At 69.5% G+C, this 112,250-nt stretch carries 103 protein-coding genes and 1 pseudogene (2 of these 104 cut by a window edge); 64 read left to right on the forward strand and 40 right to left on the reverse strand.

Going from position 1 to position 112,250, the window contains the following annotated elements; translation table 11 throughout:
• On the forward strand, nucleotides 1–417 hold the final stretch of the coding sequence (gene argE, locus WS45_RS16545; RefSeq protein ID WP_059700781.1) for an acetylornithine deacetylase. 747 nt of this gene lie to the left of the window's left edge; 417 of the gene's 1,164 nt are visible here — the last part of the coding sequence; its start codon lies off the left edge, out of view; its stop codon occupies nucleotides 415–417.
• 68 nt (nucleotides 418–485) lie between these two features.
• Here the strand turns inward: argE and WS45_RS16550 are convergent, their stop codons facing one another.
• Complete coding sequence (locus WS45_RS16550; RefSeq protein WP_059537143.1) at nucleotides 486–1,409, reverse strand: LysR family transcriptional regulator; 924 nt, start codon at nucleotides 1,407–1,409, stop codon at nucleotides 486–488.
• Nucleotides 1,410–1,734: 325 nt separating this feature from the next.
• Here WS45_RS16550 and WS45_RS16555 point away from each other — a divergent pair, with 325 nt between their 5' ends.
• Nucleotides 1,735–3,156: a purine-cytosine permease family protein gene (locus tag WS45_RS16555; protein ID WP_059700782.1), complete on the forward strand. Its 1,422-nt coding sequence runs from the start codon at nucleotides 1,735–1,737 to the stop codon at nucleotides 3,154–3,156.
• A gap of 145 nt (nucleotides 3,157–3,301) precedes the next feature.
• Here the strand turns inward: WS45_RS16555 and WS45_RS16560 are convergent, their stop codons facing one another.
• The 4 genes from WS45_RS16560 to WS45_RS16575 form a co-directional block, all read right to left on the reverse strand.
• Nucleotides 3,302–5,581, reverse strand: coding sequence for an FdhF/YdeP family oxidoreductase (locus tag WS45_RS16560; RefSeq protein WP_059700783.1), 2,280 nt, complete (start codon nucleotides 5,579–5,581; stop codon nucleotides 3,302–3,304).
• Nucleotides 5,582–6,018: 437 nt separating this feature from the next.
• Nucleotides 6,019–6,288: a hypothetical protein gene (locus tag WS45_RS16565; protein WP_059700784.1), complete on the reverse strand. Its 270-nt coding sequence runs from the start codon at nucleotides 6,286–6,288 to the stop codon at nucleotides 6,019–6,021.
• 100 nt (nucleotides 6,289–6,388) lie between these two features.
• Complete coding sequence (locus WS45_RS16570) at nucleotides 6,389–7,204, reverse strand: family 1 encapsulin nanocompartment shell protein (RefSeq protein ID WP_059700785.1); 816 nt, start codon at nucleotides 7,202–7,204, stop codon at nucleotides 6,389–6,391.
• Complete coding sequence (locus WS45_RS16575) at nucleotides 7,197–8,270, reverse strand: Dyp-type peroxidase (RefSeq protein WP_059700786.1); 1,074 nt, start codon at nucleotides 8,268–8,270, stop codon at nucleotides 7,197–7,199. Before WS45_RS16575 ends, WS45_RS16570 begins: the two co-directional genes overlap by 8 nt.
• Nucleotides 8,271–8,673: 403 nt before the next feature.
• Between WS45_RS16575 and WS45_RS16580 the strand changes: the two genes are divergently transcribed.
• The 5 genes from WS45_RS16580 to WS45_RS16600 all read left to right on the forward strand — a co-directional run bounded on the left by WS45_RS16580 (nucleotide 8,674) and on the right by WS45_RS16600 (nucleotide 13,115).
• Nucleotides 8,674–8,967: a hypothetical protein gene (locus WS45_RS16580; RefSeq protein WP_059700787.1), complete on the forward strand. Its 294-nt coding sequence runs from the start codon at nucleotides 8,674–8,676 to the stop codon at nucleotides 8,965–8,967.
• Nucleotides 8,964–9,416 carry a phosphate-starvation-inducible protein PsiE gene (locus tag WS45_RS16585; RefSeq protein WP_059700788.1) on the forward strand — a complete coding sequence of 151 codons (453 nt, stop codon included), beginning with the start codon at nucleotides 8,964–8,966 and terminating at the stop codon, nucleotides 9,414–9,416. Before WS45_RS16580 ends, WS45_RS16585 begins: the two co-directional genes overlap by 4 nt.
• Nucleotides 9,417–9,764: 348 nt before the next feature.
• Entirely contained in the window at nucleotides 9,765–11,300 is a 1,536-nt protein-coding gene (locus WS45_RS16590; RefSeq protein ID WP_059700789.1) for an FAD-dependent oxidoreductase, read from the forward strand.
• Nucleotides 11,301–11,547: 247 nt separating this feature from the next.
• Complete coding sequence (locus tag WS45_RS16595; protein WP_059537109.1) at nucleotides 11,548–12,753, forward strand: zinc-dependent alcohol dehydrogenase; 1,206 nt, start codon at nucleotides 11,548–11,550, stop codon at nucleotides 12,751–12,753.
• Nucleotides 12,754–12,782: 29 nt separating this feature from the next.
• The gene (locus WS45_RS16600; RefSeq protein WP_059700790.1) at nucleotides 12,783–13,115 is read left to right on the forward strand and encodes a four-helix bundle copper-binding protein; all 333 of its coding nucleotides are present in this window, start codon (nucleotides 12,783–12,785) and stop codon (nucleotides 13,113–13,115) included.
• 4 nt (nucleotides 13,116–13,119) lie between these two features.
• Here WS45_RS16600 and WS45_RS16605 read toward each other — a convergent pair whose 3' ends face one another.
• Nucleotides 13,120–14,709: a PAS domain-containing hybrid sensor histidine kinase/response regulator gene (locus WS45_RS16605; RefSeq protein WP_059700791.1), complete on the reverse strand. Its 1,590-nt coding sequence runs from the start codon at nucleotides 14,707–14,709 to the stop codon at nucleotides 13,120–13,122.
• 306 nt (nucleotides 14,710–15,015) lie between these two features.
• Between WS45_RS16605 and WS45_RS16610 the strand changes: the two genes are divergently transcribed.
• The 11 genes from WS45_RS16610 to WS45_RS16660 all read left to right on the forward strand — a co-directional run bounded on the left by WS45_RS16610 (nucleotide 15,016) and on the right by WS45_RS16660 (nucleotide 24,904).
• Nucleotides 15,016–15,381 carry a hypothetical protein gene (locus WS45_RS16610; protein ID WP_059692850.1) on the forward strand — a complete coding sequence of 122 codons (366 nt, stop codon included), beginning with the start codon at nucleotides 15,016–15,018 and terminating at the stop codon, nucleotides 15,379–15,381.
• Between the two features lie 282 nt (nucleotides 15,382–15,663).
• Entirely contained in the window at nucleotides 15,664–16,509 is an 846-nt protein-coding gene (locus WS45_RS16615) for a BON domain-containing protein (protein WP_059700792.1), read from the forward strand.
• 57 nt (nucleotides 16,510–16,566) lie between these two features.
• The gene (locus tag WS45_RS36430) at nucleotides 16,567–16,767 is read left to right on the forward strand and encodes a hypothetical protein (RefSeq protein ID WP_059700793.1); all 201 of its coding nucleotides are present in this window, start codon (nucleotides 16,567–16,569) and stop codon (nucleotides 16,765–16,767) included.
• Nucleotides 16,768–16,885: 118 nt separating this feature from the next.
• Nucleotides 16,886–17,413, forward strand: coding sequence for a hypothetical protein (locus WS45_RS16625; protein WP_059700794.1), 528 nt, complete (start codon nucleotides 16,886–16,888; stop codon nucleotides 17,411–17,413).
• Nucleotides 17,414–17,590: 177 nt separating this feature from the next.
• Nucleotides 17,591–18,343: an SDR family oxidoreductase gene (locus WS45_RS16630; RefSeq protein ID WP_156437201.1), complete on the forward strand. Its 753-nt coding sequence runs from the start codon at nucleotides 17,591–17,593 to the stop codon at nucleotides 18,341–18,343.
• Nucleotides 18,334–18,945, forward strand: coding sequence for a D-glycero-alpha-D-manno-heptose-1,7-bisphosphate 7-phosphatase (locus WS45_RS16635; protein ID WP_059537084.1), 612 nt, complete (start codon nucleotides 18,334–18,336; stop codon nucleotides 18,943–18,945). The genes WS45_RS16630 and WS45_RS16635 overlap by 10 nt, the downstream gene beginning before the upstream one ends.
• Nucleotides 18,942–20,144 carry a glycosyltransferase family 9 protein gene (locus WS45_RS16640; protein ID WP_059701018.1) on the forward strand — a complete coding sequence of 401 codons (1,203 nt, stop codon included), beginning with the start codon at nucleotides 18,942–18,944 and terminating at the stop codon, nucleotides 20,142–20,144. Before WS45_RS16635 ends, WS45_RS16640 begins: the two co-directional genes overlap by 4 nt.
• A 3-nt stretch (nucleotides 20,145–20,147) precedes the next feature.
• Nucleotides 20,148–21,893 carry a carbamoyltransferase family protein gene (locus WS45_RS16645; protein WP_059700795.1) on the forward strand — a complete coding sequence of 582 codons (1,746 nt, stop codon included), beginning with the start codon at nucleotides 20,148–20,150 and terminating at the stop codon, nucleotides 21,891–21,893.
• The gene (locus tag WS45_RS16650; protein WP_059700796.1) at nucleotides 21,890–22,891 is read left to right on the forward strand and encodes a glycosyltransferase family 2 protein; all 1,002 of its coding nucleotides are present in this window, start codon (nucleotides 21,890–21,892) and stop codon (nucleotides 22,889–22,891) included. Before WS45_RS16645 ends, WS45_RS16650 begins: the two co-directional genes overlap by 4 nt.
• The gene (locus tag WS45_RS16655) at nucleotides 22,888–23,964 is read left to right on the forward strand and encodes a glycosyltransferase family 9 protein (RefSeq protein WP_059700797.1); all 1,077 of its coding nucleotides are present in this window, start codon (nucleotides 22,888–22,890) and stop codon (nucleotides 23,962–23,964) included. Before WS45_RS16650 ends, WS45_RS16655 begins: the two co-directional genes overlap by 4 nt.
• Nucleotides 23,954–24,904 carry a glycosyltransferase gene (locus tag WS45_RS16660; protein WP_059537072.1) on the forward strand — a complete coding sequence of 317 codons (951 nt, stop codon included), beginning with the start codon at nucleotides 23,954–23,956 and terminating at the stop codon, nucleotides 24,902–24,904. The genes WS45_RS16655 and WS45_RS16660 overlap by 11 nt, the downstream gene beginning before the upstream one ends.
• Nucleotides 24,905–24,930: 26 nt before the next feature.
• Here the strand turns inward: WS45_RS16660 and WS45_RS16665 are convergent, their stop codons facing one another.
• Entirely contained in the window at nucleotides 24,931–26,004 is a 1,074-nt protein-coding gene (locus WS45_RS16665) for a sigma-54 interaction domain-containing protein (RefSeq protein WP_059692871.1), read from the reverse strand.
• Here WS45_RS16665 and WS45_RS36160 point away from each other — a divergent pair.
• Both WS45_RS36160 and WS45_RS16670 read left to right on the forward strand, forming a co-directional pair.
• Nucleotides 26,003–26,125, forward strand: a complete 123-nt coding sequence (locus WS45_RS36160; protein ID WP_257127630.1) for a hypothetical protein — start codon at nucleotides 26,003–26,005, stop codon at nucleotides 26,123–26,125. The two genes, WS45_RS16665 and WS45_RS36160, sit on opposite strands and share 2 nt — an antisense overlap.
• A 228-nt stretch (nucleotides 26,126–26,353) precedes the next feature.
• Nucleotides 26,354–27,721, forward strand: a complete 1,368-nt coding sequence (locus WS45_RS16670) for a sigma-54-dependent transcriptional regulator (RefSeq protein ID WP_059693179.1) — start codon at nucleotides 26,354–26,356, stop codon at nucleotides 27,719–27,721.
• Between the two features lie 17 nt (nucleotides 27,722–27,738).
• Here the strand turns inward: WS45_RS16670 and WS45_RS16675 are convergent, their stop codons facing one another.
• Nucleotides 27,739–28,662: a glycosyltransferase family 2 protein gene (locus WS45_RS16675; protein ID WP_059700798.1), complete on the reverse strand. Its 924-nt coding sequence runs from the start codon at nucleotides 28,660–28,662 to the stop codon at nucleotides 27,739–27,741.
• On the reverse strand, nucleotides 28,641–29,348 hold the full coding sequence (locus WS45_RS16680) for a PIG-L deacetylase family protein (protein ID WP_059700799.1): 708 nt from the start codon (nucleotides 29,346–29,348) through the stop codon (nucleotides 28,641–28,643). The genes WS45_RS16675 and WS45_RS16680 overlap by 22 nt, the downstream gene beginning before the upstream one ends.
• A gap of 103 nt (nucleotides 29,349–29,451) precedes the next feature.
• Between WS45_RS16680 and WS45_RS16685 the strand changes: the two genes are divergently transcribed.
• Nucleotides 29,452–31,758 (forward strand): hybrid sensor histidine kinase/response regulator, encoded by a 2,307-nt coding sequence (locus WS45_RS16685; protein WP_059700800.1) that lies wholly within the window; start codon nucleotides 29,452–29,454, stop codon nucleotides 31,756–31,758.
• A gap of 41 nt (nucleotides 31,759–31,799) precedes the next feature.
• Here the strand turns inward: WS45_RS16685 and WS45_RS16690 are convergent, their stop codons facing one another.
• Nucleotides 31,800–32,843, reverse strand: coding sequence for a UDP-glucuronic acid decarboxylase family protein (locus WS45_RS16690; protein ID WP_059701019.1), 1,044 nt, complete (start codon nucleotides 32,841–32,843; stop codon nucleotides 31,800–31,802).
• Entirely contained in the window at nucleotides 32,843–34,159 is a 1,317-nt protein-coding gene (locus tag WS45_RS16695; RefSeq protein WP_059700801.1) for a glycosyltransferase family 4 protein, read from the reverse strand. The genes WS45_RS16690 and WS45_RS16695 overlap by 1 nt, the downstream gene beginning before the upstream one ends.
• Before the next feature lie 243 nt (nucleotides 34,160–34,402).
• On the opposite strand from WS45_RS16695, the gene WS45_RS16700 reads away from it, so the two are divergent.
• The 7 genes from WS45_RS16700 to WS45_RS16730 all read left to right on the forward strand — a co-directional run bounded on the left by WS45_RS16700 (nucleotide 34,403) and on the right by WS45_RS16730 (nucleotide 39,118).
• Nucleotides 34,403–34,813 (forward strand): BON domain-containing protein, encoded by a 411-nt coding sequence (locus WS45_RS16700; protein WP_059693181.1) that lies wholly within the window; start codon nucleotides 34,403–34,405, stop codon nucleotides 34,811–34,813.
• 27 nt (nucleotides 34,814–34,840) lie between these two features.
• Nucleotides 34,841–35,869, forward strand: coding sequence for an SDR family oxidoreductase (locus tag WS45_RS16705; RefSeq protein ID WP_059700802.1), 1,029 nt, complete (start codon nucleotides 34,841–34,843; stop codon nucleotides 35,867–35,869).
• Between the two features lie 46 nt (nucleotides 35,870–35,915).
• The gene (locus tag WS45_RS16710) at nucleotides 35,916–36,215 is read left to right on the forward strand and encodes a DUF2795 domain-containing protein (RefSeq protein WP_059692887.1); all 300 of its coding nucleotides are present in this window, start codon (nucleotides 35,916–35,918) and stop codon (nucleotides 36,213–36,215) included.
• 67 nt (nucleotides 36,216–36,282) lie between these two features.
• Complete coding sequence (locus tag WS45_RS16715) at nucleotides 36,283–36,849, forward strand: hypothetical protein (RefSeq protein ID WP_059511596.1); 567 nt, start codon at nucleotides 36,283–36,285, stop codon at nucleotides 36,847–36,849.
• A 100-nt stretch (nucleotides 36,850–36,949) separates the two neighbouring features.
• Nucleotides 36,950–37,807 (forward strand): SDR family oxidoreductase, encoded by an 858-nt coding sequence (locus tag WS45_RS16720; protein ID WP_059700803.1) that lies wholly within the window; start codon nucleotides 36,950–36,952, stop codon nucleotides 37,805–37,807.
• Between the two features lie 28 nt (nucleotides 37,808–37,835).
• Complete coding sequence (locus WS45_RS16725) at nucleotides 37,836–38,447, forward strand: DUF4142 domain-containing protein (protein ID WP_059537035.1); 612 nt, start codon at nucleotides 37,836–37,838, stop codon at nucleotides 38,445–38,447.
• Nucleotides 38,448–38,506: 59 nt separating this feature from the next.
• Nucleotides 38,507–39,118, forward strand: a complete 612-nt coding sequence (locus WS45_RS16730) for a hypothetical protein (protein ID WP_059537032.1) — start codon at nucleotides 38,507–38,509, stop codon at nucleotides 39,116–39,118.
• Between the two features lie 128 nt (nucleotides 39,119–39,246).
• Here WS45_RS16730 and WS45_RS16735 read toward each other — a convergent pair whose 3' ends face one another.
• Both WS45_RS16735 and WS45_RS16740 read right to left on the reverse strand, forming a co-directional pair.
• Complete coding sequence (locus tag WS45_RS16735; RefSeq protein ID WP_059537027.1) at nucleotides 39,247–40,554, reverse strand: NRAMP family divalent metal transporter; 1,308 nt, start codon at nucleotides 40,552–40,554, stop codon at nucleotides 39,247–39,249.
• Entirely contained in the window at nucleotides 40,551–41,198 is a 648-nt protein-coding gene (locus WS45_RS16740; RefSeq protein WP_059700804.1) for a UdgX family uracil-DNA binding protein, read from the reverse strand. The genes WS45_RS16735 and WS45_RS16740 overlap by 4 nt, the downstream gene beginning before the upstream one ends.
• Before the next feature lie 410 nt (nucleotides 41,199–41,608).
• Between WS45_RS16740 and WS45_RS16745 the strand changes: the two genes are divergently transcribed.
• Complete coding sequence (locus WS45_RS16745) at nucleotides 41,609–42,532, forward strand: LysR family transcriptional regulator (protein WP_059700805.1); 924 nt, start codon at nucleotides 41,609–41,611, stop codon at nucleotides 42,530–42,532.
• Nucleotides 42,533–42,575: 43 nt separating this feature from the next.
• Entirely contained in the window at nucleotides 42,576–43,898 is a 1,323-nt protein-coding gene (gene dctA, locus WS45_RS16750; RefSeq protein ID WP_059700806.1) for a C4-dicarboxylate transporter DctA, read from the forward strand.
• Nucleotides 43,899–43,922: 24 nt separating this feature from the next.
• Here the strand turns inward: dctA and WS45_RS16755 are convergent, their stop codons facing one another.
• The 5 genes from WS45_RS16755 to WS45_RS16775 all read right to left on the reverse strand — a co-directional run bounded on the left by WS45_RS16755 (nucleotide 43,923) and on the right by WS45_RS16775 (nucleotide 47,683).
• The gene (locus tag WS45_RS16755) at nucleotides 43,923–44,705 is read right to left on the reverse strand and encodes a substrate-binding domain-containing protein (RefSeq protein WP_059537012.1); all 783 of its coding nucleotides are present in this window, start codon (nucleotides 44,703–44,705) and stop codon (nucleotides 43,923–43,925) included.
• A gap of 51 nt (nucleotides 44,706–44,756) precedes the next feature.
• Nucleotides 44,757–46,052, reverse strand: a complete 1,296-nt coding sequence (locus tag WS45_RS16760) for an MFS transporter (protein ID WP_059537009.1) — start codon at nucleotides 46,050–46,052, stop codon at nucleotides 44,757–44,759.
• A 282-nt stretch (nucleotides 46,053–46,334) separates the two neighbouring features.
• Entirely contained in the window at nucleotides 46,335–46,817 is a 483-nt protein-coding gene (locus tag WS45_RS16765) for a PRC-barrel domain-containing protein (protein WP_059537005.1), read from the reverse strand.
• A gap of 91 nt (nucleotides 46,818–46,908) precedes the next feature.
• Nucleotides 46,909–47,340 (reverse strand): CBS domain-containing protein, encoded by a 432-nt coding sequence (locus tag WS45_RS16770; protein WP_059537001.1) that lies wholly within the window; start codon nucleotides 47,338–47,340, stop codon nucleotides 46,909–46,911.
• An 88-nt stretch (nucleotides 47,341–47,428) separates the two neighbouring features.
• A complete protein-coding gene (locus tag WS45_RS16775; RefSeq protein WP_059700807.1) occupies nucleotides 47,429–47,683 on the reverse strand; it encodes a hypothetical protein in 255 nt (84 codons plus the stop codon).
• A 154-nt stretch (nucleotides 47,684–47,837) separates the two neighbouring features.
• On the opposite strand from WS45_RS16775, the gene WS45_RS16780 reads away from it, so the two are divergent.
• The 10 genes from WS45_RS16780 to ligD all read left to right on the forward strand — a co-directional run bounded on the left by WS45_RS16780 (nucleotide 47,838) and on the right by ligD (nucleotide 55,953).
• Nucleotides 47,838–48,140, forward strand: coding sequence for a hypothetical protein (locus tag WS45_RS16780; protein WP_059537426.1), 303 nt, complete (start codon nucleotides 47,838–47,840; stop codon nucleotides 48,138–48,140).
• Between the two features lie 208 nt (nucleotides 48,141–48,348).
• Entirely contained in the window at nucleotides 48,349–48,618 is a 270-nt protein-coding gene (locus WS45_RS16785; protein ID WP_082721946.1) for a hypothetical protein, read from the forward strand.
• On the forward strand, nucleotides 48,615–48,926 hold the full coding sequence (locus tag WS45_RS16790) for a hypothetical protein (RefSeq protein ID WP_059536992.1): 312 nt from the start codon (nucleotides 48,615–48,617) through the stop codon (nucleotides 48,924–48,926). Before WS45_RS16785 ends, WS45_RS16790 begins: the two co-directional genes overlap by 4 nt.
• Nucleotides 48,927–48,975: 49 nt before the next feature.
• Nucleotides 48,976–49,287, forward strand: a complete 312-nt coding sequence (locus tag WS45_RS16795) for a hypothetical protein (protein WP_059536989.1) — start codon at nucleotides 48,976–48,978, stop codon at nucleotides 49,285–49,287.
• A 238-nt stretch (nucleotides 49,288–49,525) separates the two neighbouring features.
• A complete protein-coding gene (locus WS45_RS16800; RefSeq protein WP_059536986.1) occupies nucleotides 49,526–50,959 on the forward strand; it encodes an RNA polymerase factor sigma-54 in 1,434 nt (477 codons plus the stop codon).
• 70 nt (nucleotides 50,960–51,029) lie between these two features.
• Nucleotides 51,030–51,218 (forward strand): DUF3008 family protein, encoded by a 189-nt coding sequence (locus tag WS45_RS16805; RefSeq protein ID WP_059536983.1) that lies wholly within the window; start codon nucleotides 51,030–51,032, stop codon nucleotides 51,216–51,218.
• 53 nt (nucleotides 51,219–51,271) lie between these two features.
• Nucleotides 51,272–51,433, forward strand: coding sequence for a DUF1328 domain-containing protein (locus tag WS45_RS33650; protein WP_081052496.1), 162 nt, complete (start codon nucleotides 51,272–51,274; stop codon nucleotides 51,431–51,433).
• On the forward strand, nucleotides 51,430–51,816 hold the full coding sequence (locus WS45_RS16810) for a DUF3022 domain-containing protein (protein WP_059536979.1): 387 nt from the start codon (nucleotides 51,430–51,432) through the stop codon (nucleotides 51,814–51,816). The genes WS45_RS33650 and WS45_RS16810 overlap by 4 nt, the downstream gene beginning before the upstream one ends.
• 273 nt (nucleotides 51,817–52,089) lie before the next feature.
• Entirely contained in the window at nucleotides 52,090–53,115 is a 1,026-nt protein-coding gene (ku, locus tag WS45_RS16815; protein WP_059536974.1) for a non-homologous end joining protein Ku, read from the forward strand.
• Nucleotides 53,116–53,139: 24 nt separating this feature from the next.
• Nucleotides 53,140–55,953 (forward strand): DNA ligase D, encoded by a 2,814-nt coding sequence (gene ligD, locus WS45_RS16820; protein WP_059700809.1) that lies wholly within the window; start codon nucleotides 53,140–53,142, stop codon nucleotides 55,951–55,953.
• A 14-nt stretch (nucleotides 55,954–55,967) separates the two neighbouring features.
• Here ligD and WS45_RS16825 read toward each other — a convergent pair whose 3' ends face one another.
• On the reverse strand, nucleotides 55,968–57,290 hold the full coding sequence (locus tag WS45_RS16825) for a cation:proton antiporter (protein WP_059692908.1): 1,323 nt from the start codon (nucleotides 57,288–57,290) through the stop codon (nucleotides 55,968–55,970).
• 45 nt (nucleotides 57,291–57,335) lie between these two features.
• Nucleotides 57,336–57,692 carry a DUF3175 domain-containing protein gene (locus WS45_RS16830; protein WP_059536961.1) on the reverse strand — a complete coding sequence of 119 codons (357 nt, stop codon included), beginning with the start codon at nucleotides 57,690–57,692 and terminating at the stop codon, nucleotides 57,336–57,338.
• A gap of 141 nt (nucleotides 57,693–57,833) precedes the next feature.
• Between WS45_RS16830 and WS45_RS35060 the strand changes: the two genes are divergently transcribed.
• The 5 genes from WS45_RS35060 to WS45_RS16855 all read left to right on the forward strand — a co-directional run bounded on the left by WS45_RS35060 (nucleotide 57,834) and on the right by WS45_RS16855 (nucleotide 60,368).
• On the forward strand, nucleotides 57,834–58,247 hold the full coding sequence (locus tag WS45_RS35060; RefSeq protein ID WP_059700810.1) for a hypothetical protein: 414 nt from the start codon (nucleotides 57,834–57,836) through the stop codon (nucleotides 58,245–58,247).
• A gap of 91 nt (nucleotides 58,248–58,338) precedes the next feature.
• Complete coding sequence (locus WS45_RS16840; RefSeq protein WP_059700811.1) at nucleotides 58,339–58,704, forward strand: DUF3022 domain-containing protein; 366 nt, start codon at nucleotides 58,339–58,341, stop codon at nucleotides 58,702–58,704.
• Nucleotides 58,705–58,984: 280 nt separating this feature from the next.
• The gene (locus WS45_RS16845) at nucleotides 58,985–59,533 is read left to right on the forward strand and encodes a type 1 glutamine amidotransferase domain-containing protein (protein ID WP_059700812.1); all 549 of its coding nucleotides are present in this window, start codon (nucleotides 58,985–58,987) and stop codon (nucleotides 59,531–59,533) included.
• Between the two features lie 3 nt (nucleotides 59,534–59,536).
• Complete coding sequence (locus WS45_RS16850) at nucleotides 59,537–59,878, forward strand: DUF1488 domain-containing protein (RefSeq protein WP_059536951.1); 342 nt, start codon at nucleotides 59,537–59,539, stop codon at nucleotides 59,876–59,878.
• 265 nt (nucleotides 59,879–60,143) lie between these two features.
• Nucleotides 60,144–60,368: a hypothetical protein gene (locus WS45_RS16855; protein WP_059700813.1), complete on the forward strand. Its 225-nt coding sequence runs from the start codon at nucleotides 60,144–60,146 to the stop codon at nucleotides 60,366–60,368.
• Between the two features lie 41 nt (nucleotides 60,369–60,409).
• Here WS45_RS16855 and WS45_RS16860 read toward each other — a convergent pair whose 3' ends face one another.
• Nucleotides 60,410–61,660 carry a phosphatidylserine decarboxylase family protein gene (locus WS45_RS16860; RefSeq protein ID WP_059536947.1) on the reverse strand — a complete coding sequence of 417 codons (1,251 nt, stop codon included), beginning with the start codon at nucleotides 61,658–61,660 and terminating at the stop codon, nucleotides 60,410–60,412.
• A 387-nt stretch (nucleotides 61,661–62,047) separates the two neighbouring features.
• Entirely contained in the window at nucleotides 62,048–63,259 is a 1,212-nt protein-coding gene (locus tag WS45_RS16870) for an MBL fold metallo-hydrolase (RefSeq protein ID WP_059700815.1), read from the reverse strand.
• A 157-nt stretch (nucleotides 63,260–63,416) separates the two neighbouring features.
• Here WS45_RS16870 and WS45_RS16875 point away from each other — a divergent pair, with 157 nt between their 5' ends.
• From WS45_RS16875 to arsH, 4 genes are all read left to right on the forward strand, one after another.
• Nucleotides 63,417–63,752 (forward strand): ArsR/SmtB family transcription factor, encoded by a 336-nt coding sequence (locus WS45_RS16875; protein ID WP_059700816.1) that lies wholly within the window; start codon nucleotides 63,417–63,419, stop codon nucleotides 63,750–63,752.
• Nucleotides 63,753–63,774: 22 nt separating this feature from the next.
• On the forward strand, nucleotides 63,775–64,269 hold the full coding sequence (locus WS45_RS16880) for an arsenate reductase ArsC (protein WP_059700817.1): 495 nt from the start codon (nucleotides 63,775–63,777) through the stop codon (nucleotides 64,267–64,269).
• 65 nt (nucleotides 64,270–64,334) lie between these two features.
• Entirely contained in the window at nucleotides 64,335–65,405 is a 1,071-nt protein-coding gene (gene arsB / locus WS45_RS16885; protein WP_059700818.1) for an ACR3 family arsenite efflux transporter, read from the forward strand.
• 20 nt (nucleotides 65,406–65,425) lie between these two features.
• Nucleotides 65,426–66,148: an arsenical resistance protein ArsH gene (gene arsH / locus WS45_RS16890; RefSeq protein ID WP_059536933.1), complete on the forward strand. Its 723-nt coding sequence runs from the start codon at nucleotides 65,426–65,428 to the stop codon at nucleotides 66,146–66,148.
• 82 nt (nucleotides 66,149–66,230) lie between these two features.
• Here arsH and treY read toward each other — a convergent pair whose 3' ends face one another.
• The 12 genes from treY to WS45_RS16950 all read right to left on the reverse strand — a co-directional run bounded on the left by treY (nucleotide 66,231) and on the right by WS45_RS16950 (nucleotide 89,368).
• Entirely contained in the window at nucleotides 66,231–68,996 is a 2,766-nt protein-coding gene (treY, locus tag WS45_RS16895; RefSeq protein ID WP_059700819.1) for a malto-oligosyltrehalose synthase, read from the reverse strand.
• On the reverse strand, nucleotides 68,993–71,281 hold the full coding sequence (malQ, locus tag WS45_RS16900) for a 4-alpha-glucanotransferase (RefSeq protein WP_059700820.1): 2,289 nt from the start codon (nucleotides 71,279–71,281) through the stop codon (nucleotides 68,993–68,995). Before malQ ends, treY begins: the two co-directional genes overlap by 4 nt.
• Nucleotides 71,278–73,155: a malto-oligosyltrehalose trehalohydrolase gene (treZ, locus tag WS45_RS16905; RefSeq protein WP_059700821.1), complete on the reverse strand. Its 1,878-nt coding sequence runs from the start codon at nucleotides 73,153–73,155 to the stop codon at nucleotides 71,278–71,280. The genes malQ and treZ overlap by 4 nt, the downstream gene beginning before the upstream one ends.
• Nucleotides 73,156–73,164: 9 nt before the next feature.
• Nucleotides 73,165–75,279: a glycogen debranching protein GlgX gene (glgX, locus tag WS45_RS16910; RefSeq protein WP_059692937.1), complete on the reverse strand. Its 2,115-nt coding sequence runs from the start codon at nucleotides 75,277–75,279 to the stop codon at nucleotides 73,165–73,167.
• A gap of 32 nt (nucleotides 75,280–75,311) precedes the next feature.
• Nucleotides 75,312–77,513 carry a 1,4-alpha-glucan branching protein GlgB gene (gene glgB, locus WS45_RS16915; RefSeq protein ID WP_059700822.1) on the reverse strand — a complete coding sequence of 734 codons (2,202 nt, stop codon included), beginning with the start codon at nucleotides 77,511–77,513 and terminating at the stop codon, nucleotides 75,312–75,314.
• Complete coding sequence (gene treS, locus WS45_RS16920; RefSeq protein WP_059701020.1) at nucleotides 77,510–80,920, reverse strand: maltose alpha-D-glucosyltransferase; 3,411 nt, start codon at nucleotides 80,918–80,920, stop codon at nucleotides 77,510–77,512. The genes glgB and treS overlap by 4 nt, the downstream gene beginning before the upstream one ends.
• Nucleotides 80,920–84,312, reverse strand: coding sequence for a maltotransferase domain-containing protein (locus tag WS45_RS16925; RefSeq protein ID WP_059700823.1), 3,393 nt, complete (start codon nucleotides 84,310–84,312; stop codon nucleotides 80,920–80,922). The genes treS and WS45_RS16925 overlap by 1 nt, the downstream gene beginning before the upstream one ends.
• A 185-nt stretch (nucleotides 84,313–84,497) precedes the next feature.
• Nucleotides 84,498–84,986: a phage protein NinX family protein gene (locus WS45_RS16930; protein WP_059700824.1), complete on the reverse strand. Its 489-nt coding sequence runs from the start codon at nucleotides 84,984–84,986 to the stop codon at nucleotides 84,498–84,500.
• A 377-nt stretch (nucleotides 84,987–85,363) separates the two neighbouring features.
• Complete coding sequence (locus WS45_RS16935; protein ID WP_059700825.1) at nucleotides 85,364–86,131, reverse strand: endonuclease/exonuclease/phosphatase family protein; 768 nt, start codon at nucleotides 86,129–86,131, stop codon at nucleotides 85,364–85,366.
• Nucleotides 86,122–88,341, reverse strand: a complete 2,220-nt coding sequence (locus WS45_RS16940) for a VTT domain-containing protein (RefSeq protein WP_059700826.1) — start codon at nucleotides 88,339–88,341, stop codon at nucleotides 86,122–86,124. Before WS45_RS16940 ends, WS45_RS16935 begins: the two co-directional genes overlap by 10 nt.
• The gene (locus tag WS45_RS16945) at nucleotides 88,338–88,676 is read right to left on the reverse strand and encodes a hypothetical protein (RefSeq protein WP_059700827.1); all 339 of its coding nucleotides are present in this window, start codon (nucleotides 88,674–88,676) and stop codon (nucleotides 88,338–88,340) included. The genes WS45_RS16940 and WS45_RS16945 overlap by 4 nt, the downstream gene beginning before the upstream one ends.
• Nucleotides 88,673–89,368: an MgtC/SapB family protein gene (locus tag WS45_RS16950; RefSeq protein WP_059536892.1), complete on the reverse strand. Its 696-nt coding sequence runs from the start codon at nucleotides 89,366–89,368 to the stop codon at nucleotides 88,673–88,675. Before WS45_RS16950 ends, WS45_RS16945 begins: the two co-directional genes overlap by 4 nt.
• Nucleotides 89,369–89,547: 179 nt before the next feature.
• On the opposite strand from WS45_RS16950, the gene WS45_RS16955 reads away from it, so the two are divergent.
• Nucleotides 89,548–89,790 carry a DUF6566 family protein gene (locus WS45_RS16955; protein WP_059536889.1) on the forward strand — a complete coding sequence of 81 codons (243 nt, stop codon included), beginning with the start codon at nucleotides 89,548–89,550 and terminating at the stop codon, nucleotides 89,788–89,790.
• A 102-nt stretch (nucleotides 89,791–89,892) separates the two neighbouring features.
• Here the strand turns inward: WS45_RS16955 and WS45_RS16960 are convergent, their stop codons facing one another.
• Complete coding sequence (locus WS45_RS16960; protein ID WP_044843419.1) at nucleotides 89,893–90,567, reverse strand: HAD family hydrolase; 675 nt, start codon at nucleotides 90,565–90,567, stop codon at nucleotides 89,893–89,895.
• Nucleotides 90,568–90,771: 204 nt separating this feature from the next.
• Here WS45_RS16960 and WS45_RS16965 point away from each other — a divergent pair, with 204 nt between their 5' ends.
• From WS45_RS16965 to WS45_RS17010, 10 genes are all read left to right on the forward strand, one after another.
• Nucleotides 90,772–91,956, forward strand: a complete 1,185-nt coding sequence (locus WS45_RS16965) for a sugar transporter (protein ID WP_059700828.1) — start codon at nucleotides 90,772–90,774, stop codon at nucleotides 91,954–91,956.
• 138 nt (nucleotides 91,957–92,094) lie between these two features.
• Nucleotides 92,095–93,621 carry a CYTH and CHAD domain-containing protein gene (locus WS45_RS16970; RefSeq protein WP_059700829.1) on the forward strand — a complete coding sequence of 509 codons (1,527 nt, stop codon included), beginning with the start codon at nucleotides 92,095–92,097 and terminating at the stop codon, nucleotides 93,619–93,621.
• A gap of 373 nt (nucleotides 93,622–93,994) precedes the next feature.
• Nucleotides 93,995–95,131 (forward strand): muconate/chloromuconate family cycloisomerase, encoded by a 1,137-nt coding sequence (locus tag WS45_RS16975; RefSeq protein WP_059700830.1) that lies wholly within the window; start codon nucleotides 93,995–93,997, stop codon nucleotides 95,129–95,131.
• Between the two features lie 45 nt (nucleotides 95,132–95,176).
• Nucleotides 95,177–95,467 (forward strand): muconolactone Delta-isomerase, encoded by a 291-nt coding sequence (gene catC / locus WS45_RS16980; RefSeq protein WP_059536876.1) that lies wholly within the window; start codon nucleotides 95,177–95,179, stop codon nucleotides 95,465–95,467.
• A 73-nt stretch (nucleotides 95,468–95,540) separates the two neighbouring features.
• A complete protein-coding gene (gene catA / locus WS45_RS16985; RefSeq protein WP_059700831.1) occupies nucleotides 95,541–96,494 on the forward strand; it encodes a catechol 1,2-dioxygenase in 954 nt (317 codons plus the stop codon).
• 116 nt (nucleotides 96,495–96,610) lie between these two features.
• Nucleotides 96,611–97,969, forward strand: a complete 1,359-nt coding sequence (locus WS45_RS16990) for a Rieske 2Fe-2S domain-containing protein (protein ID WP_059536868.1) — start codon at nucleotides 96,611–96,613, stop codon at nucleotides 97,967–97,969.
• Nucleotides 97,966–98,454, forward strand: a complete 489-nt coding sequence (benB, locus tag WS45_RS16995; RefSeq protein WP_059700832.1) for a benzoate 1,2-dioxygenase small subunit — start codon at nucleotides 97,966–97,968, stop codon at nucleotides 98,452–98,454. Before WS45_RS16990 ends, benB begins: the two co-directional genes overlap by 4 nt.
• A gap of 39 nt (nucleotides 98,455–98,493) precedes the next feature.
• Nucleotides 98,494–99,516 carry a benzoate 1,2-dioxygenase electron transfer component BenC gene (gene benC / locus WS45_RS17000; protein WP_059700833.1) on the forward strand — a complete coding sequence of 341 codons (1,023 nt, stop codon included), beginning with the start codon at nucleotides 98,494–98,496 and terminating at the stop codon, nucleotides 99,514–99,516.
• On the forward strand, nucleotides 99,513–100,289 hold the full coding sequence (gene benD / locus WS45_RS17005; RefSeq protein ID WP_059700834.1) for a benzoate diol dehydrogenase BenD: 777 nt from the start codon (nucleotides 99,513–99,515) through the stop codon (nucleotides 100,287–100,289). The genes benC and benD overlap by 4 nt, the downstream gene beginning before the upstream one ends.
• Nucleotides 100,290–100,402: 113 nt before the next feature.
• Nucleotides 100,403–100,801 carry a RidA family protein gene (locus WS45_RS17010; RefSeq protein ID WP_059700835.1) on the forward strand — a complete coding sequence of 133 codons (399 nt, stop codon included), beginning with the start codon at nucleotides 100,403–100,405 and terminating at the stop codon, nucleotides 100,799–100,801.
• Nucleotides 100,802–100,874: 73 nt separating this feature from the next.
• On the opposite strand, the gene WS45_RS17015 is transcribed toward WS45_RS17010, so the two are convergent.
• Genes WS45_RS17015 through coxB form a run of 4 tightly spaced genes read right to left on the reverse strand, consistent with a single transcriptional unit; the run spans nucleotide 100,875 to nucleotide 106,597 of the window.
• The gene (locus WS45_RS17015; RefSeq protein WP_059700836.1) at nucleotides 100,875–102,509 is read right to left on the reverse strand and encodes a cytochrome c; all 1,635 of its coding nucleotides are present in this window, start codon (nucleotides 102,507–102,509) and stop codon (nucleotides 100,875–100,877) included.
• Nucleotides 102,500–102,901 carry a hypothetical protein gene (locus WS45_RS17020; protein ID WP_059536848.1) on the reverse strand — a complete coding sequence of 134 codons (402 nt, stop codon included), beginning with the start codon at nucleotides 102,899–102,901 and terminating at the stop codon, nucleotides 102,500–102,502. The genes WS45_RS17015 and WS45_RS17020 overlap by 10 nt, the downstream gene beginning before the upstream one ends.
• Nucleotides 102,898–105,534: a cytochrome c oxidase subunit I gene (gene ctaD / locus WS45_RS17025; RefSeq protein WP_059701021.1), complete on the reverse strand. Its 2,637-nt coding sequence runs from the start codon at nucleotides 105,532–105,534 to the stop codon at nucleotides 102,898–102,900. Before ctaD ends, WS45_RS17020 begins: the two co-directional genes overlap by 4 nt.
• A 13-nt stretch (nucleotides 105,535–105,547) precedes the next feature.
• Nucleotides 105,548–106,597: a cytochrome c oxidase subunit II gene (coxB, locus tag WS45_RS17030; RefSeq protein ID WP_059700837.1), complete on the reverse strand. Its 1,050-nt coding sequence runs from the start codon at nucleotides 106,595–106,597 to the stop codon at nucleotides 105,548–105,550.
• 282 nt (nucleotides 106,598–106,879) lie between these two features.
• Between coxB and WS45_RS35065 the strand changes: the two are divergent.
• Both WS45_RS35065 and WS45_RS17035 read left to right on the forward strand, forming a co-directional pair.
• Nucleotides 106,880–106,975, forward strand: a pseudogene (locus tag WS45_RS35065) (SDR family NAD(P)-dependent oxidoreductase); the annotation flags it as partial.
• A gap of 41 nt (nucleotides 106,976–107,016) precedes the next feature.
• The gene (locus WS45_RS17035) at nucleotides 107,017–108,795 is read left to right on the forward strand and encodes a glycoside hydrolase family 15 protein (protein ID WP_059700838.1); all 1,779 of its coding nucleotides are present in this window, start codon (nucleotides 107,017–107,019) and stop codon (nucleotides 108,793–108,795) included.
• A 74-nt stretch (nucleotides 108,796–108,869) separates the two neighbouring features.
• On the opposite strand, the gene WS45_RS17040 is transcribed toward WS45_RS17035, so the two are convergent.
• Entirely contained in the window at nucleotides 108,870–110,696 is a 1,827-nt protein-coding gene (locus tag WS45_RS17040; RefSeq protein ID WP_059700839.1) for a thiamine pyrophosphate-requiring protein, read from the reverse strand.
• A gap of 595 nt (nucleotides 110,697–111,291) precedes the next feature.
• On the opposite strand from WS45_RS17040, the gene WS45_RS17045 reads away from it, so the two are divergent.
• Both WS45_RS17045 and WS45_RS17050 read left to right on the forward strand, forming a co-directional pair.
• Nucleotides 111,292–111,774, forward strand: a complete 483-nt coding sequence (locus WS45_RS17045; RefSeq protein WP_059692982.1) for a BON domain-containing protein — start codon at nucleotides 111,292–111,294, stop codon at nucleotides 111,772–111,774.
• A gap of 121 nt (nucleotides 111,775–111,895) precedes the next feature.
• A protein-coding gene (locus WS45_RS17050; RefSeq protein ID WP_059536832.1) for a hypothetical protein crosses the window boundary here: on the forward strand, nucleotides 111,896–112,250 show its 5' portion. It continues 131 nt past the right edge of the window; the window shows 355 of its 486 coding nt (coding positions 1–355); its start codon is at nucleotides 111,896–111,898; the stop codon falls past the right edge of the window.

Raw genomic sequence — 112,250 nt, forward strand, 5'->3', positions numbered from 1 at the left:
CCGGCCGAATGCGAATTCGACTTCGAAGTGCGGGCGCTGCCGGCATTCGACGCACATGACGTGCCGAGAAAGCTGCAGGATTATGCGGAATCCGAACTGTTGCCGAAGATGCGCGCGGTGCAACCCGATACCGATATCCGACTGCAACCGCTCGGTGCGTATCCGGGGCTCGCGACGTCGCCGGACAGCGAGGCCGCGCGGCTGCTCGCGATGCTGAGCGGATCCGACGCATTCGGCACGGTCGCGTTCGGCACCGAGGGCGGGCTGTTCGGGCAGGCCGGCATTCCGACTGTGGTGTGCGGGCCGGGCAGCATGGACCAGGGGCACAAGCCCGACGAGTTCGTCGCGGTCGAGCAGTTGCACGGATGCGACGCGATGCTGGGCCGTCTCGCGGCGTATCTCGCTTCGGATGACTGATCAGGCCGCGGAGCCGCATGCCGCATCTCGCACGCTGCCGCTCCGCGGCGCGTGCGGTTTTCTTGTTGCTATCGCGCCGATTCCGCGACGATCTGCGCCAGCCGCTCGCGGCAGAACTCGACGAACGACTGCGCCTGCTTCGTCAGCTGACCGCGCTTCAGCCGTGCGCTCACGAGCCCCGACGGACTCACCGTTTCGCTGAGGGCGATCGTCACGACGCGCCTGCCGTCGTACGTGTATTCGGAGTGCGGCCGCGTGACGAGCAGCGAGAAGCCGAATCCCTGGCCGACCATGCCGCGCACCATTTCGATCGACGGCGAAGCGAACACGATGTTCGGCGTGAGCCCGAGCTCGCGAAACAGGCTGACGAAGTATGTGCGGCTCGGCAGCACGTCGAGGAGAATCATCGGCTCCACGCTGAGGTCGTGCAGCGATACGTGCGACTGCCCCGCGAATCGGTGGTTCTCCGGCAGCAGCACGTATGGTTGCTGCGGCGGCATCAGCGGCTCGGTTTCGATCGTGCCGTCGAGATCGTGGTCGTAAAGGAACGCGAGATCGAAGGTGCCGGCCGTCAGGCCCTGCACGAGCTCCTGCTGGTCGCCGTCGCGCAGCCGGATGTTGACGCCCGGATAGCGCTCCCGAAAGCCCGCGATCAATTGCGGCAGGTAGAGCGGCGCGACGGTCTCGAAGCAGCCGATGTCGATCTGCCCGGTGATCACGTCGTTGTCGGCGAGCGCGTTCTGTTCGAATTCGTGCGCGATGCGCAGCAGTTCCTGCGCCTTCCGGTAGAAACGCGTGCCGGATGGCGTCAGCGACACGCCCTGCGCGTGATGGCGGATGAACAGCTTCACGCCGAAACTCTCCTCGAGCCCCTTGATCGCGCTGGAGATCGACGGCTGCGCGATGAAGAGCTGGCGCGACGCCTCGGCGACGCTGCCGGATTCCACCGTCGTCACGAAATATTTCAGTTGCCGCAAAGTGTAGTGAGCCACAGGCACCTCTGATACTCGGCCCCGGCGCACATGCGTCGCCGGAGCGCGTAATCGGTCCATCGTTTCGGGTAGCACCTTACCTGAAGAAAATCGGCGCCGACATTTCCGCTGCAGAGCTTTTTCGTATGTCTCGGAAATATTTTTAGTATTTTCCGGGCGCCGCATGCGTGGCGCACCATCGTCTCCAATCCGGATCGCGACAAAAGCGCGCATGCGCGCGGCGAACTGCCGCCAGCGTATCCGGACCCGATTGCAGGCGCACGCTTCGGCGCGCGCCGGCTGACACGGCACGCGCGCATCGCCGCGCAGGACAGGAGACTTCGCCATGACGACCGCGGACCGCAACGCGTCCCCCATGATAGAGAAACACACGATCGGCTACGTGCCGCCCGCAGAACGCCACGGCAAGGTGCGCGACCTGTTCACGCTCTGGTTCGGCGGCAACATCGCGCCGCTGCCGATCGTGACCGGCGCGCTCGGCGTGCAGCTCTTTCACCTGAACCTGATGTGGGCGATCGTCGCGATCGTGGTCGGCCAGGCGGTCGGCGGCGTGCTGATGGCGCTGCATTCGGCGCAGGGGCCGCAGATGGGCATCCCGCAGATGATCCAGAGCCGCGCGCAGTTCGGCTCGTGGGGCGCGCTGCTGGTCACGGTGATCGCGGCGGTGATGTACGTCGGCTTCTTCGCATCGAACATCGTGCTGGCCGGCAAGTCGGTGCACGGCATCGCGTCGTCGGTGCCGGTGCCCGTCGGCATCGTGATCGGCGCGGTGGGCTCCGGGCTGATCGGGATCGTCGGCTACCGGTTCATCCACATCCTGAACCGGATCGGCACGTGGGTGCTCGGCATCGGCATCGTGGTCGGCTTCTGGATGATCCTGTCGCACGTGAGCACCGCCGATTTCCTCACGCGCGGCGGCTTCGACTTCGCCGGGTGGCTGGCGACGGTGTCGCTGTCCGCGTTGTGGCAGATCGCGTTCGCGCCGTACGTGTCTGACTATTCGCGTTACCTGCCGGAGGACGTCGGCGTCGCGTCGACGTTCTGGGCGACCTATCTCGGCTGCACGATCGGCTCGACGCTCGCGTTCATCTTCGGCGCGGTCGCGGTGCTCGCGGTGCCGGCCGGCGCGGACACGATGGATGCGGTCAAGCAGGCGACCGGCCCGCTCGGCCCGCTGATGCTGGTGCTGTTCCTGCTGAGCGTGATCAGCCACAACGCGCTGAACCTGTACGGCGCGGTGCTCGCCGTCATCACTTCGGTGCAGACCTTCGCATACAAGTGGATTCCGACCGCGAAGACGCGCGCGGTGGTGTCGGTGGTGATCTTCATCGCATGCTGCTACGCGGCGATCGGCGCGTCGACGAACTTCGTCGGCAATCTCGTCGATCTCGTGCTCGCGCTGCTCGTCGTGCTGGTGCCGTGGACGGCGATCAACCTGATCGACTTCTACGTGATCCACAAGGGCAAGTACGACATCCAGTCGATCTTCATGGCGGACGGCGGCGTATACGGCCGCTTCAATCCGCAGGCGCTGCTCGCGTATGCGATCGGGATCGCCGTGCAGATTCCGTTCATGAACACGCCGATGTATGCGGGCCCGATTCCCGCGCATCTCGGCGGCGCAGACCTGTCGTGGCTCGTCGGGCTGGCGCTGACGTCGCCGCTGTACTACTGGCTCGCGACCCGCGACAGCGCGTACCGGCGTCGGCAGACGGGCGCGCAGCTGCCGTCGTCGGCGGCGCGATAAGCGGATCGTCTCTCGACGTGACGAAAGGAAGCGGCCGCCGCATCGGATGCGATGCGGCGGCCGGGAGACGGGGAAGAGGGGGGGCGAGCCGGTTCAGGCGCGCGGCATGTCGTACCGGACGTCGCAACCTCGCCCGCCCCGTGAATCACACGCCCACGGAACGCGCGACCCGCACCGGCACCGACTTGTACGACGGCGTGCCGCTTTCCTTGTCGATGTAGTCGAGCGGCACGAGCACGTTCGCTTCCGGGTAATACGCGCCGACCGACCCCGGCGCGATGTCGTACTCGATCGCGGTGATCTTCTCGAGACGCAGCGTGCGGCCGGATGCGGTGATCGTCTCGACGTCGACGAGGTCGCCGTGTTCGAGCCCGTACTTCGCGAGATCGGCCGCGTTCATGAACAGCACGTCGCGCCGCCCGAACACACCGCGATAGCGGTCGTCGAGCCCGTAGATCGTCGTGTTGTACTGATCGTGGCTGCGCAGCGTGATCAGCCGCAGCACCTGCTCGGCGCCGAGCAGGTCGGCGTCTTCCTTCACGCCCTTGTAGACCGAGAACGTCGCCTTGCCGGTCGGCGTGGGCCACACGCGCTCGGTGGGCGGCAGCGGCAGGCGGAAGCCGCCCGGCGTGCGGATCCGTTCGTTGAACGCCTCGAAGCCGGGCACCGTGCGATCGATCAGGTCGCGGATGCGGTCGTAGTCGGCGATCAGGTCGAGCCATGCGACCTTGCTGTTCGGCAGCGTCGCATGCGCGATTCCGGCGACGATCGCGGGCTCCGAGCGCAACTGGTCGGACGCCGGCTTGAGCTTGCCGGCCGATGCGTGGACCATCGACATCGAATCCTCGACGGTGATCGACTGCCGGCCGCTCGCCTGCATGTCGAGCTCGGTGCGGCCGAGCACGGGCAGGACGTAGGTTTCCTTCGCCACCAGCAGATGCGAGCGGTTCAGCTTCGTGCCGAGATGCACGCTCAGATCGAGCTTCGCCATCGCGGGGAACGACAGATCGGGATCGGGCAGCGCGACCGCGAAGTTGCCGCCGAGGCACAGCAGCGCCTTGGCCTGGCCGTCGATCATGGCCTGCATCGCTTGCACCGCGTCGTGCCCGTGATGCGCGGGCGGCTTGAAGCCGCACACGTCCTCGATCTTCTGCAGGAATTCGGCCGACGGCTTCTCGGTGATGCCGACGGTGCGGTTGCCCTGCACGTTGGAGTGGCCGCGCAGCGGGCATATGCCTGCACCGGGCTTGCCGAAGTTGCCGCGCATCAGCAGCAGGTCGGCGATCAGGCGCACGGTCGCGGTGCCCTTGTTGTGCTGCGTGACGCCCATCCCGTACGTGACGATCGTCGCGTTCGACTTCGCGTAGGCGAGCGCGACCTGTTCGAGCTGCGCCTGGCTCAGGCCGCTCGCGCGCTCGATGTCGTCCCACGACGTCGCCTGCAGGTCGGCGGAGAACGCGTCGAAGCCGTCGGTGTGCTGCGCGATGAAGTTGCGGTCGAGTACGTCGCCGCGCTCGGCCTCGAGCCGCAGCAGCGCCTTCATGATGCCTTTCAGCGCGGCGGCGTCGCCGCCCGCGTCGACCTGATAGTACGTCGAAGCGATGCGCGTCGAGCCGAACGACGCCATCTCGATCATGTCCTGCGGATCCGCGAAGCGTTCGAGCGCGCGCTCGCGCAGCGGATTGAACACGATGATCGGCACGTTGCGGCGCGAGCACTCGTGCAGCGTGCCCATCATTCGCGGGTGGTTCGTGCCGGGGTTGTGGCCGATGGAGATGATCAGCTCGCAGTGGTCGAAATCCTCCAGCGACACCGTGCCCTTGCCGATTCCGATCGACTGCGGCAGGCCGACGCTGGTCGGCTCGTGGCACATGTTCGAGCAGTCGGGGAAATTGTTGGTGCCGAGCTCGCGCGCGAAGAGCTGATACAGGTACGCGGCTTCGTTTGACGCGCGGCCCGACGTATAGAACTCGACCTGCTCGGGTGGCAACGCGCGCAGCACCTCGCCGATGCGCGCGAATGCGTCGTCCCATTCGACTGCGCGGAACGTGTCGGTCGCGCGATCGTAGACGAGCGGATGCGTGAGCCGGCCCTCGTTCTCCAGCTCATAGTCTGACAGTCGCAGCAGCGACGACACCGTGTTTGCCGCGAAGAACTCGGGCGTCACGCGCTTGGTCGTCGCTTCCCACGTGACGGCCTTCGCGCCGTTCTCGCAGAACTGGAACGTCGACTTGTGTTCCTTGTCGGGCCAAGCGCAGCCGGGGCAGTCGAAGCCGTCGGGCTGGTTGGTCCGCATCAGCACGATCGGCGCCTCGATGGTTTCCATTTGCGTGCGCACGGCCTCGGCTGTCGCGCGAAGCGCGCCCCAACCGCCGGCGGGCCCATCGTACTTCCTGATGCCCGGCACTTCGCGTCGATTTGTCATGTGACTCTCCATGAGCCGGACCCGCTGCAGGGTGGCTCGGGTTGCGCCGCGTCGCGGCATGGGGCGGTCCCGTCCCGCGGACGGAGCCGGTCATGCGGGCCCGTGCATCCGGGCCCGTCGGGTTTCAGTGCGCGTCCATCCTCGCACCGGACGACGTCTTGCCGAATGCCTTCGCGACCGGTTGCGTTCGACGCCAGCAACGCCGGCGCTTCGCGGAGCCCGCGGCATTGCTTCGACTGCGTTCAAAATAGCGAATCGGCCCGGGGCCTCCAAGACACAGTTCCGCATCGGCGCGGCCGCGAATTGCACCCTCACATGCATGTGCTCGGGAGATGCAAGGAGTACAGACGAGCGCGCACGCGGGTGCGGCGTGCGGGATACGAAAAGGTGGCGGTGCGCGATGCGCGCGCGTGGGCGCGCATCGCGGCGAAGCGGGGTCAGTCGGAGAGCGTCATCGCAAGTCGCTGTCGTGCGATCTGCTTCACGGCGGATGACAGGGCTGCATCCTGCAGATCGTTGGCCCAGACGGAGAATGAATCCTCGATCAGGTTGCGGGTGTCGGGCGGCAGCTCGGCCAGCATCAGCGCCACCACGGTGAAGAGCACGGCGGTGTCGCTGGCGTGGCGGCTCGCGTTCGCGTCGACGGCCTGCTTCAGGCTGTCGACCGACGCTTGCAGCGCCTGTAATGCGTCATTCGATTCGCTCATTTCACGCCTCCATTCAGGATGGTGCGGCGACGACGAACGTGCGGCCGGCAACGCGGCCGGTGCACGCGATGCCCGGCAGGCATCGCGCGCGGGCGGGACGTCAGGTCGCCGCGGTGGCCTGCGGCGCCACGGCCACCGATGCCTCGCTCGTCAGCATCAGGAACGTGAACGTTTCGCGCAGGTACAGGCGAACGACCTTGTCGGTGTGACTCGTGTAGCCGATCGACACGTCTTCGCCGAGGTGCAGTTCATAGTCGCCGCCGCGGGTGGACAGCACGCAGCCGCCGCTGATCGCCGGTGCCCAGATGATCTCGCCGCTGACGATGCGCTTGATGTGGCCGAGGACCGGGTAGCCCTGGTCGCGCGCTTCGCTCAGCGCCGTGTAGGCGTCCGAACCGAGCACGACCGAGTACGGGCCGTCGACGCCGGCGAGCCGCAGTGCTTCCAGCGCATCGCTGATCGCGTCCGGGTACGCGCCGACGTCGGCCGGCAGCGTGAGCTTGCGGTTCGACGTGCCTTCGCGGATGCCGACGATGTCCGCGGCCAGGTAGCCGTCGAAGATCGCGCCGTCTTCCGCGAATGCGAGCCGTTGCGCGGCGTCCTTCGCCGGCTGCCAGTCGGCGTCGCGCGCGCCGCGCTCTACGCTGTCGATCGCATCGCGACTCAATTCGAACGGCACCGTGAGCTCGACGATCGTACGCGCTTCGCGCAACCGTGCGCTCACCTGCTCGCGCGGCGCGGCGACCTCGCGCAGATGCCCGGTGCCGACGGCCGACAGCGCGGGGCCGGCCGGGCCCTCGACGTCGACCACGCGGCGCCCGGCCACCGAGCGCTTGAAGGTGCGTGCCACTTCCTCCTCGATCTGTTCCCAGGCGGCGGCGGAAACGGGCGCGAGTTCGCGGTGCAGGTTATTCATGGGCTTTGGCTCCTTTCAGCGATCCGATGTTCAGCGAGCCGTCACGACGCGACTCGGGCGAGGTGGGTGCCGGCTGCGAGGCGGTGGCGTCGGCGGCCGGTGCGGCGCGATCGGCGAGCGCTTCGAGCAGGTCGGCCGACGGCACGAAGAACAGCGAACCGGTGACCGCGCGGCTGTAGTCGAGCAGCCGGTCGTAGTTGCCGGGCGGGCGGCCGACGAACATGTTCTCGAGCATCTGCTCGATCGGCGCCGGCGAGCGCGCGTAGCCGATGAAATAGGTGCCGAATTCACCGTAGCCGGGGCGCCCGAACGGCATGTTGTCGCGCAGGATCTTCACTTCCTTGCCGTCTTCGTCGAGCGTGGTCAGCGAGCTGTGCGAGCACGACGGTTTCACGTCCGGCGCGAGCTCGATGTCGGACAGCTTGGTGCGCCCGATGATGCGTTCCTGCGTCTCGACCGCGAGCGCGTTCCAGCCGGCCATGTCGTGCAGGTACTTCTGCACGATCACGTAGCTGCCGCCCGCGAATGCCGAATCCTCGTCGCCGATCACCGTGAAGTCGACCGCCTCGCGGCCTTCCGGGTTCTCGGTGCCGTCGACGAAACCGATCATCGCGCGCTGGTCGAAGTTGCGGAAGCCGTGCACCTCGTCGACGACCGTGACCGCGTCGCCGAGCGCGCCGAGCAGTTGGGTGGCGAGTTCGAAGCACAGGTCCATCGCCTCGGCGCGGATGTGCAGCAGGATGTCGCCCGGCGTCGCGACCGCGACACGCTGGCCGGCGCCGAATTCGCGGAACGGATGCAGCGACGCGGGGCGCGGATCGCCGAACAGCGCATCCCATGCGTCGGCGCCGAAGCCGCACACGCAGGACAGATTGCCGCCCGGCACGCGCTTGCCGACCGAGCGCACGAGCGCGGCGATGTCGCCGCACCACGCGCGGATCGTGTCGGCGCGGTCGGCGCCCGGGTTGACGGTTGCGACGAGGAAGATCGCGCTGCGCGTGATCGGACTGTGAACGGCCTGGGAGAGCGGGGGAAGGGTTTGCATCGCGGCCTGCCGGTCAGTCATGTCGGGACGGACGGGCCGCGAATGCCGCGGCGCGCGAAGACGAACGGTTGGACTGTGTCATGCGACTGTTCTCTTTGTGACATGCGGATGAAGGACGTTCGTTGCGCATGCGTCGCGCAACGGGCCACGGCGGCGGCCTGCCGCCCGGGCGCAACGGGTGGCCGCGCACTCGCCCGGCGCGTGACCTTGCCGCACCGCGTGACGGCGTCGAGCATGCAATCTAGCAGCTTCGGCGGGTCTTTGGAACACGTATCGGCGAACTGTCATTCGAATGGATTGATCGGGGTCCGATTTCGCGCAGCGGGCGTGCAGCTGTACTCCTGAAGCGCGCGGCGCTGTGCTCTTGAGCGGGCGTGGCGCGTGCAGTAGATTGGATTCGCTCCGCCCGCCGACGAGAACCATCATGATGAACCTTCTGGAAGAGACGCGTATTTTCGGTGCAGTGATCGAGCATGGCGGTGCGTCCAACCTGATGGTGGGCAACGCGCAGGTGAACGCGCGGCTCGATCGCCTCGAACGGTATCCCGGCTGCCGGTTGTTGCCGGACCGAACGGGCGACGAGATGCCGGCGTCGCGTTCCATGAGTGCTATCGCCCGGATAGATGCGTGCGCAACCGTTCATCCTCGCGAAACCATCCGCCGTGTCGATGGAGTATCGATCGCGGCGCCTAAGCAATTGCACGGGTCATCGTTTTGAATACGTCCACCGTTTCCGCCGATACGGCCGCCGAGCGCATCCGCCGCCGCTTCGGACACTTCCTCCATGCGGCCGAACTGGCCGGGCTGATCGTGATCGGTCTCGCGACCGCGTTCGCGATGACGCAGGAGGCGTGGAAGGTCGTGCTCGCGGGCGAGGTGTCGCTGACCGACCTGCTGTTGATGTTCCTGTATCTCGAAGTGCTCGCGATGGACGTGCGCTACCTGCGGCTCGGCCGGCTGCCGGTCCGCTTTCCGCTGTTCATCGCGATGACGTCGCTTGCACGCGACCTGATCCTGCGCGGCGCCACCGACAGCCCCGAACGAATGCTGATGACCACGTTCGGGATCGTGCTGCTCGCGGTGGGCGTACTGATCCTCGGCTTCGGTCAGCATCGTTTTCCGACGGAAGTCGACGATGTCGAAGAAGATGCGCGCCCGCGTCGGTAACGCCGCCTGCGTGCGCGTGGCCGGCGCTGTCGGCGAAGAACGAAGGATTCCACATCGATAGCGGTGTCATCGTTGAAATGGCCGCAACCGGCAAGCTCGCCGTGTCCGGCCCGCCCGGGATGCTCGCCAGGCCGCACGCCGCGCACGGCATGCGGATTGCTTCGCCCGCTTGACACCCGCGCACGCGTATCCAGCGTGTTGCGCCGCAACGTCGATGACGTTCCGCGCCGGTTGCGGATCGCGTACGAGCCACGGTTCGCGTTTGCGTGCGCCGCGGGGTCGTCCGTCCCTGCTCTTTTCGGGCAGGACGCCGATAATGGGATCGTTACCTCAGCCGGGAGCCGCGCCATGTCCGGAAGCGACGCATCGTCTTCACGCCCCGATCTTGCGCAGGGCATTTCTCTCGATGACATCGCCGACGGCGTGATGATCGAGGGCCGGGTCGGCGACGACGCGGTGCTGCTGGTGCGCCGCGCCGATGCCCTGTTTGCCGTGGGCGCGCAATGCCCTCACTACGGCGCACCGCTGGCCGACGGGCTGCGGGTCGGCGACACGATTCGCTGCCCGTGGCATCACGCGGCGTTCTGCCTGCGCACCGGCGAACGGCAGCGTGCGCCGGCGCTCGACGGCCTGACATGCTGGCGCGTCGAACGTCGAGACGGCCGCGTGGTCGTGCTCGGCGCGCAGCCTGCCGCGTCGCCGCCCGTGTCGAATGCGCCCGGATTGCCCGAATCGGTGGTGATCGTCGGCGGTGGGGCGGCCGCGATCTCGGCGGCCGTGACGCTGCGGCAGGAAGGCTACCCGCACGCGGTCACGCTGCTGAGCGCGGACAGCGAGCCGCCGTACGATCGACCGAACTTGTCGAAGGACTATCTGGCCGGCACGGCCGAAGCCGACTGGCTGCCGCTGCGCGGCGCGTCGTTCTATACCGACCAGCGCATCGACGTGCGCTGCGGCACGCGCGTCGCGCGGATCGACCCCGCGCAACACGCGGTCGAGCTCGCGGACGGCAGCCGCGTCGGCTACGGCGCGCTGTTGCTCGCCACCGGCGCCGAGCCGAACCGCCTGACCGTACCGGGCGCCGATCTTCCGCACGTGTGCGTGCTGCGTTCGCGCGCCGATTGCGATGCGCTGATCGGCAAGCTGAAGACCGCGCGGCGCTGCGTCGTGGTCGGCGCGAGCTTCATCGGCCTCGAAGCGGCCGCCGCGCTGCGCACGCGCGGGCTCGACGTAGACGTGGTCGCGCCCGATGCGCGGCCGATGGCGCGCGTGCTCGGCGACGCGCTCGGCGATACGATCCGCGCGCTGCACGAATCGCACGGCGTGGCGTTCCATCTCGGCGCGACGCCCGCGCAGATCGCGCCGGATCGCGTCACGCTGTCGAACGGCGACGTGCTGCCGGCGGATGTCGTGCTGGTCGGCATCGGCGTGCATCCGAACGTCGCGCTTGCGCAGGACGCGGGGCTGGCCGTCGATCGCGGCGTGACCGTCGACCGTTTCCTGCAGACGAGCGCGCCGAACATCTACGCGGCCGGCGACATCGCGCGCTGGCCCGATCCGCTGACGGGCGAACGCATTCGCGTCGAGCACTGGGTCGTCGCGGAGCGACAGGGGATCGCCGTGGCGCGCAACATGCTCGGCCGGCAGCAGCCGTTCGACGCCGTGCCGTTCTTCTGGAGCCAGCACTATGACCTGACGGTGCGCTATGTCGGACACGCGGAGCAATGGGATCGCGTCGAGATCGACGGCGACCTGCGCGCGCACGACGGTTCGGTGACGTACTGGCGCGGCAACGCACGGCTCGCGGTCGCGACGATCGGCCGCGATCTCGATTGCCTGCGCGCGGAAGCGGCGCTCGAGCAGCAGGGCGCGACGCACGCGTGAGCGGGTTGCGGACCGTGCGTTGAGCGGTGCACGCTACGGTCAACGCGTTGCGTATGCAACGGTCGTTGCAGCGTCGCGACACGCACCGAGGTCGGTGTACCGCGACTCCCGTTGCGCCATCGACGCGTTCGCGACGACAAACCCGAACGCGAACCGCCCGGTGTTCCCCTCGCCGACGGGCGCGCGCCTTGCTCGAACAGCGCGACGGTATCCACACCGTTTCCGCTTTCGACAAGGAGGGCCTGACATGAAAGCAGTCGTATTTCACGGCATCGGCGATATTCGCATCGATACGGTACCCGACCCGGAAGTCGCCGACGTGACCGATGCGGTCGTGCGCCTCACGGCCAGCGCGATCTGCGGCACCGACCTGCACATGGTGCGCGGCACGCTCGGCGGGATGAAGCCGGGCACGATCCTCGGCCATGAGGGCGTCGGCATCGTCGAGACGGTCGGGCGCGACGTGCGCAACCTGAAGCGCGGCGATCGCGTGCTGATTCCATCGACGATCGCGTGCGGCAGCTGCGTGTACTGCCGCGCGGGCTACACCGCGCAATGCGACGTCGCGAACCCGGGCGGGCCGCGCGCGGGCACCGCGTTCTACGGCGGTCCGGCAGACACGGGGCCGTTCGACGGGCTGCAGGCCGAATACGCGCGCACGCCGCTCGCGAACGCGAGCCTGATCCGGCTGCCCGACGCGATCGACGACGACCGTGCGATCCTGATGTCCGACATTTTCCCGACCGGCTACTTCGGCGCGCAGCTCGCGGAGGTCAAGCCCGGCGACACGGTGGCCGTATTCGGCGCCGGGCCGGTCGGTCAGTTCGCGATCGCGAGCGCGAAGCTGATGGGCGCCGGTCGCGTGATCGCGATCGACCGCATCGCGTCGCGGCTCGAGATGGCATGCGCGCAAGGCGCCGAGACCATCGACTTCTCCGAGGAGGACCCCGTCGACACGGTGCTGCGGCTCACCGGCGGGATCGGTGTCGATCGTGCGATCGACGCGGTCGGCGTCGACGCGATGCGCGCCACGCACGGTCCGGCCACCGCCGATCGCGACGCGGCGCGCGCGTTCGATGCGGAAGTCGACGCCGTCGCACCGCGCCGCAAGCCGGACGGCCGCTACTGGATACCCGGCGACGGGCCGTCGCAGGTGCTGCAATGGGCGGTGCGCGTGGTCGCGAAGGCCGGCACGGTCGCGATCATCGGCGTGTATCCGCCGCAGGCGCGCGTGTTCCCGGTCGGCGAGGCGATGAACCGGAACCTGACGATCAAGATGGGCAACTGCAATCACCGGACCATCACGCCGCGGCTGATCGAGCTCGTGCGCAGCGGGGCGTTCGACCCGGCGTCCGTGCTGACACGCTGCGAGCCGCTGACGAACGCGATCGACGCGTATCGCGCGTTCGACGTGCGCGAGCCTGGCTGGATGAAGGTGAAGCTGACGCCATGACGATGCGAACCGGAAGGAGGAGGGCAGTGATGAACGAGATCGACGATCGCTACGACAACTGCATGGCCGCATGCGACGCGTGCGCGCATGCGTGCGACGCATGTATCGCGGGATGCCTGGCGGAACCCGAGGCGCAGACCCTGACCGCCTGCATCGCGCTCGACATCGAGTGCGCGCAGCTGTGCCGCCTTGCATCGGGCGCGATGGCGCGCGCCAGCGTGCTCGCGCCCCAGGTGTGTGCGCTTTGCGCGCTTGCATGCGATCTGTGTGCGGCCGAATGCCTGCAGCACGCGCACGACCATTGCCGGCGCTGCGCGCTGGCATGCGATACCTGCGCCGCGATGTGCCGCGCGATGGCCTGAACGGTCAGCGCGTGTCGTGAACCTGGCGGGCGACGCGCTGCAGCAGCGCGTCGAGCACCGCCATCTCGACGGGCTTGACGAGGTGATCGTCGAAGCCCGCGCTCGCGGTGCGTGCGAGGTCGGCCGGGCTCGCATGGCCGGACAATGCGACGCAGGTCGTGTCGGCCAGCACATCGATCGCGCGCAGTTCGTGCAGCAGCGTGAAGCCGTCGACGTCGGGCATCGAGAGATCGACGAGCATCAGGTGCGGAACGACCTCGCTCGCGAGCGCCAGCGCGTCGCTCGCGTTGTACGCGACGTGAGGCGCGTGGCCCTTGACCTGCAGCAGCACGGCGAGCGTGTCGGCGGAGTCGCGGTTGTCGTCGACGATGACGATGCGCAGCGGCGCACCGGCCGGCTGTTCGGCTGCGCGCGGTGCGGGCGCGTCGCCGGGCGCCGCGCGTGTCGCGTGCTCGATCGGCAGCCGCACCGTGAACGTCGCGCCATGGCCGGGGCCGTTGCTTTCAGCGGCGATCATCCCGCCGTGCAGCTCGACGAACGACCGGCAGATCGCGAGGCCGAGCCCGAAGCCGTCCGACGGGCGCCGGCCCGACGCGCCTTCCTGTTCGAACAGGTCGAAGATCGATTCGAGCGCGCCCGGCGCGATGCCGACGCCGTGATCGGTTACGCGGATCGCGACGGTCGGCCCTTCGGCGCGCGCGCAGACGTCGATGCGCCCGCCCTGCGGCGAGAATTTCGACGCGTTGTCGAGCAGGTTGTGCAGCACCTGGACGAGCCGCGCCACATCGCCGCGCACCACCAGCGGATCGGCCGGCAGGTCGACGCGAATGTGCTGCTCGCGCGCGGCCAGCTTCGGCTGGATGCTTTCCACGCCGCGGCAGACGAGGTCGCGCACGGTCACCGGCGCGTCGTCGAGTTCGACCTTGCCGGCGGTGATGCGCCCGACGTCGAGCAGATCGTCGACCAGCCGCGTCAACTGTCCGACCTGGCGGTGCACGGCGTCGCGGCATTGCGCGAGCGCGGGCGCCGGATCGGGCAGGCTCTGCAGCACGCCGACCGAATGGCGCAGCGGCGCGAGATGGTTGCGCAATTCGTGCGCGAGCATCGCGATGAACACGCTGAGCCGGTGCGTCGACACTTCGAGCTCGGCGAGCCGCTTGCGCTCGGTCATGTCGCGCGTGATCTTGATGAAGCCGGCGAGCTGGCCCGCATGGTCGCGCACGGCCGTGATCGTCACGCTGGCCCAGAACAGCGAACCGTCCTTGCGTACGCGCCAGCCTTCGTCCTCGAAGCGACCGTGCGCGACGGCTTCCCGGAGCGCGAATGCGGGCCGCCCGGCGGCGATCGCGTCGGGCGGATAGAAGCGCGAGAAATGGTGGCCGACGATGTCGGCCGTGCGATAGCCCTTGATGCGCTCGGCGCCTGCGTTCCACGTCGCGACGTTGCCATGCGTGTCGAGCATGAACACCGCGTAGTCGGTGATCGCACCGACGACGGTCTCGAAGCGAAACTCGGCGAAGCGGTGCAGCAGATCGCGCGCGTCGTTGGGTCCGAGCGGCGGGGGCGGATCGGAAATGGTGTCGTTTGTCTTCATCGTCACGGCAAGTCGGATGCGGGCGGAGGAACGCCGCCCCGCCGCAGCCGGCCCGGCCGGCGGCGGCCATTCAAATCGGATTGACACGCCCGAAAGCATAAGGGAGGTCAATTCACCTGATCAATGGGGGCGCATGGCCTGTGCCGCGCGGCGCGCGCGGCGCGAAATCCTGCCGGCGGACGGCCGGGCGGCGGCGGTGCGGCATGGCGATTGCATCGCCGTCCGGTCCGCACGCCGCGACGGGACGGGCGCGAGAGCCCCGGCCGGGAGCGGTGCGACGCTTTGCGGCTACACGAGGGCATCGACATGAACAGCACACTGAACCCCGACAACGAACCGGCCGGCCCGGACGACGACAACGCGCGGCGCGGGCGCGACGGCCGCGCGCTGGGGCCGAGCGACTCGTCCGACAGCGGCAGCGACACGGCGGGCGCGCGGCGCCATCCGTTCGACGTCGATTCGCCGCTCGACGAACACGCGCTGGAGCGCGGCGACGCGGCCCTCGACAGCGATACGGACCGCGCGGGCACCGGCGAGCGCGCGTCCGCGGATGGCGACGCGGGGCTCGAGGAAGGCGCCGACATCGAGCCGGATCGCACGGAACGGCTGAGCGAGCCCGGCGGCGTCGACGATCCGGACGCGCCTGAGGAACCCGGCACGGGCGACGTATAGGGTCGTTGCACGGCGACCGGCCGCGCAAAAACTGCAATCCCGTTGCAGATAGGAAGGTCCGGCAAGGGACATTCGGCGACGAGTGACCGGTCAGCGTCGCCCGTCTGTGGGCATCGGGCGCGAGATACGGCGATCACGGCGTGGACTGGACTATTGACGTCGGCGCGCCGCCTCTGCGCGACGGCCGGCCACGCGGCACGTGACTTGCAACCGGTTGACCGACGCGCGCCGCGACGCGACATGGGGCCGCGCGCGGCACAGCCGCGAACAAGGAGAGACACGATGCAACGACGATATCCCGGACGGCAAGCCGAACGGAGCGGCCCGCCCGACTGGCAGGAGCGCAGCGCACGCGCGTACCGGGACACCGGCGAGCGCGATCTGCGCGGCGACGAATCCCGACGGCAGGATGCCGACTACGAATCCGCGTACCGGCGCTTCGCGAGCGAGGACGTCGGCCCGGAAGACTGGGGCAGCGAATGGAGCGAGCGCTCGGCACGCTCGTCGGCCGAACAGCGCGGCGCGAGCGGTGACTGGCGCGACGCACCGGGCGACGCGCGCGATCCGGCATGGGAAGCCGAACGCGGCTATGGCGACCGAGGCCGTCGCCCGGAAGACGGCAACGGTCGTCCCCGCCGCTACGGCGGCGACCAGCAGGGGTTCCGTGGCCATCACCGGATGGCCTGGTATGGCGGCGAGCGCGATTACGATTCTCGCGATCCGTCGCGCTTCGGCAGCGATGCGCAACGCGACACCATGCGCCACCGTCGCGGCCCGAAAGGCTATACGCGCTCGGACGAGCGGATTCGCGAGGACGTTTGCGAGCGACTCGCGCATGCGCTCGACATCGACGTGAGCGATGTTTCCGTGCAGGTGCGCGACGGCCGCGTCGAACTCGACGGGACCGTGCCGTCGCGCTGGATGAGGCACGACATCGAGGACATCGCCGACAGCTGCATGTGCGTGCGCGACGTCGAAAATCGTGTGCGCGTGCAACGCAACAACGGCGACCACGATACGGGCATGGTGCTGCATCCGTCCCAGCGCACGGTCACGCCGACGCAGCCTGCGGTGCGCGAGCCGGAACCGGGCAGCGGTGCCGGCCGCGATCGCGACACGCGCCGTTAAAGCGCCGTTGACCGCCGATACGAGGATGATTCAACCGCGGACACAGGCATCGCGCGCATGACGACCGGCACTGACGACCGGCCGCGCGACGATCGCGACGCACGCGGCCTTCGCGTGCGCTTCGCAGCGAACGCGCCGAACGAAGTGGGCGACATGACTTTCGTGCAAGTCACGCAGCACACGGCCGCATCGTTTACGGTGCGCACGTTCGGCCATCTGCACAGGCTCGGGCGCGCGCTTTCATTCGCGGCACGATGACGATCGATGATCTCGTGCTGATCAACGCGTACATCATTCAGATCAACCTGCCGCTGAACGCGCTCGGCTTCGTGTTCCGCGACGCTCCGTGCGCTCGCGTTTTCCTCTGGAGATATCCATGCCGAACCTTCCGAACCCGGCGACATCCGAAGCCCTGACCGAGCGTCGCGCCGGTAGCGCATTCGCCAACCGCCAGGCCGCGGTCGCGGCCGTCGAACTGCTGTTGCCGACGTTGTCGGCCGCGCTGGAGAGCGACTTCGTCGGCGACAGCGGTTGCCTGCACATCGTGATCATGGATCCGGCGCTCGGGCCGCGCGACGCGGCGTTCGAGGACGCGATCCTCTACGAGTTCTCGCTGCCCGACCCGAAGGACTGGGACGCCGACTATCGCGCCTATGCGCGCGCGAAGGCGCGACTGTCGTGGGAAACCGGCCGCGACGGCCACGTCGTGCAGGCGCTGGAGCCGTACCGGCTGCGCGCGGGCGACACGAACCTGTGGGGCGGCGTCGCGCAGCACGGGATCGTGGTCGGCGTGTCGGGCGCGCAGCCGTGGTTCGACGAGGCGTTCGCGGGCTGCATCGCGCACTGCCTGCGCGCGCTCGCGAAGCACCGCGCGCAGGCGACGCCGGACGGGCTCGCGATCTGAGCGCCGCAGGCCGCGCCGGTTTTTACAGCAGCTTATAAAAAAGCCCGTCGGCGGGCGCGGCGGCCCGATGCGGCGCGGCCGTGCGCAGTCTGGCACGGTTCTCGCTGTACCTCCTGCACCGGCGCGTGTCGCGACAAGCGTCACGGCCACGATTCTTCGGACACTCGCAGGAGGTGCATGTTGAACGCGACTCACGATCCAGCCCGAACGCCGCTCGCCGGCCGCACCGCGCTCGTGACGGGCGGCGGCCGCGGCCTGGGCGAAGCCATCTGCGAGGAACTCGCGCAACATGGCGCGCACGTGATCGTCGCCGATCTCGACGGCGATCGCGCGGCGGCCGTCGCGCAGCGCCTCGAGCGGCATGGCGGCCAGGCGGTCGGAAGGCCGCTCGACGTGCGGGACGAGGCGTCGGTGCTGCAGGTCGTGCACGACGCGCGCGAGGCGCTCGGCGATCTCGACGTGATCGTCAACAACGCGGCGATCGACGTGACCGCGCCGATCGACGACGTCAGCGTCGCCGCCTGGCAACAGGTGCTGATGACCAACCTGTTCGGCCCGTACCTGATGTGCCACGCGGTCGTGCCGATGATGAAGGCGCGCGGCGCGGGGCACATCGTCAACATCGCGTCGACCGCATCGAAACGCGCATGGCCGAATGCATCCGCGTATCACGCGACGAAGTGGGGGCTGCTCGGGCTGTCGCATGCGCTGCATGCGGAGTTGCGGCCGGCCGGCGTGAGCGTGTCCGCGATCGTCGCGGGCGGGATGCGCACGCCGTTCCTGCTCGACCGCTTCCCCGACATCGACGAGGACACGCTCCAGCCGCCCGAGCACGTCGCGGCCGCCGTGCGGTTCGTGCTGACGCAGCCGCCGGGCACCGTCGTGCCGGAACTGATGGTGTTGCCGATGAAGGAGACGTCATGGCCCTGAGGCGTGAGCGACGGCTGCCCGGCGCAGTGCTGCTCGACAAGGACGGCACGCTGCTGGAGAACGTGCCGTACAACGTCGACCCCGCGCGGATGCGGCTCGCGCCGGGCGCCGCGCGCGCGTTGCGCACGCTCGGCGCGACGGGCATGCCGATCGCGGTCGTGTCGAACCAGCCGGGCGTCGCGCTCGGCTACTTTGACGAATCGAAGCTTGGCGCGGTCCGTCAGCGTCTCGCCGAATTGTTCGAAGCGAACGGCGCGACGCTGGCGGATTTTTTTTATTGCCCGCATCACCCGGCCGGCAGCGTGCCGCGCTACACGTGCGACTGCGTCTGCCGCAAGCCGCGCCCCGCGATGGTGCGCCGCGCGATCGCCACGTTCGGCGCGGTCGCGGAATGGAGCTGGATGATCGGCGACATTCTCGACGACGTCGAGGCCGGCCGCGCCGCGCGCTGCAGCACGATACTCGTCGACTGCGGCAACGAGACCGAATGGCGACTCGATGCCGCGCGCACGCCGCACCATGTGGTCGACCGTCTCGATCTCGCCGCCGACATCGTCGTACGCGAGGCCGTGCGCCGTCACGGCTCGTGGGTGCGGCGATGAGCACCGCCTGGGAACGCGCCCGACGCATCCTGTGCGTGCGGCTCGACAGCCTCGGCGACGTGCTGATGACGACGCCCGCACTGCGCGCGCTGAAGGAGAGCGGGCATGGCCGCCGGCTCACGCTGCTGACGTCGCGTACCGGCGCCGCGCTGACGAAACACCTGCCGATGGTCGACGACGTGTGGACGTATGACGCGCCATGGGTCAAGCATCCGGACGCGCACGGCGATCCGGTGACCGATCTCGACATGATCGACCGGCTGCTGGCCGGCCGCTTCGACGCGGCGGTGATCTTCACCGTGTACAGCCAGAGCCCGCTGCCCGCCGCGATGATGTGCTGGCTCGCCGGCATCCCGCTGAGGCTCGCGCATTGCCGCGAGAATCCGTACGAACTACTGACCGATCGCGTGCCCGAAACCGAGCCGGATTCCCACGTGCGCCACGAGGTCGCGCGCCAGCTTGCGCTGGTGCGCGCCGTCGGCGCGAAAACCTCCGACTGGCGGATGGCGTTCGAGCCGGGCGATGCGGCGCGACGCGCGTTGCACCAGCGGTTGCGCGCCGCGTTGCAGCGGATCGGCGGTCCGCGCCGGCCGGGCCCGTCGCGCGCGCGCTGGCTGGTCGTGCATCCGGGCGCGAGCGCGGCGTCGCGCCGCTGGCCCGCCGAGCGCTTCGGCGCCGCGGCCGCGCGGCTTGCGCCGCTGTTCGACGGCATCGCGGTGACAGGCAGCGCCGACGAGCGTGAGCTCGTCGATGCCGTGTGCGAACGCGCGGGACCGCGCGCCGTGGCGCTCGCGGGCACGCTGCCGCTCGGCGAACTCGGCGCGCTGATCGAGACGGCGGACCTGCTGCTGTCGAACAACAGCGGCCCGGTGCACCTCGCGGCCGCGCTCGGCACGCCGGTCGTCGACCTGTACGCGCTGACCAATCCGCAGCACACGCCATGGCGTGTGCCGCACCGCGCGTTGAACGTCGACGTGCCGTGCCGCAACTGCTACCGCAGCGTATGCGACCAGCCCGGCCATCCGTGCCTGCTCGGCGTGAGCGTCGACGACGTCGTCGAGGCGACCCACGCGCTGTTGCGCGGCAGCGCGCGCCATGCGCAACGCGCGGCCGCGCTGGCCGCCGTGCGCGGTGCCGAGCCGGCCGCGGCGAACGCGTCGAACGTGATTCCGTTCGCGCACGTCACCACGAGGAACTGACGCATGCCCGCTCCGACCTATACGCTCGGCATCAACGCCGCCTTTCACGACAGCGCCGCCTGCCTCGTTCGCGATGGCATGGTGATCGCGGCGGCCGAGGAAGAACGCTTCACGCACGTGAAGCACGCGAAGCGGCCGGTGCCGTTCTCGACGTGGGAGCTGCCGTATCACGCGATCGATTACTGTCTCGCGGAAGCGGACATCGCGCTCGCGGATGTCGACCACGTCGCGTATTCGTACGATCCGTGGCTTGAGCTCGATCGTCATGGCACCGAGACGGCGCTGCCGCTGCCGCTTGCGCCGTCCGCGCATGCGCCGCGCGCCGACGGCGTGTCGCCGTGGCATCCGTTGTTCCTGTCGTCGATCGTGAACGCGCCGCGTCAGCTCGCCGGCGGCGCGCCGCACCACCTGCAGCGACGGTTTCGCGGCGTCGCGCACGACGGGCCGTTCCGCTGGCACTTCATCGAGCATCATCTCGCGCACGAGGCCAGCGCGTTTCTCGCGGCGCCGTACGAGCATTGCGCGGTGATGACGATGGACGGGCGCGGCGAACGCGCGACGACGAGTTACGGCGCGTTCGACGGCCAGTCGTACCGGCGGCTCGGTCAGGTCAATCTGCCGCATTCGCTCGGCCTGCTGTACGAGCGCGTGACGCGCTACCTCGGCTTCCTGCATTCGTCCGACGAGTACAAGGTGATGGCGCTCGCGTCGTACGGCAAGCCGGTGTTCGCCGACGAGATGCGCAAGCTGGTGAGCTACCGCGGCGACGGACGCTACGAGATCGCCGATGCCGATCTCGTCGCGCTGTTCGGCGCATCGCGTGCACGCGGCGGACCGATCGAGCCGCATCATTGCGACATCGCGCACGCGCTGCAGCTGGTGCTCGAGGAGACGACGCTGCAGGCGGTCGACTGGCTCGCCGCCGAGACCGGCGAGCGGCAGCTCGCGATGGCGGGCGGCGTCGCGCTGAATTGCGTGATGAACGCGAAGATTCGCGATCGCGGCCCGTTCGACGACGTGTGGGTGCAACCGGCCGCCGGCGACGCGGGCACCGCGCTCGGCGCCGCGCTGTGGACCGACTTCCGGATGCGCGGGATGCGCGGCGAGTGGCGGATGGATCACGCGTATCTCGGGCCGTCGTACAGCGACGACGCGATCGAGGCGTTTCTGACGGACGCGCAACTGCCGTATCGGCGGCTCGCGGACGTCGCCGCCCAAACCGCCGCGCTGCTCGCGGCGAACCGTGTGATCGGCTGGTTCCAGGGCCGCATGGAGTTCGGGCCGCGCGCGCTCGGCGCCCGTTCGATTCTCGCGTCGCCGATCGATCCGGGCATGCAGCGCAAGCTGAACCGGATCAAGGATCGCGAGGACTTCCGGCCGGTCGCGCCGGTCGTGCTCGAAAGCAAGGCGCATCAGTGGTTCAACGGCGGCCGGCGCATGCCGCTGCGCGCGCCGTTCATGCTGTTCGTGTACGACGTTGCGCCGGGGGCGGAAGCGACGATTCCGGCGGTGCGCCACATCGACGGCACCGCGCGCGTGCAGACCGTCGATGAAGACCAGCATCCGCTGCTGCATGCGCTGTTGACCGAGTTCGACGCGCTGACCGGCGTGCCGGTGCTCGTCAACACGTCGTTCAACACGCGCGGCGAGCCGATCGTCTGTTCGCCGCGCGACGCGATCGAGTGCTTCTGGACCTCGCCGCTCGACGCGCTCGTGATCGGCTCGTTCCTGCTGGAGAAGCCGAGATGAACATGCGCGACGTGCAACTGCCGCCGGTCGTGTCGGTCGTCGTGCCGACGTATCGGCGGCCCGACCTGCTCGAGCGCTGCCTTGAAGCGCTGTGCGTGCAGGTGTTCGATCCGACCACCTACGAGATCGTCGTCGTCGACGACGACCCGGCCGGCAGCGCATGGGAAACCGTCGACGCATGCCGCGCACGCGTAAACGACGTGCCGGTGATCCGGTACATGACCGCGCCCGATACGCAGGGGCCGGCGGGCGCGCGCAATATCGGCTGGCGCAGCGCGCGCGGCGCGCTGATCGCGTTCACCGACGACGACACGATTCCCGATCCGACCTGGCTGCGTCATGGCGCGGCCGCGCTGCTCGCCGAACCGGCGGCGGTAGCCGCGGCGGGGCGGATCGACGTGCCGCTGCGCGCGCGTCCGACCGACTACGAGCGCGACGCGGCCGGCCTCGCGCATGCGGAATTCGCGACGGCGAACTGCTTCGTGCGCCGCACGGCGCTCGAGTGCGTCGGCGGGTTCGACGAGCGCTTCACGCGCGCATGGCGCGAAGACGCCGACCTGATGTTCGCGCTGCGCGAGCACGCGGGACCGATCGTCGGCGTCGACGCCGCGCGGATCGTGCATCCGGTGCGCCCCGCACGCTGGGGCGCGAGCATCGGTCAGCAATCGAAAGTGTATTTCGACGCGCTGTTGTACAAGAAGCATCGCGCGACCTACCGGCGTCATATCCGTGCGATGCCGCCATGGAATTACTACGCGGCCGTGCTGTTCGTGCTCGGCGCGATCGGCTGCTTCGCGGCCGGATGGCGCGCGCCGGGCATTGCGTGCGCGGTGGCCTGGGCCGTGATCACCGCCGCGTTCTGCGTGAAGCGGCTGCGCGGCACGCGGCTCACGCCGTCGCATGTTGCCGAGATGGTCGTCACGTCGATCGCGATTCCGCCCGTGTCGCTGTATTGGCGCGTGCGCGGCGCACTTCACTTCCGGGTGTTTTTCCTATGATGCTCGAATCCGTTTCATCGTCCGGCCCGGCACGCATCGCGGTATTCCGCGCGCTGCAGCTCGGCGACATGCTGTGCGCGGTGCCGGCGCTGCGTGCGCTGCGGCGCGGCGAGCCGCACGCGCGCATCACGCTGATCGGCTTGCCGTGGGCGCGCGAGTTCGCGTCGCGCTTTTCCGATTACGTCGACAACTTCATCGCGTTTCCCGGCGCGCCGGGCCTGGGCGAGCAGCCGGACGCCGAGCCGGCCGCGCGCGAGGCGTTCGTCGCGGAATGCCGTGCGCGCGACTTCGATCTGGCGATCCAGTTGCACGGCAGCGGCGCGCAGACCAACGCGATCGTCGCGTCGCTCGGTGCCACGCGCACCGCCGGCTTCGTGCCGCCCGACGGCGGCACGACCGCGCTCGACTGCTCGGTCGTCTGGCGCGACGGCGAACCCGAGGTCACGCGCTACCTGGCGCTGACGCGCAAGCTCGGTTATCCGGACTGGGGCGATTACCTGGAATTTCCGCTCGGCGGCCTCGACTATGCGCTATGGCATGTGCTGTGCGACGAACATGCGCTCGATGCGGGCCGCTACGTGATCGTTCATCCGGGCGCGCGGATGGCGTCGCGGCGCTGGCCGGTCGAGCGCTTCGCGAGCGTGGCACGGCAGCTCGCGGACGACGGCTGGCAGATCGTGCTGACCGGCACGCGCGCGGAACTTGCGCTGGCCGGTGCGTTCGTCGAACATCTCGCGCGGCCGTGCGTGAACCTGTGCGGGCGCACGCCGCTCGGCGCGCTGGCCGCGCTGGTCGGCCGCGCGCGTCTCGTGCTGTGCAACGACACGGGCGTGTCGCATGTCGCGGCGGCGTTCGGCACGCCGAGCATCGTCGTCGCCTGCGGCAGCGATACGGGACGCTGGGCGCCGCTCGACGCAGAACGCCATCGCGTGCTCGCGAACTATCCGGCCTGCCGGCCGTGCATGTTCGACACGTGCCCGTACGGGCACGAGTGCGCGACGGCGATCGGCGTCGACGACGTGATGGAACGAGCGGGCGAACTGCTCGCGGAGGAGAGACGTCATGTCACGTAAGCGGTTGCGCGTGCTCACCTGGCACGTGCATGGCAACTATCTGTATTACCTGTCGCAGGCGCCGCACGATTTCTACATCGTGACGAAGCCGCAGCATCCGCCCGGTTACGCGGGGCGGGTCGGGCACCTGCCGTGGGGCGACAACGTGTATGAGGTGCCCGTCGAGTGCGTGCGCGACACCGAGTTCGACTGCGTGCTGTACCAGCATCACAATCACTACGCGCACGACCGGTTGCGGCTCCTGAGCGACGCGCAGCGTGCGTTGCCGGCGCTGTTCGTCGAACACGATCCGCCGCGCGAGCATCCGACCGACACGCTGCACCCGGTGCAGGACCCGAACGTGTTGCTGGTGCACGTGACGCCGTTCAACGCGCTGATGTGGGACAGCGGCGTCACGCCGACGCGCGTGATCGAACATGGCGTGCTGATTCCGGACGGCGTCGAGTATCGGGGCACGCTGCCGAAGGGCGTGACGGTCGTGAACAACATCGCGCGGCGCGGGCGGCGTCTCGGCGCGGACCTGTTCGAGTCCGTGCGTCACAGCGTGCCGCTCGATCTGGTCGGCATGGGCTCGACTGCGCTCGGCGGCATCGGCGAGGTGCCGAACCCGGCGCTGCCGCAGTTCCTGTCGCACTACCGGTTCTTCTTCAATCCGATCCGCTACACGAGCCTCGGGCTCGCGGTGATCGAGGCGATGATGATCGGGCTGCCGATCGTTGCGCTCGCAACGACGGAGATGGCGCAGCTCGTCAAGAGCGGCAGCAACGGCGTCGCCGATACGCGGCCGGCAGTATTGATCGACGCGATGCGCATGCTGATCCGCGATCCGGATCTCGCGCGCGAGTGGGGTGCGGCTGCGAAGCGCGATGCGTGCGAGCGGTTCGGGATCGAGCGGTTCGTGCGTGAGTGGGATAGCGCGTTGTGCGACGTCGCGTCGTGAGCGGTTCAGCCGCCGGGGCGGTGTGCTTACGGGTTCGTTGCATTCGGTGGCGTGCCCGCGCTCGCGGTGCCGCCGGCGCCACTTGTACCACTGGCACCACTTGCGCTGCTCGTGCCCGACGCCGGCGCTGCCGCGCCGTTCGCCGCGTTGCGCTCGTGTTCGGACAATAGCGCGAGGCGGTTGTACAGCGTCTTCAGGCTGATGCCGAGGGCCTTCGCGGTGCGCGGCTTGTCGCCGTTGAAATGACGCAGCGACGCGACGATGAAGCGCTGCTGCGTATGCGCGAGCGTCGTGCCGATATGCAGCGTCATCGCGTTGTGCCGGACTTCGTCGCGCGGCAGTTGCCGGCGCGGCAACTGCAGTTCGATCTGTTCGTCCGCGAGGATGAACGCGCGCTCCAGCGCGTTGCGCAGCTCGCGCACGTTGCCGGGCCACGTGTACGCGCGCAGCGCCTTCATCGCCTGCATCGACAGCCGCTTGCGCGTGCGGTGCCGGGCGTTCAGCCGGTCGACGATCTGCAGCGCGATGTCGCCGACGTCGTCCTCGCGCTGCCGCAGCGCGGGCACGTGCAGCGCGATCGTCGCGATCCGGTAGAAGAGATCCTCGCGCAGCCGGCCGCTGCGCACGGCCTCCACGGGGTCGTGATGGGTGGCCGCGACGATCCGCACGTCGAGCGGAATCGCTTCGTGACCGCCGACGCGCATGATCGTGTTCGACTCGAGCGTGCGCAGCAATTTCACCTGCAATTCCGCCGGCATTTCCGCGATTTCGTCGAGAAACAGCGTCCCGCCGCGCGCGGCTTCGAACATGCCCACATGTTGTGCAACGGCGCCGGTGAAGCTGCCTTTTTCATGTCCGAACAAATGGGATTCCGCGATGTCCTTCGGGATCGCCCCGCAATTGACGGGCACGAACGGCCCGCGCCGGCGCGGGCTCATGTCGTGGATGAGCCGCGCGACGATGTCCTTGCCGGCGCCGCTTTCGCCGACCACCAGCACGCTGACGCGCGTAGCGGCGACGCGCGATACCTTCAACAGCAGATTCTGGATCGTTTGCGAGCGGCCGAACAATCGCGTGCCGTCATCGTCGGATTTCGACATGAGTGATATCGCGTTGGGAAGTATTGACCGAAATCGTCGAGGGCTGGATGAAAAAATGACCGTCATGCGTCGTTTTTTTCATGTGGAAATCATACCTTTTATGCTCGAATTGCCGGATTGAATCTGGCAATGCGACCGTGGTCGAGGGATAGATTTATTCGATGAGCGGCGATCGCGCGACGTGCTTCTTCTATACTGCTAAGCACTCGTTTGTCATTGCAGGACAGCTAGTCTGCTCATTCGCGTGCAATGCGGACGTGGCGCCAGAGGGCGGCGTCGTACCCCGCATCGCATGACCGCCGCGGTTTCGGCGATCTTGGCGCCCGAGCCGCACCACCAAGGAGCTTCGATGCCTTATGTCCTGATCGTCGAAGACGATGCCGATACGCGCACGATGCTCGCGACGCTCGCACAGGCGCAGCAACTCGCCTGCGACACGGCCGCGACGCTCGAAGAAGCGCGCACGCTCGTTTCAACGCATACCCCCGATCTCGTGCTGTGCGATCTCGTGCTGCCGGACGGCAACGGGATGGATCTGTTCGACGCATTGCCCAAGCACGCGCATTGCGAAATGGTGCTGACCACCGGTCACGCAAGCCTCGAAACCGCGATCGACGCATTGCGGCGCGGTGCGACCGACTATCTGGTGAAACCGCTCAACATGCAGCGGCTGAACAGCATCTTCGCGCGCGTGCCGCGCACCACCGCCCTGCACGAGGAAATCGCCGAACTGCGCTCCGAGCTGAAGCGTCTCGGCCGCTTCGGCCGGATGCTCGGCAGCTCGCCCGCGATGCAGGCCGTCTACGATGCGATCGGCCGCGTCGCGCGAACCGAAGCGTCGGTGCTGCTTACCGGCGAGTCGGGCACGGGCAAGGAGCTCGCCGCGCAGACGGTTCACGATTTGAGCCTGCGCCGACGCGGCCCGTTCCTCGCGGTGAACTGCGGCGCGATCGCGGCGAACCTCGTCGAGAGCGAGATGTTCGGCCACGACCGCGGCAGCTTCACCGGCGCCGAGCGGCAGCACAAGGGCTTCTTCGAACGCGCGGACGGCGGCACGCTGTTCCTCGACGAAATCACCGAGATGCCGGTCGAATCGCAGGTCAAGCTGCTGCGCGTGCTGGAAACCGGGCGGCTCACGCGGCTCGGCTCGACGCGCGAGATCGACGTCGACGTGCGCATCGTCGCGGCCACCAACCGCGATCCGGAAGGTGCGATGGCGGACGGCAAGCTGCGGCCCGACCTCTATCACCGGATCAACGTGTTTCCGATTCCGCTGCCGTCGCTGAGCGAGCGCGGCGACGACATCCCGATGCTCGCCGATGCGTTCCTGCAGCGCTACAACGAGGAAAGCGGCCGCAACCTGCGCTTCGCGCCGGCCGCGCGCGAAGCGCTGAAGACTTACGCGTGGCCCGGCAACGTGCGCGAGCTGCGCAACTTCGTGCAGCGCGCGAGCATCTTCAGCGACGCGGACGTGATCGACACGCTGCCGCCGCCGATCATGGAAGAACTGTCGAACATGGTCGACTCGAACGAGGAGCGCGTGACGGTGCCGTTCGGCACGCCGCTCGAGGAAGTCGACCGCAAGCTGATTCTCGGCACGATCGCGCAATGCGGCGGCGTGAAGGCGCAGGCGGCGGAGGTGCTCGACGTCAGCCTGAAGACGATCTACAACCGGCTCGCGCAACTGGAAGACGAAGTGGAGAAACCGGACTCCTGATGTCGTGCCCGACCGGCTCATGCGCGCGCGCCCGCACGGCGGCGCGCATCGTCGTCGAGGCGGCGACGCATGCGCTCGACATGCGGCGGCAGCGCGCGCCGCTCGCGCAAGATCCACGGCACGCCCGCGAACGCTGGCGCGATGCCGCGTTCGCGCCACAGGCGCGGCAGCATGTGCAACGTATGCGCGAGCGCCGCGCCGGCCGGCCACCTGAGCCACGCGGTCCATACCGCGTTGCGTGCGGCGACGCGCGCGCGCGCGTGCACGTCGCGTTGCATCGAAGGGTGATGATGAACCGTCAGATGCGGTGCATAGACGAGCCACGCGCCCGCGCGATACAGGTCGAGCGCGAGCAGCGCTTCCTCGCCGCCGAGGAAGTAGCGCGGGTGATATCCGCCCGCGGCGAGGAACGCGTCGCGCCGGAACGCGGTCGCACCGGCCAGCAGCCCGAGGATCGGCCGGCCCGGCAACGCGACGGGCGCATCGAGCGGGCTGTCGGCCATCAGCCGGCAGGTCGGGTCCTCGCGCTGCTCCGGCCCGACGAGCACGCGCGCGGTGACGGCCGCGACGTGCGGATACGCATCGAGCAGGTTCGCTGCTTCGGCGAGCGAGCCGGGCGCCCACCAGGTGTCGTCGTCGCAGAACGCGACGTGGCGCGTGCGCGCGACGGCCGCGCCGAGGTTGCGGCCGGACGCGCCGAGATTGACCGGCGCATGCACCAGCGTCGCGTGCGGAAAGCGGTTGCGTACGAGCGCCGCGGTTGCATCGTCCGATCCGTTGTCGACGACGACGATCGCCGGCCGGTCGGGCAGGCTGGAGAGTCGTGCGAGCGTGCGCGCGAGTTCCGTCGGGCGCCGCCAGGTCAGCACGACCGCGGTCACGCGCGCTTCGCGTGGCGGCAGCACGACATGCGCGGGCGTTATGCGGACGAGCCGTCGCATTCGAGCCGCCAGTATGTTTCGGGTTCCTGGAGATCGGCACGCATATGAGGCTCGAACAGCGCAATCTGGCTCGCATACGCGTCCACGGCGGCGGCCTTTGCCGCCGAGCCGTCCATGCGGCTGCCGGTCGGCGCGCCGACCGGATGGCCGGTCCAGCCGCGTTCGCGCCAGCCGATCACGCGCCTGGCCATCAGCCCGTCGATCCGCCGGTATGGCACGTCCTCGTAGAAGCGCCACATGCGCGATGCATTGCCCGCCCGACCGTCGTCGCGCAGCAGCGTCAGCATGGCCTGCTGCACCTGCACGTGATCGCGATGGAACAGGCCGGCCGGCGCGAGCACGCCGAAGCCCGGGTGCGCGTCGATGGCCGCGGCCACGCGCGCGGCGATCGCCGTCGACGCGGCCGGCATGCCGTACTGGTCGTCGAGGAAATCGAGCCACACCGCCTGCGCGTCGAGCGTCTCGAGCGCGTGCCGATCCTCGTCGCGGCGCGCGCGCATGGCTTCGTCTGCCGTGCGGAAACCCGCGCGCCGGTCCCACGGCGGCGCGGCCGTCCCGCGGGCCGGTATCCCCGCGAAGACCGTGACGACGACCGAGCCGGGCGACTGCGCGAGCAATTCGCCGCAACTGAAGACGGCGTCGTCGAGATGCGGCGAGATGGCGAGCCAGTGTGTCGGAATGGTCATGGCGTGAAGGTCTCCCGGGTCGGCGTAAGCGGCCGAGCATGTGACGTGCCCGTCCGTTCACGCGTGGCCCGCCGCCGCCGGTGCGCCGGCAGGAGCGTGTCCGATGATTGATTTTGCACGGCCGCCGGCCGGAAATTACGCCACCGCCGTGATGCTCGTCGCGATCGCGACCGTGCTGCAGGCGCTGGCGATCCGCTTCGGCGGCGTCAACCTGTCGCTCGTCCTGTACTACCCGATGCTGGCCGGCGCCGCGTGGGCGACGTCGTTCGTGTTCGGGATCGCGTCGACCGCGGCGAGCGGGCTGCTGGTCTGGACGCTGTTCCTGTCCGATCCCGGCGCGTATACCGAACCGTTGCCGGCCCGCCTCGTGCGGCTCGGCACCTTCTTGCTGGTCGGCGCGCTGGTGTGTGCGGTCGCGGCGATGCTGCGCCACGCGCGCCTCACGAACGAGCTCGCGCGCCAGCGGGAAGCCGACGCGCGGCGGCAGCTCGATGCCGTGCTGCAGGCGCTGCCGCACGGCGTGATCGCGACCGATGCGAAAGGCCGGGTGACTTACCTGAATGCGGCGGCGGCCGAACTGGCCGGCTGCGGCCTGGACGAGGCGGCAGGTCGACCCGTGCGCGACGTGCTGCGCGAGTTCGATCACGAAGGGCGGCGCGTGCAGACGACGCCGCTCGACCGTGCGCTCGGCGGCGCGCATGCGTTGTCCGACCGGCATTGGCTGCACGGCGCCGACGCCAGCCGGCCGGTGCCGATCGTCGAGGCGGCGTCGCCGATCGCCGATGCGGACGGCAACATCGACGGCGCGGTGCTGCTGTTGCGCGATGGCGGCATGGCGCGCGTGCTCGCCGACAAGTCGCGGCTGCAGCTCGCGGTCGTCGAGGCATCGCCGGACGCGATCGTCGGGATCGACGGCCATGGCCGCATCGTGAGCTGGAACCCGGCCGCGCAGCGGATCTTCGGGTACGACGAGGACGACGCGTGCGGGCGGCCGCTCGAAGCGCTGATCGCGATGCGCTGGCTGGCGCGCAACCCGCTGGCCGAGACGTTCGACGCGTTGCGCGAACCGGTCGGCCCGCTCGAGCTGCTGTGCGTGCGCCGCGACGGCCGGCGCTTTCGCGCGACGGTATCCGCATGCCCGGTGAAAGGCGACGCGCGCAGCTGCGTCGCGCTGTCGCTGACGCTGCGCGAGACCGGCGCGCAGCGCCGCCGCGACCTGCGCGCGCACCGTTCGCTGCAAGGCGCGCGCGACGCGCGCGATCAGGCCGACACGTCGAACCGTCTGAAGGACGAACTGCTCGCGACCGTATCGCACGAACTGCGCACGCCGCTGAACGTGATCTACGGCTGGGTCGAGGTGCTGCGCAATTCGCGCGACGACGCATTGCAGCAGCAGGCGATCGACGCGATCGACCGCAGCGCGCGTTCGCTCACGCGCATGGTCGGCGACATCCTCGACGCATCGTCGCTCGCGACCGGCAAGCTGCGGATCGAGGCGATGCCGGTGGACGTGGTGCGGCTGTTCGCCGATGCGACGAACGCATTCCAGACGGTCGCGTCGTCGGCCGGCATCGCGCTCGGATTCGACTGCGCCGCGCCGGCATGCGTGGTGTCGGGCGACGCCGAGCGCTTGCGGCAAATGCTGTCGAATCTCGTGTCGAACGCGCTGAAGTTCACGCCGGCGGGCGGTACGGTGACGGTCACGCTGTCGCGCGACGCCGCGCACGCGACGCTGACCGTCTCCGACGACGGGCAAGGCATCGCGCCGGAGTTCATCCCGTACGTGTTCGACATGTTCCGCCGCGCGGACGATTCGCCCGCGTCGTCGCGGCGCGGGCTCGGGCTCGGCCTGTCGATCGTGCGGCATATCGCCGAGCTGCACGGCGGCACGGTCCGCGTCGAAAGCGCGGGCCGCGATCGCGGCGCCACGTTCACCGTGACGTTGCCGGCCGGCTGGCAGCCGGTGGGGGCAATGGCGTGGGGCGTCGCGCAGCACGACGGGCTGCTCGATCCGCTGATGCTCGACTCGCAGCGCATCCTGATCGTCGACGACGACGCCACCACGCGCGCGAGCCTGACCGCCGCGCTGAGCACGCTCGGCGCGACCGTCGCCATTGCGTCGTCGGGCCGCGACGCGCTTGCGATCGTCGCGGACGTGAAGCCGACCGTCGTGCTGTCCGATCTCGCGATGTCCGACGGCGACGGCTTCTGGCTGCTCGACGCGTTGCGCAGCGGCGCCGCGGACGGCGGCACCTCGCCCGATATGCGCGTGCTCGCCGTGACCGCGCACGCCGGCCTCGCCGACGAGCGCCGCGCGCTCGAAGCGGGCTTCGACGGCTATCTGTGCAAGCCGGTCGACGTTCGCGAGCTGGCGCACAAGATCGCGCGCGTGACGACGCCCGACCGCTGACGTCCGACGGGCACCGGCCGTCGCGCGTCACGCCGTCCCGCTCAGGTCGCCGTCGGCCGGTTCCGTGTGCTGATCTGCGCGAGCATGTGCGATGCGATCTGCGTGCTGCGCACGAGATCGCCCGGCGTGTGATGCACGACCTGCCGATGGATGAAATACCGCGCGGTATGCGCGAGCCCGCTCGCGAGCGGTGTCGTCGCGCGCCAGCCGAGGCGCCGGTGCGCGGCGTCGAGATCGGGCCGCCGCTGGCGCGGATCGTCGGACGGCAGCGGACAGAACTCGATCGCGACCGTCGTGCCGACGATCCTCACGACCTCGCGCGCAATGTCGATCATCGCGATCTCGTCGTCGCTGCCGAGGTTCACGGGCTCGCATGCGTCGCCCGGTTCGTCCATCAACCGGACCAGCGCATCGACCATGTCGTCGACATAGCAGAACGAGCGCGTCTGCTTGCCGTCGCCGTAGACGGTCAGCGGCTCGCCGGCCAGCGCCTGCGTGATGAAGTTGGAGACGACGCGCCCGTCGGCCGGATGCATGCGCGGGCCGTACGTGTTGAAGATCCGCGCGATCCGGACGTCGACGCCGTACTGGCGGTGATAGTCCATGAACAGCGTTTCCGCGCAGCGCTTGCCTTCGTCGTAGCACGCGCGCACGCCGATCGGGTTCACGCGGCCGCAGTAGCGCTCGTCTTGCGGATGCACGTCGGGGTCGCCGTACACTTCGCTCGTCGACGCCTGCAGGATGCGCGCCTTCACGCGCTTCGCGAGGCCGAGCAGGTTGATCGCGCCATGCACGCTGGTCTTGGTCGTCTGCACCGGGTCGCGCTGATAGTGCACGGGCGATGCCGGGCATGCGAGGTTGTAGATTTCGTCGACCTCGACGTACAGCGGAAACGTCACGTCGTGCCGCATCAGCTCGAAGTTCGGCGCATCGAGCAGGTGCGCGATGTTGTCCTTCGTCCCGGTGTAGAAATTGTCGACGCACAGCACGTCGTGTCCGGCCGTCACGAGGCGCTCGCAGAGATGCGAACCGAGAAACCCGGCGCCGCCGGTGACGAGCACCCGTTTGCGATCGTAGCCCTTCATCATGCGTTCTCCTTGCGGTGCGCGAGTACGCCCGGCGTGGTCGCGACGGGCGTTCGGCGGCTGCTGGCCGCCGTGCCGGCGCGTTGCGGATGCGCGACGTCGCGGTAGATGTCGACGAGGCGGTCGGTCACGCCGCGCCACGTATAGAAGCGGTGCGCGCGCAGATAACCGGCCCGGCCGAGCGCATCGCACAGGTCCGGTCGTGCGCGCAGCTGCACGAGACGCTCGGCGAGCGCGGCCGGATCGCGCGGCGGCACCAGGTAGCCGGTCACGCCGTCGTCCACCGTCGTGCGGATGCCGCCGACGTCGCTGCCGATCACCGGCGCGGCACATGCCATCGCCTCGACCGGCGTGATGCCGAACGGCTCGTACCACGGCGTCGTCACGAAAACGTCGGCCGCGCTGTAGTACAGGTGCAGCGTGTCGCGCTCGCGCCGGCCCACGAAGGTCACGTGCTCCGCGATGCCGGTGTCGCGCGCGAGCGCGGCAAGGCGCGCGAGTTCCGGATCGCGCGCCGGGTCGGCCGTCGCCTGGCTGCCGCCGACGATGTAGAGCCGCGTCGGCCGGTTCGGGTCACGCGGCATTCGCGCGAGCGCGTCGATCACGGTGTCGATTCCCTTGCGCGGCACCAGCCGCCCGAGCTGCAGCACGACGAATGCATCGTGCGGCCAGCCGAGCCGCGCACGCGCGTCGACACGCGGCACGGGCCGGAATTCGCGCGCATCGAATCCGCAGGGCACGATCTCGATGCGCGCGGCATCGGCGCGGTAGTGCGTGGTGAGGTCGAGCGCATCCTGCGGGCACTCGGCGATCAGCCGGTCCGCGCGGCGCGCGAGCGTGTCCTCGATCGTGAAGCGTTCGTCGGGGAAGCCGTCGGCCGCGCCCTGATGCAGCCGGCGCACGCGGCCGAGCGCATGGAACGTCATGACGAGCGGAATCCCGAGACGCTTCTTCACGCGCAGCGCGGCCTCGCCCGACATGAAGAAGTTCGCATGCATCACGTCGACCGGGTCGGGCTCGCGCCGCATGCGTGCCGTCATGTAGTCCGCGAACGCGCCCATGTAAGGCAGCAGCCGTTCCTTCGGGATATCGGCGGGCGGCCCGACCGGCACGTGGATCACCCGCATGCGCGGACCGATCCGCACGACTTCCGGCAGGTGCGGATTGTCGCAGCGCGTGTAGACGTCGACGTCGAGGCCGCGCTCCGCCAACTGCTTCGCGACGTTCGCGACGTAGATGTTCTGCCCGCCCGCATCCACGCCGCCGATCACCCCCAGCGGCGACGCATGTTCACTGATCAACGCAATTCTTTGCATGGTGTTGCTCCCGAGGTCGGGGCCGCGCCGGCGAGCCCCGTTGCGTCCCTCTCCGGCAATCGCCGTACCCGGCACTTCGCGGGGCGCATGCCCCGCCCGTGTGCCGCAAAAATTACAACGCGTTGGATGAAAGGGCGTCCGATCAGCGTGCCGCGCGTGCACGCGGCGCGTTGCGCGCGGCACGCGATTTGCGCCACCCGGATGTCCGTCGGCCATGCCGGCATCACACGACAGGAGGTCACGATGAAGATATTCCCGCTGCAAGCCCGCGCCCCGCGATTCCGCCGTCGCGCGGCGAAGCGTCTCGGCATGGCGGTCGCGATCGCCGCGGCCACCGCCTGTATCGCCGTCGCGCCGAACGTGTTCGCCGCCGGAGACGACAGTGGATCGTCATCCTCATCCATGTCGTCGTCGACGCATTCGAGCACCGGCACGAAGATCCGCGACGCGACCATCACGACCAAGGCGAAAGCCGAATTGGTCGGCACGAACGGCCTGTCGGCCGGCGACATTCACGTGAAGACGCGCCACGGCGTCGTGATGCTGACCGGCAGCGTGCCGGACGACCAGCAGCGCATGCAGGCCGCCAGCGTCGTCAAGCAGATCGACGGCGTGCAGGACGTGCGCAACCAGTTGACCATCCGCCCGAAATAACCTCGGCCCCGTAGAAGGAGTCCAGTGATGAACTGCATGCTCAAACCGGTCGGCGAGCAGACGATCGTGATCACGGGCGCCACGAGCGGCATCGGCCTCGTCACGGCGCGCAAGGCGGCACGGCGCGGTGCGAAGCTGGTGCTGTTCGCGCGCAACGAGAACGCGCTGAACACGCTCTGCGAGGAAATCCGCCAGCACGGCGGCCTCGCGGTGCCGGTCGCCGGCGACGTCGGCATTCTCGAGGACGTGCAACGCGCCGCCGCGATGGCGGCCGATACCTATGGCGGCTTCGATACGTGGGTCAACAACGCGGGCGTGTCGATCTTCGGCACGGCGGCGTCGGTGCCGCTCGAGGATCAGCGCCGGCTGTTCGACACCAACTACTGGGGTGTCGTGCACGGCTCGCTGGTCGCGTCGGATCATTTCCGGCGCAAGAGCGATTTCCACGGCGGCGCGATCATCAACATGGGCAGCGAGGCGTCCGATGCGCCGGTGCCGCTGCAAAGCGCGTATGCGGCGTCGAAGCACGCGGTCAAGGGCTTCACCGATTCGCTGCGTCTCGAGATCGAGTCGGATCACCTGCCCGTGTCCGTCACGCTCATCAAGCCGGCCGCGATCGACACGATGTTCGTGATGCACGCGAAGAACTACATGAACGTCGAGGCGAAGCTGCCGCCGCCGATCTACGACCCGGACCTCGTCGCCGACGCGATCCTGTTCGCCGCCGCGCACCCGCGCCGCGCGCTGTTCGTCGGCGGCGCCGCGAAGCTGGCGTCGGCAAGCGCGTATCACGCGCCGCGCCTGTTCGATCGCGTCGCGGCCACGCTGTTCTCGCGCGGCCAGCGCACGGTGCGCCCCGCGCGCCCGCGCGACGACAACGCGTTGTACGAGTCCCGCCACGCGCTGCACGAGCGCGAAGGAATGGAAGGGCCCGTGCTGCGCGGCTGTGCGTACAACGCGGTGGTGCAGCAGCCGAAGGTCGCGGGCGCGGTCGCGCTCGGCGCGGCGGCGCTGGTGGTCGCCGCGCTGGCACGCGCGCGGCGCGCGTCGTCGTAATCGTGTTCCTTACCGGTTCCCCGTTTCTCATTCGAAGGAGGTTTCCATGTCATCCCGACAACATACGGGCCACGAATACAGCCATTCTCGCGCGCACGAAGGCGAGCGCACGCAGCAGGATCACGACAAGGGCGGCCACCAGACGGGGCACGGCAAGGCGCCGAGCCCCGTCGACGTGCAGAAGGCGCTGAAGGGGATGGACTATCCGGCGAGCAAGGCGGACGTCGTCCAGTGCGCGGAGCGGTCGCATGCCGATCCGCGCGTGCTCGACATGCTCAGGCAGATTCCCGATCGCGAATACGGCACGCCGGCATCGGTGTCGAAGGAGCTCGGGCGGCTGATGTGAGCGCCGCAACGTCGCGTCGCGCATGCCGTCGCGTGCGCGGCGCCTTACGGTCACGAGGAGCACGAACATGGCGATGATCGTCGCAGGACGCTTCACGACGTTCGATGAAGCGGAAGGTGGCGCGCGCCACCTTTACGAGCGCGCGTTCGGCCCGGACGACGTGTCGATCTTCTTCCTGAACCCGGGCGGCCAGCACGCGCGCTTTCCGATCGGCGGCGACGTGTATGCCGACACGGCCGCGAAGCCGGGCGGCCGCGGCGCGATGGTCGGCGCGCTGCGCGGGCTGCTGATCGGCGCGATCGTCGGGCTGATCGTCTATGCGCTCGGCGTGCATTACTGGTTCGTGCCGGCCGCCGGCGCGCTCGCCGGTGCGTATCTCGGCGCGTTCGGCGGCGCGCTCGGACGGATGCGCGGCGAGCAGGCCGAAGGCAAGGGCACGCTTGCGCATACCGAAACCGGCGTGATCCTGGCCGCGCGCGTGACGGCGACGACCGCGGCCGCGGCGGAAGACGTGCTGCGCGCGACCGGCGCGCAGTCGATCGAGCGCGTCGAAGGCGACTGGCAGGACGGCGAGTGGCGCGACTTCGATCCGGTGCGCCGGCCGGACGGCACCACGCAGGGCAGTCCGCGCTGAACGAGTCGTTTCCGCATGCGCGTGCCACTCGGCGTGCGGCCACGCGGTACACGGCACGCCGTTTGCGATGCCTTCGCGACACCCGTTCAAGGAGAAAACCATGACCACCGCCAGGACACCGCCGCCGCAGACGCAGACGCAACAGCCGGGCCGCGAGCGGGAGATGCATCCGAAGCCGCACGACGAAGCGGCCGATTACGTCGGCAGCGGCAAGCTGGCCGGCAAGGTCGCGCTCGTGACGGGCGGCGACAGCGGGATCGGCCGCGCGGTCGCGATCGGTTTCGCGAAGGAGGGCGCGGATGTCGCGATCGTCTACCTGAACGAATCGGACGATGCCGCGCACACGAAGCGCCTGATCGAGCAGGCGGGGCGGCGCTGCGAGGCGATCGCATGCGACGTCGGCGACCGCCGGCAGGCGCGCGACGCCGTCGCGCGCACGGTCGAGCGACTGGGGCGGCTCGACGTGCTCGTCAACAACGCGGGCGAACAGCATCCGCAGCCGGGCATCGAGGACGTGACCGAGGAACAGCTCGAGCGCACGTTCCGCACGAACGTGTACGGAATGATGTTCTGCACGCAGGCCGCGTTGCCGCACATGAAGGCGGGCGGCCGCATCGTCAATACGGCGTCGGTGACCGCGTATCACGGCAGCCCGAAGCTGCCCGACTACTCGGCGACCAAGGGCGCGATCGTCGCGTTCACGCGCTCGCTCTCGATCGAGCTGGCCGAGCGCGACATTCGCGTGAACGCCGTCGCACCGGGGCCGATCTGGACGCCGCTGATTCCGTCGACCTTCACCGCCGAACAGGTATCGAAGTTCGGCGCGAACGTGCCGCTCAAGCGGCCGGGGCAACCGGACGAACTGATCGGCTGCTACGTGCTGCTCGCGTCCGAAGGCGCGAGCTACATGACGGGACAGACCTTGCATCCGAACGGCGGCTCGATCGTCGGCGGGTGACGATGCTGTCCACACCAGGAGAAAGCGCATGAAACAACCCAACTGGACGATCGCGGCGCTCGCCGCGGGCGTGCTCGCCGTGTCGGGATTCGCGCGTGCACAGATGCCGAGCGAGCCGCCCGCATCGAATTCGCATGTGCCGGGCGGCGTGATCAACCCGACGTCGGGGGCCGGCGCGGGCGATGCGGGCATCGCGAAGGCGCCGCAGGGCGTCGATGCGGAATTCGTCGACAAGGCCGCGCTGGCCGGCAAGGCCGAAGTGCAGGCGGGCCAGCTCGCGCTGCAGCAGGCGCAGTCCGCGGACGTGCGCGCGTTCGCGAAACGGATGGTGACCGACCACGGCAAGGCGAGCATGAAGCTCGACGAGATCGCCGCGCGCAAGGGCATGAAACCGCAGGTCGACCAGATCCAGGATCCGGACGTCGAGGCGCTGCGCGGCAAGCGCGGGCACGACTTCGACACCGCCTATGTCGCCGCGGTCGGTCCGGACGCGCACAAGAAGGCGGTCGCGCTGTTCGAAGACGAGGCGCGCGACGGCAAGGACACGCAACTGCGTGCGTTCGCGACATCCACGCTGCCGACGCTCAGGCATCACCTGAGCATGGCGGAGGCGCTCCAGCGCAAGGTGGGCGCGCAGTAACGCGCGCCCGTTTCAACCCCAGGGCCGCGCGGGCGGCCCGTTTTTTCGGAGAAGCAGTCATGGCCCAACGGCAATCGAAGCATGCAGGCATCCTCGAACTGCTCTGCCAGGCATACGAGACCGAGCTTGGCGGCGCGAAGATCTACGAGGCCGCGCTCCAGTGCGCGACCGACGAGGACCTGCACAAGGAATGGGAGAAGTACCACCGCGAGACGATGCATCACCAGGACGTGCTGCGTCAGGTATTCGACACGCTCGGCCTCGATCCGGATACGAAGTCGCCGGGCCGCGCCGCCGTGGAGGCGACCGGCAAGTCGCTCGTCCAGGTGATCGAGCAGGCGAGGAAGCAGGCCGACCCTGCGGTCGCGCAGGTCGTCGCGGCCGAATGCGTGGTGCTGGCCGAAACCAAGGATCACCTGAACTGGGAGCTGATCGGCTACGCGGCCGACCAGTTGCGCGACGGCGACGCGGCGAAGGCGCTGAAGGCCGCGCACGATGAAGTCGAGGCCGACGAGGACCATCACCTGTATCACACCCGTGGCTGGGCGCGCGAGATGTGGATCGACTCGATGGGCTTCAAGGCGGTGCTGCCGCCGCCTGAGGAAGTGAAGAAGGTCGAATCGGCGGCCGATGCGGCGCGTGCCGAAAAGTCGCGCGGCAAGATGATGTAACCCTGCCTCTCGGACAACCGGGCCGCGCCGCTCGCGCGGCCGCCCGGCTGTCCGATATCGTTGCTTCGCCGGTCCGGTCCTTCCTCCCTGGCTGAACGGTTGCGAACGCAACCACACCACGGTTCCGGTCAGGTCAGCATGTCCACGACCATCACGACTACCGACCCCGCCATCAGCACGACCGCCAGCCACCCGAACGCCTTCGACGCGATGCCGCTGCCCGGCTGGCCGGCCGCATCGCGTCGCCGCGACAACAGCATCACGAGCACCAGCATCGGCACCGCCGCGACGCCGTTGAGCACTGCGCTCCAGTAAAGCGCCTTGATCGGATCGACGGGACTGAAACAGATCGCGATGCCGACGAGCACGCAAGCCGCCAGCACCGCATAGAATGCCGGCGCGCGCCGCACCGGCTCGTTCAGGCCTTCCCGAAAGCGCCACGCCTCCGCGCAGCCGTACGCGGCGCTGCCCGCGAACGCGGGAATCGCGAGCAGCCCGCAGCCGACGATGCCGAACGCGAACACGACGAACGCCGCTTCGCCGGCGATCGGGCGCAGCGCCTCGGCAGCCTGCGCGGTGGAGCCGATGTCATGCCTGCCGTTCGTGAAGAACACGGCCGCGCCGATCACCATGATGCAGAACGACACCGCGTTGGTCACGATCATGCCGGTCCAGGTGTCGAACGTGATGCGACGCTCGGTCTCGCGGCGCGCGCCGGGCGCGCATGCGGTGTCGCCGTTGCGGCGCTCGGCCTGGGTTTCCTCGACTTCGAGCGCGGCCTGCCACACGAACAGGTACGGGCTCAGCGTCGTGCCGAGCACCGCGACCGCCGTCGTCGCATAGTCGTGCGTGAACGCGATGTGCGGCAGCACGATCGCCTGCAGCAGGCTGCGCCAGTCGATGTGCACGAAGCCGAGTTCGAGCACGTACGCGAGCAGGCCGAGCGTCATCCATTTGAGCCAGCGTGCGTAGCGTTCGTAGGACAGCAGGACCTGCAGCGCGAGCGACGCGATGCCGTAGACGGGCGCATACCAGTAGCTGCGGCCGCCGACGACGAGCGCGGTCGCGTCGCCCATCGCGGCGAGGTCGGCGCCGACGTTCACGACGTTGACGATCACGACCGTCACGATCAGGGCCTTGGCGAGGCGGCTGGAGAACTGCTCGCGGATGGCCGCCACGAGGCCTTCGCGGTTGGCGCGCCCGATGAATGCCGACGCGAGCTGTACGGCCACCATCATCGGCAGCGTGATCACGGTCATCCACAGCATGTGGAAGCCGAACTGGCTGCCGGCCTGCGCATAGACGGCGACGTTGCTCGGATCGGCGTCGGACGCGCCCGCGAGCAGGCCGGGGCCGAGCCGTCGGTACCACGGCCGGGCGGGGGATGCGGCGCTCGCGGGGTCGCGCACCGCGTCGTCGCCGCGCAGGTCGCTCATTCGGCGTCTCCCGGTGCGCCGCGCGCGAGGCGCGCCGCAGTGCGCAGCGCGTCCACGAGCGTCCGGTATGCGTGCTCGCGCGAATCGGCGCCGCGCGTGCGCAGCACGTAGGACGGGTGATAGGTCGCGACGACGAGACAGCCGTCGGGCGAGCGCACCGGCTTGCGCGTGCGCTCGAGCGTTGCTTCGTTGTCCTGCAGTACCGCGCGCAGCGCCGTCGCGCCGAGCGCGACGACCACGCGCGGGCGCATCGCATCGAGTTCGCGTTCGAGCCAGTAGCGGCACGCGGCGACCTCGCGTTGCGCGGGCGTCTTGTGCAGCCGTCGTTTGCCGCGCGGCTCCCATTTGAAATGCTTGACCGCGTTGGTCAGATAGACGGACGTGCGCTCGATCCCGGCCTCGTCGAGCGCGCGGTCGAGCATGCGGCCCGCCGCGCCGACGAACGGGATGCCCGCGCGGTCTTCCTGGTCGCCCGGCTGCTCGCCGACCAGCATGATGCGCGCATCGGCAGGCCCCGCGCCGGGCACCGGCTGCGTCGCGTGTTCCCACAGTCCGCAGCGGCGGCAGGCGTCGAGCGTGGCCGGCGCATCGTTGTCGGCGGCGATCGAAACCGACGCGCGCTTCGCGGGGGCGCGGCGCGTCATGGGGTGCTTCCTGTACCCATCTGCGCCGCGCGCGCGTCGACGTGCGCGCGACGGCGGACGACAAGCGGGGGGAAGATCCGGGCGAGTCGGAACATCGGCGGCTCCCATATCGATGCTGTGCAATGTGCGCAGCAACCGGCATGCCGCATGCAGTCGACATGCGGGCACAGTTTGCGTCGGGACGGCATCCGGCTACAGGCGAAAGCCGCCACGGGCGATCGAGTGTGGCCGATCACGGGCCTTACACGGCGCTTGTAAAACGGTATCGGGCATCGGCCTGCCGCGCGCATTCGCCCGCCGCACGCGGCATGACGGCGCGCCCGGAGTGTCGCGGTCGGGCATGTCCCGGCTGGGTGTGCTTCTCCGAATCGTGCACAATACGCGGCATTCGAGATGCGGAGACCGGACCCGTGGGAATCAACTTCGATTTGACCGACTTGCAGGCGTTTCGCGCGGTGGTGGAGCTGGGAAGCTTCCGCAAGGCCGCCGAGGCGATCAGCATTTCGCAGCCCGCGTTGAGTCGCCGGATCGACAAACTGGAGGAAGCGCTCGGCGTGCGTCTGTTCGAGCGCACGACGCGCAGCGTCACGCTGACGACGGTCGGCCGCGTGTTCGCGCCGAGCGCCGAGCAACTGCTGGACGATCTCGACGCGGCGCTGCTCGGCATCCGCGACGTTTCGTCGAGCCGCCTCGGTCACGTGACGATCGCGTGCGTGCCGTCGGTGGCCTACTATTTCCTGCCGAACGTGATCGCCAGCTATCATCGCCGCTTTCCGCGCATCAGGGTCAAGCTGCTGGATGCGAGCGCGAACGAGGTGCTGAGCGCCGTCATCAGCGGCGAGGCCGATTTCGGCGTGAGCTTCATGGGCAGCCAGGAGTCCGAGGTCGAGTTCAAGCTGCTGCTGCAGGAGCGATTCGTTGCCGCGTGCCGGCGCGATCATCCGCTCGCGCGCAAGAAGCGCGTGACCTGGAACGAGCTTTACGAATACGAGTACGTGTCCGTGGACAAGACGTCCGGCAACCGCCTGTTGCTCGACCAGGCACTGACGAGCGTCGCGCCGCGCGCGCCGAGCGTGTGCGAGACGCGCCACGTGACGACCATGCTCGGGCTGGTCGAAGCGGGGCTCGGCGTCGCCGCGGTGCCGTCGATGGCGATGCCCGGACACGACCATCCGCTGCTCACGAGCGTGCCCCTCGTCGAACCTTCGGTCAAGCGCCGGGTGGGCATCGTGAAACGGCGCGGACGCCCGCTGACGCCCGCCGCGGAGGAGTTTCACCGCGCGGTCATCGACGCCAGGCGCGGCGGTGCGACGCGCAGCGATGCATCGAAGTAATGCTCGTGACGAATACGACCGGAACATCGAGGAAGACCGCAGCATGAGGCTGGCAAGACCGCTTCGTTCGCTTTACGTGCAGGTTCTGCTGGCGATGGCGCTCGGCGTGAGCGTCGGCCACTTCTGGCCGTCGGCCGGCGCGGCGCTCAAACCGCTCAGCGATGCATTCGTCGCTCTCGTGCGGATGATGATCGCGCCGATCGTGTTCTGCACGATCGTCTCCGGCATCACGTCGCTGGCGAACGGGCAGGCCATCGGACGCACGATCGTCCGCGCGCTGGTGCTGTTCTATCTGCTGACCGCCGCCGCGCTCGTATTCGGGCTCGTCACGGCGTTCGTGCTGCGGCCCGGCGCCGGCATGCACGTCGACGTGCGCCATCTCGACGCGAGCGTCCTGGCGCAATACGCGCAGCATGCGCAACCGCGCGGCCTCGTCGCGTTCGCGCTGAGCGTGATCCCGGATACGATGCTCGGCGCGTTCCAGCAGGGCGAGGTGCTGCCCGTGCTGCTGCTGTCGCTGCTGTTCGGTTTTTCGCTGAACGCGTATCCGCAGGCCGGGCGGCCCGTGCTGGCGCTGATCGACGGCGTCGCGCAGATCGTGTTTCGCGTGCTCGCGATGATCATGCGGCTCGCCCCGCTCGGCGCATTCGGCGCGATGGCCTTCACGGTGGGGCGCTTCGGCATCGGCTCGGTCGGCTCGCTCGCGTGGCTGATGGCGTCGTTCTACGTGGCCTGCGCGCTGTTCGTCGCGCTGGTGCTGGCGCCGCTCGCGCGATTGCACGGTTTCGCGTTGTGGCGGCTGTTGCGCTACATCCGCGAGGAGTTGCTGATCGTCCTCGCGACTTCGTCGACGGAGCCGGTATTGCCGCGGCTGATCGTCAAGCTGGAGTCGCTCGGTTGCGACAAGGGCGTCGTGGGGCTCGTGCTGCCGGCCGGTTACTCGTTCAACCTGGACGGCACCGCGATCTATCTGACGCTCGCCGCGTTGTTCATCGCCCAGGCGTGCGATGTGCCGCTTTCCGCGCCGCAGATCGCCGCGATGCTGGCCGTCATGCTGCTGACGTCGAAGGGTGCGGCCGGCGTGTCCGGCAGCGGGCTCGTCGCGCTCGTCGCGACGCTCGCCGTGATGCCCGACCTGCCGGTTGCCGGCGTCGCGCTTCTGGTCGGCATCGATCGCTTCATGTCCGAGGCGCGTGCGCTGACGAGCGTGATCAGCAACGCGTGCGCGGTGATCTTCGTTTCGATGCGGGAAGGGGCGTGCGATCGCGCGCGTCTCGCGCGGATGCTGAACGGGACCGGACCGGCTGGCCCGAATGGCGCCGATGACGCGGAGGCCGGCGCCGGGCCCGACGGGAAGGCGGTCTGACGCGCACCTTCCCGTCGGTCGTGCTCAGTGTGCGGAGACGGAATCCAGCCCGGTCGATTTCACTTCGGCCTGCACGTCGGGCGATGCGAGATAGTCGAGAAGCGCCTTCGCTTCCTGCGGGTGCTGCGCGCCGACGGGGATGCCGGCCGCGAAGCGCGTGACCGACTGCAGCGATTCGGGAATCTTCCCGACGAAGGTCGCGCCCTTCACGGGCAGCAGTTCGCTCACCTGCTGAAAGCCGATGTCGTAGTCGCCGTTCGCGACCACGGATGCGACCGGGATCCGCGGGATCATGGCCGCCTTCGATTTCACCTGGTCCTCGATGCCGAGCTTTTTGAACAACTCGCGCTCGATGTAGACGCCGCTCGCGCTGTCGGAGTAGGCGATCGACTTCGCATGCAGCAGAACCTGCTTGAGGCCTTCGGCCGTGCTGATGTCGGGTTTTGCCGCGCCGTCGCGCACGACCATGCCGATGCGCGAATCGGCCAGCTCGACGCGCGATCCGGCGATGACCTTGCCTTGCTTGATCAGATCGTCGAGCGCATAGCCGACCATGATCACGACGTCCGCCGGTTCGCCGCGCGCGAGCCGGTTCGGAATCGCTTCAGGCGACTTGCCCATCGACGGGCCGAGCGCGGTTTCGAGCGTGTTGCCCGAGCGGGACGCGAACTGCGGGCCGAGCAGCTTGTAGGCGGCGGTGAAGCCGCCCGAGCTCATCACGTGCAGGTCGGCGGCCTGCACGTTCGCGGCGACCGCCGAGGTGGCGACGAGCGCGGTCGCGCAGAGTTTCAGGAGCAGGTTCTTCATGGTCGTGGTCTTGGACGTGTGGAGTCGGGACGGGTCGTTCGGCGTGAGGCTTCAGTGCGCCGGCGTCAGCGTGGCCGTCTGCCGGCGATACAGGGCGAACGTCGCGAGCAGCGCGCACACCGCGGCGAGGCTCATCCAGTAGCCGGGCGCGGCCTTGTCGCCGGTCATGTGAATGAGCGCCGTCGAGATGGCCGGCGTAAAGCCGCCGAACACGGCCGTGGCGAGGCTGTAGGCGAGCGAGAAACCCGCCACGCGCACCTCGACGGGCATCACTTCCGTCAGGGCGACGACCATCGCACCGTTGTAGATCCCGTACATGAACGACAGCCACAGAAGCACGAGCAGCATGTTGACGAACGACGGCGCATGGGCGAGCAGGGACAGCGCCGGGTACGCGGTGGCGATCGCGAGCAGCGTCATGCCGACGAGCAGCGGCCGGCGGCCGATGCGATCGGACAGGGCGCCGCCGATCGGCAGCCACACGAAGTTCGACACGCCGACGCACAGCGTGACGAGCAGGCTGTCGGCCGTGCTCAGGTGCAGGACCGTCTTGCCGAAGGTCGGCGCGTAGACCGTGATGAGGTAGAAGCTCGTGGTGGTCATCGCGACCAGCATCATGCCGGCGATCACGACGCCCCAGTTCCGCGCCAGCGTCCCGAACACTTCCTTCATGCCCGGACGATGCTTGCGGGCCTTGAACGCCTGCGTTTCCTCGAGGTTGCGGCGCAGCATGAAGATGAACGGCACGATCATGCAGCCGACGAAGAACGGCACGCGCCAGCCCCACGAGGCGATGGCCGACGTGCTCAGCCATTGATTGAGCGCGAAGCCGAGGCCGGCCGCGACGACGATCGCGACCTGCTGGCTGGCGGACTGCCAGCTCGTGTAGAAGCCCTTGCGGCCGGGCGTGGCCATCTCGGCGAGATAGACCGACACGCCGCCGAGCTCGGCGCCCGCCGAGAAGCCCTGCAGCAGGCGCCCGACCAGCACGAGCACGGGCGCGAGCAGGCCGATCGTCGCGTAGCCCGGCACGAACGCGATCAGGATCGTGCCGCTCGCCATGATCGCCAGCGTGACGATCAGGCCCTTGCGGCGGCCCACGTCGTCGATGTACGCACCCAGCACGATCGCGCCCAGCGGTCGCATCAGGAAGCCGGCGCCGAAGACGGCGAAGGTCATCATCAGCGACGCGAACTCGCTCGCGGCGGGAAAGAATACGGCGGAGATCTGGGTTGCGTAGAAGCCGAACAGGAAGAAGTCGAACTGCTCGAGGAAGTTGCCGGCCGTCACGCGGAATACCGCGGCGGCCTTCGACCGTGCGGTCGGAAGGCTGGGCGAGGGGTGCATCAGGGTGTCTCCAGGAAATCGGGAAGCATGCGCCGGGGAGCGGTCGATTGTCGTTTCGGCAATATTCGCCCGGAGACGGACAAACGATAAGTGCGATTTTTGGAAGGATTGATGTTGTATGGTTATCAATCGGGCGGCGCGGCGCGCCGGACGCATGCACGGCCGGCGGCCGGCGAGGCCAGCCTCGGTGGATCGGGCTGGCTCCGGGATCCGTCAAAAAGCCCAAAAAAAGCCCCGCATTCGCGGGGCCCGTCGCCTGAACCACCGGCGAATCACGAGCGGTCAGTGCCGCCCGCGCGTGCGAGGATCGTTCAGTTCCTCGGTCGGATCGGTGAGCCCGAGCTCGTCGCCCGCGCTCCAGTACGGCGCGCTGCCGTAGAACTCGTGCAGCGGCTCGGCCCATTGCGGGTCGGCCATCGCCGGCCAGTGATCCTTGTCGAAGCCCGGCGCGTTGCGGATCCGCTCCGACGACACCGACAGCAGGAAACACTTGCGTTCGGTATCGAGCGTGAGCGCGCTCCACGGGATCGCGAGCAGCTTGTCGCCGATGCCGAGCACGCCGCCGCTCGACAGCACGGCGTACGCGACGCGGCCCGAGCGCACGTCGAGCATGATGTCCTTGATCTTGCCGACGTCGTCGCCGTCGGTCGTGTAGACCTTGTCGCCTTCCAGCGTGTCCGCCGCCATCACGTCGGGGCCCGGGCCGGCCGCCGTCGCGGCGCCCTTGCCGATGATGCGCGTCTGTCCTCGATCGGAAGTCTGCATGGTTGTCCTCCTGGTTGCGTGGAGCGCGACCGTGCCCGGGATGGGCCCTGCGGGTCGCGCGGGGTTGTCGGGCGGGGCGAGGATCGCCCCGTCACGTACGCTTCGGTTGCGACACGCCTTCGAGCGTGTTCGCGACGTCGTCGCGCGCGGGGCCGGCAGTGCGTGTCGCGATGTCCGCGAGCGACAGCATGCCGACGAGGCGCTTGTCGTGATCGACGACGGGCAGGCGGCGCAGTTGCGCGTCGGCCATGTAATGCTGGATCTCGTCCAGCGAATCGTCCTCGAAACACCATTCGATCGGGCCCGACGCAACTTCGTGGATCCGCGTCTCCGGCGGCTTGCCGGCCGAGATCGCGCGCACCGCGAGGTCGCGGTCCGTGACCATGCCGATCAGCCGGTTGTTGTCGCACACGGGCAGCGCGCCGATGTCGTAGCGCTCCATCAGTTGCGCCGCATGACGGATCGAGTCGGTCGGCGCGATGCGCACGACGTCCTGCGACATGATTTCGTTGACGCGATGCATGAAGTCCTCCTTGCAGGTTTGAGTCCGGGCCGTACGAGTCAGCAAGCGGCGTGCCGTTCGGCACGCGTGTTCGTCGAATCGCCGACGGTCATTCGTCGCGGCGCTTGGCCGGGTCCTGCCACGGGCCGTCGTCGTGCGTGCCCGGCGGCGTGTCGGGCTCGATGCGCGTGACGCCGCCGGTCGCCGGCGGATCGCTCGCGGGGAACGTGTCCTCCAGCTGCTTGTCGATATGCCGCTCGGAGTGGCGCGTTTTCGTGTGGTCCTGGTCCTTCAGCGGCGACGACGGATCGGGATGCGGTTCGTGCGTCGGCGCGTCGCGGCCGGAACGGGTCGAATCCTTCATGGCATGCCTCCGTGTCGGTGACGTCGAGGCGCTCATCGCGCAACGGCCGTGCCCGCTGCATGGCGGCGGCACGCGACTTGCCATGTCGGTAGCAACGACGACGACACGCGGCGCCACGCGCCGCATGCACACGCACATCGAACGGGAGGGCACGATGACGATTCCGAAACGGCGGCCGGGAGTGCGCTATGAAGTCAACGTCTGCGGCGGAGGGTTCGAGTCGGTGAAGAGCCACTTCATCACATGGAAACAGGAGCCGCTGATTTACCGGCCCGATCGCCGCATGTTCGAAGGCAAGGCCGACGTGCGGCCGCTCGACGAGACCTTCGGCTCGACCGAGCCGGCGCGCTTCGCGCTGCAGCGCGCGTGCGAGCCGGCCGATTCGTATGCGCTCGCCGCGCGGGTGCGCGACGACGACCACGAGTTGTGGCTCGTGATGGCCGCGTACGACGGGTAACGCGATGGCCTTGAAAGAATTGCAGCGCGTGGTGTAGCGAATGCACGTCGCGCCGCGCGGTGGGTTGCATGTCCGCTTGCGGGTCGGCGCGTCGACAAGCGAAATGCGGCACGAATGACCGGCACGCGGCTTGCGGCCACCGAGTGCGTAGCGCATCGAGCGGCGAACGTGCCGCAATCCGATGCCGTCACGACAGCACAACGAACGAATGCCCATGAACCGAGATGTCGTCCGAAATCCCGCTCAGTCGCTGCATCGGCCCGAGCCGGTGATTCCCGACGTCGAGCCCGACCCCGAACCGCCCCCGCCGGACGACCTGCCGCCCGGCACGCCCGAGCCGTATCACGATCCGGAAGGCGATCCGCCGGAGCGGCCGCCACCGGAACGCGAGCCGCCGACGCGGGAGCCGCCGATCCATGCGCCGCCGACGGGCGTGCCGCCGGTGGCGTTCACCCGATTCAAGGAGGGGGCACGATGAGCATTCGCGTGAAACCCGGCATGCTGCGCGACGTGGCCGAGACGCTCGGCCGCCATTTCGAGGCGCGCGCGATGCCGTTCCATGTCGAGGAGCAGCCGGCCGGCGCACTGCATTTCGGCTTTCGTGTCGATGGCCATCCGGCGTCGCTGACCGTCACCTTCGACGCCGATGCATTCACGGCGCTCGAGCAGGCCGGTACCGAGCGGCAACGCGGCGCGCTGGCCCGTGTCGCCGCCGAATTCGACATGATGATGGCGCGCCGCGCGCCCACCGCGTATGCCGGCGATTTCCATTTCAACCGGCTCTGAGCCGTGTCGCCACGGCCGGCCCCTGCCGCCGACTCAACGGAGGATTCCGATGAAACCGATCCAGACGATGCGTATCGGCGCCTGTGCGTTCGCCGCCGCGTGCGCGCTGGGCGCATGCACGCAACCGCAGGGCCCCTACGGCGCGCACGGCGCGCCGCCGGCGCCGCCGGACGGCCATGGTGCGTCTCCGACCACGACGATGCCGGACGCGAATACGCGCTACGACACGCGTCCGTCGCCGTACAACACGCTGCCGGCGGGCGCGGCGGGCGGTGAGCCGGCCGACGTGCCGCCGCCGGGGCCGAACGGTGTGCAGGGCGACCGGACGATGCCGGGCACGCCGCCGCCGATGCAGTACTGACGCACGGAACGGCGCGCGGCGGCCGCACGCGGATAAGCCGGCGCGCTGCCGGTGCGTCCGCCCGGCGCGAATTCCGTGCCCCTAACTTGCCGGCGCTTGTAAAAAAGTCGGCACCCGGAGCCGCCGCGGGCGGGGTGCGAACCCGCGAGAGCCGCGCCGGACGGTGCTTCGCCGCCTTGGCATGGAAGCTGCGTGAATGCGTGTGAACGCAATTCCGCACACCGTCAGGAGGGCATCGATGTCCGTCACGCTTGCGCTCCAGATGCGACAGCATCTGGCACTCACGCCGAGGCTTCAGCAGTCGCTTCGCCTGCTGCAGTTGTCTTCGCTCGAATTCCAGCAGGAATTGCGGCAGGCGCTCGACTCGAATCCGTTTCTCGAAGATGGCCAGGGCGACGACGAAGCCGCTGCCGACGCGCCCGAACCCACCGCCGAAGCCGCGCCGCCCGAGCCGCCGCCCGAGCGCGAGGACGTGCGTCCGCCTGACGGCGAGGTGTCGTATACGGCCGCTCCGGCGCCGCGCGGCACGAGCCGTCAGGCCGACGATGCGAGCGACCTGTCGCCCGGCGAGTGGATGGCGGCCGAGCCGTCGCTGCACCAGCAATTGCACGATGCACTGCGCCTTTATCCGCTGAACAAGCGCGACCGCGAGGCCGCGCGCATCGTGATCGATGCGCTCGACGAGGACGGCTACCTGCGTCAGGAGCTGGCCGAGCTGCTGGTCGCGGCCGATCCGGCGCTGCTGCTGTCGGAACAGGATCTCGCGGTCGCGCTGCGGCTCGTGCAGATGCTGGACCGTCCCGGCATCGCCGCGCGTTCGGTGTCCGAATGCCTGGTGCTGCAACTCGACGCGATTCCGGCCGGTACGCCGGCGCTCGCGGAGGCGAAGGCGATCGCGCGCGAGCACCTCGAACGGCTCGCGCGGCGCGAGACGGCGGAAATCCAGCGACGCCTGGGCTGCAGCCAGCCGACGATGCAGGCCGCGTGCGCGCTGGTGCGCACGCTCGATCCGCGTCCCGGCAATCACTACGGCAGCACGCGCGGCGACTACGTGATACCCGACGTGATCGTGCGCCAGGTGCGCGACGAATGGATCGTGACGATCAATCCGGCCGTGCTGCCGCGCGCGCGCTTGCACGAGCGCTACGCGACCTTGTTCGCGCAGTCGAGCGGCGAGCGCGATTCGCCGCTCGGCCAGCAGTTGCAGGAAGCGCGCTGGCTGATCCGCAACGTACAGAAGCGCTTCGACACGATCCAGCGCGTCGGCGAATGCATCGTCGCGCGGCAGCGCGATTTCTTCCGCTACGGCGAGATCGCGATGAAGCCGCTCGTGCTGCGCGACATCGCCGAGGAACTCGACCTGCACGAATCGACCGTGTCGCGCGCGACGGGCAACAAATACATGGCCACGCCGCACGGCACGTTCGAGTTCAAGCATTTCTTCCCGCGCAAGCTGGAAGCGGCGGGCAAGGGCGTGTGCTCGGCGTCGGCCGCGAAGGTGCTGATCCGCGACATGATCGCGGCCGAGCGCCATACCGATCCGCTGTCGGACGTCGCGCTCGCGCAGAATCTCGCGGGGCGCGGCATCCTTCTTGCGCGTCGCACGGTGACCAAGTATCGCCAGGCGATGAAGATTCCGCCCGCTGAACTGCGCCGGCGCGACGCCGCGTGACGATACCGTCCGAACCGCGCGCGGCCCGCGACCCGCGGTGCCCGCGCGCATCACCGAGAGGAGAACAGCCATGCCAGCCAAGTCCCAGGCCCAGCAGCGCGCCGCGGGGGCCGCCTTGTCGGCCAAACGCGGTGACACGAAGATGAAGGACCTGAAGCCGCCTGCGAAGTCGATGGCCAAGTCGATGAGCGAGAAGGAACTCGAAAAAATGGCTTCGACGCCGGCGCACGGCAAACCCCGGCACAAGCACGATTCTTGATCGTGCGGCGACACGCGTCGACGATTCGTTATTCAGGACTGCAGGAGGCATTCATGCTTCGATACGCCATCATCTTCTTCATCATCGCGCTCGTGGCCGCCTTGTTCGGCTTCGGCGGCATCGCGGCCGGCGCGGCCGAGATCGCGAAGATCCTGTTCTACATCTTCGTCGTGATCTTCCTGGTCACGCTGCTGCTGGGAGTCGTGCGCCGATGACGATCGCCCCCGACCGTTCGCAGCGCATCGCGGAACTCGAACATGCGCTCGCGAACGGCTTTCCGTCGCAATCGACGGTCGTCGTGCATGCGGACGACGCGTCGGGGCGGCTGACGATCCAGGTGTCGTGGGTGCGCGTGCCGTCCGATGACGACGCACGTCAATGGCGCTGCGCGGTCGACCTGCGTTTCGATCCCGACGTGCTCACGCGCTATGCATCGCTCGGTACGGCCGACCGGTTGCGCGTCCGGACGCATGTGTGCGACATGGCGCGGCGCGCGGTGGACGAACAGAAGCCGCGCGTCGAGGACGCCGAGATCGAATGCAGCGTCGCGCTCGACGTGACGCGCGACGAACTGGATCGCGCGCTGCGCGCGCCCTGACGGCGCGGCAGCCGCCCGTCGCGACACCGTAGCGGGCCGCCGCGGCACGCGCCGCGCGGCGCGTCCGTTTCCCGTGACGGCTGCGTGTGCGCCGCGACACGGCCACGCACGCCGCCGTCCATCACCGAACCGATGCGAGGATGCGCGCATGACGAATCTCCCCGATCCGGCAATCGACCGCAACCCGACGGCGCGCAATCGCGCCGCCTCGCGGAACGTCGCACGGGGAAGCGGGTTCGCCGGGCGGGCGTGCGAGCGGCAAGGAGGACAGGCATGGCACCGCGGATGATCTGGAAAGGCGCGATCAGCTTCGGGCTCGTTCACGTGCCCGTGCAGCTGTTTCCCGCGACGCGCACCGTGAAGCCGTCGTTCCGGCTGCTCGACAAGCGCTCGATGGATCCGGTCGGCTACCGGCAGATCAACAAGCGCACCGGCAAGGAAGTCACGCGCGAGGACATCGTGCGCGGTTACGAGTACGAGAAGGAACGCTACGTCGTGCTGACCGACGACGAAATCCGCGCGGCGAACCCCGAATCGACGCAGACCGTCGACATCCTGACCTTCGTCGACGAGGACGCCGTGTCCTTCCTCTATCTCGACACGCCGTACTACCTCGTGCCGGACCGCAAGGGCGAGAAGGTCTATGCGCTGCTGCGCGATGCATTGAAGGACAGCGGCAAGATCGGCATCGCGCTGGTCGTGATGCGCGACCGACAGCATCTCGGCGCGCTGATTCCGGTCGGGCCGCTGCTCGCGCTCGACACGCTGCGCTGGCAGGAGGAGTTGCGGCCGCTCGACGAACTGTCGGTGCCGGCCGACGACGCAAAGGGCGCGGGCGTGACCGCGCGCGAGCTCGCCATGGCGAAGAAGCTGATCGACGACATGGCCGGCAAGTGGACGCCCGACGAGTATCACGACACGTTCCGCGACGACATCCTCGAGCTGGTCGAGCGCAAGGTACGCGCGGGCAAGATCGAGGAGATCGAGGAACGGCCGGCGCAGACGAGCCGCGCGGCGACCAACGTGGTCGACCTCACCGAGTTGCTGAAGCGCAGCCTGAAGGGCGGCGGCGGGGCGCGTGCGGCGGATTTGCGCGATGCGGGTGACGACGAGGACGCGAATACGGAAGGGGCATCTTCGTCGTCGCGCGGCGGCGGGCGCCACAAACCGGCTTCGAAAACCGCGGTGAAGGGCGCGGCCACGAAAACCGCGGCGGCGAAACGGCCGGCCGCGAAACGTGCCGCGCACGGCGAGCATGCGGTGAAGAAAGCCACCGCGCGCCGCAAGCACGCCGCATGACGCCGCGCGAAGCGAGGTGATGCGATGCCCGGCAAGCTCGATCCCTATCGCCGCAAACGCCACTTCGGCGCGACGCCGGAACCGGAAGGCGCGCACGGGCGTCGGCGTGCGAAGGCGGATGCGACACCTTCCCGGCGCACGCGCGCGCGCGCCGGCCATCCGCTGCGCTTCGTGATCCAGGAGCATCATGCGCGGCGCTTGCACTACGATTTCAGGCTCGAACTCGACGGCACGCTGAAGTCGTGGGCCGTGCCGAAGGGGCCGAGCTTCGATCCGTCGGTGAAGCGTCTTGCCGTGCATGTCGAGGATCATCCGCTCGAATATGCGTCGTTCGAAGGCGAGATTCCGGCCGGGCATTACGGCGCGGGGTCGGTCGTCGTATGGGACGAAGGCACGTGGACGCCGGACGGCGGCCTCGCGCAGGCACGCGACGGCTATCGCGCGGGCAAGCTCACGTTCCGGCTCGACGGCGAAAAGCTCCACGGCGGCTGGGCGCTCGTGCGCAGCGGGCGCCAGCAGGGGCGACAGGAGCAGTGGCTGCTGATCAAGGAGCGCGACGACGACGCGCGCGACGCGGACGAATTCGACGTCGTCGGCGAGCGGCCGGGGAGTGTGCATGATGGCGCGGCGTCTGCGGCGCGCGCGGATTCGGCCGACGGCGCGAAGCATGCGCGCCGGACGCCGCGCGGCCGCGGCGACAAGGCCGCGAAACGCGATGCACGTGGCGCGCGGCACGACGAACACGACGAGCGTAAACGCCCGCCGGCCGATCCCTCCGGGATCGAAGGCGCGGTGCGCGCGCCGTTGCCGGAGCGCGTCGCGCCGCAACTCGCGACGCTGGTCGACGGCCCGCCCGCGCAAAGCGACTGGCGCTACGAACTGAAGTTCGACGGCTACCGGATCCTCGCGCGTATCGCGGGCAAAGGCACACGCCGGCATGTGAAGCTGATGACGCGCGAAGGCCGCGACTGGACCGCGAAGCTGCGCGCGCAACGCGATGCGCTCGCCGCGCTCGACGTCGACGACGCATGGCTCGACGGCGAGGCCGTCGTGCTCGGCGCGCACGGCCTCCCCGATTTCCAGGCGCTGCAGAACGCCCTCGGCGCGGGGCGCTCGGATGCGGTCACGCTGTTCGTATTCGATTTGCCCTTCCTTGACGGTTACGACCTGCGCGACGCGCCGCTCACCGCACGCCGCGGGCTGCTCGAACCGCTGCTGGCCGACAGCGACCCCGCGCGACTGCGCTTTTCGCCCGATCTCGGCGACGACGTCGCGTCGCTGATCTCAAGCGCATGCGATACGGGCCTGGAAGGGCTGATCGGCAAGCGCGCGGACTCGCGCTACCGGGCCGGACGTTCGCCTGCGTGGATCAAGCTCAAATGCCGACGCCGGCAGGAGTTCGTGATCGGCGGCTATACCGAGCCGTCGGGCAGCCGCCACGGCTTCGGCGCGCTGCTGCTCGGCGTGCACGAACCGGCGCCGGCCGGCAAGCGGCGACGCGGGCCGACACCGCTGCGCTATGTCGGCCGGGTCGGAACCGGCTTCGACGCACGCATGCTCGACCGGCTTGCCGCGATCCTGCGCAAGCACGAGCGCGACACGCCGCCGTTCGATCCGCCGCCGCGCGAACGCTCGCGCACGCGCGTGCACTGGATCGAACCGACGCTCGTCGCCGAATGCGAATTCGCGGAGTGGACCGGCGACGGCATCGTGCGGCAGGCCGCGTTCATCGCGCTGCGCGAAGACAAGCCGGCCACGCAGATCGTCCGCGAAGTGCCGAAACAGACGGAAAATGCGGAAACGGAGATGACGATGGATCGACAGCGAACCACGCACGACGACAAACATCCCCGCAAGCACGCGTCGCACGCGGCTCATGAAGCGAATGGCCGCGAACACCACGCGCGTTCACGGTCATCCACCCGCACGGCCGGCAACGATGCCGGCCCGGATCAGCTCGGCCGCGTGCGCATCACCCATCCCGACCGCGTGCTCGACTCGCAAAGCGGCACGCGCAAGATCGATCTCGCGCATTACTGGCAATGGGTCGCGCCGTGGCTGTTGCCGGACCTGAAGGGGCGACCCGTGTCGCTCGTGCGCGCGCCCGGCGACATCGCCGGCGAGCTGTTCTTCCAGAAGCACGCGGAACGCCGCGAGATTCCGTTCGTCACGCAACATGCCGGGCTCGATCCGGGACACGGTCCGCTGCTGTCGCTCGACAGCGTCGACGCGCTGCTCGGTGCCGCGCAGATGGGCACGATCGAACTGCATACGTGGAACGCGCACGCGTCGAACATCGAGCGGCCCGACCGGATCGTGTTCGACCTCGATCCTGATCCCGCGCTGCCGTGGAGCGCGATGATCGAGGCCGCGCAACTCGTGCGCGGGCTGCTCGACGAGCTGGGGCTCGCGTCGTTCTGCAAGACGAGCGGCGGCAAGGGGCTGCATGTGGTCGTGCCGATCACGCGGCACCTCGGATGGGACGACGTGAAGGACTTCTCGCGCGCCGTCGCGCAACACGTCGCGAGCGCGCTGCCCGACCGTTTCACCGCGACGATGGGCCCGCGTCATCGTCGCGGCAAGATCTTCATCGATTACCTGCGCAACGGCCGCGGTGCGAGCACGATCGCGGCGTACTCGGCGCGTGCGCGGCCCGGGATGGGCGTGTCGGTGCCGCTGCGCTGGGACGAGGTGCCCGATACGACGGGCGGCGCGCAATGGACGATCGACACGCTGCACGAACGGCTCGACCGGCTCGCGCGCGATCCGTGGGAAGGCTACGACGAGACGCGGCAGCGCATCTCCGCGCAGATGCGCGCGCGGCTCGATGGGTCGTGACGTCGCCGGCGCGGTCAGCGCCGGCGCTGCTGCAGGCGGTAATACCAGTCCATCAGCGGCGTCGCGGAGATGCCGTGCGCGATCACCGATGCCGACACGACGGCCAGCACCGGCGCCGCCAGCGGGCGCACCGCGCTGGACGGCCCGTGTTCGAGCGCGAACAGCAGGTAATAGAACGAGCCGATTCCGCGTATCCCGAACCACGCCATCAGCCGCCGCTGCGCGTGGGTCGCGTGCGAGCCGGTCAGCGACAGCAGCACGGCGAGCGGCCGCACGGCCACGAACAGCACGAGGGCGAGCGCGATAGCGCCCCACGTCATGAGCGGCGCCGACAGCGTCGTGAGCACGCTGCCGATCATCGTCATGATGAGCGCCTCGGCGATCCGTTCGAGCTCGATCGTGAAGTCCAGCACCGATTCGGTCATGAACGCGTGCACCTTCTCCGGATGCTTCTCGGTCGCGACCACGTCTTCCGAATCGATCCGGCCGATCACTTCGCGCGGGCGCCGGTCGCCGCTCGCGCGATGCTCGACGCGGCGCATCGCGACGCCCGCGGCGAACGTCGCGATGAAGCCGAACGTATTCGCGAGCTGCGCGGCGCCGAACGACAGCACGATCAGCGCGAGCGCGAAGAAGCCTTCGAAGCCGAGCGCCTGCGCGTGGCGGGTGCGCAGCCAGCCGATCGCCTTGGTGGCGGCCGCGCCGAGCACGCCGCCGATCGCGGCCGCGCCCGCGATGCCCCACAGCGCGGCCAGCGCGAATGCGCCCGTCAGCGCCGGCCGCGCGTGCGGCGTGTCGGCCGCGCCGCACAGCGCGAGGCCCGCGAGCGCGAACGGCAGCGCGATGCCGTCGTTCAGCCCGCCTTCGCCGGACAGCGCGAAGCGCACCAGGTCGCGGTCGCCGGGATCGTGCACCTGCACGTCGTGCGCGAGCACCGGGTCGGTCGGCGCGAGGATCGCCGCGAGCAGCAGCGCGGGGCCCCAGCCGAGCCCGAGCGTCAGCACCGCGCAGCCGGCGAGCAGCGGCACGGTGACGCTCATCGCGAGCAGGCCGAGCCGGCAGGGCACGAGCCACAACGGGTCGGACAGCGGCACGCGCAGCCGCAGCCCGATCGCGAACAGCGACACCAGCAGCGCGACCTCGACGATCTCGCGCAACAGCGACGCGTCGCGTTCGATGTCGAGATGCAGGAGGCCGGCGCCGGACGGGCCGAGCGCGACGCCGAGCGCGAGATAGATCATCGCGCTGCTGCAGGGCAGGTGACGCAGCGCCGATGTCGCGACGCCCATGCCCATCAGCACCGCGCCGACGATCAGATACCACAGCGTTTCATGCATGCGTGCAGGCAGAGCAGGTCGATACGGAGGAGCGGGCGGGGGGCGTCACGGCTTGCGTCCGAACGCCTCGCGCAGTTTCCGCTTCGCGCGTTCGAGCGTCGCGCGGCGTGTTTTCGGCAGGTTGCGGCCCGCGCGGTTCAGATAGAAGTTGAGCATCGACATCGCCGACTGGAACGGCGGCGCCTTGCGGCGGCGGCTGTGTTCGGCCGAGCGCTTGAGCGACGCCGCGATCTCGCCCGGGTCATCGGACTTGAAGATCGCGGGTTCGATGTCCAGCGCATCGCTCTTTTTCATGACGTCGGCGGACCAGCGCTTGCGATGATGCGGATCGTTGCTGCGCGCGCGGCCGGGGCGGCGCGTCACGCGTTTGCCGTGCGGATGGGAAGCGGAAGCTGAAGGCATGACAGGGCTCCGTACGGGATCGGGATGGGCTGGTCGTGGAACGCGCAAATCGCGTGCCGCGCGTCGCCGACGGCACGTGCCTTGCTGAACCAGGGATGCAGGAAATTCCACGACAGCCATTCCATTGAGGGAGAACGTTCCATGAAGTCAGTATTCGAATCGAAATCCGGCGCGCGCCGGATCCTTGCGTGCGCGGCCGTCGCACTCGTCGCGGCCGCACCGGCCGCGTGGGCACAGAATTCGCAGCGTTCCGACGAGGGCACCGGCGCGCCGATCCTGTCGCCGCCGGACACATCGGCACAAGGCGCCGGCGACGGCATGTCGAACGGCAATACGGCTGCACCGCCGCCCGCGACCCGCATGCAGGAGCCGCGCGCCATGCGTTCGCACGCGCGCCCGCATGTGCGCACCAAGCCGGGCGGCCCGAGCGGCGCCGGCACCGGCGGCAGCGGCAGCACGGGCGGCTCCAATGGCGGCGGCAGCGCGGGGGCGGGCGCGACGGGCGCGGGCGGCGGCGCAGGCGGTACGGGCGGCGCGGGTTCCAGCGGCTATTGACGATCACGGTGTCGCGCCGGCGCGACCGGCGCGGTGCGATGGCGGGCGTCGGCCACGGGGCCGGCACACCGCCACCACGCAGGAGGACATCATGCAATCGAATTCACGGATCTCGATCGACCACGACGAACTGGACACCGACGCGGTCGATACCGACGATCTCGATACGACGGTGCATCTCGACGTCGAGACCGGCAGGATCACGTTTCATGCGGCCTGGGCGCTGGCGTCCGATGCGCCGCCCGATACCGCGCGGCACGCCGTGGTGCTCGCACTCGACTGCGACACGATGGAGCGCTATGCGGATCTCGACGACGGCGCGCGGATGCGCGTGCACGCGATGCTGCACGATGCCGTGCAGGCCACGCTCGACACGCTGCCCGACGTTACCGACGACCTGACGCTGACGGTCGAGCTGACCGACGCGATGCTCGATGCGGCGCGTCACTTGCAGTGAGCGTGTCGGGCCGATAGCGACCCGCGCACGGGCGCGGCCTTGCATGACGGCGCCGGGCGGCAGTCGCCGGCAGTCGCGTTACATCCCGTTGAAATCGTTGCAGAGGCCGCGCGGCGCGGCGTGACGCCGGCTCGCACGCGTCATATGGCGGCGCGCGTGCGTGAGGCCGCCCGGCGATTGCGGGTCGCGCCCCACCGACGCGATCGTGCGCGCGGCACGCAAATTGCTGCGCGACGGGCATGGCACGACGGGTGCCGCAACATCAACAGGGAGGCGCTCCATGATCGGCAAGTTGGACCATTGCAAGGTGGCGATACTCGCGGTCGACGGTTTCGAGGAAGCCGAGCTCGTCGAGCCGCAGCGCGCGCTCGAGGCCGAAGGCGCGCAGGTCGACGTGATTTCGCAGAAGCGCGGCGAGATCCAGGGGCTCAGGCACGTCGACAAGGGCGATCGCGTGAAGGTCGATCGGACGTTCGACGATGCGCGCGAAGGCGACTACGACGCGGTCGTGCTGCCGGGTGGCGTCGTCAACGGCGACGCGATCCGGATGCTGCCGGCCGCGCGCGAATTCGTGACGGCGGCGGTCGGTGCGGGCAAGCCGATCGCCGCGATCTGTCACGGCGGCTGGCTGCTCGTATCGTCCGGGCTGGTGGACGGCCGCACGATGACGAGCTGGCCGAGCCTGCAGGACGACATCCGCAACGCGGGCGGCAAGTGGGTCGACCAGGAGGTCGTGCGCGACGGCAACCTGATCACGAGCCGCAAGCCCGACGATCTGCCCGCATTCAACGGCGCGCTGGTGCAGTGTCTCGCGTCGCGGGGAGGCTGAGCGATGCCGGCCGATTCCGTCCATCACGTGACGCTGACCGACGCGCCGCCCGAGTTCGACGGTGCGGCGCTGCAGATGCGCTTCGTCGTCGAGGTCGACGGGAAGCCGCTCACGTGCGCGATCACGGTCGAGGCGCTCGAGGACCATTTCGGCGCGCGCTCCGCGCTCGAAGCCGACCTGCGCGACGCGTTCGAGCGCGGCCGTGCGCGCATCGAGGCCGCGTGCGAGGAAGTGCTCGCGGACGGCAAGGGGGGCGTGGAGCTGCACAGCGGCTATTTCCGCGTGCGCGACAAGGCGGCGGGCAAAACGGCGCGGGCCGGGCTGTTTCGTTCGAGGAAGTCGTGATCCGCGCGGCTGCGGAATGCCGGCGCGGGCCGGCCGGCGCACCGTGCGCGTGCTCGCTTACACACCATTGAAAACTTTGCAGCAGCCATCACGCGGTTTGCGGTGACACATCGCGCCGCGCGCCAGTCGCGCACGGGGGCGGCCGCGTCCCACAATCTGGCACGCTCCCTGCATGCTTCTGTCGTCGCCGGCGCACGTTTCGCGCCGTGCGTCGCCGCGATGCCGCCGCTGCATCGTGCGAAGCCGTCACAACGGGGAAACAAGCATGCTGACCGCCCATGAATTCGCCGCGCTGTTCCTGGTGCATCGCGCACCGGAACAGATCGAGACCGACCGCGAGGACATCGTCGCGCTGGTCGAACGACAGTTGATCGTGATGTGCCCGGACGCATCGGGCACGAGCCGCCCCGCGCTGACCGCCGACGGGTTGACCGTCGTCCGGTGCGTGCAGCGGCACGACGGCCGCGACGCCGGCGATCTCGACGCGTGACACGCGATGCATGACACCCGCACGCGTGGCCGGCGCGTGGTTCAGCGTGCGATCGCAACCGGCGCGTTGACCTGCACGACCGGTGTATCGCCGTCGAACGGCGGCGCGAACGGGAAGCGGTCGATCACGCCGGTCTCGAACAGCAGGCAGCAGGTCGAGCCGCCGTACTGGAAATAGCCGATCTCGTCGCCCTTGTCGACGCGCTGCCCCGGCACGACTTCGACGATGCAGGACGAGACGTCGCCCATGCCGACGAACACGGCCGCGACGGTTCCGATCCCGGGATCGTCGCAGTCGATCGCGACGATCGCGCGCGCGGCGACGGCCGTCATGTAGCCCTGCGAATCGTTGAGGCCGGCCGGGTCCGGGCCTTCCGCCTCGGCGACCGAATAGTAGGTGCCGTCGACCCGGTACGCATGCGTGACGGTGCCGCGTACCGGCGCGTGCCAGCGATGATAGTTGTACGCGCTCAGATACGCCTGGTACAGATCGCCGCCGACGAACCGTTCGGCGAGCGGCAGCCGCGCGGGCGTGAAGATGTCGCGCAGCGAGTAAGGCTGGCCCTTGACCCAGAACGTGTCGCGGATCTTCACGTTCGATGCGGTGTGATACGGCGCGGCCTCGCATGCGCTGACGATCACGTGCGCATCGTCCGGCGCCGCGACCGGCCGCGCGCCCGCGCGAAAGCGCCGCGTGAAGAAGTCGTTCCACGAGTCGAAGCCCCAGTGCGGCTGGTCCTCGCGATACTGGAACTGCGACAGGCCGAGGCGCTTGCGCGCTTCGTCGCAGAACCAGCCGTCGGGCGGCGACGTGTCGAGATGCGCGCGCGAATGCGGGCCGCCGAGGAAATCGCACCACACGTTCAGCACCTGCTTCAGGTGCGCGTTGACCGCCGCGTCGCGAAACACCGCGTGGCCCGACGGCATGCACATCGGCCAGTCGAGGAACGCGTTCAGCGGGCACACGATCAGGCTCGTTTCGCTGAATGGCGGCGTGTAGGTCATCAGGTGATCGATCACCGTCATCAGTTCGCCGATCGAGGTGTAGCCGAGCGTGCGGCCCGCTTCGCGTGCCTCGTCGATCGCGCGGGTCAGGCTCATGCGCAGCACCGCGTCGTCGTCGAACAGCCGCGCGAGTTCCTGCACGGCCGGCGTGCGCAGCCGTTCGCCCGCATGCGCGCGTGCGTCGTTCGCGATGCCCTCGCGGTATGCGGCCATGTGCGATTCCTCACGGGCCATCCATTCGCCGAGGCGATGGCGCGTGGCGGGCGACGTGCTGGGATCGGTCGGCATGCTCACCTCCGGCAAGGATTGCGATACGAACGAAGCTAGCAAGGCGCTTGCCCGGTGCGCGGCACCGAAATTGCTGCGCTCGGGCGACGGATGCTTTCACCGACACAGGAGAGGACACGTGAACGCAGCTTCGAATGTGCGACAGACGAACGATGCGGCGTCGACCGACGAGCGCCGCAGCGGCGAACAGCGGACCGTGGCGCCGACCCGCACGCGGGCACGGGTGCGCGCGTCGACGTCACATAGCGATGCGCGGCGGGCCGAACGCGGCGGCGGGAACGGCCCGGTGGCGCCGAGCCGCATTGGGAGGATGACGGCGGCGCGATGCCGCCGGAAGAGTGGTCGTGACGCCGTGACGAGGGCCGGAATCGATACGGCCGCCTCCGGTCACTCCGGACCCACGAGCTTCAGCGTACCGGACATATGCAGGAACTGCCCGTCTTTCAGCGCGATGTTCGTGTTCACGGTACCGTGCTCGAAATCCTCCACGTGCACGACGTTCGAACCGGTGCCGGGCTCATGCCAATACACCATGTACACCTGCGGACGAATCTCGCGCGCGGTGTATTGCACCGTATCCGTCACGCCCTTGAACTGGCCGGCCGTGCCGACGAACGACATCGTCTTTTCGTCCTTGAAGCGCAGGTCGAATGCGGTATCGCCGAATTGCACGCGCACGGTCTTGCCTGCCGCCGGAAACGGTGCCGGCGCGGGCCACTGCATCTCACCCTTCGCGACCTTCGCGCTCAGCTCGAGCGATGGCTTCGCGCCAAGACCCGGATAGCGCGCGTCCATCGCGGCGATCAGCGCGGCCGAATCCGTCGCGCGTGTCGTTTCCTGGTCGAATGCCGTCAGATAGCCCCGCGTGAACGCGACGCCGGTCGTGAACGGCCGGCTGCCATCCCGATTCGGCAGGAAGTGGCCGGGCACGACCCGCGCCGGCTTCAGCGCGTCGATCCGGTCGAGTGTCGCGAGCCAGTTCGCGTGCGACAGCGGCGTCTGCGTGTCGGCCATCCACACATGGATGTTCGCGGCAACGGGGATGCCGCCAACCACGGTCCGTTCGGAAGGAATCCAGACGAATGTGCGATTGGGCGACGGGCCGTCGAGCCCGACGATTCGCAGCGGCTGTCCGTCGACGCGCAACGTATCGCCGTCGAGCGGCTGCGGCACGATCACCGAACCAGGCGCATTGTCCTTGAGGATGGGGCCCCAGTACGCGAGCTTGCCGTCCTTGCTGGCCTCGATCGCCGCGACGGTCTGCGGCGTCGCGACGATCTTCGCGTCCGGGAATGCCGCGTGGATGGTGTCCAGTCCGAAGTAATAATCGGGATCGCCGTGGCTCACGTAGATCGCCTTGAGCGTCTTGCCGCTCGCCTTGATCCGGTTCACGAGCGCCTGCGCATCGTTGCGCTGGAATTGCGCGTCGATCAGGATGGCCTCGGTCTTGCCCGAGACGATCTCGGACGAAACCGGGAAGATTCCCTTGGCGCCGGGATTGTAGACATCGATGGCCAGCGGCCCGGCGAAGCTGGCGGACGCGGCCCCGAACATCGCAGCGGCGGCGAACAGGGAAGAAATCAGACGACGGATCGACATGGAGAGGCTCCTGACGGAAGTTGAGTGCGCACAGATTAAATGAAACATCTGCGGTTACAAATGGCCTGCCTGTTGATCGTCTATTTCTTGTTCGGCACGAATCGGCCGGAAACAAGAACTCGCCTCATCGTTTCCATATTTCGAGTATTATCGAAAAATGGAAACGAACCAGACCATCGCCGCCCTGTCGGCCCTCGCGCACGAGTCGCGCCTCGCCGTATTCCGCGCGCTCGTGCAGGCCGGCCCGTCGGGCCTGCCTGCCGGGCAAATCGCGACGCTGCTGGACGTGCCGCCGTCGTCGCTGTCGTTTCATCTGAAGGAACTGGCCCACGCGCAACTCGTCACGAGCCGCCAGGAAGGCCGCTTCGTGTTCTATTGCGCGAACTTCGCGACGATGAACGCGCTGATCGGCTACCTGACCGAGAACTGCTGCGGCGGCAATCCGTGCACGCCGGCCACCGCCTGTTCGACCTCCTGCTCCGACCCCACGTAAGCACACGTCCACGCACCCGCCGATGACCACCAACGTCCTGATCCTCTGCACCCACAACTCCGCCCGCAGCGTGCTCGCGGAGGGCATGCTCAATCACTGGGCCGCGAAACTCGGCCGCGACGTGCGCGCCTACAGCGCCGGCAGCGCGCCGAGCGGCCGGCTCAATCCGTTCGCGCTGGACGCGCTGACGCGCGCGGGCGTCGACGTCACCGGCTACCGCAGCAAGAGCTGGGACGAATTCGTCGGCGACGGCGCGCCACGGATGCGCATCGTCATCACGGTATGCGACAGCGCGGCCGCGGAGGCTTGCCCGTACTGGCCCGGCAGCCCGGTGAAAGTGCACTGGGGCTACGCCGATCCGTCGAACGCCGAGGGCGGCGATGCAGGCAAGCGGCTCGCGTTCGAACTGACGCGCGAGGCGATCGGTTACCGGATGCTGCAACTGCTGGCGTTGCCGCTCGACCGCTTGAGCGACGCCGAACTCCAGGCGGCGTTGACCGACATTTCGCGGAACTGAGCACCCGCACGGGGCACGCGCGAACTCGTGTGCCCGTGCGTTTTTCCAGCATCGAATTCTGTCCGATGAATACGTCCAACACCATCCCGCCTTGCAACGCCGCCGCGAAGCCGGCGATCAACTTCTTCGAACGCTATCTGACGGTCTGGGTCGCGCTGTGCATCGTCGCCGGCATCGCGCTCGGCCAGGTGCTGCCCGGCGTGTTCCAGCGGATCGGCCGCATCGAGTACGCGCAGGTGAACCTGCCGGTCGGGTTGCTGATCTGGGTGATGATCATCCCGATGCTCGTGAAGGTCGACTTCGGCGCGTTGCATGAAGTGCGGCAGCACGTGAAGGGGATCGGCGTCACGCTCGCCGTGAACTGGCTCGTCAAGCCGTTCTCGATGGCTTTCCTCGGCTGGCTGTTCATCCGCCAGCTGTTCGCGCCGATGCTGCCGGCGGACCAGCTCGACAGCTACGTCGCCGGCCTGATCCTGCTGGCCGCCGCGCCGTGCACGGCGATGGTGTTCGTGTGGAGCCGGCTCACGGGCGGCGATCCGCTGTTCACGCTGTCGCAGGTCGCGCTGAACGACAGCATCATGGTGATCGCGTTCGCGCCGCTGGTCGGGCTGCTGCTGGGGATGTCCGCGATTACCGTGCCGTGGGCGACGCTGCTTACGTCGGTGCTGCTCTACATCGTGATTCCCGTGATCCTCGCGCAGCTCTGGCGCAAGCGGCTGCTGCGGCGCGGGCAGGCGGCGTTCGATGCCGCGATGGCGAGGATCGGCCCGTGGTCGATCGCCGCGCTGCTCGCGACGCTCGTGCTGCTGTTCGCGTTCCAGGGCGAGGCGATCCTCAAGCAGCCGCTGGTGATCGCGCTGCTTGCCGTGCCGATCCTGATCCAGGTGTTCTTCAACGCGGCGCTCGCATACTGGCTCAACCGCGCGGTGGGCGAGAAGCACAACGTCGCGTGCCCGTCCGCACTGATCGGCGCATCCAATTTCTTCGAGCTCGCCGTCGCGGCCGCGATCAGCCTGTTCGGTTTTCACTCCGGCGCGGCGCTTGCGACCGTCGTCGGCGTGTTGATCGAGGTGCCGGTCATGCTGCTGGTGGTGCGCATCGTGAACCGGTCGAAGGGCTGGTACGAGCGCGCCTGAGCCAACCACTGAATCCATCCATGACCGACCGATTGACCGACCTGCCGCAACTCGACCCCGAACTCTTCCGCGTGCCGGACGCGAGCCGCTTGCGGCCGGCGTCGCCGTCCACGCATCCGCCGCGTTTCCTGCTGCTGTACGGTTCGCTGCGCGAGCGTTCGTTCAGCCGCCTGCTGGTCGAGGAGGCCGAGCGCCTGCTCACGGCGATGGGCGCCGAGGTGCGCGTGTTCAATCCGAGCGGCCTGCCGTTGCCCGACGATGCGCCGGAGAGCCACCCGAAGGTCGTCGAGCTGCGCGAACTGGTGCTGTGGTCGGAAGGGATGGTGTGGTGCTCGCCGGAACGACACGGCGCGATGACCGGCATCATGAAGTCGCAGATCGACTGGATTCCGCTGTCGGTCGGCGCCGTGCGGCCGACGCAGGGCAAGACGCTCGCGGTGATGCAGGTCAGCGGCGGCTCGCAGTCGTTCAACGCGGTGAACCAGATGCGCGTGCTCGGGCGCTGGATGCGCATGCTGACGATCCCGAACCAGTCGTCGGTGGCGAAGGCGTTCATGGAATTCGACGAAGCGGGGCGGATGAAGCCGTCGGCCTATTTCGATCGCGTCGTCGACGTGATGGAGGAACTGGTGAAGTTCACGCTGCTGACGCGCGACATCGGTCCGTATCTGGTCGACCGGTACAGCGAGCGCAAGGAGAGCGCGGAGGCATTGTCGAAGCGGGTGAATCAGCGGGCGATTTGAAGTCGCGGTGTGTGCGTCGTCTCGCGAGTCGCAATCGATATCGGCAGCGCGGCGAGCACGATCCATACCGATCCGGACCGACTCAATCCCGAACGCGTGCCGCGACCAGCACCGCAACCGGCAACGCGGCCAGACAGCGATCGAGCCGAATCACGCCGCCCGGCGCTGCGACTTCGCTTCCGTCGCTCAGCCAGTCGATCCATCGCTCGCGGGCGGCGCGCGGCACGACCACGGCCGTATCGCCCCATTCCCGTGGTTCCACGCGCGGCAGCGCAGGCGCTTCGCCGAGTAGCCGGCACGCGAGCCGCGTCACCGCAACCACGACCGTCGCGGTTTCGTCGCAGCGCGCGAACGCCACCGCATGCCGCCCGAGTTTTCCGCGCACGCGCAGCGGCACGTACGCGCCGTCCGCGAACGTCGTCGGCCAGCGCGCGCGCAACGCGAGCATCCGCTCGACGAGCGCGCGCTTCACCCGCGCGTCGGGCCAGTCGCGCAGGTACGCGGCGACCGGCTCGTCGACCCGCTCGGCCGCCAGCTTCGCAAACGGCACGTCGCGCCGGTTGTCCGGGTCGACGAGCGAGTGATCCCATGACTCGGTACCTTGATACAGATCGGGCACGCCCGGCGACGCCATCCGCAACGCCGCCTGCGCGAGACTGTTGACGACGCCGGCCGGCGCGAGCCGCGCGACGAACGCATGCAGGCGATGCACGAAATCGCCCGTGCCGTGCGGCGTCAGGATCGCGCGGACGAACGCCTCGCAAGCGCGCTCGTAGTCCGCGTCCGGCGCGAGCCAGTCCGTGTGCCGTTTCGCCTCGCGCAGCGCCTTCGTCTGCCACCGCACCACGCGCTCCGTGAGCGCCGCGAGTCCGGCCGCATCGTCCGGCGCGAGCCCCGGCGGCCAGCAGCCGACGAGCGTCTGGTACAGCATCGCCTCCGCGGAAGGCCCGGGCGTCCAGGCAAGATCGCGATGTGCGCCGCCGCGCCGAGGCTGGTTCAACGCGGACCAGTCGAGCGACACCGTGCGCCACAGGTCCGGCACTTCGCTCAACACCGCAAGCCGTGCGCGCGCATCTTCGCCGCGCTTGTGATCGTGCGTCGCCGTCGCGACGAGCGTATGCGGCACGGTGCGCGCGCGTCGCCGGTTGCGTGCATGGAACGCGCCGCGCGACAGGCTGAACTCGCCGGCATCGGCGCCGACCTCGTTGCGCGACAGCAGCCGTCCGTAACGATAGTTGGCCGTGTCCTCGACGCCCTTCGCGGCAAGTGGCGCGGTGAGCTGCGCGAACGCGACACGCGCCGCGTGCAGCGCGGCGGCATCCGCGCGCGGCACGCGCGTGCCGGGCAGCCCGAGCCAACCGGCGACGCGATCGAGCGCGTAGCGGTCGGACGGATCGATCGTGGCGCACGCCGCGTCGTACGCGCGCGCCAGCACGCGGCGATCGGAGGCGGTCGCCTCTTCGCCGAGGGTCGGGTACATGCGGTACACGGGCAGATGCACGGCGAGCTCGCCCAGCACCCGATGGATCGCAATCCTGCTGATGTCGCGCGTCGCGGGTGCGGCGCGGGCGACGCGGTGCAACGCCCGCGCGACGCGTTCATGCTCGCCCGCAAGCTGCCGAGTCAGCACGCGCCGCTTGCCGGCCACGGCTTCCCGAGCGAACGAGCGCGTCGATCCCGACACGGCTGCCCAGTGCGCGGCGAGCGGCGCGGCGCCGGCCGGGTCGTGCAGCAGCGCGGCGACGTCGTTCATGAAGTCGTAGCCGGTCGTGCCGTCGACGCGCCAGTCCTCGCGCAGCGTCTCGCCCGGCGCGAGGATCTTCTCGACGACGACATACGGCCGCTCGTCGCGCTGCGCGGCGAGCCGCGCATGCAGGCGCCGGCAGTACGCGCGCGGGTCGGCGAGGCCGTCGACGTGATCGACGCGCAGGCCGTCGATGAAGCCGGCCGCATGCAGCTCCAAGGGCAGCGCGTGCACCGCGTCGAACACCGCGTCGTCTTCGACGCGCACGGCCGCGAGCGTCGCGATGTCGAAGAAGCGCCGCCAGTTCAGTTCGTCGGCGGCCGTGCGCCACCATGCGAGCCGGTAATGCTGGCGTTCGAGCAGCCGGTGCAGGCACGCGCGCGAGCGCGCGCGGCGTGGATCGGCGCCGCGCAGGATCGCGTCGAACGCATGCGGGCCATGGGTGGCGGCATAGTCGCGCAGCGCCGTGTGCGCATCCGCGAGGCGCGCGCTGCCGCGTATCGCCGCGGCAGCGAAACGTTCGGCGAGGGCGTTCAGGTCCGCACGATTGGTGATGCGCAGGATTTCCGCATAAGTGGCGGCGGCGACCGGCAACCTCCTGCCCGGGCATGCGATGAAAAAGCACCCGGCCGAAGGATCGGCGCCCAGCGTGATGTCGCCGGCCGCGAGCGCGTCGCCGTACGGCGCGCCGAGGCAGGGCAGCAGCACCTTGCCGTCGAGTGCCGCATCGGGCGGATGCCAGTCGATGTCGAAGTAGTGCGCGTACGGGCTGGCCGGCCCCCATTCGAGCACGTCGTTCCACCAGCCGTTCGATGCGCCGCCGACGCCCATGTGGTTCGGCACGATATCGACGATCACGCCGAGGCCGCGCGCACGCAGCGCGTCGACGAGGCGGCGGAAGCCGGCTTCGCCGCCGAGTTCCGCGTTGATCGCGCGATGGTCGACGGTGTCGTAGCCGTGCGTCGAGCCGGGCTCGGCCGTCGTGACCGGCGACAGGTACAGGTGGCTCACGCCGAGCCGCGCGAAATAGTCCGCGTGCGCGGCCGCGTCGTCGAACGTGAAGCCTGCATGCAGTTGCAACCGGAGGGTCGCGCGCGGGGTCATGCGTCGTCCTCCGGTGCGTCGCGCGCGCGCTCGATCGCCGCGATGCGTGTGCGCACGTCGGCGTCGAACAGCGCGTCGACCGCGCGCGGCAGCCGGCGCAGCCAGTTCGGATGGCCGCATGGCGGGCCGGGCAGGTTCGGCTGTTCGGGCAGTGCGAGCAGATCCTCGAGCGGCACGATCGCGAGCGGCGACGGGCTGCGCGCGACGTACGCGAGGACGGCGCCGACGGGCGGCGCATCGGCGGGCGGGATCGGATCGCTCGCCGGTGCGCAGCCCGCGTGCTGCAACGCGCGCCACAGCATCGTGCGGTCGGTGGCACGTTCGGCCCGGGCGGCCGCGAGGTGCGGGGCGGGCGACGGTGTGTCCGGTGCGGAGGGCGCGCCGTGGCTGCCATCCGTGGCCGGCGTATCGTCACGCATGACCGGATCGTTCCGTTCGTCGCGGCCCGAGCCGCGTGCGGCCGCGGCGCGACCGATGTCGTCGTCGGCATCGCGTGCACGCGCGACGCGCTGCAGGTGGCCGCTTCGGTCCGCCGCGCCTGCATGCTTGGCCGCATCGGCATCGGCCACGACCCGCCGCCATTCGAGATCGACGCCACGCCACCAGCCGGCCACGGTCGGCAGATCATGCGTCGACGTCATCGCGATCGTTTCGCGATCCCACGCCGACGGCGGCCGAAACGCGCGATCGGCTTCACGTTCGAACCACAGCACGCGCATCCCCGCGATACCCTGCGCGCCGAGCCGCTCGCGAAAACCTTCCGGCACCGTGCCGAGATCCTCGCCGATCGCGACCGCGCGATGCCGTGCCGCCTCCAGCGCGACGAGCCGCACGAGATCGTCGAACGGGTAGCGCAGGTACGCGCCGTCGCGCGGCGATCGGCCCTCCGGCACGATCCACATCCGCGCGAAGCCGAGCACGTGATCGATACGGATCCCGCCCGCATGCGCGAAGGCCGCGCGCAGCAGCTCGACGAACGGCGCGAAGCCGTTCGCGCGCAGCGCGACGGGCATCCACGTCGTCACGCCCCATGCCTGGCCGTCCGCATTGAACAGGTCGGGCGGCGCGCCGACCGACACGCCGCGCAGCAACGTCGGGCCGTGCGCCCACGCATCGCTGCCGGCCTGATCGGAGCCGACCGCGAGATCGGCGATCAGCCCGATCGTCATCCCCGCATCGCGCGCCGCATGCTGTGCGTTGCCGAGCGCGTCCGACGCGCACCATTGCAGGAACGTATGGAACGCGATCGTCTCGGCATGCGCATGCGCGAAGGCGCCGACCTCGGACGACGCCGGCGTCCGCCACTGCGCGGGCCATTGCCGCCAGTCCGCGCCGATCCCGTGTTCGATGCAGAACGCCTGCAGCGCGTCGAAGCGCGCATGCGCGTCGAGCGCCGCGCCGCCCGCCGCGCGGAACCGCTCGAACGCGTCGCGCGACGGCTCGCCGTTCGCGCGCCACGCGTCGAAGCACGCGCGCAGCCGGCGCAGCTTCAGCGGCAGCACGTGCGGCCAGTCGATCAGCGGCGTGTCGCCCGCGTTGGCGATGTCCGGCGCCGCACCGTGCATTCGTCGCACGATGTCGGCCCCCGGCACCGCATCGCAGTCGAGATACGCGACGTTGTGCCAGCGCCGCGACGACGGCGAATACGGACTGTCGCGTTCGGGCAGCGCCGGATACCCGGCATGCGTCGGACTGATCGCGACCGCATGCGCGCCGTGGCGCGCCGCGCGTGTGGCGAGGCCGGCGAGCGCGGTGTAGTCGCCCGCGCCGTCGTCGCCCGTGCGGCGCAGGCTGTAAATCTGAGCCGCGATGCCCCAGCGACGCTGTGCGGCCGGTGCATCGTCGAAGGCATCGAACGGCCGCGTCCGCGGCGGCGCGATCGCAACGCCGATCCGCTGCTCGCCGATGTCGAGCGCGTGATAACCGGGCAGCGCGAGCGGTGGCAGCGTGCCGTGTTCGCCCGCGCCGGTCACGCGCCCGTCGACGTGTCCGCCCGTTTCGAGTGAAATCCGGAAGCGCGCGCCGGGCGGTGCGACACCGCGCGGCAGCGTGAGCGGCACGCCGGCGTCGCCGGTCACCACGCGCGGCGTCGCGTCCCGCGCGTCGGCGAGCGCGGCCGCGCTGTCGACCCGCTCGATCGGCGTGCCGCACGGCCAGCCGAGCGCATCGACGAGCGCGATGAGCGCGTCGTCGTCCACTCGCCGGGCGACGCCGCCCGAATCGATCCAGTCGGGCTCCAGCCCGGCCGCACGCGCGAGATCGGCGATCGCGACGTCGGTCGTCATGGCCGCGTATGCCCGTTCGAGCGGTGGCTCAGCGCATCGTGGTTCACCGCGCCGTCGCGCCACGCGATGCAGGTGCGCGCGGGCAGCCGCGCGTCGGCCAGCCGGTCGCGCGCGCGCGGCGGCGTCTCGAACACGATCTTGCCGACCGGCAGCGCGGGCAGCATCGCGTCGTGCGAGCCGGGATTGAACGCGATCGTCAGCGTGCTGCCGTCGCCGAGCCGCCAGCGTGCGACGAGCGCCTCCGCGGCGCCGTCGCCGTCGCCGTTGCAGGCGAGCAGTTCGACACCGAGCGCGCGGGCGCCCGGCAGGTGCGGCGTCACGAGCGCCGCGCGCACGGTCAGCGCGCTGCGATAGAAGCGCCGCCACGCGTCGGCGTCGGGCCATGCGTCCTCACCCGCATGGCCGGGCGACGAGCGCACGAAGGTGCCGACGTCGTTCGGATCGGGAATCGCGTCGCGATGCGCGGGATCGGCGAACGCGGGAAACGCGGCGAACTCGCGGCGCCGGCCTTCGCGCACGGCGTCGGCGAGCGCGCCGCGATAGTCGGTGAAGAACTGGAACGGCTGCGTGCTGCCGTCTTCCTCGCCCATGAACAGCAGCGGAATCTGCGGCGCGAGCAGCATCAGGGCGGTGGCCGCGCGCACCGCGTCGTCGTTCGCGAGCGCGCGCAGCCGTTCGCCGAACGCGCGGTTGCCGATCTGATCGTGATTCTGCAGGAACGTGACGAACGCGGTCGGCGGCAAATGCGCGCTCGACTCGCCGCGCGGCGCGCCGCCGTGCAGCGGCGATGGCTCGCCCTGGTACGCAAACCCTTCGCCGAGCGTGCGCGCGAGATGGCGCAGCGGCGCATCGGCGTACGCGCGGTAATAGCCGTCGCGCTCGCCGGTCAGCAGCACGTGCGCGCTGTTGTGGAAATCGTCGTTCCACTGCGCGTCGAAGCCGTCGGGCCCGAGCAGGCTCGCCGCATTGCGTTCGTTCTCGAGCACCAGGTGCACGTGACGCGCGTCACCCGCATACGCGCGCACGCGGCGCGCGAGCGTGAGCAGCCACGCGTCGTCGTCGATCGCATGCGCGGCGTCGATGCGCAGGCCGTCGAAACGGAATTCGTCGAGCCAGTACAGCGCGTTGTCGATGAAGAACGCGCTCGTCTGCGCACGCGAGAAGTCGATCGCGGGCCCCCACGCGGTCTGCCGGTCCGTGCGGAAGAATTCCGGCGCATAGCGCGGCAGCAGGTTGCCCTCGGGGCCGAAATGGTTGTACACGACGTCGAGCAACACCTGGAGCCCGAGCCCGTGCGCCGCGTCGACGAGCGCCTTCAGTTCCTCGGGCCGTCCGTACGACGCGTCGGGAGCGAACGGCAGCACGCCGTCATACCCCCAGTTGCGCGTACCGGGAAACGCGTTGACGGGCATCAGCTCGATCGCGGTCACGCCGAGCGCGGCGATTTCCCGCAGGCGCCGTTCGACGTTCGCATAGCCGCCGCACGCGCCGACGTGCAGTTCGTACAGCACCGTCTCGTGCCACGGGCGGCCGCGCCACGCGTCGTTGCGCCAGCGATACGCGGCCGGATCGACGACCTGGCTCGGGCCATGCACGCCGTCGGGCTGAAAGCGCGACGCGGGATCGGGCACGGCGAGGCCGTCATCGAGCAGGAAGCGGTACAACGTGCCGGGGCCATACGGCGCGACGACCTCGAACCAGCCGTCGCCGGCGGCCGGCATCGGGATTCGCTGCTCGCCATGCAGTTCGACCGTGGCCGTACGGCTCGCGGGCGCCCACAGGCGAAAGCGCGTGTGCGTAGCGTCGATACAGGTCGCGCCGAACGACGACGCGAACGCGTGCGTGCCGGGCGGAGGGGCGGTACGTGACGTCATGGCGGTACCTCACGAGGGCGGGGATGGCGGCACGGCCGCGACCGCGATCACGGCGGCGTGCGCGGCGACGTCGAGGCCGGCCTCCGGCCACGAGCGCGGGCCGGCGTCGGGTGTCGCGGTGTCGAGCAGCACGCGGTAGTCGAGCACCGGCGCGGGCAGCTTGAACGTAATGGCATGGGTCGATGCATTCAGCATCACGAGCAACGCCTCGGTGCGCCCGGTGCGGCCCGTGCCGACCCGGCGCATCGTCAGCGCGCGGCGCTCGCCGTCCTCCCACGCAGGCACGCTCATCGCGCCGCCGCGTTCGTCGAACCAGTCGATCTCGTGCATGCCGGGCGCGCCGTCGCGGTCGCCCGACGGATAGCGCGGCGCGGACATCACCGGATACATGCGCCGCAGCGCGGCGAGCCGCGACACGAAGCGCATCATCTGCTCGCCTTCGTCGCTGCGCGCAAGGTCCCAGTCGAGCCACGACAGTTCGTTGTCCTGGCAATACGCATTGTTGTTGCCATGCTGCGTGCGGCCGAATTCGTCGCCGGCGACGATCATCGGCGTGCCGAGCGCGGTGAACAGCGTCGCGAGCATCGAGCGCGCGACGCGCGCGCGCAGGTCGCGGATCGACGCGTCGTCGGTCGCGCCTTCGACGCCCCAGTTCGCGCTGCAGTTGTCGTCGCGGCCGTCGCGATTGTCCTCGCCGTTCGCGTCGTTGTGCTTGTGCGCGTACGACACGAGATCGGCGAGCGTGAAGCCGTCGTGCGCGGTGACGAAGTTCACCGACGCCCACGTATGGCGCCGTTGATGATTGAACAGGTCGGCCGAGCCCGCGAGGCGCGCGGCGAGTTCGGGGCGCTGCCTGGCATCGCCGCGCCAGAAGCGTCGCACGGTGTCGCGAAAGCGGTCGTTCCATTCGGCGAAGCCGGGCGGGTGGCGGCCGAGCTGATAGCCGCCGGGCCCGAGGTCCCACGGTTCGGTGATCAGCTTGCGCTGCGCGAGCACCGGGTCCTGCCGCAGCGCATCGAAGAACCCCGCGCCCGGCTCGAAGCCGTGATCCTCGCGGCCGAGCGTCACGCCGAGATCGAAACGGAAGCCGTCGATGTTGAACGCGGTGGCCCAGTAGCGCAGCGAGTCCATCACCATCTGCACGACGCGCGGGTGCGACATGTTCAAGGTATTGCCGCAGCCGGTCTCGTCGACGTGGTAACGCGGGTCGTCTGGCCGCAGCCGGTAGTAGCTCGCGTTGTCGAGGCCGCGCCACGACAGCGTCGGGCCGAGCTCGTTGCCTTCGCACGTGTGGTTGTAGACGACGTCGAGCACGACCTCGATGCCGGCCGCATGCAGCTGACGGATCGCGATGCGCATTTCGTCGAGCCGCCGCGTCGACAGATACGACGGCTCCGGCGCGAAGAACGCGGCCGTGTCGTAGCCCCAGTAGTTGCGCAGCCCGCGGTTCACGAGCGCGCGCTGTTGCAGGAACGCGTGCACGGGCAGCAGCTCCACCGTGGTCACGCCGATCGACAACAGGTGATCGATGAACGCCGGATGCGCGAGCGACGCGAAGGTGCCGCGTTCCGGCGCACGCAGCCCGGCGCGACGCATCGACGCGCCGCGCACGTGGGCCTCGTAGATCACGGTGCTGCGCCACGGCACGTCCGGGCGCCGGTCGGTGCGCCAGTCGAACGCCTCGTCGACGACCACGGCCTTCGGCATCGCGGGCGCCGAGTCGCGGCGGTCCATCGACAGGTCCGCGCGGTTCGAATGCACGCGATAGCCGAACAGCGCGTCGGACCAGCGGAAATGACCGACCAGCTTGCGTGCGTACGGGTCGAGCAGCAGCTTGGTCGGATTGAAGCGATGGCCATGCTGCGGCTGGTACGGGCCGTCCGCGCGAAAGCCGTACACGGTACCCGGATGCGCGTTCGGCAGGTAGCCGTGCCACACCTCGTCGGTGCATTCGGGCAGGTCGAGCCGCGCGAGTTCCTTGCGGCCGGTCGGATCGAACACGCACAGCTGGATGCGCTGCGCATGCGCGGAAAACACCGCGAAGTTGGTGCCGAGACCGTCCCAGGTCGCACCGAGCGGATAGGCGCGGCCGGGATCGAGTCGGGATGGCAAGGCGGTCGGCATGGGGAGGGTCTCCGTGTCGAGGTCGCCGGGTGTCAGGCCGGACTCAGCCATACGGTCGCGAGCGGCGGCAGGCGCAACGCGGCCGACCACGATTCGCCGTGCGCGGGCACGGCCTCCGCCCACACGGCGCCGTCGTTGCCGGCATTGGTGCCGCCGTACACGGCCGCATCGGTGTTCATCAGTTCGCGCCACTGGCCGGGCGCGGGCAGCCCGATGCGATAGCCGGCGCGCGGCACCGGCGTGAAGTTGCTGACCGCGACCACGAGGCGGCCGACGTCGTCACGGCGCGCGAACGCGAAGACGCTGTTGTCGCGATCATCGCCGATCAGCCACGCGAAGCCTTCCGCGTGGCAGTCGAGCGCATGCAGCGCCGGTTCGGTTGCGTACACGCGGTTCAGGTCGCGCACGAGCCGTTGCACGCCGCGATGTGCGGGCGCGTCGAGCAGGTCCCAATGCGGCGTCGCGTCGTGCGCGAACTCGGCCCATTGCGCGAATTCGCTGCCCATGAACAGCAGCTTCTTGCCGGGATGCGCCCACATGAAGCCGAAGTACGCGCGCAGCGTGGCGAGCCGCTGCCACGCGTCGCCGGGCATCTTCGCGGCGAGCGAGCCCTTGCCGTGCACGACCTCGTCATGCGACAGCGGCAGCACGAAGCGCTCGGAGAACGCATAGACGAGCCCGAACGTCATCCGGTCGTGGTGATAGCGGCGATGGATCGGATCCTCGCGCAGATACGCGAGCGTGTCGTGCATCCAGCCCATGTTCCACTTGAAGTCGAAGCCGAGCCCGCCGTCGCCGGTCGACGCGGTGACACCCGGCCACGCGGTCGATTCCTCCGCGAAGGTGACGACACCCTGCGGCGCGAGCGCGCCGTGCAGCGTGTCGTTCAGCGTGCGCAGGAATGCGACGGATTCGAGATTCTCGCGCCCGCCGTGCACGTTCGGCACCCATTCGCCTTCCTTGCGCGAATAGTCGCGGTACAGCATCGACGCGACGGCGTCGACGCGGATTCCGTCGACGTGATAGCGCCGTGCCCACGCGAGCGCCGACGCGACGAGGAACGCGCCGACCTCGTTGCGCCCGAGGTTGAACACGCAGGTGTTCCAGTCGGGATGCATGCCTTCGCGCGGATCGGCGTGCTCGTACAGCGCGCTGCCGTCGAACTGCGCGAGGCCGTGCGGGTCGTTCGGGAAGTGCGCGGGCACCCAGTCGACGATCACGCCGATGCCGGCCGCATGCGCGCGGTCGACGAAGCGCGCGAAGCCGTCGACCGGCCCGAAGCGCGCGGACGGCGCGAACTGCGCGAGCGGCTGGTAGCCCCACGAGCCGCCGAACGGATACTCGGAAATCGGCATGAATTCGATGTGCGTGAAGCCCATGCCGTGCACGTACGGGATCAGCCGCTCGGCGAGCTCGTCCCAGGTCGCGCTGCGGTCCATTTCCTCGGGCACGCGCTGCCACGATTCCGCGTGCACCTCGTAGATCGACCACGGGATGCGGAAGCGGCGGTCCGCGTGCGGCCGCGCGTGCAGCCAGCCGTCGTCGTGCCACGCGAACGCGTCGAGCGCCGCCGTGTCGGCGACGATGGACGCCGTGCGCGGCGGCGCCTCGGTCGCGCGCGCGCACGGATCGGCCTTGTGCGGCAGCACGCGTCCGTCGCTCGCGCACAGCTCGTATTTGTAATGCTCGCCGGCGCCGATGCCCGGCACGAACAGCTCCCAGACGCCCCACGGCCGCCGCAGCCGCATCGGATGCCGCCGGCCGTCCCATGTGTTGAAGTCGCCGACCACCGACACGCGTTGCGCGTTCGGCGCCCAGACCGCGAAGCGCACGCCGTCGACGCCGTCGATGCGCGCGGGCGTCGCGCCGAGGCAGTCGAGCACGGCGGCCGGGTCGCCGGCCGCGAAACGCGCGAGCGCCGCGTCGTCGAGCAGCATGCCGAACGCATAGGCGTCGTCGGTCACCTGGCGCGTGTCGGGCCAGTCGATCGCGAGCCGGTAATGGCCGTCGTGCGCGAGCGTCCCCGCGAAACAGCCGGCGTCGTTGACGCACGCGAGCGTGCCGAGTTCGTCGCCGTCGGGCGTCACCGCACGCACGCGCCGCGCGCCGGGCAGCAGCGCACGCACGACGATCCGCCCGGCATCCCCGTGCGGGCCGAGGCACGCGAACGGGTCAGGGTGGCGGCCGGCGAGCAGCGCATCGATATCGCGGCGATCGAACAGCGTGTCGGTCATCGGGTGCCTCCGTTGTCGGGTGTGCGGTCCGCGTCGAGCAGGCGTTCGACGAGCGCGGCGAGCCCGCCGACCGGCACGCCGAGCCAGTCGGGGCGGTTCGCGGCCTCGTAGCAGAGTTCGTACGACGCCTTGTCGATCAGGAACAGCGCGAGCAGGCGATCGGCGTAGCGCGGGTCGACGAAGCGTTCGGGCGCCTGGTCGGCGGCCGCGCGATAGCATTCGACGAAGCGGTCGGCGGCGGCCTGCCCGAAGCGGTCGAACAGCGCGCGCTTGCGGCCGGCCGCCTGCGGCGGCGCCTTTTCGATCGCGAACTGCGCGGTCGCGCTCACGTACGACAGCGAGCGCAGGAAGCCGGCCACGTCGCGCAGCGGATGCGACTTCGCGCGGCGCCGCTCGAGCGGCCGCGCGGGCTCGCCCTCGAAATCGATCAGCAGCGCGTCGCCCTGCACGTCGAGCACCTGGCCGAGATGGAAATCGCCGTGAATCCGCGTGCATTGCGCGTCGAGCGTGCGCGGCACCAGTTCGCCGAGCGCCTGCACGGCCGCGTCGCGCGACGCGAGCAGCGTGTCGGCGGCGGCGCGCATGGCCGGATCGAGCGCATCGAGCCGCGTGGCCAGCACGTCGAGCGCGTGCCTGAACGACGCGATCGCGTCGAGGCACCAGCCGTCGACGTGTTCGGGTGTCGCGCGCTCCGGCGTGAAGGCCGGGTCGTCGGACGGCTGCGCGAGCGCGACGTGCAGCTGGCCCAGCCGCGTGCCGACGATGCCCGCGAACGCCGCGTAGCCGAGCAGCGCGTCCGGTTCCTCGTCGGGCTCGGCCGCTTCGCCGTCGGCGACGGCGGGCAGCGCGAGCTCGTCGACCGCGCGTTTCAGGAAGTCGAACGAACGCGTCCACGCGTCGCCCTGGTTGTCGACGTAGCGCTGCAGGATCGCGACCGTATGCGGCGAGCCGTCCGGATCGACGTGCACGACTTCGCCGGCGAGCGTCGCGGTGTTCGCATAGCCGATCCGCGTCAGGTGGCGGCTCATTTCCGCTTCCGGATGGATGCCGTGCGCGACCTTGCGCACGAGCTTCAGCACGATCTCGTCGCCGATCACGAGCGAGCTGTTGCTCTGCTCGGCAGCGAGCCAGCGCACCTCGGCGTCGTCGCCGGGGTCGAGCGCGGCGAGCGCATGTTCGGGCAGGAAGTCGAGGCGGCCGCCGTCGGACGTCGGCACCGTCGCGCCGTCGCGCAGCTTGCGCAGCATCCCGCGCGCGAACGCGGGCAGCGCGAACGCGTCGGTCAGGTAGCCGACCGTGTGGCCGCGCCGCACGCGCGCGAGCGCGAGCTGCGCGAACAGCGGATGCGACGTCTCGCCGCCCCACGCGGCGGCCAGCGGCACGACGTAACGCTCGACGCCACCGTCGCTCGCGGACACCCATGCCTCCGCATACTGGAACGGTTCGTCCGGTATCGGCGTGACGACATTCAGCCACGCATCGCCAATCTTGCGGTCCTTCGACGCGAACCAGCGCCGCCGCGCGAGCCACGACGCGAGCGCATCGTGCGCGAGCGTATGCAGCTGCCCGACGTCGGGCCGCACGTCGCCGCGCCGCATCACGATCGTCACGTATTCGGGCAGCGGCTCCGCGTGCGGCTGCCGCCACGACGGCTCGCGGCCGTGCTCGGACAGCACGAACCACAGGAACCCGTACGGCGGAAAGGTGAGCAGGTAAGTGAGCTGCCCGATCGGCGGAAACGCCGAGTCCGACGTCATCTCGATCGGCACGCGGCCCGCGAATTCGGACAGGTCGAGTTCGACCGCCTGCGACGAGCGCGACAGGTTCGCGACGCACAGCACCGTCTCGTGGCCTTCGAGTTCGCGCAGGTACGCGAGCACCTTGCGGTTCTCCGGGCGCAGGAAGCGGATCGTGCCGCGCCCGAACGACTGCGTTGCGCGGCGCGTGGACAGGATGCGGCGCGTCCAGTTCAGCAGCGAATGCGGGTCGCGCGTCTGCGCCTCGACGTTGACCGCGTCATAGCCGTACAGCGAGCCCATCACGGGCGGCAGCACCAGCAGTTCCGGGTCCGCGCGCGAGAAGCCGCCGTTGCGGTCCGACGACCATTGCATCGGCGTGCGCACGCCGTCGCGGTCGCCGAGATGGATGTTGTCGCCCATCCCGAGTTCGTCGCCGTAATAGATCACCGGCGTGCCGGGCATCGACAGCAGCAGCGAGTTGATCAGCTCGATGCGGCGCCGGTCGCGCTCCATCAGCGGCGCGAGGCGGCGCCGGATGCCGAGGTTGATCCGCGCGCGCCGGTCGGACGCGTAGGTCTGCCAAAGAAGGTCGCGCTCGGAATCGGTCACCATCTCGAGCGTCAGCTCGTCGTGATTGCGCAGAAACACGGCCCACTGGTTGCTCGGTGCGAGCGCCGGCGTCTGCCGCATGATGTCGACGATCGGGAAGCGGTCCTCGCTCGCGATCGACATGTAGATGCGCGGCATCAGCGGAAAGTGGAACGCCATGTGGCATTCGTCCTCGCGGCCAAAGTATTCCTGCACGTCCTCCGGCCACTGGTTCGCTTCCGCGAGCAGCATCCGGTTCGGATACTCGGCGTCGATCGTCGCGCGGATGCGCTTCAGGATCGCGTGCGTCTCCGGCAGGTTCTCGTTGTTGGTGCCTTCGCGCTCGACCAGGTACGGCACCGCATCGAGCCGCAACCCGTCGATGCCGAGATCGAGCCAGAAGCGCATCACCTGAAGCACCTCGCGCACGACGGCCGGATTGTCGAAGTTCAGGTCCGGCTGGTGCGAGTAGAAGCGGTGCCAGTAATACTGGCCGGCGATCGGGTCGTGCGTCCAGTTCGACGTTTCGGTATCCAGAAAGATGATCCGCGTGCCGGCGTATTTCGTGTCGGTGTCGGACCACACGTAGTAGTCGCGATGCATCGAGCCGGGCTTCGCGCGCCGCGCGCGCTGGAACCACGGATGCTGGTCCGACGTGTGGTTGATCACCAGTTCGGTGATCACGCGGATCCCGCGCGCGTGCGCTTCGCGGATGAAGCGCCGCACGTCGGTCAGCGTGCCGTAGTCGGGATGCACGTCGCGATAATCCGCGATGTCGTAGCCGTCGTCGCGGCGCGGCGACGGGTAGAACGGCAGCAGCCAGATCGTGTCGACGCCGAGCTCGGCGATGTAGTCGAGCTTCATGATCAGGCCGGGGAAGTCGCCGATCCCGTCGTTGTTCGAGTCGTAGAACGACTTCACGTGCACCTGATAGATGATCGCGTCCTTGTACCACAGCGGATCGTCCGCGCAGAGCGCGGGCGCGCGGCGCCGCGACCGGCGCCGGCGCGGCGTGCCGGCCGGGGCGAGCGACGGGAACTGCGCGCGGCGCACGTCGTCGAGGGAGTCTTCGCGTTTCATCATGCGTGTGCTCCGGAAGGGTGTCGGGCGTCGCCCGGCTCGGGCGCCGCCGCTCGCGCGGCGCCGGGGGACGGCGAGAGCCGCCAGATCGCATATGGCCGGACGTGCGGGTCGAGCGACACGTACTGGCGATGCCCGCGCCAGGTTTCGGCATGCGCGGCGTCCTGTTCGAGCGCGTCGAGCGGTTCGCCGTCGACGAGCCCGAAGCTGCGCCACAGCGACGCGTCGAGCGTGAAATTCGCGGCCTGCGGATGCCACGGGTCGAGGCTGATCGCGACCGCGACGACGCTGTCGTGCGCGGGCGTCGCCTTCACGAACACGAGCACCTGGTCGTTGTCCGCGTCGGCGAACGTGAGGCCGAGGTGGGTCTGCAGCGCCGGATGCTCGCGCCGCGCGCGGTTCAAACGTGCGATTTCGGCGCCGATGTGCGCGGCCTTGTTCCAGTCGCGCGCGCGTATTTCGTATTTCTCCGCATCCGCGTATTCCTCGCTGTCGGGCAGCGGCGCCGATTCGCCGATCTCGAAGCCCGAATACAGGCCCCACGACCCGGCGAGCGTGGCCGCGAGCGCCGCGCGGATCACGAACTGCGAGCGCGGCGCGTTCTGCAGGTGGCGCGGATTGATGTCGGGCGTGTTCACGAAGAAGTTCGGCCGGAAGAACTCGCGGGGCGGGCCGGCCGTCAGCTCGGTCAGGTAATCGATGAACTCGCGCTTCGTCTCGCGCCACGTGAAATACGTGTACGACTGCGAGAAGCCGACCTTCGCGAGCCGGTACATCATGCCCGGCCGCGTGAACGCCTCCGACAGGAACACGACGTCCGGATGCTTGCCGCGCACGTCGGCGATCATCCATGCCCAGAACGGCAGCGGCTTCGTGTGCGGATTGTCGACGCGGAAAATCCGCACGCCCGCGTCGACCCAGAACAGCACCGCGTCGCGCAGCGCGAGCCACAGGTCGGGCTGCGCATCCGGCGCGTAGAAGTCGGGATTCACGATGTCCTGGTAGCGCTTCGGCGGATTTTCCGCGAAGCGCAGCGAGCCGTCGGGCCGCCACGCGAACCAGCCCGGATGCGCGGCGAGCCACGGATGGTCGGGCGAGCACTGGATCGCGAAGTCCAGCGCGATCTCGAGCCCTTGCGCGCGCGCCGCATCGACCAGCGTGCGGAACGACGCGAGCGTGCCGAGCTGCGGATGCACGGCCGTGTGGCCGCCGTCGGGCGAGCCGATCGCGTACGGGCTGCCGACGTCGTCCGGGCCGGCCTTCAGCGTGTTGTTGCGGCCCTTGCGCGCGGTCGTGCCGATCGGATGGATCGGCGGGAAATACAGCACGTCGAAGCCCATGTCGCGGATGCGCGGCAACTGCGCGATCACGTCGTCGAACGTGCCGTGCCGGTGCGGGTCGTTGCTCGCCGAGCGCGGGAACATCTCGTACCAGCTCGAGAAGCGCGCGGCACGGCGCTCGACCTCGACCGGATAGACGGTCTTGTCGTGCGTGACGAACGGGCGGTGGCGCAGCGCCGCGTACGCGTCGGCCAGCGCGGGGTCGCCGATCAGTGCGAGCCGGTGTTCGTGCGACGCGTCCTTGAAGTCGGCCGCGAGCTGCTCCATCTGCCGGACCGCGCGCGGATCGGCGGGCGCGGCGCGCTTCAGCGCGGTCGCGAGCAGCAGCTGCGCCTCGCGCACTTCCAGCGTCACGTCCTGGCCGGCCGCGTGTTTCTTCGCGATGTCGGTGGCGAGCGACGCCCAGTCGTCGCGCCACGCGATCACGCGGAACGCATGGCGGCCTAGCCGGTCGAGCGCGATGCGCGCGTGCCAGCGATCGTTCGGCTCCGCGACGAACGGCACTTCGCGCCAGTCGTCCTCGTCGTCCGCGCGCCATTGCAGCGCGGCCGCGAGATGCGCGTGGCCGTCCGAGAAGATCGATGCGTGCACAACCAACGTTTCGCCGATCACGCGCTTGATCGCGAAGCGGCCGCCGTCCACGGCCGGTTCGACGCGCTCGATCGCGATCCGGTCGGCCGCGAGCGCGGCGGACAGCGCGGTGCGCTCGTCGGCGGCATCGGCGCGCGTGGTCGCGGGCGGCGCGTGCGACGCGTCGAGCAACGCATGACCGCCGGGTTCGAGCGTGAAGGCGGGCAGCGCGACGAGCGCGTGCCGATGCGGTCCGTCCGGTGTCGCGACGTGCGTGAAGCCGCCCGGCACGCCGGGCAGGATCGCGGCGGGATCGACCGGCGCATCGGCATCGAGATCGGGATTCAGCACGATCAGCAGCGCCGCGTCGTCGTGCTCGAGCGACGGGCCGGTGCCGCGCAACAGCGCGGTCGCGGCTGCGCCGGGCGCGCTCAGTTGCGCGATTTCGCCGCGCTCGGCCGCGAGCGGCGTCGCACGGCGCCATGCGTTCGCGTCGGCGATCGCGCCGGACAGGTCGAAACGCGCATCGTCGAACGCGGCGCGATAGCGCGTGGCGTCCGCGTCGCGCGCCATCAGCGGCAGCGTGACGCCGCGCTCGAAGCCCATCGGCACGAGCCAGCCGGTGCCGAGCGCCGCCGCGGTCCACAACGCGCGGCGATACGCGCGGGCGAGCGTCTCGTCCGGCGCGTCGTGCCAGTCGTCGGCGAGACGCGGGCCGTCATAGGCGTCGGGAAACGCGATTGGCGAGCCGATGCGCCGCAGCAGCCGGTGTTCGTCCGCGAACCACGGCGAGCGCAGATCCCACCAGCGTGCCGACGAGAACACCGCGTCGAAGCCGGCCGCCTCGAATTGCGCGAGCGCGTCGCGCGCATGGCCGGGCACGCCGGCCAGCACGGCGACGTCCGGGCGCGCGCGACGCAGCGCCGCGCGCCAGCCGGGCCACCACGCGGCCGGCAGATGATGCGGCGCGTCGATCAGGAAGCCGGCCGCGCCGGCGTCCGCGAACGCGGCGAGATGCGCGCACCACCACGCGGCGAGCGCGTCGTGTGTCGCGTCCTCGCCGACCTGTGCATGCGCGACGTCGAGTTCATGCGCGGCGCGACGCGGATCGATCAGCGCGTCGTCGTGCGAGCGCTCGACGTACCAGTCCGGATGCTCGGCGCGCAGCGGGTTGTCGCGCGCGATGCGGTCCGGTATCACTTCGAGCATCACGCGCAACCCGTGGCCGTGCGCGATCTGCGCGAGCCGCGAGAACGTCTCGAGCGCGCCGGCGCGCGTCGCGAACGTCGCGGCCGGCCGGTGGAAGTCGGCGACGTGACGCGGAAAACCCGCGACGCTGGCGGCCCAGAAGCCGCCGATCAGCACGTGATCGAAGCCCATGCCCGCGATGTGGGCGAATGTGTCGGGCCATACGTCGAGCGGACCGACGAGGCGGGCGTCGCAAAAGTAGAGGTGTGGGGCGAAGGGTGGCGTGACGTTCATGGCATGGCGTGAGCGGGCGGCGGCGAACGGTAACGGCCGTGCGCCGCAACCCGCGTGCCTGCGGCGCGGCGCCCCGCGCGGCAACGTGCGTGCGGGACGCCGGATGCGGAACTCCTGTCGTTTTTACATGAGCGCTGTACGGTCGCTGCACTGCGCGCCGGGCGGCGCCGGCGCGTTCGGCGCCGTCACATGCGCGGAATCGAGCGGATGTCCGAACGGTCGCCGGTGGCAGGATCGGCGTCTGCTTCGGGAAGCGGCGCTCCGGGGTCGTAACGCACCGGCGTCCCGCGCTCGATCCGGTGCGCGAACGGCGGCGGAGGATCGACGTCGTCGCCGAAGCGCGCCCGCACGAATGCGCGCAGCAGCGCGGTTCGCCCATCGGGCGCGCGCGCCGCGCAGGTCGACGGGCCGTCGATGAAGCTTGCGTCGCATTCGACGCCGTCGCCGCGCCGTGCGATCCGCAGGTCGCCGACGCGATCGAGCACCGCTCCCGCGTCGGCCCACGACGCCGACGGCGCGAAACGCGCGTCGAGGCGCCGCAACGCGTCGCACGCGGCGGTGACGATCAGTTGCGGCTCGACGGCCGTGAAGCACAGCGTGTCTTCGTCGTCCGCGCACAACGCGCGTGCGCACCAGTAGTCGAGGGCCGTTCCGGCGAGTTCGTCGGTTCGCATGGGCAAGCTCCGTCAGGGTTCGTCAACGCGGTGGGGCGCGTGCGCAAGCGGCGTGCCAGGCTAGGGCCTGTTCACGCTAATAATGGGCTTGCGCTGGCCCCCAGAAGGGCCGAGCGCAAGGAATGCGACGAAGCGAATACTCGACGTATTCGCAAGGAGCATGACGCAGCGATCGGCCCTTCTGGAGGCCAGCCCCACGAATGAATTTTTTCGGAACAGGGGAACGAGCCTTGCCGGCCGCATTGCGGCGTCGCACGTCGCTTGTCCCCCAAGGGGACTTCCTTCGGGGCGTTTGGCTCGGCCAAACGGCGCTCCCTGCTCCTTGCACTACGACCGGCAAGGCACGTTCGCAAGCCCGTTATTAGCGTGAGCAGGCCCTAGGACGTCAAGCGCATTCGCGCGACGAGCGGGTAATGATCCGACGCGTGCCGGGCCAGCATGCTGCGATGCACGTTCACGTCGACCAGCAATTCGCCAGGATGAATCCAGATGCGGTCGAGCGAGAACACCGGGCACAGCGTCGGGAACGTGCGCGGCGCCGGCGCGCGGCGAAACCGCGTGACCAGCGTCTGCAGCGCGCGGCCGCGCACGAACCATTCGTTGATGTCGCCCATCAGGATCACCGGCATCGCGCCGGTGTCGAACGCGGCGAGCAGCCGCTGCACCTGCGCGCTGCGTTCGTTCGCCGACAGCCCGAGATGGGTCGCGACCACGCGCAGCGTGCCCGCGCCGCAGTCGATGTCCGCATCGAGCGCGCCACGCGGCTCGCGCTGGTGGAACGACAGGTCGAGCGTGCGCGCCGCGCGGATCGGGCAGCGCGACAGCACGGCATTGCCGTAGCGGCGCTCCGGCGTGTCGATGGTCGGACCAGCCGCCGCGTGCATGCCGGTCGCGTCGCGCAGGTGCGCGAGCACGTCGGGCGCGCGCGACCCGCCGAGCGGCACTTCCTGCAGCGCGATCACGTCCGCGTCGAGTTCGTGGATGACTGCCGCGATCCGGTCGGCCGCGCGCGCGGGCCATGCGCCGTAGCCGCCGCGGATGTTGTACGTCGCGATCCGCAGGTCGCGCCCGCCGGGCGCGGCGGCGGGCGGGGCGTCCGACGTGACGATGTCCGGCGGCGGGGCCGGCTGCCGGCTCAGCGCCATCGTCGCAGCACCCTGACGAGCAGCACCGACACGCCGACCAACGCGACGCCGATCGCCGCAAGCCACGCGAACGCGCGGGGCCCGGGATGGCTGAACGCGGCGGTCAGCTGGTGCGCGAACGTGACGGTCAGCACGATGCCGGGCAGCATGCCGATCGCGGTGCCGACCAGGAAGTCGCGCAGGCCGATGTGCGATGCGCCGGCAACCAGGTTCACGATCGTAAACGGCGCGACCGGCAGCAGCCGCAGCACGGCCATCGCGACCACGCCGCGCCGGCCGATGTGTTCGCTGAGCCGGTTCGCGCGGGCGCCGGCGAGCCGGCGCACCGCGTCGCGTCCGAGCCAGCGGCCGATTCCGTAGGTCACGGCGGCGGCCGCCATCGTGCCGGCGGACGCATACGCGAAACCCGGCCACGCGCCGAACACGAGGCCCGTGACTGTGATCAGCAGCGTGATCGGCACCGACAGCGTCGCCGCGACCACGTAGCCGGCCAGCAGCAGCGCGGGTGCGCCCGGCAGTTGCGCGGCGTGGGCGGCCGCATGTGCGAGCGACGCGACGTTCAGCGCCTTGCCGAGCGGCGAGAAGCGCCACGCGAGCGCGAGTGCGGCGATCAGCAGCACGGCCGCGCCGAGCACGAAAAAGCGCGCGGTCAGCGAGCGGTGCTGTTCGCGCGGCACGAACTCGCGGACGAACCGGTCCGGCTCGATCGGTTGTTCGGGGTCGAGCCGCGCGCTGACCGGCACCAGCGCGTCGAGCTGCGGCGCCACGGCCGGGTCGAGCGTGCGCAGCGTGCGGCCCGGTTTCGCGCGCAACAGGTCGAGCGCGGCGTTCGGCCGGCCGGCTTCCGCGAACGCGGCGGCCACTGCCGCCGGCGTCGTGCCGAGATGTTCGGCCAGCAGGCGGTCGCGCAGCCCGGCGATCGCGGCACGGATGCGCGTCTCGCCGGCCGCGACGAGCGCGATGCAGCATTCGGTGTCGAGCACCATCGACCGGTTGTTCAGGTTCGCGCTGCCGATCACGATGCATTCGTCGTCGACGATCTGGATCTTGCTGTGCACGTTCACGCACGTGTCGCCGAGGCCGTCGACATGCGGATACAGCAGCCGGTAGCGGTCGAAGCGGTCGGCGGCTTGGAGCGTCGCGTGCAGCCGCGCGCGCAGCACGCCCATCGTCGCTTCCTGCAGCCAGCCGCTCTGCACGCGCGGCGCGACGACCGTCACGTCCGGCCCGTGCGCGTCGGCCAGCCGCGCGGACAGCGTCTCGCGCACCACCGTCGCAGTGAAATACTGGTTTTCGATGTACAGGTGGCGGCGCGCGGCGCGGATCGTGTCCTCGACCAGCGCGCGCACCTGCCGCACGGGCTCGCGACCGCGGTGGCCCGGCGCCGTATACGCGATGCCGAGCCGCACGTTGCGCATGTCGACGCGCGCGCCGGGCGGCCACGGATCGACGTCTTCGTCACGCTCGAGATGCCGCTGCGCGCGGATCGCGATCGGACGCCCGCAAGCATTGAGCCAGCGCGAGCGTGCCTGCTCGCCGATCGCGGCGGCCGCGTCGCCGTCGAACATCGCCTGCACGTCGTGAAACGGCCCGTACGGCATCCCGCGTGCATCGCGACGGCGCGGGTCGTCGGCCGCGTGCGCGGGCGTATCCCAGCGCTCGCGCGTCAGGTCGAGCCCGCCGACGAACGCGAGCCGGTCGTCGATCACGACGAGCTTCTGGTGATGCGACGCGCCGCGCGGATGCGTGTCGTCGAGCCGGAAGCGGATGCCGCGGTGAGCACGCCACGCGGCGCGATAGACGGGGGGCCAGTCGCGCTCCAGCGCGTAGATCATCGCGAAGTCCCACGCGAGCACGTAGATGCGCAGGTTGTGCCGCGCGGCCGCGAGCGCGTGCAGGAATGCGGCGAGCGTGTCGGGCAGGCCGTCGCCGGCGTCGGCGGGCGACAGATGCATCTGGCTGTCGACGTCCCAGCCGACGATGAAGACGGTGTGGCGCGCCCGCCGCAGCGCGGCGCGCAGCGTCGCGAAATATGCGTCGCCGTCCACCAGCATCGCGAAGCGGTCCGCATCGCGGATCGTGTCGCAGTTGCGACCGCATTCGAGCAGCCCGTGTCTTGCCGGCTCGTCCGTGTGCGAGGGGGCGGCAACCGCGTCGTCGGGGCCTGCCGTCGCGAATGCGGTGCGCGGCATGCGGTCCGGCACGATCATCGGGCATCGACGTCCGGGTCGCCGTCGATGCGTTGCAGCAGCGCGTCGCAACGCGCGCGCAGCGCCAGCAGTTCCGGCGAATCGGCGTCGATCCGGATGCGTTCGCCGCTGTCGGGATCGCCGTAAGCGGCCGCGATCTCGTAGATGCCTTGCGCGATCGTGGTGGACGCGTTCGCGATCCGGATCCGGTCGAGCCAGCCGCATTCGGCGTGACGGCACGCGAGCCATGCGCGCAGCGCGCCGACCACCTGGCTGGTCGTGAGCCATGTGCCGCTGCGCATGCGCGCGGCCAGCTGACTCGTCACGAGGTAGGAGAGCAGTTCGGTCGGGGTCACGCGAAACTCCTTGACGAGGTGTCGGGACTGCAGGTCCGCACGCCGGCGATGCCTTGCAGCGCTTCGCAGATCGCCGCAAATTCCGCGCCGCTCGTGCGCGAGAACGACACCGAGATGTCGTCGGTATCCGGATCGTCGTCGGACTGCTGGACGATGAACCGCTTCACGCGCACGCGGCCGGTGCCGAGCGTGTCGTGCAGCGTGCCGAGCGTCAGGCCGCCGCGCTCGACGACGAGCCGCAGCGTGCGCTGCTGCCGCTGCGCGATGAAGCGACGCTCGATCGGCTTCACGCCCGCGAGGATCGCGAGCACGATCGCCGTCGCGCCGATCGACCCGACATACATGCCGCCGCCCGCCGCGAGGCCGACGCCGGCCACCGCCCAGAGGCTCGCGGCCGTCGTCAGCCCGCGCACGACTTCGCCGCGCAGCAGGATCGAGCCGGCGCCGAGAAAGCCGATGCCCGAGACCACCTGCGCCGCGACCCGCGACGGATCGAGCACGACACCGTTTTGCCCGCGCACGTCTTCGAAGCCGAAGGTGGAGACGAGCATCACGAGCGCCGAGCCGACGCACACCAGCATGTGCGTGCGCAGGCCGGCGGCCCAGTTGAGCCGTTCGCGTTCGAGCCCGACCACGCTGCCGAGCAGCGCGGCGAGCAGCAGGCGTCCGAGGAGTTCCAAATGGCCGATCATCGTGGCCTCCCTTTTTTGTCTGGCGTTCCGGAGCGGTCCGTGCGCAAAAGGGACGCAAGGTGCGTGCCGGGCGGCCGGACAGCGGGCACGGCTTGTGCGCGGGGGGCCGACGGCGCGCGCGGCGATCGTGCGGCGCGCATTTTTTGCATCGCCATCGCAGATAAGCACAGGGGGCCAGCATGCAGCATCAACAGGACGCACAGGTGCGCGACCCGTATCGCGGCCACGAGATTCGCGTCTGGGCGCGGCGCAACGCGCGCGGCGCGTGGGATGACGAAGTGCAGGTGTATGTCGACGGCGCGCGCATCGAGCTCTACGTGCCGGAGCCGGACGGCCTGGAATGGAAGACGGAGGACGAGGCGCTGCGCGCGGGCGTCGAGCGCGGGCGTTATCTGGTCGACAAGCGCGTCGACGACGATTGATCCGACCCGACCGGCGCGGCCGGATGCGTGCACGCGGGGCGACGCGCCGACGAAGGCGACGCCGGAGGGCCGGCGCCGCGGGTCAGGCGGACGATTCGGGCCTCACGGCCGCGCCGCGATCTCGTCGAGGTGCCACAGCAAATCCGCCGGATCGTCGTACACGCGCAGCGCGCCCGCGCGTTCCAGCTCGTCGCTGCCGTAACCGCCCGACAGCAGCCCGACGCCCAGCGCGCGGCAGCGGCTCGCGGCGAGCATGTCCCAGATGCTGTCGCCGACCACCACCGTATGCTCGATCGGCACGTTCAGCTTCGCGGCGGCCGTCAGGAACAGATCGGGATCCGGCTTCGCATACTTGACCTGATCGCGCGTGACGACCACGTTCTTCGCCGGATCGACGCCCAGCGCCTCGAGGTTGATGGCGGCCGTTTCCATCCGCCCGCTGGTCGCGATCGCCCAGCGGATGCCCGCGTTCGACAGCGCGGCCAGCAGCTCGCGCGCGCCCGGCAGCGGCCGGACCTGCGCGCGCAGCCGCTGGTACGCGGCCGCATGCAGCCGCGCGAGCCGTTCGACGCGCTCGGCGTCGATGTCGCCGGCCGTCTCGCGCAGCAACTGGTTCAGGAACAGGCCGCCGCTCATCCCGATCTTGCGGTGGATGCGCCACACCGACAGCTCGATGCCCTCGGCATCGAGTGCTTCCTTCCATGCGAGCACGTGCTGGTAGACGCTGTCGACGAGCGTGCCGTCGAGATCGAACAGAAACGACGTTTCAATGCGCATGTGAATCTCCTGGCCCGATGAAATTCGGGCGAATCGTCCGCGAAAAGGCCTTCGACGCATTATCGGCGCGCGGCCGTGTCATCGCCATGTCCCGGCGGCGACGTGTCATTTGCCGCTGGTACAATCGCGCCGATGCGCCGGGCGCCGATGCGCCGGGCCGCCTGCCCGCGCCGCACGCGCCCCCAACCCTCGTCGAATTCCCGTATGGCAACTCCGGACGCCGTCAGTTCCGAACAGTCGTGGTGGGGCGTCCTGGCCCTGGCACTCACTGCCTTCATCTTCAACACCACCGAATTCGTGCCCGTCGCGCTGCTGAGCGCGATCGGCGACAGCCTGCGGATGCAGCCGACCGACGTCGGCCTGATGCTGACGATCTACGCGTGGGCCGTCGCGGTCGTGTCGCTGCCGTTGACGTTCGTCACGCGCCACGTCGAGCGGCGCAAGCTGCTGAGCTGCGCGCTGCTGGTGTTCATCGGCAGCCATGTCGTCACCGGCGTCGCGTGGAATTTCACGGTGCTGATGATCGGCCGGCTCGGCATCGCGTGCGCGCATGCGGTGTTCTGGTCGATTTCCGTCCCGCTGGCCGTGCGGCTCGCGCCGAGCGACCGCAAGAGCCGCGCGTTGAGCCTGCTCGCGATGGGCACGGCGATCGCGATGGTTGCCGGCATTCCGCTCGGGCGCGTGATCGGCGAGGCGCTCGGCTGGCGCGTGACGTTCCTCGTGATCGGCGGCGCGGCGGCCGTCGCGCTGCTGATGCTGCGCATGACGCTGCCGGCGCTGCCGAGCCAGGGCGCCGGATCGCTGTCCAGCATCGGCATGTTTCTCAGGAAGCCGGCGCTGGTATCGCTGTATGCGATCACCGTGCTGGTCGTGTCCGCGCATTTCACGTCGTACACGTACATCGAGCCGTTCGTGCAGAGCGTCAATCATGCGAGCAGCAGCCGGATCACCTACGTGCTGATCCTGTTCGGCGTCGCCGGCATGCCGGCCGCGGTCTGCTTCAACCGCGTGTTTCCCGAGCGGCCGGCCGATTTCCTGCTCGCGTCGATCATCGCGCTGTCGGCGTGTCTGCTGATCCTGTTCCCGAGCGCGCTGAACATCGTCACGCTGTCGGTTCACACGCTGGTGTGGGGCGGCGCGATCGTCTGCTTCGGGCTCGCGATGCAGGCGTGGGTGCTGAAGCTCGCGCCCGAGGCGACCGATCTCGCGGTGTCGATCTTTTCCGGGCTGTACAACGTCGGCATCGGCGCCGGCGCGCTGCTCGGCAACCATATCGCCGGGGATTTCGGCCTGCCGTGGATCGGCACGTTCGGCGGGGTGGTCGGGATCGCCTCCGCCGGGATCGCGTGGGCCGCGTTGCGGCTGCATGAGCGGCGGGCGGTGGCGTAATCCGCCGTCGGTGCGGCCCGTCGCGCGGATTCCCGCCGCATCGCGCTGCCGCGGTTTCGCGTCCCGACGCGCACGCATGGCCGCCGGCACGACCGATCGGGTGTAGCCTGAAACAAGGACACGCACATCGGAGGCGACATGGAACGGGAGTTGAAACTGCGGATTTCCGCAAAGGATCTCGACAAGCTGCGTCGCGCGCCGTTGCTCGCGCAATCCGGGCGCGCCAGCGCATCGCAACTGCGGACGAGCACCTATTTCGATACGCCCGCGCTCGGCGTGCACCGGTGCGCGGCTTCGCTGCGGGTGCGCGCGACCGGCGACGAGCGGGTCCAGACGCTGAAGCTGGACGGGGCGTCGCAGGCCGGACTGTTCGACAGGAACGAGTTCGAAACGCCCGTCGATGGCGACGTCCCCGATCTCGCGCCGCTGCGGGAACGCATACCCGACGACAGCGACTGCGGCAGGCTCGTCCGCGACGAGGCGACGGCCGGCCAGCTCGAGCCGGTGTTCGTCACGCGGATCAGGTGGTCGGTCTTTCCGCTGCGCCTGCCGTCCGGAGACGAGCTCGAGGTCGCGCTCGACAAAGGTACCGTGGAAGCGGCGTCGGGTTCGGTCCCGATCGCCGCCGTCGAACTGGAGCTGAAGCGCGGCGAGCCGGAAAGCCTGTACGGCGTCGCGCTGGCCATGCTCGACATCGTGCCATTGCGAATCGATCGCGAGAGCAAGGCCGATCTCGGCTACGGGCTCCTCGTCGGCGAGCACCGCGCGGCCGTCAAGGCGCGGCCGGTGCAACTGAAGAAACGCGATTCGATCGAAGACGCGTTCTGCCGTATCGCGCGCAACTGCCTGGACCAGGTCAACGCGAACGAACGTGGCGTCGCGTCCGGTCACGACCCGTCGAGCGTGCATCAGATGCGTGTGGGGCTGCGTCGTTTGCGCTCCGCGCTCGACCTGTTCGGGAAAGCGGTTCCCGCGTTTCCCGGCCTTGACGACGAACTGCGCTGGATCGCGTCGGAGCTGGGCACCGCGCGGGACTGGGAAGTGCTCGCGGGATCGACGCTCGAACAGGCCGGCGCGAACGGCCATCCGGACGAGGTTCGTGCGGCCCGCGACGCGTGCGAGCAGATTGCGGTCAGGAACCGGCAGCGCGCGGCCGCCGCGGTCGAATCGGTTCGCTACACGCGGCTCGCGCTGCAACTCGCGTCGTGGTTGAGCCGACAGGGCTGGCGAGCGGGGATGTCCGACGAACAGCGCGCGGCGATCGGTCGTCCGGCGAGGCGGTTTGCCACGGATGTCCTGCGTCGGCGGCATCGCAAGCTGATCGAACGTGGCAAGGGGCTGGCCGATCTCGACGATCGCCGTCGTCATCGTGCGCGCATCGCGGCGAAGAAAGTCCGATACGCGACGGAATTCTTCGCGTCGCTCTGTTCCAGACGGACCGTCCGGCCCTACGTCGACGCGCTGACCGCGCTTCAGGACGATCTGGGCTGGCGCAACGATGCCGTGGTCGCGGAGCAGCTTCTGAAGGCGCTGCCTCGCACAGCGCCCGCCGCCGCGCCGGGCGCGGCCTTTGCGCGCGGTTTCCTGGCCGCCCGCGTGGCTGCCGATCGTCCGACGATGAAGAAGCTGTGGAAGCGCTTCAGGCGTCTTTCGCCACCGCACTGATCCGGCCACGGGGACGTGGCCGGATCGCGGCGCCTTCGTGCGGAATACGGGCGGCCGGCCACGCCGCATTCGCATCAGGAAAACCCTGATCCGCCCACCCCGGACCTCGATTTCCGTCGACGTCGCCCGTCGCCCGCCCCGCGCATTTCATCGCCCGCAAAGCCGCGTTCCGGAAACCCGTTTCGCGCCTCCCATCAAGCCTTTCCGCCCCGCCAACCAGACAAAACGGGTATGGCGCAGTGCAATATTTCGCGAATCGTAGCGAATTACGATACCTGCCAGGTATGAAAAAGCGAGACCAAAAGTATTGGACGGTCCATTTCGCCGCCGCGTATAAATCCGTTCCATGAACTCCCCACACGCAGCGTGCCCCATGTCTCCCGTCACCATCGAACGCATTGAAACCCGCCTCGTCGACCTGCCGACGATCCGTCCGCACAAGCTGTCGGTCGCCACGATGCACGGCCAGACGCTGATGCTGGTGAAGGTGACCTGCAGCGACGGCGTGACGGGCACCGGCGAAGGCACGACGATCGCCGGAATGGCCTATGGCCCGGAAAGCCCGGAAGCGATGAAACTCGCGATCGACGCATACCTCGCGCCGGCCATCATCGGCAAGGACGCGACGCGCATCCAGACGCTGATGGCGTTCCTCGGCAAGCTCGCGAAGGTCAATCACTTCGCGAAGAGCGCGCTCGAAACCGCGCTGCTCGATGCGCACGGCAAGCGCCTCGGCGTGCCGGTCAGCGAGCTGCTCGGCGGCCGTCGGCGCGATCGCCTGCCGGTCGCGTGGACGCTCGCATCGGGCAACACGGCGACCGATATCGCCGAAGCCGAGCGGATGCTCGACCTGCGCCGCCACAACGTGTTCAAGCTGAAGATCGGCGCGAAGGCGCTCGACGCGGACATCCGGCACGTGGCCGAGATCAAGCGGGCAGTCGGCGAGCGCGCATCGGTGCGCGTCGACGTGAACATGGCGTGGAGCGAAACGCAGGCCGCGCGCGCGATTCCGGCGCTCGCCGATGCCGGCTGCGAACTGGTCGAGCAGCCGGTCGCGTCGGCCGCGGCGCTCGCACGGCTGATGCGCCGCTTCCCGGTCGCGCTGATGGCCGATGAAATCCTGCAGGGCCCGGACAGCGCGTTCGAGATCGCGAAGCATCACGGCGCGGACGTGTTCGCGATCAAGATCGAGCAGAGCGGCGGCCTCTTCGCGGCGCAGCGCGTCGCGGCGATCGCGGACGCGGCCGGCATCGAGCTGTACGGCGGCACGATGCTCGAAGGCGCGTTCAGCACGGTCGCGTCCGCGCATCTGTTCGCGAGCTTCGCGAACCTGCAGTGGGGCACCGAACTGTTCGGACCGCTACTGATTACCGAAGAGATTCTCACGACCCCGCTCGACTACAGCGATTTCGAACTGACCGTGCCGAGCGGCCCGGGCCTCGGCATCGAGCTCGACGAAGCGAAGGTCGCGCGGTTCACCCGCGACGGGCTGACGAAAGTCTCCCGCTGACCCGCGACAAACCGCGACAACCCGATCACGCACCAGGACATCACGATGCTTTTCCACGTACGCATGGACGTCAATCTCCCGGCCGACATGCCGGCCGGCGTGGCCGACGAGATCAAGACTCGCGAGAAGGCGTATTCGCAGGACCTGCAGCGCAGCGGCAAGTGGCGCCACATCTGGCGCATCGCCGGCGAATACGCGAACTACAGCGTGTTCGACGTATCCGGCAACGCCGAGCTGCACGAGATCCTGACCGGCTTGCCGCTGTTCCCGTACATGAAGATTTCGGTGACGCCGTTGTGTCGCCACCCGTCGTCGGTACACGACGGCGACGTTTGAACCACGGCGCTGCCTCTTCCGCAACGGCGGGCACCGGGTCACCTTTCCCCAAAATACACGTGGAGACACCATCATGAGCGTCAAAGTATTCGAAACCAAGGAAGTGCAGGATCTGCTGAAGGCCGCGTCGAACGCGGGCGCCAATGGCACCAACGGCACCAACGGCGGCGACGCGCGCACGCGGCAGGTCGTGCTGCGGCTGCTCGGCGACCTGTTCAAGGCGATCGACGATCTCGACATCACGCCCGACGAAGTGTGGGCCGGCGTGAACTACCTGAACAAGCTCGGTCAGGACGGCGAGGCGGCGCTACTCGCGGCCGGCCTTGGTCTCGAGAAGTATCTCGACATCCGGATGGACGCGGAGGACGAAGCGATCGGGCTCGACGGCGGCACGCCGCGCACGATCGAAGGCCCGCTGTACGTCGGCGGCGCGCCGGTGCGCGACGGCGTCGCGAAGATCGACATCGACGCCGACGAAGGCGCGGGCCCGCTCGTGATCCACGGCACGGTCACGGGGCACGACGGCAAGCCGGTGGCCGGCGCGCTGGTCGAGTGCTGGCACGCGAACTCACACGGCTTCTACTCGCACTTCGACCCGACCGGCGCGCAGAGCGATTTCAACCTGCGCGGCGCGGTGAAGACGGGCGCGGACGGCAAGTACGAATTCCGCACGCTGATGCCGGTCGGCTACGGCTGCCCGCCGCAGGGCGCGACGCAGCAGCTGCTCGACCGCCTCGGCCGTCACGGCAACCGCCCGGCGCACGTGCACTTCTTCGTGACCAGCGACGGCCACCGCAAGCTGACGACGCAGTTCAACATCGACGGCGACCCGCTGATCTGGGACGACTTCGCGTATGCGACGCGCGAGGAGCTGATTCCGCCCGTCACCGGCAAGACCGGCGGCATCGCGCTCGGGCTGAAGGCCGACGCCTACCAGGACATCGAGTTCAACTTCGTCCTGACGCCGCGCGTCGAGGGCAAGGACAACCAGATCGTCGAACGCCTGCGCGCTTCCGCCACGGCATAACCGCCCGACGGCACGGCGGCGCGCCTGCGCCGCCGCCGGCCGGATCCCCGCGAGATTCAATCGATACCGATGCGAGCGTGCTTGCAGGACCCGGCACGCGCACAGGAGGAACCAACATGTCCGCCACGATCGACCACACCACCGAACTGGACCACCTGCTCGCCACCGCCGTGCAGGACGACAAGGAGGCCGGCGTTTTCCGCTGCCGCCGCGACATCTTCACGAACGAGGCGCTGTACGAGCTCGAGATGAAGCACATCTTCGAGGGCAACTGGGTGTACCTCGCGCACGAAAGCCAGATCCCGAACAACAACGATTACTACACGACGTGGATCGGCCGCCAGCCGATCGTCATCACGCGCGACAAGACCGGCGAGCTGCACGCGGTGATCAATGCGTGCGCGCACAAGGGCGCGATGCTGTGCCGCCGCAAGCACGGCAACAAGGGCAGCTTCACGTGCCCGTTCCACGGCTGGACTTTCTCGAACACCGGCAAGCTGCTGAAGGTGAAGGACGAGAAGACGACCGAGTATCCGGTGCAGTTCAACACGCACGGCTCGCACGACCTGAAGAAGGTCGCGCGCTTCCAGAACTATCGCGGCTTCCTGTTCGGCAGCCTCCGCGACGATGTGCTGCCGCTTGAGGACTATCTCGGCGAAGCGCGCGTGATCATCGACCAGATCGTCGACCAGGCGCCGAACGGCCTCGAAGTGCTGCGCGGCAACTCCTCCTACATCTACGAAGGCAACTGGAAGATGCAGATGGAGAACGGCTGCGACGGCTATCACGTGAGCACCGTGCACTGGAACTACGCGGCGACGATGGGCCGCCGCAAGGAAGACGGCACCAAAGCCGTCGACGCGAACAGCTGGAGCAAGTCGGTCGCGGGCGTGTACGGCTTCGACAACGGCCACATCCTGCTGTGGACCAAGACGATGAACCCCGAGGTGCGGCCCGTGTACCAGCACCGCGACGAGATCAAGGCGCGCGTCGGCGACGTGCAGGCCGACTTCATCGTGAACCAGACGCGCAACCTGTGCGTGTACCCGAACGTGTTCCTGATGGACCAGTTCAGCACGCAGATCCGCGTGGTGCGTCCGCTCGGCGTCGACAAGACCGAAGTCAGCATCTTCTGTTTCGCGCCGAAGGGCGAGAGCGAGGCCGACCGCACGACGCGCATTCGCCAGTACGAGGACTTCTTCAACGTGACCGGAATGGGCACGGCCGACGATCTCGAGGAATTCCGCGCGTGCCAGGCCGGCTATGCGGGCATCACGGCGATGTGGAACGACCTGTCGCGCGGCGCGCCGCTGTGGATCGACGGGCCGGACGAGAACGCGAAAAGGATGGGGCTGAACCCGCGCATGTCGGGCGAGCGCAGCGAGGACGAAGGGCTGTTCGTGTGCCAGCACGAACACTGGGTGCACGTGATGCGCGATGCACTGAAGAAGGAACGCGGGGAGGTGCAAGCATGAACATCGATTACCGGACCATCTGCGCGGCGCTGTATCGCGAAGCGCGCCTGCTCGACGACCGCGAGTGGGACGAGTGGCTGACCTGCTACACGGAAGACGTCACGTACTGGATGCCCGCGTGGGACGACGACGACCGGCCGACCGACGATCCGCGCAGCCAGATCTCGCTGATGTACTACGCGGATCGCGGCGGCCTCGAGGATCGCGTGTTCCGGATCAAGACCGAGCGCAGCGGCGCGTCGACGCCCGAGCCGCGCACCAGCCACAACGTGACGAACGTCGAGGTGCTGGCCGAGCGCGACGGCGAGGTGGACGTGCGCTACAACTTCCACACGCTGAACCACCGCTACCGCGTGACCGATCACTTCTTCGGCACGATGTTCGTCACGTTGCGCCGCTCGGGCGACGCGTGGTTGATCTCGAACAAGAAGATCGTGCTGAAGAACGACTACATCCGGCAGGTGCTCGACGTGTACCACGTCTGACGCCGATCGATTCGACACGTAACACAGGGAGACGATGTCATGTCCACCTACAAGATTGCACTGAACTTCGAGGACGGGGTCACCCGCTTCATCGACTGCAAGGCCGGCGAGAAGGTGCTCGACGCCGCGTTCCGCGCGAAGATCAACCTGCCGATGGACTGTTCCGACGGCGTGTGCGGCACCTGCAAGTGCCGCGCGGAGAGCGGCAGCTATGACCTCGGCGACGATTACATCGACGACGCGCTCACCGAGGACGAGAAGGACGGCGGCCTCGTGCTGACGTGCCAGATGGTGCCGCAAAGCGATTGCGTGATCGCGGTGCCGAGCTCGTCGGTCGCATGCAAGACGGGCCACGGCGCGTTCGCCGCGACGGTCGCGAAGGTCGAGCCGCACCACGACGCGGCGATCGTGCTCGAACTCGACGTCGATGCGGCCGCTCCCGTGTTCCTGCCCGGCCAGTACGTGAACATCGGCGTGCCGGGCAGCGGCCAGCACCGGTCGTACTCGTTCTCGTCCGCGCCGGGCGACACGAAGATCGGATTCCTGATCAAGAAGATTCCCGGCGGCGTGATGAGCTCGTGGCTCGAATCGGCGAAACCCGGCGACACGCTCGAACTGAACGGGCCGCTCGGTAGCTTCTACCTGCGCGATGTGGCGCGGCCACTGCTGTTCCTCGCGGGCGGCACGGGCCTCGCGCCGTTCCTGTCGATGCTCGAGGTGCTCGCACGCAGCGGCTCGCGGCAGAAGGTGCATCTGATCTACGGCGTGACGCGCGATCTCGACCTGGTGTTGGTCGACGCGATCGAAGCGTATGCGGCGAAGCTGCCGAACTTCAGCTTTGCAACGGTCGTTGCCGATGCGGCGTCGAGCCATCCGCGCAAGGGCTGGGTCACGCAGCACATTCCGGCCGATGCGCTGAACGACGGCGACGTGGACGTCTACCTGTGCGGACCGCCGCCGATGGTCGACGCGGTGCGCCAGTACTTCGACGACGCAGGCGTGAAGCCGAACAGCTTCCACTACGAGAAGTTCACCCCGAACGTGACGGCAAAGGCGGCATGATCATGCAACGATTCTCCGGAAAGGTCGTCGTCGTCACCGGCGCGGCGCAGGGCATCGGCCGCGGCGTCGCGCTGCGCGCGGCGGCCGAGGGCGGCCGCGTGCTGTTCGTCGATCGCGCGGACTTCGTGGCGGAGGTGGCCGCCGAGGCGCCGGGCGGCAACACGGCCGGATTCGTCGCGGATCTCGAAACCTACGACGGCGCGCGCGCGGCGATGGCGTGCGCGGTCGCGACGTTCGGCCGGATCGACGTGCTGATCAACGGCGTCGGCGGTGCGATCCGGATGCGGCCGTTCGCCGAGTTCGAGCCCGATCAGATCGACGCGGAAATCCGCCGCTCGCTGATGCCCACGCTCTACAGTTGCCACGCCGTGCTGCCGCATTTGCTGGCCGGGGGCGGCGGCACGATCGTGAACGTATCGTCGAACGCGACGCGCGGCATTCGTCGCGTGCCGTATTCGGCCGCGAAGGGCGGTGTCAACGCGCTGACGGCGGCGCTCGCGATGGAATACGCGGAGCACGGCATCCGCGTGGTCGCGACCGCGCCGGGCGGCACCACGGCGCCGCCGCGCCGGGTGCCGCGCAATGCGGCCGGCGACAACGCGCAGGAACAGGCGTGGATGGCCGAAGCAGTGCGGCAGGTGACCGATTCGACGTTCTTCAAGCGTTACGGCACGCTCGACGAGCAGATCGCGCCGATCCTGTTCCTGGCGTCGGACGAAGCGAGTTACATCACCGGCACGGTGCTGCCGGTCGCGGGCGGCGACACGGGTTGAGCGGCGGGTGGCCTGTTCGCCCGCAGCTTCAGACATGCGCGCGCTCCGGTCAGGCGTGCGCGACGACCATCGAACAACCGGCCGGTGCGGACAGCCCGGCCACGGAGACACTCATGCGCCAACGCGAAGCGATCATCTCCGCCGGAATGGAAGCCGTGTACGAAAAAATCGGCTATGCGCCGGCGATCAAGGTCGGCGATACCGTGTACGTGTCCGGCCAGATCGGCCGCGATGCGGCGATGCAACTGGTCGAAGAACGCGAAGCGCAGATCGTGCAGGCGTTCGAGAACCTCAAGGTCGTGCTCGAGGCGGCCGGCGCATCGCTCGACGACGTGGTCGACCTGACGACCTTCCATACCGACATGCGTGACCTGCCGCTGTTCATGACGGTGCGCGACCGTTATCTCCATGCGCATCCGCGGCCGGCGTGGACTGCGGTCGGCGCGCACATGCTCGGCGGGGCGCCCGGTTATATCGTCGAAATCAAGGCGGTTGCCGTGCTGCAGGGATAGTCGCGGCCGCTGCTGGCGAGACGACACGGTCCGACCGCTTGTGGCGCGCATCGGATGCCGACGTCCGGCCCGTCTACCGCCGGATCGCCGCTCGCAACCGTCTCACGTCCTGCTCCGACACCGGCGCGGCGCGATTTCCCCATGCGCCGCGCACATAGCTGACCACCGCGGCAATCTCGCCGCTCGTCAGCGCGCCGCGCATCGCCGGCATCCGCTGCACCGGCCCGTGCGTGCCGGGCGCCGGCCGAGCGCCTTCGACGACGATCCGGATCGCGCTGGTCGGATCGGCCGCGAGCGCGGCCGAATTGCCGGCGAGCGGCGGCCCGCGATCGGGCACGCCCGCGCCTTCCGCGCCGTGGCAGCGCGCACAGAATCCCGCATATACGCCGGCCCCCGGCGCCTGCTGGCCGCCCTCCGGGCGCGGCCCCGCCGCGGTCAGCCGCGGGACGCCGACGCCGAGCGGATTCGTCGCGGCAGTCGGTTGCGCGGGCAACGATTTGAGGTACACGGCGATCGCGTGACGATCCGCATCCGTCAGCAGCGCGGTGCTTTCGCCGACGACGGGCGCCATCGCGCCGAACACCGCGCCGCGCACCGCGTGGCCGCTGCGCAGGAATGCGGCGAGATCGTCGGCCGTCCAGCGGCCGAGGCCGTCCGCGTCCGCGCCGGTGAGGTTCGGTGCGAACCAGTGATCGTTGATGCCGCCGGTGAGAAACGCGGCGCTGCGTTCGTCGTAGCCGCGCTCGTTGTAGGCCGGGCCGCGCGGCGTGTGGCATGCGCCGCAGTGGCCGAGCCCCTGCACGAGATACGCGCCGCGATTCCATTCCGCCGATCGCGACGACTGCGGCGCGAACCGGTCGCGGTTCGCGAACGCCAGGCTCCACAGCCCGAGCGCCCAGCGCTGGTTGAACGGAAACGGCAGCCGCGTGATTTTTACCGCGTTCGCCGACGGCGCGACGCCACGCATGAAATACGCATACAACGCGCGCACGTCGTCGTCGGACAGGCGCGCGAACGACGGGTAGGGCATCGCAGGATACAGCCGGCTGCCGTCCGCGCGCACGCCGCGCCGCAACGCATCGTCGAACTGGCGCAGCGTGTCGTTGCCGATCCCGTGCACGGGATCCGGCGTGATGTTCGGTGCATAGATCGGCCCGAACGGCGAATTGACCGGCTGGCCGCCGGCGTACGGCGTGTGGTCGGCGGCATCGTGGCAGGCGGCGCAGTCGCCGGCGAGCGCGAGATAGCGGCCGCGCGCGATCGTCGCGGCATCGGCGCTCGCGGCCGCGGCGGCAATCACCGGGCGGCGGGCGGCGGAAGCGGCCGATGCGGACGATGCGGGTGAGGTGGACGACGCCGACGCCGGGGGCGAAGCCGATGAAGCGTCCAACGGCGTAGTCGAAGCCTGTTCGGCCGCCGTGTCTCGCCGCTGCGCCAGCCGCGGATCGCGGTTCACCCGGTCCGACATCGACGCGCCGGCATCGGCTGCCGACGCGCGTATCCGCACGAAACGCCAGCCCGACGCGGGCTCGGGCGCCTCCGTCGGAGACGCGGCTTCGGCCGGATCGCCGGCGGGCGCCGCGTGGTCGTCCTGCTGCATGTCGCATGCGCACAGCGCGGCGCACACGGCGAGCGCGACGCCCGCGCGGCGGCGCCGACCGACGCGCGCGGCACACGAAACACACGAAGCGAACGAGATCAACGCCATGGACTGCACGGCCCCACGAAAGCGGTGACGATTCCGGTGAACACGAGACCGATTACGAACCCGAGCGCGGCGAGCATCCCGCAGCGCGCGAGGAACCGCGTGCTGTCGTCGCGCGTCGCGGCCTGCACGTTCGCGTCGTGCCGGCGTTGCCACGTGCGCACGAGCCAGGCGGCGAACGCCGTCGCCAGCGCGAACGCGCATGCGGCGATCAGCGCGAGCCACACGCCGACGTGCGCCCAACGCGGCACGGCCTGCGCGACGCCGAGCGGATAGCATGCGGTCGACGCGAGCGTCTCGGATGCCAGCATCTGCGCGAACCACAGCGCGGGCGCGCCGATCAGGCCGGCCGCGATCGCGAGCAGGGGTGTCCATGAGCGTCGCGCGCCGTTCATCCCGCGCTCCTGAGCCAGTATGGCGATACGTACAACGCGGTGAAGATGAACAGCCAGACGATGTCGACGAAGTGCCAGTAGAGCCCGCCGACCGTCAGCGCGACGCGCCGTTCGCGGCCGAAGAAGCCGGCGGCGGTCCACCCGGCGAGCAGCGCGAGGATGACGAGGCCGGCCGCCACGTGCGCGAGGTGAAAGCCCGTGATCGTGAAATACAGGCTGCCGTACAGGTGCGCGGTCGGTCCGTACGGATGGTCGCGCCACTCGTGCAGCTGAACGAGCGCGAACGCGACGCCGAGCAGCAGCGCGACGGCGAGCGCGGCCGCCGCGCGCAGGCGCCGCTCGGCCCGCACCGCGCGCTCGGCGAGCCACACGAACACGCTGCTCGACAGCAGCACGACGGTGTTGCCGGCCGCGAGGCCGATCTTCGGCATCCCGTCGGGCGGCCAGGGCGCGTCCGATTGCGACTGCAGGTAGAAATAGCAGAACAGCAGGTAGCCGAACAGCCCGGCCTCGGTCACGATCAGCGTGATGACGCCCCACCAGCCGCCCGCGCGTTCGCCGCAACTGCCGACCGGCAGCGGTTCGACGCACGCGACCGGCGCACCGGACGGCGCGGTCGCCGAGCGCGGTTCGGCCGGATGCAGGCCGGCCGCTGCCGGTGCCTGGGTGGTGTCGCGGGCCGGAAGGTGCGCACGCTGCCCGAGCGTGCGGCGCGGCCACAGCCACACGGCGGTCCCGATCGCGCAACCGGCGACGGCCGCGCACACGAGCGTCGGCGAGCGCGCCAGCATCGCAGCGAACACGGCGGTCGCGAGCAGCGCGAGCACGAACGGCACGCAGCTGTCCTCGGGCATCTTCAGGATCGCGCTCGGTTTTGCCGCGAGCGGCGTGACCGCGAGCGCCTCGCGCCCGTCGGCGAGCCGATAGCCGACGCGCATGCTGGTGCGCATCGGATCCTCGCGCGTTTCCCACAGCGGGTGCCGCGACGCGACGAGCGGCAGCACCGCGAAGTTGTAGACGGGCGTCGGCGACGCGACCGACCATTCGAGCCCGGCGGCGCCCCACGGATTCTCGCCGGCGCGCGCGCCGCGCCGCGCGCTGACGAGCGCGTTGACGACGAACATCACGATTCCGATGCCGAACACGAACGAGCCGATCGTCGTCAGCAGGTTCGACGTATCCCAGCCCATCCCGGACGGGTAGGTGTAGATGCGGCGCGGCATCCCGAGCAACCCGGAGACGTGCATCGGGAAGAAGCCGAGGTTGAAGCCGACCAGCACGATCCAGAACGTCAGCTTGCCGAAGCGTTCGTTCATCATCCGCCCGGTGAATTTCGGGAACCAGTACGTGACACCGCCGAGCACGGGGAAGACGTTGATGCCGAGCAGCATGTAGTGCAGGTGCGCGACGACGAAATACGTGTCGGTCAGCTGCCAGTCGAGCGGCACCGCGGCCGTCATCACGCCGGATACGCCGCCGATCACGAACATCAGCACGAAGCCCGCGAAATACAGGAACGGCGTGCGGAACACCGGACGGCCCGTCCAGATCGTCGCGAGCCACGCGAACACCGCGACCGCACTCGGGATCGAGATCAGCATGCTCGCCGCGCCGAAGAACGCGAGCGCGAGCGGCGCGATGCCGGTCGCGAACATGTGGTGGACCCACACCTCGAAGCCGATCAGCATCGTCGCGACCGTCGATACCGCGACGGCTTCGTACGCGACGAGCGGCCGCCGGCAGAAAGTCGGCAGCGCGTCCGACACGATTCCCATCGCGGGCAGCACGACCACGTAGACCCACGGGTGCGCGAACATCCAGAACAGGTGCTGCCACAACAGCGGCCGCCCGCCGTTCGCGACGTCGAAGAAGTGCGTGCCGGCATTGCGGTCGAGCCACAGCAGCAGGAACGCGAGGCTGACGGACGGCACCGCGACGAGGTTCGCCACCGACGCGGTGAGCGTGCCCCACACGATGATCGGCAGCCGGTCGATCGACATCCCGTGCGCGCGCATCCGCAGCAGCGTGACGACGAAGTTCGCGGCGCCGCCGGTCGTCGAGATGCCGAGCAGGATCATGCCGAGCGCATAGATGTCGATGTTCGCACCGGCGCTGTAATCGAGCGACGTGAGCGGCACGTAGTTGAACCAGCCGCCGTCCGGCACGGCGCCGAGCGGAAAGCTCGCATACAGGAACAGCCCGGCGAACAGGAACGCCCAGTACGAGAACGCGTTCAGCCTCGGGAACGCCATGTCGCGCGAGCCGAGCATCAGCGGCCACAGATAGTTCGCGAAGCCGGACAGCACCGGCAGCGCGTACAGGAAGATCATCGTGACGCCGTGCATCGTGAACAGCGAGTCGTACTGCGCGGGCGTGAGCACCGTCGCATTCGGCCGCGCGAGCTGGATGCGCATCGCGAGCGCCTCGACGCCGCCGAGCAGCAGGAACGCGAACGCGGTGACGATGTAGCGCAGCCCGATGCGCTTGTGGTCGACCGTGCCGAGCCAGCCGCGCCAGCCGGGTTCCGATTCCCACAGCGCGGCCAGTTCGCGCTCGTGCGTGGAGCCCGGCGGCGCTTCGCCGAGGTCGGGCACGCGGCTGAGCGGAGCGGGCGTGTCGCGGGCAACGGCCATCGTCATTCTCCGTTCAGTGCAGCGTTGCGAGATAGGCGGCGAGATCGTCGGCGTCGCGCGGCGCGAGCGCGAACGACGGCATCAGCGTCTGCGGCTTGATCTGCTGCGCATGCGCGATCCAGCGCCGCAGGTTGTCGGGCGTGTTGTCGAGCGTACCGGCCGCGAGCAGCCGGCGCGACCCGAGATGCGACAGGTCGGGGCCCGCGTCGCCGGCCGCGTCGGTGCCGCGCACCGTGTGGCAACCCGCGCAGCGCGCGTCGAACACGTGGCGGCCGCGCCGCTCGGCGCCGACGGCGGGCGCCGGCGCCGGCTGCCGCTGCGCGGCGAGCCACGCGCGAAACGCGTCGGGCGGCTCGGCCACGACCTCGAATGCCATGTGCGCGTGCTGCGCGCCGCAATACTGCGAGCACTGTCCGCGGTACACGCCCGGCCGGTCGGCCTGCAGCCACTGATGATTCGTCTGGCCGGGAATCGTCTGCGTCTTGCCGGCCAGTTGCGGGACCCAGAACGCATGGATCACGTCCGCGCTTTTCAGTTCGAGCGCGACGGGTTCGCCGACCGGGATGTGGAGTTCGTTCGCGGTGACGAACGCAGTGCCGCCCGCGTCGTCCGGATAGCGGACGGCCCACCACCAGTCGTGTGCGGTCACGACGATCGTGAGCGCGGGTGGATGCGGCGGCGACGCCACCGCGCCCAGCACGCGCAGCATGTACACGAGCGCGCCGAACAGCAGCGCGATCGAGATCGCGGAGCCGACCGTGACGATCGCCAGCCCGCTGTCGTGGCCGCCGCCCGCATGCGTGCGGCGGCGAAACATCGCAATCAGCAGCAGCACCGCGATCGCGATGCACACGAACGTGCACAGCGCCAGCAGCGCCCAGCCAAGCACGAACACCGGTCGGGCAGCCGGGCCCGCCGCATGCGCGACGTAAGCGAGCGGCAGCGGCCCGGCCGGTGCGTCGGGCTCGCTGGCGGCGCGCGCGGCGGCCATGGGAGCGGCGAGGCACGCGGTCGCGGCGAGGCGAACGATACGGCGCGCTTTCTCGGGTGGCGGGACGGGCAACAGGGCTCCTTTTCGGATTCGGCGGCGTGACGACAGCCGTTCGACAACCGTTCGCGGCGGAGCAATTTCCGTGCGTGCGCCGTGTCGGCATCGCGGCCCGGGCGTTGTCCGTGCAACGGGCTGCGCGTTACAGCCGGCTTGTAAATTTGGCGACCGTTCACGGCGTGCTCGGAGCACGGTGCGCGGCACATTGCTTGCTACCCCGATCGTGTTCTGGCAGGCCGCTCGGGGTAGGTCCCGGCTGCGTGCCGCCCACCGCGAGAAAAACCGGAGGAATCGACCGTGAAGACCGTCGCGATCACCGGTGCGAGCGCCGGCGTCGGCCGCGCGACCGCCCATGCGTTTGCGCGGCGCGGCGCGAACGTCGCGCTGCTCGCGGCGGGTTTCGTCGCCGCGCGCAAGCTGAACCGGTGAGCGCGATGAGGATCGAGGATTACGCACTGATCGGCGATGGCCGCAGCGCCGCGCTCGTCGCGCTCGACGGCAGCATCGACTGGCTGTGCTGGCCGGACTTCGACTCGCCGCCATGCTTTGCCGCCCTCGTCGGCACGCCCGACAACGGCCGTTTCCGTATCGCGCCGCGCGAGCCGGATGCGCGCGCGACGCGCCGCTACCTGCCTGGCACCGCGGTGCTCGAAACGACGTTCGAGACGTCGTCGGGCTGTGTCGTCATGATCGACTGGATGAGCTGGGATGCGCGCGACCCGTGCGTCATCCGCAGCGTGCGCGGCGAGCGCGGCACGGTCGAGCTCGACGTCGATCTCGGCGTGCGCTTCGACTACGGCCACGCGTTGCCGTGGTGCCGCCGTCTCGGCCGGCGCTGGCGAATGATGACGGGCGGCGACGCGATGTGGCTCGATACCGACGTGCACCTCGACGTGCGGGACGACCGGCTCGTCGGCGCGCCGCGAATCGCCGCGGGCGAGCGCGCGGATTTCTGCATCAGCTACGCGCGTTCGTACGATCGGCCGCCGTCGCTGTCGGATCCGTACGCGTCGTTGCGCGACACGCAGGCGTTCTGGCGCGTCTGGTCGAAGTGCAATGCGGCGCAAGGCCCGTATCGCGATGCGATCGAGCGCGCCCTGATCACGGTGAAGCTGCTGTCGAGCTTGCGCACCGGCGGCATCGTCGCGGCGCCGACGAGCTCGCTGCCCGAACGCTTCGGCGGCGTGCGCAACTGGGATTACCGGTTCTGCTGGCTGCGCGACGCGAGCTTCACGCTGCGCGCGCTGGTGCGCTGCGGCTACCGCGAGGAGGCCGCGCGCTGGCGAGACTGGCTGGTGCGCGCGATCGCCGATCACCCGGCGCAATTGCAGGTGCTGTACGCGGCCGACGGCGGCCGGCGCGCGGACGAATGGTCGGCCGCGCACCTGGCCGGTTACGAAGGCGCGCGGCCGGTGCGCTTCGGCAACGCGGCGGCCGAGCAACTGCAGCTGGACGTCTACGGCGAGGTGCTGGCCGCGCTGTACCAGGCGCGCCGGCACGGGCTGCCGCCCGACGACGATGCGTGGACGCTCGAGCGGCGGCTGCTCGACCATCTCGCGACGATCTGGCGCGAGCCGGACGAGGGGATCTGGGAGGTGCGCAGCGGACGGCACCCGTTTACGTCGTCGAAGGTGATGGTGTGGGCGGCCGTCGAAAGTGCGTATCGTTCCGCGCGCGCGTTCGGCCATCACGCGCCACTCGAGGAGTGGCGGCGCTGGGCCGACACCGTGCACGCGGATGTGCTCGCCCGTGGCTATCACCCGAAACTCGGCCGCTTCGTCGACCGCTACGACGGCGACGGACTCGACGTGAGCCTGCTGCTGATTCCGCTGACGGGGATGCTCGACGCGTCGGATCCGCGCGTCGCGGCGACGGTCGCCGCGATCGAGCGCGAACTGGTCGAGGATGGCCTGCCGTTCCGTTACCGGCCGCCGCGTTTCAAGGATGGTTGCGAAGGCAACGAGGGTGCGTTCGTCGCGGCCGGCTTCTGGCTCGCGCAGGTTTACCAGATGCAGGGCCGCGACGCCGACGCGCACGCGCTGTTCGAGCGGCTGCTGGGCCTGCGCAACGACGTCGGGCTGCTGTCGGAAGAGTACGACGTGAAGGCGCGGCGCATGTGCGGGAATTTTCCGTTTACGCTTGCGCAGGTCGGGCTGGTCAACGCGGCGCTCGCGCTGGAGGGCGACTGGCGCGACGACGTCGATACCGGCTGACGTGCCGCATCGCGCCGCACGCGACGGGGCAGCACGGCACGACGCACGCTTCGTGTCGTCCCGCCCGTCATGTGCTACGACTCGTGCCTGCCTCCCTTGCCACCGCGCTCGCCGTTGCCCGGCAGCACGGCCGACAGCACCTGCCGCGCGGTCTCGACGATCACGTTCGCTTCGCGCGGGTCGCCTTTCACCAACGTTTCGGCAAAATGCTTTGCCTGCTGCAGCGTCACGTGCGGCGGCAGCGGCGGCACCTCCGGATCGCTCTTGACCTCGAGCACGACCGGACGGTCCGACGCGAGCGCCTCGTCCCATGCGGCGCCGAGCTGTTCCGGATCGTCGACGTAGATGCCCTTCAGCCCGAGCAGCGTCGCGAAGCGGTAGTACGGCACGTTCGGAATCTGCTGCGACGCGTCGAGCTTCGGATCGCCTTCCATCACGCGCTGTTCCCACGTCACCTGGTTCAGATCCTCGTTGTTGAGCACCATGCAGATCCAGCGCGGGTCGGGCCATTGCCGCCAGTACTTCGCGACCGTGATCAGCTCGGCCATGTTGTTCATCTGCATCGCGCCGTCGCCGACCATCGCGATCACCGGGCGCACCGGGTACGCGAACTTCGCGGCGATCGCGTACGGCACGGCCGCGCCCATCGACGCGAGCCCGCCCGACAGCGAACCCATCATCCCGCGTCGCATCATCAGGTCGCGCGCATACCAGTTCGCGCAGGAGCCCGAATCACTCGTCAGGATCACGTCGTCGGGCAACCGTGGCGACAGCTCGGTGAATGCGCGCTGAGGATTCACGCCACGCCCGGCGCTCGGCTTCGCGGCCGCGCGCGCGGCCAGCGTCTCGTGCCAGTCCGCGTTCCATTTCGCGATCTGGTCGCGCCAACTCGTGTCGTGCCGTTCCTTCAACAGCGGCAGCAGCGCGCGCAACGTCTCGGCGCTGTCGCCGACGAGATTGACCTCCATCGGGTAGCGCAGGCTCAGCATGTCGGCCTTCAGGTCGATCTGCACGCCGCGCGCCTGGCCTTCCTTCGGCAGGAATTCCGAGTACGGGAAGCCCGAGCCGACGACGAGCAGCGTGTCGCATTCGGTCATCAGTTCGTCGCTCGGCTTCGTGCCGAGCAGCCCGATGGAGCCCGTGACCCACGGCAGGTCGTCCGGCAGCGCGGCCTTGCCGAGCAGCGCCTTCGCGGCGCCCGCGCCGAGCCGGTCGGCCACCGCGATCACCTCGTCGGTCGCGCGCAGCGCGCCCGCGCCGACCAGCATCGCGACCTTCTTGCCGGCATTGAGCACGTCGGCCGCGCGCTGCAGGTCGTCGGCGTAGGGCACCACCTTCGGCGGCGTGTAGCCGACCCCCGAGTGCACGGTGCCGTGCGCGCGCTTCGGCGGCGCGTAGTCGAGCTCCTGCAGGTCGTTCGGCAGCACCAGCGCGGTCACCGTGCGCGCGCCGAGCGCGATGCGCACCGCGCGGTCGACCAGATGGCGCACCTGGCCCGGCACGACGGCAAGCTGGACGAATGCGCCCGCAACGTCCTTGAACAGCGCCGGCAGGTCGACTTCCTGCTGATAGTGGCCGCCGAGCGCCGCGCGCGCCTGCTGACCGACGATCGCGAGCACCGGCATGTGGTCGAGCCGGGCGTCGTACAGGCCGGTCACGAGGTGCGAGGCGCCGGGGCCCGAGGTCGCGACGCATACGCCGAGCTCGCCTGTAAATTTTGCATGTGCCGACGCCATGAAGGCCGCCATCTCCTCGTGGCGCGCCTGGACGAATTCGATCTTGCCCTCCGCCCGGCCGAGCGCGCCGAAGAAGCCGTTGATGCCGTCGCCCGGGTAGCCGTACACGCGGCGCACGCCCCAGTCGTACAGCCGTTCGACGATGAAATCCGCCACTGTCGCCATGCCGTTTCTCCTTGGTTCGGGAAGAGCCGATGAGCCGCGCAGGCGATCGTCGTGCGCGGCGCTGGCGGGCGTCGCGCAAGGCATGTGCCGCGCGGCCGCATCGGGCACGGGCGTTGAACGCAGGCGCTGCGGGCAAAGGCAGGCAATCCGGCGCGCAACGATGGCGCTTTTCGCGGTATCGGCGATCGACGACGTGCGAGACCCGGACGCGCGATCTTTAGATTGCAACTAACGGTCAATCGCGCTCCCGCCCGCCACACGATGTGCACGCGACGCGACGGCGCCGTGTTGCCCGACGCTCATGCATCAACTGCGCTTGCAGGGGACGGCCGGGCCCCGTACCGCGTCGTTCCGGGCACATCAACGACGCTCGCACCGGCTTTCACGCCCGGCGTCCCCGTTGCCGCCGGCGCTCGCCGAACGCGGAATTTTCAAGCGCTTGTCATTTCGATCGCACGGTTGCAGAGGGGCACGCGCTCCGGATGCCGCGCGGGCGGGCGCGCACCGCCGCGGCGGCAGCGTCGCGGTAAGGAACGGCACATGCTGCCCGTGTCGACGAAGCCCGGCGGTTCCGGGTATCGACTACGGTGCTCCCATGACTTCCAGAACTCGCTCGATCAATCCGTTGTTGAATCTCGCGGTGGCCGTCGCATGCGGCGCGGCGGCGATGTACTTTTTCGATCCGGCATCGGGCCGGCGGCGGCGCGCGTACGTGCGGGACAAGGCCGCCGCGGGCCGGCACGGCGTGGTCGACTACGCGAATACGCAGGCGAAGCGCGCGGCCGACCATGCGCGCGGCGCGATCGCGGGACTGCGCGCCGACTGGCTCGCGGGCGACGCGAACGACGCCCAGGTCACCGAACGCGTGCGTGCCGCGCTGGGTCATCTGGCCGGGCATCCGCGCGACGTCGACGTGACCGTCGAGCACGGGCATGTGCGCCTGAGCGGGCAGGTGGAAGAAGCGGAACGGCACGCCGTCGTCGACGGTGTGGCCGCGCTGCGCGGCGTGCAGACCGTCGAGGATGCGATGGGCGCGCGTAGCGAATACAAGGCGCCGCCCGGCGGCCCGATGCACTGACGTCGGCATCGGCCGCGCGCGGCGGGCGCGGCAAACGCGGTAAACGAAGCACGACGCGCATTCGGCGCGTGCGTGGCTGCCGCAACGTCGGCCACGCCGCGCCCCATCCGGAGAACAGCTGATGACCGATCGCCCGATTTCCGCAACGACACCTCCCGCACCGGAGCCCGATGCGCACCACGCGCTCGAAAGCCTGCTGGGCAGCCTCCACCGCCATGGCTTCTTGCGTTTCGCGAACGAAGTCGTCAGCGCGAATGCGCAGATGGCCGAGACCTTCGTCGATGCGTTCGACAAGCCCGGCATGCAGAGCGGCGTGCAGAATCTCGCCGCGCTGCTGATGGCGCTGTCGCGGATTCCGCCGGAGCAGTTCGGCAGAGCCGTGTTCGCGGCCGCCGACGCGCTGCATCACGTCGGCGCGTGGAAGCCGGACGAGCACGAGCACGTCGCGCCCGGCGTGCGCGGCGCGTACCGGCTGC

Source organism: Burkholderia sp. RF2-non_BP3, from assembly GCF_001522185.1.
Classification (GTDB): domain Bacteria; phylum Pseudomonadota; class Gammaproteobacteria; order Burkholderiales; family Burkholderiaceae; genus Burkholderia; species Burkholderia diffusa.

What these genes read in the sequence shown, in the direction of transcription:
- WS45_RS16555 (WP_059700782.1), top strand. Translation starts at nt 1,735, where the DNA reads ATGACGACCGCGGACCGCAACGCGTCCCCCATGATAGAGAAACACACG.
- WS45_RS16560 (WP_059700783.1), bottom strand. Translation starts at nt 5,581, where the DNA reads ATGACAAATCGACGCGAAGTGCCGGGCATCAGGAAGTACGATGGGCCC.
- WS45_RS16565 (WP_059700784.1), bottom strand. Translation starts at nt 6,288, where the DNA reads ATGAGCGAATCGAATGACGCATTACAGGCGCTGCAAGCGTCGGTCGAC.
- WS45_RS16570 (WP_059700785.1), bottom strand. Translation starts at nt 7,204, where the DNA reads ATGAATAACCTGCACCGCGAACTCGCGCCCGTTTCCGCCGCCGCCTGG.
- WS45_RS16575 (WP_059700786.1), bottom strand. Translation starts at nt 8,270, where the DNA reads ATGACTGACCGGCAGGCCGCGATGCAAACCCTTCCCCCGCTCTCCCAG.
- WS45_RS16580 (WP_059700787.1), top strand. Translation starts at nt 8,674, where the DNA reads ATGATGAACCTTCTGGAAGAGACGCGTATTTTCGGTGCAGTGATCGAG.
- WS45_RS16590 (WP_059700789.1), top strand. Translation starts at nt 9,765, where the DNA reads ATGTCCGGAAGCGACGCATCGTCTTCACGCCCCGATCTTGCGCAGGGC.
- WS45_RS16595 (WP_059537109.1), top strand. Translation starts at nt 11,548, where the DNA reads ATGAAAGCAGTCGTATTTCACGGCATCGGCGATATTCGCATCGATACG.
- WS45_RS16600 (WP_059700790.1), top strand. Translation starts at nt 12,783, where the DNA reads ATGAACGAGATCGACGATCGCTACGACAACTGCATGGCCGCATGCGAC.
- WS45_RS16605 (WP_059700791.1), bottom strand. Translation starts at nt 14,709, where the DNA reads ATGAAGACAAACGACACCATTTCCGATCCGCCCCCGCCGCTCGGACCC.
- WS45_RS16610 (WP_059692850.1), top strand. Translation starts at nt 15,016, where the DNA reads ATGAACAGCACACTGAACCCCGACAACGAACCGGCCGGCCCGGACGAC.
- WS45_RS16615 (WP_059700792.1), top strand. Translation starts at nt 15,664, where the DNA reads ATGCAACGACGATATCCCGGACGGCAAGCCGAACGGAGCGGCCCGCCC.
- WS45_RS36430 (WP_059700793.1), top strand. Translation starts at nt 16,567, where the DNA reads ATGACGACCGGCACTGACGACCGGCCGCGCGACGATCGCGACGCACGC.
- WS45_RS16625 (WP_059700794.1), top strand. Translation starts at nt 16,886, where the DNA reads ATGCCGAACCTTCCGAACCCGGCGACATCCGAAGCCCTGACCGAGCGT.
- WS45_RS16630 (WP_156437201.1), top strand. Translation starts at nt 17,591, where the DNA reads ATGTTGAACGCGACTCACGATCCAGCCCGAACGCCGCTCGCCGGCCGC.
- WS45_RS16635 (WP_059537084.1), top strand. Translation starts at nt 18,334, where the DNA reads ATGGCCCTGAGGCGTGAGCGACGGCTGCCCGGCGCAGTGCTGCTCGAC.
- WS45_RS16640 (WP_059701018.1), top strand. Translation starts at nt 18,942, where the DNA reads ATGAGCACCGCCTGGGAACGCGCCCGACGCATCCTGTGCGTGCGGCTC.
- WS45_RS16645 (WP_059700795.1), top strand. Translation starts at nt 20,148, where the DNA reads ATGCCCGCTCCGACCTATACGCTCGGCATCAACGCCGCCTTTCACGAC.
- WS45_RS16650 (WP_059700796.1), top strand. Translation starts at nt 21,890, where the DNA reads ATGAACATGCGCGACGTGCAACTGCCGCCGGTCGTGTCGGTCGTCGTG.
- WS45_RS16655 (WP_059700797.1), top strand. Translation starts at nt 22,888, where the DNA reads ATGATGCTCGAATCCGTTTCATCGTCCGGCCCGGCACGCATCGCGGTA.
- WS45_RS16660 (WP_059537072.1), top strand. Translation starts at nt 23,954, where the DNA reads ATGTCACGTAAGCGGTTGCGCGTGCTCACCTGGCACGTGCATGGCAAC.
- WS45_RS36160 (WP_257127630.1), top strand. Translation starts at nt 26,003, where the DNA reads ATGAGTGATATCGCGTTGGGAAGTATTGACCGAAATCGTCGAGGGCTG.
- WS45_RS16665 (WP_059692871.1), bottom strand. Translation starts at nt 26,004, where the DNA reads ATGTCGAAATCCGACGATGACGGCACGCGATTGTTCGGCCGCTCGCAA.
- WS45_RS16670 (WP_059693179.1), top strand. Translation starts at nt 26,354, where the DNA reads ATGCCTTATGTCCTGATCGTCGAAGACGATGCCGATACGCGCACGATG.
- WS45_RS16675 (WP_059700798.1), bottom strand. Translation starts at nt 28,662, where the DNA reads ATGCGACGGCTCGTCCGCATAACGCCCGCGCATGTCGTGCTGCCGCCA.
- WS45_RS16680 (WP_059700799.1), bottom strand. Translation starts at nt 29,348, where the DNA reads ATGACCATTCCGACACACTGGCTCGCCATCTCGCCGCATCTCGACGAC.
- WS45_RS16685 (WP_059700800.1), top strand. Translation starts at nt 29,452, where the DNA reads ATGATTGATTTTGCACGGCCGCCGGCCGGAAATTACGCCACCGCCGTG.
- WS45_RS16690 (WP_059701019.1), bottom strand. Translation starts at nt 32,843, where the DNA reads ATGAAGGGCTACGATCGCAAACGGGTGCTCGTCACCGGCGGCGCCGGG.
- WS45_RS16695 (WP_059700801.1), bottom strand. Translation starts at nt 34,159, where the DNA reads ATGCAAAGAATTGCGTTGATCAGTGAACATGCGTCGCCGCTGGGGGTG.
- WS45_RS16700 (WP_059693181.1), top strand. Translation starts at nt 34,403, where the DNA reads ATGAAGATATTCCCGCTGCAAGCCCGCGCCCCGCGATTCCGCCGTCGC.
- WS45_RS16705 (WP_059700802.1), top strand. Translation starts at nt 34,841, where the DNA reads ATGAACTGCATGCTCAAACCGGTCGGCGAGCAGACGATCGTGATCACG.
- WS45_RS16710 (WP_059692887.1), top strand. Translation starts at nt 35,916, where the DNA reads ATGTCATCCCGACAACATACGGGCCACGAATACAGCCATTCTCGCGCG.
- WS45_RS16715 (WP_059511596.1), top strand. Translation starts at nt 36,283, where the DNA reads ATGGCGATGATCGTCGCAGGACGCTTCACGACGTTCGATGAAGCGGAA.
- WS45_RS16720 (WP_059700803.1), top strand. Translation starts at nt 36,950, where the DNA reads ATGACCACCGCCAGGACACCGCCGCCGCAGACGCAGACGCAACAGCCG.
- WS45_RS16725 (WP_059537035.1), top strand. Translation starts at nt 37,836, where the DNA reads ATGAAACAACCCAACTGGACGATCGCGGCGCTCGCCGCGGGCGTGCTC.
- WS45_RS16730 (WP_059537032.1), top strand. Translation starts at nt 38,507, where the DNA reads ATGGCCCAACGGCAATCGAAGCATGCAGGCATCCTCGAACTGCTCTGC.
- WS45_RS16735 (WP_059537027.1), bottom strand. Translation starts at nt 40,554, where the DNA reads ATGAGCGACCTGCGCGGCGACGACGCGGTGCGCGACCCCGCGAGCGCC.
- WS45_RS16740 (WP_059700804.1), bottom strand. Translation starts at nt 41,198, where the DNA reads ATGACGCGCCGCGCCCCCGCGAAGCGCGCGTCGGTTTCGATCGCCGCC.
- dctA (WP_059700806.1), top strand. Translation starts at nt 42,576, where the DNA reads ATGAGGCTGGCAAGACCGCTTCGTTCGCTTTACGTGCAGGTTCTGCTG.
- WS45_RS16755 (WP_059537012.1), bottom strand. Translation starts at nt 44,705, where the DNA reads ATGAAGAACCTGCTCCTGAAACTCTGCGCGACCGCGCTCGTCGCCACC.
- WS45_RS16760 (WP_059537009.1), bottom strand. Translation starts at nt 46,052, where the DNA reads ATGCACCCCTCGCCCAGCCTTCCGACCGCACGGTCGAAGGCCGCCGCG.
- WS45_RS16765 (WP_059537005.1), bottom strand. Translation starts at nt 46,817, where the DNA reads ATGCAGACTTCCGATCGAGGACAGACGCGCATCATCGGCAAGGGCGCC.
- WS45_RS16770 (WP_059537001.1), bottom strand. Translation starts at nt 47,340, where the DNA reads ATGCATCGCGTCAACGAAATCATGTCGCAGGACGTCGTGCGCATCGCG.
- WS45_RS16775 (WP_059700807.1), bottom strand. Translation starts at nt 47,683, where the DNA reads ATGAAGGATTCGACCCGTTCCGGCCGCGACGCGCCGACGCACGAACCG.
- WS45_RS16780 (WP_059537426.1), top strand. Translation starts at nt 47,838, where the DNA reads ATGACGATTCCGAAACGGCGGCCGGGAGTGCGCTATGAAGTCAACGTC.
- WS45_RS16785 (WP_082721946.1), top strand. Translation starts at nt 48,349, where the DNA reads ATGCCCATGAACCGAGATGTCGTCCGAAATCCCGCTCAGTCGCTGCAT.
- WS45_RS16790 (WP_059536992.1), top strand. Translation starts at nt 48,615, where the DNA reads ATGAGCATTCGCGTGAAACCCGGCATGCTGCGCGACGTGGCCGAGACG.
- WS45_RS16795 (WP_059536989.1), top strand. Translation starts at nt 48,976, where the DNA reads ATGAAACCGATCCAGACGATGCGTATCGGCGCCTGTGCGTTCGCCGCC.
- WS45_RS16800 (WP_059536986.1), top strand. Translation starts at nt 49,526, where the DNA reads ATGTCCGTCACGCTTGCGCTCCAGATGCGACAGCATCTGGCACTCACG.
- WS45_RS16805 (WP_059536983.1), top strand. Translation starts at nt 51,030, where the DNA reads ATGCCAGCCAAGTCCCAGGCCCAGCAGCGCGCCGCGGGGGCCGCCTTG.
- WS45_RS33650 (WP_081052496.1), top strand. Translation starts at nt 51,272, where the DNA reads ATGCTTCGATACGCCATCATCTTCTTCATCATCGCGCTCGTGGCCGCC.
- WS45_RS16810 (WP_059536979.1), top strand. Translation starts at nt 51,430, where the DNA reads ATGACGATCGCCCCCGACCGTTCGCAGCGCATCGCGGAACTCGAACAT.
- ku (WP_059536974.1), top strand. Translation starts at nt 52,090, where the DNA reads ATGGCACCGCGGATGATCTGGAAAGGCGCGATCAGCTTCGGGCTCGTT.
- ligD (WP_059700809.1), top strand. Translation starts at nt 53,140, where the DNA reads ATGCCCGGCAAGCTCGATCCCTATCGCCGCAAACGCCACTTCGGCGCG.
- WS45_RS16825 (WP_059692908.1), bottom strand. Translation starts at nt 57,290, where the DNA reads ATGCATGAAACGCTGTGGTATCTGATCGTCGGCGCGGTGCTGATGGGC.
- WS45_RS16830 (WP_059536961.1), bottom strand. Translation starts at nt 57,692, where the DNA reads ATGCCTTCAGCTTCCGCTTCCCATCCGCACGGCAAACGCGTGACGCGC.
- WS45_RS35060 (WP_059700810.1), top strand. Translation starts at nt 57,834, where the DNA reads ATGAAGTCAGTATTCGAATCGAAATCCGGCGCGCGCCGGATCCTTGCG.
- WS45_RS16840 (WP_059700811.1), top strand. Translation starts at nt 58,339, where the DNA reads ATGCAATCGAATTCACGGATCTCGATCGACCACGACGAACTGGACACC.
- WS45_RS16845 (WP_059700812.1), top strand. Translation starts at nt 58,985, where the DNA reads ATGATCGGCAAGTTGGACCATTGCAAGGTGGCGATACTCGCGGTCGAC.
- WS45_RS16850 (WP_059536951.1), top strand. Translation starts at nt 59,537, where the DNA reads ATGCCGGCCGATTCCGTCCATCACGTGACGCTGACCGACGCGCCGCCC.
- WS45_RS16855 (WP_059700813.1), top strand. Translation starts at nt 60,144, where the DNA reads ATGCTGACCGCCCATGAATTCGCCGCGCTGTTCCTGGTGCATCGCGCA.
- WS45_RS16860 (WP_059536947.1), bottom strand. Translation starts at nt 61,660, where the DNA reads ATGCCGACCGATCCCAGCACGTCGCCCGCCACGCGCCATCGCCTCGGC.
- WS45_RS16870 (WP_059700815.1), bottom strand. Translation starts at nt 63,259, where the DNA reads ATGTCGATCCGTCGTCTGATTTCTTCCCTGTTCGCCGCCGCTGCGATG.
- WS45_RS16875 (WP_059700816.1), top strand. Translation starts at nt 63,417, where the DNA reads ATGGAAACGAACCAGACCATCGCCGCCCTGTCGGCCCTCGCGCACGAG.
- WS45_RS16880 (WP_059700817.1), top strand. Translation starts at nt 63,775, where the DNA reads ATGACCACCAACGTCCTGATCCTCTGCACCCACAACTCCGCCCGCAGC.
- arsB (WP_059700818.1), top strand. Translation starts at nt 64,335, where the DNA reads ATGAATACGTCCAACACCATCCCGCCTTGCAACGCCGCCGCGAAGCCG.
- arsH (WP_059536933.1), top strand. Translation starts at nt 65,426, where the DNA reads ATGACCGACCGATTGACCGACCTGCCGCAACTCGACCCCGAACTCTTC.
- treY (WP_059700819.1), bottom strand. Translation starts at nt 68,996, where the DNA reads ATGACCCCGCGCGCGACCCTCCGGTTGCAACTGCATGCAGGCTTCACG.
- malQ (WP_059700820.1), bottom strand. Translation starts at nt 71,281, where the DNA reads ATGACGACCGACGTCGCGATCGCCGATCTCGCGCGTGCGGCCGGGCTG.
- treZ (WP_059700821.1), bottom strand. Translation starts at nt 73,155, where the DNA reads ATGACGTCACGTACCGCCCCTCCGCCCGGCACGCACGCGTTCGCGTCG.
- glgX (WP_059692937.1), bottom strand. Translation starts at nt 75,279, where the DNA reads ATGCCGACCGCCTTGCCATCCCGACTCGATCCCGGCCGCGCCTATCCG.
- glgB (WP_059700822.1), bottom strand. Translation starts at nt 77,513, where the DNA reads ATGACCGACACGCTGTTCGATCGCCGCGATATCGATGCGCTGCTCGCC.
- treS (WP_059701020.1), bottom strand. Translation starts at nt 80,920, where the DNA reads ATGAAACGCGAAGACTCCCTCGACGACGTGCGCCGCGCGCAGTTCCCG.
- WS45_RS16925 (WP_059700823.1), bottom strand. Translation starts at nt 84,312, where the DNA reads ATGAACGTCACGCCACCCTTCGCCCCACACCTCTACTTTTGCGACGCC.
- WS45_RS16930 (WP_059700824.1), bottom strand. Translation starts at nt 84,986, where the DNA reads ATGCGAACCGACGAACTCGCCGGAACGGCCCTCGACTACTGGTGCGCA.
- WS45_RS16935 (WP_059700825.1), bottom strand. Translation starts at nt 86,131, where the DNA reads ATGGCGCTGAGCCGGCAGCCGGCCCCGCCGCCGGACATCGTCACGTCG.
- WS45_RS16940 (WP_059700826.1), bottom strand. Translation starts at nt 88,341, where the DNA reads ATGATCGTGCCGGACCGCATGCCGCGCACCGCATTCGCGACGGCAGGC.
- WS45_RS16950 (WP_059536892.1), bottom strand. Translation starts at nt 89,368, where the DNA reads ATGATCGGCCATTTGGAACTCCTCGGACGCCTGCTGCTCGCCGCGCTG.
- WS45_RS16955 (WP_059536889.1), top strand. Translation starts at nt 89,548, where the DNA reads ATGCAGCATCAACAGGACGCACAGGTGCGCGACCCGTATCGCGGCCAC.
- WS45_RS16960 (WP_044843419.1), bottom strand. Translation starts at nt 90,567, where the DNA reads ATGCGCATTGAAACGTCGTTTCTGTTCGATCTCGACGGCACGCTCGTC.
- WS45_RS16965 (WP_059700828.1), top strand. Translation starts at nt 90,772, where the DNA reads ATGGCAACTCCGGACGCCGTCAGTTCCGAACAGTCGTGGTGGGGCGTC.
- WS45_RS16970 (WP_059700829.1), top strand. Translation starts at nt 92,095, where the DNA reads ATGGAACGGGAGTTGAAACTGCGGATTTCCGCAAAGGATCTCGACAAG.
- WS45_RS16975 (WP_059700830.1), top strand. Translation starts at nt 93,995, where the DNA reads ATGTCTCCCGTCACCATCGAACGCATTGAAACCCGCCTCGTCGACCTG.
- catC (WP_059536876.1), top strand. Translation starts at nt 95,177, where the DNA reads ATGCTTTTCCACGTACGCATGGACGTCAATCTCCCGGCCGACATGCCG.
- catA (WP_059700831.1), top strand. Translation starts at nt 95,541, where the DNA reads ATGAGCGTCAAAGTATTCGAAACCAAGGAAGTGCAGGATCTGCTGAAG.
- WS45_RS16990 (WP_059536868.1), top strand. Translation starts at nt 96,611, where the DNA reads ATGTCCGCCACGATCGACCACACCACCGAACTGGACCACCTGCTCGCC.
- benB (WP_059700832.1), top strand. Translation starts at nt 97,966, where the DNA reads ATGAACATCGATTACCGGACCATCTGCGCGGCGCTGTATCGCGAAGCG.
- benC (WP_059700833.1), top strand. Translation starts at nt 98,494, where the DNA reads ATGTCCACCTACAAGATTGCACTGAACTTCGAGGACGGGGTCACCCGC.
- benD (WP_059700834.1), top strand. Translation starts at nt 99,513, where the DNA reads ATGATCATGCAACGATTCTCCGGAAAGGTCGTCGTCGTCACCGGCGCG.
- WS45_RS17010 (WP_059700835.1), top strand. Translation starts at nt 100,403, where the DNA reads ATGCGCCAACGCGAAGCGATCATCTCCGCCGGAATGGAAGCCGTGTAC.
- WS45_RS17015 (WP_059700836.1), bottom strand. Translation starts at nt 102,509, where the DNA reads ATGGCGTTGATCTCGTTCGCTTCGTGTGTTTCGTGTGCCGCGCGCGTC.
- WS45_RS17020 (WP_059536848.1), bottom strand. Translation starts at nt 102,901, where the DNA reads ATGAACGGCGCGCGACGCTCATGGACACCCCTGCTCGCGATCGCGGCC.
- ctaD (WP_059701021.1), bottom strand. Translation starts at nt 105,534, where the DNA reads ATGGCCGTTGCCCGCGACACGCCCGCTCCGCTCAGCCGCGTGCCCGAC.
- WS45_RS17035 (WP_059700838.1), top strand. Translation starts at nt 107,017, where the DNA reads ATGAGGATCGAGGATTACGCACTGATCGGCGATGGCCGCAGCGCCGCG.
- WS45_RS17040 (WP_059700839.1), bottom strand. Translation starts at nt 110,696, where the DNA reads ATGGCGACAGTGGCGGATTTCATCGTCGAACGGCTGTACGACTGGGGC.
- WS45_RS17045 (WP_059692982.1), top strand. Translation starts at nt 111,292, where the DNA reads ATGACTTCCAGAACTCGCTCGATCAATCCGTTGTTGAATCTCGCGGTG.